Annotated in this window: 95 protein-coding genes and 2 tRNA genes (2 of these 97 running past the window's edge); 63 read left to right on the top strand and 34 right to left on the bottom strand. The window is 63.1% G+C overall.

Annotation, left to right across the window (positions count from 1 at the left end):
• The 5 genes from D2E23_RS05630 to D2E23_RS05610 form a co-directional block, all read right to left on the bottom strand.
• Nucleotides 1-1,574, bottom strand: partial view of a lytic transglycosylase domain-containing protein gene (locus D2E23_RS05630; RefSeq protein ID WP_241227225.1) — the 5' portion only. Its footprint begins 199 nt before the window's first position; only the first 1,574 of its 1,773 coding nucleotides appear in the window; its start codon is at nt 1,572-1,574; the stop codon falls past the left edge of the window.
• Nucleotides 1,571-3,880 (bottom strand): VirB4-like conjugal transfer ATPase, CD1110 family, encoded by a 2,310-nt coding sequence (locus D2E23_RS05625; protein ID WP_420897294.1) that lies wholly within the window; start codon nt 3,878-3,880, stop codon nt 1,571-1,573. The genes D2E23_RS05630 and D2E23_RS05625 overlap by 4 nt, the downstream gene beginning before the upstream one ends.
• Before the next feature lie 85 nt (nt 3,881-3,965).
• Nucleotides 3,966-4,313, bottom strand: coding sequence for a PrgI family protein (locus D2E23_RS05620; RefSeq protein WP_093960662.1), 348 nt, complete (start codon nt 4,311-4,313; stop codon nt 3,966-3,968).
• 12 nt (nt 4,314-4,325) lie between these two features.
• Nucleotides 4,326-5,171, bottom strand: coding sequence for a VirB6/TrbL-like conjugal transfer protein, CD1112 family (locus D2E23_RS05615; protein ID WP_093960661.1), 846 nt, complete (start codon nt 5,169-5,171; stop codon nt 4,326-4,328).
• A 13-nt stretch (nt 5,172-5,184) separates the two neighbouring features.
• Nucleotides 5,185-5,409, bottom strand: coding sequence for a hypothetical protein (locus tag D2E23_RS05610; protein WP_241227233.1), 225 nt, complete (start codon nt 5,407-5,409; stop codon nt 5,185-5,187).
• A gap of 305 nt (nt 5,410-5,714) precedes the next feature.
• Here D2E23_RS05610 and D2E23_RS05605 point away from each other — a divergent pair, with 305 nt between their 5' ends.
• The 4 genes from D2E23_RS05605 (at nt 5,715) to D2E23_RS05595 (ending at nt 7,730) form a co-directional block, all read left to right on the top strand.
• On the top strand, nt 5,715-6,728 hold the full coding sequence (locus D2E23_RS05605; RefSeq protein WP_126029986.1) for a hypothetical protein: 1,014 nt from the start codon (nt 5,715-5,717) through the stop codon (nt 6,726-6,728).
• Nucleotides 6,729-6,802: 74 nt separating this feature from the next.
• Nucleotides 6,803-7,081: a hypothetical protein gene (locus tag D2E23_RS05600; RefSeq protein ID WP_126029985.1), complete on the top strand. Its 279-nt coding sequence runs from the start codon at nt 6,803-6,805 to the stop codon at nt 7,079-7,081.
• A gap of 170 nt (nt 7,082-7,251) precedes the next feature.
• Nucleotides 7,252-7,401, top strand: a complete 150-nt coding sequence (locus D2E23_RS11590; protein WP_164520701.1) for a hypothetical protein — start codon at nt 7,252-7,254, stop codon at nt 7,399-7,401.
• An 86-nt stretch (nt 7,402-7,487) separates the two neighbouring features.
• Nucleotides 7,488-7,730, top strand: coding sequence for a hypothetical protein (locus D2E23_RS05595; RefSeq protein ID WP_126029984.1), 243 nt, complete (start codon nt 7,488-7,490; stop codon nt 7,728-7,730).
• Nucleotides 7,731-7,831: 101 nt separating this feature from the next.
• Here the strand turns inward: D2E23_RS05595 and D2E23_RS05590 are convergent, their stop codons facing one another.
• The 14 genes from D2E23_RS05590 to D2E23_RS05530 form a co-directional block, all read right to left on the bottom strand.
• Nucleotides 7,832-9,817 carry a hypothetical protein gene (locus tag D2E23_RS05590; protein WP_126029983.1) on the bottom strand — a complete coding sequence of 662 codons (1,986 nt, stop codon included), beginning with the start codon at nt 9,815-9,817 and terminating at the stop codon, nt 7,832-7,834.
• Nucleotides 9,814-10,791 carry a class C sortase gene (locus D2E23_RS05585; protein WP_126029982.1) on the bottom strand — a complete coding sequence of 326 codons (978 nt, stop codon included), beginning with the start codon at nt 10,789-10,791 and terminating at the stop codon, nt 9,814-9,816. The genes D2E23_RS05590 and D2E23_RS05585 overlap by 4 nt, the downstream gene beginning before the upstream one ends.
• A gap of 61 nt (nt 10,792-10,852) precedes the next feature.
• Nucleotides 10,853-12,382: a SpaA isopeptide-forming pilin-related protein gene (locus tag D2E23_RS05580; protein ID WP_164520700.1), complete on the bottom strand. Its 1,530-nt coding sequence runs from the start codon at nt 12,380-12,382 to the stop codon at nt 10,853-10,855.
• 293 nt (nt 12,383-12,675) lie between these two features.
• Nucleotides 12,676-14,463, bottom strand: coding sequence for an LPXTG cell wall anchor domain-containing protein (locus tag D2E23_RS05575; RefSeq protein ID WP_164520699.1), 1,788 nt, complete (start codon nt 14,461-14,463; stop codon nt 12,676-12,678).
• A 266-nt stretch (nt 14,464-14,729) separates the two neighbouring features.
• Nucleotides 14,730-15,167 (bottom strand): hypothetical protein, encoded by a 438-nt coding sequence (locus D2E23_RS05570; RefSeq protein WP_093960653.1) that lies wholly within the window; start codon nt 15,165-15,167, stop codon nt 14,730-14,732.
• Between the two features lie 76 nt (nt 15,168-15,243).
• Nucleotides 15,244-15,498 (bottom strand): hypothetical protein, encoded by a 255-nt coding sequence (locus tag D2E23_RS05565; protein WP_126029979.1) that lies wholly within the window; start codon nt 15,496-15,498, stop codon nt 15,244-15,246.
• Complete coding sequence (locus D2E23_RS11585) at nt 15,495-15,662, bottom strand: hypothetical protein (RefSeq protein ID WP_164520698.1); 168 nt, start codon at nt 15,660-15,662, stop codon at nt 15,495-15,497. Before D2E23_RS11585 ends, D2E23_RS05565 begins: the two co-directional genes overlap by 4 nt.
• On the bottom strand, nt 15,659-16,249 hold the full coding sequence (locus D2E23_RS05560; protein ID WP_126029978.1) for a ParA family protein: 591 nt from the start codon (nt 16,247-16,249) through the stop codon (nt 15,659-15,661). The genes D2E23_RS11585 and D2E23_RS05560 overlap by 4 nt, the downstream gene beginning before the upstream one ends.
• 94 nt (nt 16,250-16,343) lie before the next feature.
• Entirely contained in the window at nt 16,344-16,721 is a 378-nt protein-coding gene (locus tag D2E23_RS05555) for a hypothetical protein (protein WP_126029977.1), read from the bottom strand.
• A gap of 12 nt (nt 16,722-16,733) precedes the next feature.
• Nucleotides 16,734-17,132: a WhiB family transcriptional regulator gene (locus D2E23_RS05550; RefSeq protein WP_164520697.1), complete on the bottom strand. Its 399-nt coding sequence runs from the start codon at nt 17,130-17,132 to the stop codon at nt 16,734-16,736.
• Nucleotides 17,133-17,155: 23 nt separating this feature from the next.
• Nucleotides 17,156-18,394 (bottom strand): helix-turn-helix domain-containing protein, encoded by a 1,239-nt coding sequence (locus D2E23_RS05545; protein WP_126029975.1) that lies wholly within the window; start codon nt 18,392-18,394, stop codon nt 17,156-17,158.
• A gap of 1 nt (nt 18,395) precedes the next feature.
• Complete coding sequence (locus D2E23_RS05540) at nt 18,396-18,989, bottom strand: hypothetical protein (RefSeq protein ID WP_126029974.1); 594 nt, start codon at nt 18,987-18,989, stop codon at nt 18,396-18,398.
• Nucleotides 18,989-19,387 (bottom strand): hypothetical protein, encoded by a 399-nt coding sequence (locus D2E23_RS05535; RefSeq protein WP_164520696.1) that lies wholly within the window; start codon nt 19,385-19,387, stop codon nt 18,989-18,991. Before D2E23_RS05535 ends, D2E23_RS05540 begins: the two co-directional genes overlap by 1 nt.
• Before the next feature lie 135 nt (nt 19,388-19,522).
• Nucleotides 19,523-19,792: an XRE family transcriptional regulator gene (locus D2E23_RS05530; RefSeq protein WP_126029972.1), complete on the bottom strand. Its 270-nt coding sequence runs from the start codon at nt 19,790-19,792 to the stop codon at nt 19,523-19,525.
• 252 nt (nt 19,793-20,044) lie between these two features.
• On the opposite strand from D2E23_RS05530, the gene D2E23_RS05525 reads away from it, so the two are divergent.
• Entirely contained in the window at nt 20,045-20,458 is a 414-nt protein-coding gene (locus D2E23_RS05525) for a helix-turn-helix domain-containing protein (RefSeq protein ID WP_126030027.1), read from the top strand.
• On the opposite strand, the gene D2E23_RS05520 is transcribed toward D2E23_RS05525, so the two are convergent.
• Nucleotides 20,418-20,491 (bottom strand) — tRNA-Met (locus D2E23_RS05520). The genes D2E23_RS05525 and D2E23_RS05520 overlap by 41 nt on opposite strands.
• A gap of 361 nt (nt 20,492-20,852) precedes the next feature.
• Here D2E23_RS05520 and D2E23_RS05515 point away from each other — a divergent pair.
• From D2E23_RS05515 to nucS, 10 genes are all read left to right on the top strand, one after another.
• Nucleotides 20,853-21,887, top strand: coding sequence for a homoserine O-succinyltransferase (locus tag D2E23_RS05515; protein WP_126029971.1), 1,035 nt, complete (start codon nt 20,853-20,855; stop codon nt 21,885-21,887).
• A 759-nt stretch (nt 21,888-22,646) separates the two neighbouring features.
• A complete protein-coding gene (gene atpB, locus D2E23_RS05510) occupies nt 22,647-23,471 on the top strand; it encodes a F0F1 ATP synthase subunit A (RefSeq protein WP_164520695.1) in 825 nt (274 codons plus the stop codon).
• Between the two features lie 164 nt (nt 23,472-23,635).
• Complete coding sequence (atpE, locus tag D2E23_RS05505) at nt 23,636-23,869, top strand: ATP synthase F0 subunit C (protein WP_093960642.1); 234 nt, start codon at nt 23,636-23,638, stop codon at nt 23,867-23,869.
• A 59-nt stretch (nt 23,870-23,928) separates the two neighbouring features.
• Nucleotides 23,929-24,465, top strand: a complete 537-nt coding sequence (locus D2E23_RS05500) for a F0F1 ATP synthase subunit B (protein ID WP_198947558.1) — start codon at nt 23,929-23,931, stop codon at nt 24,463-24,465.
• Nucleotides 24,466-24,519: 54 nt separating this feature from the next.
• Complete coding sequence (locus D2E23_RS05495; RefSeq protein ID WP_093960640.1) at nt 24,520-25,338, top strand: F0F1 ATP synthase subunit delta; 819 nt, start codon at nt 24,520-24,522, stop codon at nt 25,336-25,338.
• Nucleotides 25,339-25,401: 63 nt separating this feature from the next.
• Nucleotides 25,402-27,045 (top strand): F0F1 ATP synthase subunit alpha, encoded by a 1,644-nt coding sequence (gene atpA, locus D2E23_RS05490; RefSeq protein ID WP_093960639.1) that lies wholly within the window; start codon nt 25,402-25,404, stop codon nt 27,043-27,045.
• Nucleotides 27,046-27,048: 3 nt separating this feature from the next.
• Nucleotides 27,049-27,960: a F0F1 ATP synthase subunit gamma gene (locus D2E23_RS05485; RefSeq protein ID WP_126029970.1), complete on the top strand. Its 912-nt coding sequence runs from the start codon at nt 27,049-27,051 to the stop codon at nt 27,958-27,960.
• A 7-nt stretch (nt 27,961-27,967) separates the two neighbouring features.
• Nucleotides 27,968-29,458, top strand: a complete 1,491-nt coding sequence (gene atpD / locus D2E23_RS05480; protein ID WP_093960637.1) for a F0F1 ATP synthase subunit beta — start codon at nt 27,968-27,970, stop codon at nt 29,456-29,458.
• Nucleotides 29,458-29,757, top strand: a complete 300-nt coding sequence (locus tag D2E23_RS05475) for a F0F1 ATP synthase subunit epsilon (protein WP_093960636.1) — start codon at nt 29,458-29,460, stop codon at nt 29,755-29,757. The genes atpD and D2E23_RS05475 overlap by 1 nt, the downstream gene beginning before the upstream one ends.
• A 186-nt stretch (nt 29,758-29,943) precedes the next feature.
• Nucleotides 29,944-30,711, top strand: coding sequence for an endonuclease NucS (gene nucS / locus D2E23_RS05470; protein ID WP_126030025.1), 768 nt, complete (start codon nt 29,944-29,946; stop codon nt 30,709-30,711).
• A gap of 242 nt (nt 30,712-30,953) precedes the next feature.
• Here the strand turns inward: nucS and D2E23_RS05465 are convergent, their stop codons facing one another.
• Nucleotides 30,954-31,976, bottom strand: a complete 1,023-nt coding sequence (locus D2E23_RS05465) for an FKBP-type peptidyl-prolyl cis-trans isomerase (protein WP_126029969.1) — start codon at nt 31,974-31,976, stop codon at nt 30,954-30,956.
• Nucleotides 31,977-32,040: 64 nt separating this feature from the next.
• Here D2E23_RS05465 and D2E23_RS05460 point away from each other — a divergent pair, with 64 nt between their 5' ends.
• The 3 genes from D2E23_RS05460 (at nt 32,041) to D2E23_RS05450 (ending at nt 35,788) form a co-directional block, all read left to right on the top strand.
• Nucleotides 32,041-33,732: a hypothetical protein gene (locus D2E23_RS05460; RefSeq protein WP_126029968.1), complete on the top strand. Its 1,692-nt coding sequence runs from the start codon at nt 32,041-32,043 to the stop codon at nt 33,730-33,732.
• Complete coding sequence (locus D2E23_RS05455; RefSeq protein WP_126029967.1) at nt 33,732-34,739, top strand: DUF8094 domain-containing protein; 1,008 nt, start codon at nt 33,732-33,734, stop codon at nt 34,737-34,739. Before D2E23_RS05460 ends, D2E23_RS05455 begins: the two co-directional genes overlap by 1 nt.
• 92 nt (nt 34,740-34,831) lie before the next feature.
• The gene (locus D2E23_RS05450) at nt 34,832-35,788 is read left to right on the top strand and encodes a tetratricopeptide repeat protein (protein ID WP_126029966.1); all 957 of its coding nucleotides are present in this window, start codon (nt 34,832-34,834) and stop codon (nt 35,786-35,788) included.
• A gap of 165 nt (nt 35,789-35,953) precedes the next feature.
• On the opposite strand, the gene D2E23_RS05445 is transcribed toward D2E23_RS05450, so the two are convergent.
• A complete protein-coding gene (locus D2E23_RS05445) occupies nt 35,954-36,571 on the bottom strand; it encodes a CYTH domain-containing protein (protein ID WP_126029965.1) in 618 nt (205 codons plus the stop codon).
• A 156-nt stretch (nt 36,572-36,727) separates the two neighbouring features.
• Here D2E23_RS05445 and D2E23_RS05440 point away from each other — a divergent pair, with 156 nt between their 5' ends.
• The 12 genes from D2E23_RS05440 (at nt 36,728) to D2E23_RS05385 (ending at nt 50,903) form a co-directional block, all read left to right on the top strand.
• The gene (locus tag D2E23_RS05440; RefSeq protein ID WP_240541629.1) at nt 36,728-38,278 is read left to right on the top strand and encodes an amino acid ABC transporter substrate-binding protein/permease; all 1,551 of its coding nucleotides are present in this window, start codon (nt 36,728-36,730) and stop codon (nt 38,276-38,278) included.
• Nucleotides 38,275-39,072 (top strand): amino acid ABC transporter ATP-binding protein, encoded by a 798-nt coding sequence (locus tag D2E23_RS05435; RefSeq protein WP_126029964.1) that lies wholly within the window; start codon nt 38,275-38,277, stop codon nt 39,070-39,072. The genes D2E23_RS05440 and D2E23_RS05435 overlap by 4 nt, the downstream gene beginning before the upstream one ends.
• A gap of 332 nt (nt 39,073-39,404) precedes the next feature.
• A tRNA-Arg gene (locus D2E23_RS05430) sits at nt 39,405-39,477 on the top strand.
• Between the two features lie 179 nt (nt 39,478-39,656).
• A complete protein-coding gene (locus tag D2E23_RS05425; RefSeq protein ID WP_093960629.1) occupies nt 39,657-40,058 on the top strand; it encodes a Rid family detoxifying hydrolase in 402 nt (133 codons plus the stop codon).
• Between the two features lie 107 nt (nt 40,059-40,165).
• On the top strand, nt 40,166-40,357 hold the full coding sequence (locus D2E23_RS05420; protein WP_126029963.1) for a hypothetical protein: 192 nt from the start codon (nt 40,166-40,168) through the stop codon (nt 40,355-40,357).
• A gap of 303 nt (nt 40,358-40,660) precedes the next feature.
• Nucleotides 40,661-42,013: an amino acid permease gene (locus D2E23_RS05415; RefSeq protein ID WP_126030023.1), complete on the top strand. Its 1,353-nt coding sequence runs from the start codon at nt 40,661-40,663 to the stop codon at nt 42,011-42,013.
• 464 nt (nt 42,014-42,477) lie between these two features.
• Nucleotides 42,478-44,256, top strand: coding sequence for an arginine--tRNA ligase (argS, locus tag D2E23_RS05410; protein ID WP_126029962.1), 1,779 nt, complete (start codon nt 42,478-42,480; stop codon nt 44,254-44,256).
• A gap of 202 nt (nt 44,257-44,458) precedes the next feature.
• The gene (locus D2E23_RS05405; protein WP_126029961.1) at nt 44,459-46,102 is read left to right on the top strand and encodes a diaminopimelate decarboxylase family protein; all 1,644 of its coding nucleotides are present in this window, start codon (nt 44,459-44,461) and stop codon (nt 46,100-46,102) included.
• Nucleotides 46,103-46,290: 188 nt separating this feature from the next.
• Nucleotides 46,291-47,613 carry a homoserine dehydrogenase gene (locus tag D2E23_RS05400; RefSeq protein ID WP_126029960.1) on the top strand — a complete coding sequence of 441 codons (1,323 nt, stop codon included), beginning with the start codon at nt 46,291-46,293 and terminating at the stop codon, nt 47,611-47,613.
• A 64-nt stretch (nt 47,614-47,677) separates the two neighbouring features.
• Nucleotides 47,678-48,724, top strand: coding sequence for a homoserine kinase (gene thrB, locus D2E23_RS05395; protein WP_126029959.1), 1,047 nt, complete (start codon nt 47,678-47,680; stop codon nt 48,722-48,724).
• Between the two features lie 148 nt (nt 48,725-48,872).
• Entirely contained in the window at nt 48,873-50,210 is a 1,338-nt protein-coding gene (locus D2E23_RS05390; RefSeq protein ID WP_126029958.1) for a Maf family protein, read from the top strand.
• Between the two features lie 36 nt (nt 50,211-50,246).
• Nucleotides 50,247-50,903, top strand: a complete 657-nt coding sequence (locus tag D2E23_RS05385) for an HAD family hydrolase (protein ID WP_164520694.1) — start codon at nt 50,247-50,249, stop codon at nt 50,901-50,903.
• 259 nt (nt 50,904-51,162) lie between these two features.
• On the opposite strand, the gene D2E23_RS05380 is transcribed toward D2E23_RS05385, so the two are convergent.
• Nucleotides 51,163-52,104 carry an AEC family transporter gene (locus tag D2E23_RS05380; protein WP_126029956.1) on the bottom strand — a complete coding sequence of 314 codons (942 nt, stop codon included), beginning with the start codon at nt 52,102-52,104 and terminating at the stop codon, nt 51,163-51,165.
• A gap of 537 nt (nt 52,105-52,641) precedes the next feature.
• Between D2E23_RS05380 and D2E23_RS05375 the strand changes: the two genes are divergently transcribed.
• The 10 genes from D2E23_RS05375 to D2E23_RS05325 all read left to right on the top strand — a co-directional run bounded on the left by D2E23_RS05375 (nt 52,642) and on the right by D2E23_RS05325 (nt 69,381).
• Entirely contained in the window at nt 52,642-52,884 is a 243-nt protein-coding gene (locus D2E23_RS05375) for a glutaredoxin family protein (protein ID WP_126029955.1), read from the top strand.
• Nucleotides 52,881-53,369 carry a class Ib ribonucleoside-diphosphate reductase assembly flavoprotein NrdI gene (gene nrdI / locus D2E23_RS05370; protein WP_126029954.1) on the top strand — a complete coding sequence of 163 codons (489 nt, stop codon included), beginning with the start codon at nt 52,881-52,883 and terminating at the stop codon, nt 53,367-53,369. Before D2E23_RS05375 ends, nrdI begins: the two co-directional genes overlap by 4 nt.
• A 44-nt stretch (nt 53,370-53,413) precedes the next feature.
• Nucleotides 53,414-55,573, top strand: a complete 2,160-nt coding sequence (gene nrdE, locus D2E23_RS05365) for a class 1b ribonucleoside-diphosphate reductase subunit alpha (protein WP_126029953.1) — start codon at nt 53,414-53,416, stop codon at nt 55,571-55,573.
• Between the two features lie 615 nt (nt 55,574-56,188).
• Nucleotides 56,189-57,181, top strand: a complete 993-nt coding sequence (gene nrdF, locus D2E23_RS05360; RefSeq protein ID WP_126029952.1) for a class 1b ribonucleoside-diphosphate reductase subunit beta — start codon at nt 56,189-56,191, stop codon at nt 57,179-57,181.
• A 291-nt stretch (nt 57,182-57,472) separates the two neighbouring features.
• Nucleotides 57,473-58,555, top strand: a complete 1,083-nt coding sequence (locus D2E23_RS05355; RefSeq protein ID WP_126029951.1) for a LacI family DNA-binding transcriptional regulator — start codon at nt 57,473-57,475, stop codon at nt 58,553-58,555.
• 719 nt (nt 58,556-59,274) lie between these two features.
• A complete protein-coding gene (locus D2E23_RS05350; protein WP_126029950.1) occupies nt 59,275-60,906 on the top strand; it encodes a xylulokinase in 1,632 nt (543 codons plus the stop codon).
• A 52-nt stretch (nt 60,907-60,958) separates the two neighbouring features.
• Nucleotides 60,959-61,651, top strand: a complete 693-nt coding sequence (locus tag D2E23_RS05345) for an L-ribulose-5-phosphate 4-epimerase (protein ID WP_126029949.1) — start codon at nt 60,959-60,961, stop codon at nt 61,649-61,651.
• Nucleotides 61,652-63,490: 1,839 nt separating this feature from the next.
• Complete coding sequence (locus D2E23_RS05335) at nt 63,491-64,864, top strand: sugar porter family MFS transporter (protein WP_126029948.1); 1,374 nt, start codon at nt 63,491-63,493, stop codon at nt 64,862-64,864.
• A 171-nt stretch (nt 64,865-65,035) separates the two neighbouring features.
• Complete coding sequence (gene araA / locus D2E23_RS05330; protein WP_126029947.1) at nt 65,036-66,553, top strand: L-arabinose isomerase; 1,518 nt, start codon at nt 65,036-65,038, stop codon at nt 66,551-66,553.
• Nucleotides 66,554-67,584: 1,031 nt separating this feature from the next.
• A complete protein-coding gene (locus D2E23_RS05325; RefSeq protein ID WP_126029946.1) occupies nt 67,585-69,381 on the top strand; it encodes a VWA domain-containing protein in 1,797 nt (598 codons plus the stop codon).
• 223 nt (nt 69,382-69,604) lie between these two features.
• Here D2E23_RS05325 and D2E23_RS05320 read toward each other — a convergent pair whose 3' ends face one another.
• Nucleotides 69,605-71,422, bottom strand: a complete 1,818-nt coding sequence (locus D2E23_RS05320; RefSeq protein WP_164520693.1) for an AMP-dependent synthetase/ligase — start codon at nt 71,420-71,422, stop codon at nt 69,605-69,607.
• A 90-nt stretch (nt 71,423-71,512) separates the two neighbouring features.
• Nucleotides 71,513-72,277, bottom strand: coding sequence for a gamma-glutamyl-gamma-aminobutyrate hydrolase family protein (locus D2E23_RS05315; protein ID WP_126029944.1), 765 nt, complete (start codon nt 72,275-72,277; stop codon nt 71,513-71,515).
• An 86-nt stretch (nt 72,278-72,363) separates the two neighbouring features.
• Here D2E23_RS05315 and D2E23_RS05310 point away from each other — a divergent pair, with 86 nt between their 5' ends.
• The 4 genes from D2E23_RS05310 to D2E23_RS05295 all read left to right on the top strand — a co-directional run bounded on the left by D2E23_RS05310 (nt 72,364) and on the right by D2E23_RS05295 (nt 77,384).
• On the top strand, nt 72,364-73,614 hold the full coding sequence (locus tag D2E23_RS05310) for a hypothetical protein (protein ID WP_126029943.1): 1,251 nt from the start codon (nt 72,364-72,366) through the stop codon (nt 73,612-73,614).
• 231 nt (nt 73,615-73,845) lie between these two features.
• Nucleotides 73,846-75,228, top strand: a complete 1,383-nt coding sequence (locus tag D2E23_RS05305) for an MFS transporter (protein ID WP_126029942.1) — start codon at nt 73,846-73,848, stop codon at nt 75,226-75,228.
• A gap of 48 nt (nt 75,229-75,276) precedes the next feature.
• Nucleotides 75,277-76,317: an NAD(P)-dependent alcohol dehydrogenase gene (locus D2E23_RS05300; RefSeq protein ID WP_126029941.1), complete on the top strand. Its 1,041-nt coding sequence runs from the start codon at nt 75,277-75,279 to the stop codon at nt 76,315-76,317.
• Nucleotides 76,318-76,475: 158 nt separating this feature from the next.
• Nucleotides 76,476-77,384: a helix-turn-helix domain-containing protein gene (locus D2E23_RS05295; RefSeq protein WP_126029940.1), complete on the top strand. Its 909-nt coding sequence runs from the start codon at nt 76,476-76,478 to the stop codon at nt 77,382-77,384.
• A gap of 158 nt (nt 77,385-77,542) precedes the next feature.
• On the opposite strand, the gene D2E23_RS05290 is transcribed toward D2E23_RS05295, so the two are convergent.
• The 3 genes from D2E23_RS05290 to D2E23_RS05280 form a co-directional block, all read right to left on the bottom strand.
• Nucleotides 77,543-77,947: a VOC family protein gene (locus D2E23_RS05290; protein WP_240541630.1), complete on the bottom strand. Its 405-nt coding sequence runs from the start codon at nt 77,945-77,947 to the stop codon at nt 77,543-77,545.
• Nucleotides 77,948-78,079: 132 nt separating this feature from the next.
• Nucleotides 78,080-79,480 carry an MFS transporter gene (locus tag D2E23_RS05285; protein ID WP_126029939.1) on the bottom strand — a complete coding sequence of 467 codons (1,401 nt, stop codon included), beginning with the start codon at nt 79,478-79,480 and terminating at the stop codon, nt 78,080-78,082.
• A 357-nt stretch (nt 79,481-79,837) separates the two neighbouring features.
• A complete protein-coding gene (locus D2E23_RS05280) occupies nt 79,838-80,842 on the bottom strand; it encodes a zinc-dependent alcohol dehydrogenase family protein (RefSeq protein ID WP_126029938.1) in 1,005 nt (334 codons plus the stop codon).
• A 740-nt stretch (nt 80,843-81,582) separates the two neighbouring features.
• On the opposite strand from D2E23_RS05280, the gene D2E23_RS05275 reads away from it, so the two are divergent.
• The 5 genes from D2E23_RS05275 to D2E23_RS05255 all read left to right on the top strand — a co-directional run bounded on the left by D2E23_RS05275 (nt 81,583) and on the right by D2E23_RS05255 (nt 89,989).
• A complete protein-coding gene (locus tag D2E23_RS05275; protein WP_126029937.1) occupies nt 81,583-85,332 on the top strand; it encodes a thiol reductant ABC exporter subunit CydD/CydC in 3,750 nt (1,249 codons plus the stop codon).
• A 78-nt stretch (nt 85,333-85,410) separates the two neighbouring features.
• A complete protein-coding gene (locus D2E23_RS05270) occupies nt 85,411-86,265 on the top strand; it encodes an aldo/keto reductase (RefSeq protein ID WP_126029936.1) in 855 nt (284 codons plus the stop codon).
• Between the two features lie 40 nt (nt 86,266-86,305).
• Nucleotides 86,306-87,040: an HNH endonuclease family protein gene (locus D2E23_RS05265; RefSeq protein ID WP_126029935.1), complete on the top strand. Its 735-nt coding sequence runs from the start codon at nt 86,306-86,308 to the stop codon at nt 87,038-87,040.
• Nucleotides 87,041-87,099: 59 nt separating this feature from the next.
• On the top strand, nt 87,100-88,500 hold the full coding sequence (locus tag D2E23_RS05260) for an Nramp family divalent metal transporter (protein WP_420897291.1): 1,401 nt from the start codon (nt 87,100-87,102) through the stop codon (nt 88,498-88,500).
• A gap of 181 nt (nt 88,501-88,681) precedes the next feature.
• Nucleotides 88,682-89,989 (top strand): sensor histidine kinase, encoded by a 1,308-nt coding sequence (locus tag D2E23_RS05255; RefSeq protein ID WP_126029934.1) that lies wholly within the window; start codon nt 88,682-88,684, stop codon nt 89,987-89,989.
• A gap of 6 nt (nt 89,990-89,995) precedes the next feature.
• Here the strand turns inward: D2E23_RS05255 and D2E23_RS05250 are convergent, their stop codons facing one another.
• Nucleotides 89,996-90,700 carry a response regulator transcription factor gene (locus D2E23_RS05250; RefSeq protein WP_126029933.1) on the bottom strand — a complete coding sequence of 235 codons (705 nt, stop codon included), beginning with the start codon at nt 90,698-90,700 and terminating at the stop codon, nt 89,996-89,998.
• Between the two features lie 371 nt (nt 90,701-91,071).
• Between D2E23_RS05250 and pstS the strand changes: the two genes are divergently transcribed.
• The 4 genes from pstS to pstB all read left to right on the top strand — a co-directional run bounded on the left by pstS (nt 91,072) and on the right by pstB (nt 95,078).
• Nucleotides 91,072-92,199: a phosphate ABC transporter substrate-binding protein PstS gene (pstS, locus tag D2E23_RS05245; protein WP_126029932.1), complete on the top strand. Its 1,128-nt coding sequence runs from the start codon at nt 91,072-91,074 to the stop codon at nt 92,197-92,199.
• A 117-nt stretch (nt 92,200-92,316) separates the two neighbouring features.
• A complete protein-coding gene (pstC, locus tag D2E23_RS05240; RefSeq protein WP_126029931.1) occupies nt 92,317-93,270 on the top strand; it encodes a phosphate ABC transporter permease subunit PstC in 954 nt (317 codons plus the stop codon).
• Nucleotides 93,270-94,262, top strand: coding sequence for a phosphate ABC transporter permease PstA (gene pstA, locus D2E23_RS05235; RefSeq protein WP_126029930.1), 993 nt, complete (start codon nt 93,270-93,272; stop codon nt 94,260-94,262). Before pstC ends, pstA begins: the two co-directional genes overlap by 1 nt.
• A 36-nt stretch (nt 94,263-94,298) precedes the next feature.
• A complete protein-coding gene (pstB, locus tag D2E23_RS05230; protein WP_126029929.1) occupies nt 94,299-95,078 on the top strand; it encodes a phosphate ABC transporter ATP-binding protein PstB in 780 nt (259 codons plus the stop codon).
• A 577-nt stretch (nt 95,079-95,655) separates the two neighbouring features.
• Here the strand turns inward: pstB and D2E23_RS05225 are convergent.
• On the bottom strand, nt 95,656-96,693 hold the full coding sequence (locus D2E23_RS05225) for an aggregation-promoting factor C-terminal-like domain-containing protein (protein WP_126029928.1): 1,038 nt from the start codon (nt 96,691-96,693) through the stop codon (nt 95,656-95,658).
• A 125-nt stretch (nt 96,694-96,818) separates the two neighbouring features.
• Nucleotides 96,819-97,169 carry a thioredoxin gene (gene trxA / locus D2E23_RS05220; protein ID WP_126029927.1) on the bottom strand — a complete coding sequence of 117 codons (351 nt, stop codon included), beginning with the start codon at nt 97,167-97,169 and terminating at the stop codon, nt 96,819-96,821.
• Between the two features lie 281 nt (nt 97,170-97,450).
• Here trxA and D2E23_RS05215 point away from each other — a divergent pair, with 281 nt between their 5' ends.
• The 7 genes from D2E23_RS05215 to D2E23_RS05185 all read left to right on the top strand — a co-directional run bounded on the left by D2E23_RS05215 (nt 97,451) and on the right by D2E23_RS05185 (nt 106,746).
• Nucleotides 97,451-98,074, top strand: coding sequence for an NUDIX hydrolase family protein (locus tag D2E23_RS05215; RefSeq protein WP_126029926.1), 624 nt, complete (start codon nt 97,451-97,453; stop codon nt 98,072-98,074).
• Between the two features lie 90 nt (nt 98,075-98,164).
• Complete coding sequence (locus D2E23_RS05210) at nt 98,165-99,034, top strand: alpha/beta fold hydrolase (RefSeq protein WP_241227223.1); 870 nt, start codon at nt 98,165-98,167, stop codon at nt 99,032-99,034.
• Between the two features lie 90 nt (nt 99,035-99,124).
• Complete coding sequence (gene nudC / locus D2E23_RS05205) at nt 99,125-100,195, top strand: NAD(+) diphosphatase (RefSeq protein ID WP_126029925.1); 1,071 nt, start codon at nt 99,125-99,127, stop codon at nt 100,193-100,195.
• Nucleotides 100,196-100,610: 415 nt separating this feature from the next.
• Nucleotides 100,611-102,392 (top strand): L,D-transpeptidase, encoded by a 1,782-nt coding sequence (locus tag D2E23_RS05200; protein WP_164520692.1) that lies wholly within the window; start codon nt 100,611-100,613, stop codon nt 102,390-102,392.
• A gap of 136 nt (nt 102,393-102,528) precedes the next feature.
• A complete protein-coding gene (gcvH, locus tag D2E23_RS05195) occupies nt 102,529-102,930 on the top strand; it encodes a glycine cleavage system protein GcvH (RefSeq protein ID WP_126030018.1) in 402 nt (133 codons plus the stop codon).
• The gene (locus tag D2E23_RS05190; protein ID WP_240541633.1) at nt 102,923-104,152 is read left to right on the top strand and encodes an App1 family protein; all 1,230 of its coding nucleotides are present in this window, start codon (nt 102,923-102,925) and stop codon (nt 104,150-104,152) included. The genes gcvH and D2E23_RS05190 overlap by 8 nt, the downstream gene beginning before the upstream one ends.
• 146 nt (nt 104,153-104,298) lie before the next feature.
• Nucleotides 104,299-106,746, top strand: a complete 2,448-nt coding sequence (locus D2E23_RS05185) for a S9 family peptidase (protein ID WP_126029922.1) — start codon at nt 104,299-104,301, stop codon at nt 106,744-106,746.
• A 293-nt stretch (nt 106,747-107,039) separates the two neighbouring features.
• Here the strand turns inward: D2E23_RS05185 and D2E23_RS05180 are convergent, their stop codons facing one another.
• The 3 genes from D2E23_RS05180 to D2E23_RS05170 form a co-directional block, all read right to left on the bottom strand.
• The gene (locus D2E23_RS05180) at nt 107,040-109,442 is read right to left on the bottom strand and encodes a hypothetical protein (protein ID WP_126029921.1); all 2,403 of its coding nucleotides are present in this window, start codon (nt 109,440-109,442) and stop codon (nt 107,040-107,042) included.
• 50 nt (nt 109,443-109,492) lie between these two features.
• Complete coding sequence (locus D2E23_RS05175; RefSeq protein ID WP_126029920.1) at nt 109,493-110,560, bottom strand: matrixin family metalloprotease; 1,068 nt, start codon at nt 110,558-110,560, stop codon at nt 109,493-109,495.
• 120 nt (nt 110,561-110,680) lie between these two features.
• Entirely contained in the window at nt 110,681-111,175 is a 495-nt protein-coding gene (locus D2E23_RS05170; RefSeq protein ID WP_206432001.1) for a hypothetical protein, read from the bottom strand.
• Between the two features lie 253 nt (nt 111,176-111,428).
• Here D2E23_RS05170 and D2E23_RS05165 point away from each other — a divergent pair, with 253 nt between their 5' ends.
• The 3 genes from D2E23_RS05165 to D2E23_RS05155 form a co-directional block, all read left to right on the top strand.
• Complete coding sequence (locus D2E23_RS05165) at nt 111,429-113,585, top strand: hypothetical protein (RefSeq protein WP_126029919.1); 2,157 nt, start codon at nt 111,429-111,431, stop codon at nt 113,583-113,585.
• 74 nt (nt 113,586-113,659) lie between these two features.
• On the top strand, nt 113,660-114,700 hold the full coding sequence (locus tag D2E23_RS05160) for a 3-isopropylmalate dehydrogenase (protein ID WP_093960711.1): 1,041 nt from the start codon (nt 113,660-113,662) through the stop codon (nt 114,698-114,700).
• A 236-nt stretch (nt 114,701-114,936) separates the two neighbouring features.
• A protein-coding gene (locus D2E23_RS05155; RefSeq protein ID WP_126029918.1) for a TM2 domain-containing protein crosses the window boundary here: on the top strand, nt 114,937-115,343 show its 5' portion. The gene runs 241 nt beyond the window's last position; the window shows 407 of its 648 coding nt (coding positions 1-407); the start codon lies at nt 114,937-114,939; its stop codon lies beyond the right edge, outside the window.

Here is a 115,343-nt window from a genome sequence, read left to right as displayed (position 1 = left end):
GGACGCGGCGCGCCGGACACCGAGTAGCCCAGGGCGAGACCCTTCTCGTTCCACTGGCCGCCGTTGCCCATGTACGGGTCGACAGGCTTGCCGATCTGCGCGCGACGCACCGACGCCCACCACGTGCACTGATACAGCTCGTACGTCGTGCTCGTCGCGGCGATGCCCATCGCCGTGAAGTCCACGTGATAGCCGTCCTGCTTCATGATCATCGGCGGGGAAAGCGTACCCGCCTGAGCGCCGTCGGACCCCTCGCCGGCCGCCTGATAGTAGGGGACACGGCCCACGATCTTCTGCACGTACCCCTGCGTCTCCTTGTACGGGGGAATGCCGTGATAGTTGGCCACCGCGCCCAGACCCGCGTTGTACGCGGCGAGCGTCAGCGACAATGCGTCCCCCGACACGCGTCCCGCCGACTGCAGCGCGGCCACGCCGTCCGCGAGCTGGCACATGTAGTTGCCCTGCGACCAGATCGCGTCATGCGGGTTCATGACATCGGCCTTGCCATCGCCGTCACCGTCCATGCCATGCGTCGCCCACGTCGAGGGAATGAACTGCGCGATGCCCTGCGCGCCCGCCGAACTGCCCGCGTTCGGATTCCAGTTGGACTCCGCCTCGATCTGCGCGGCGATCACGGCCGGCGTCACGGTCGCGCAGATCGAACCCGCACGCTTGACGTCCTCCACGTACTCGGCCGGCACGTTCTGCACGTCGCCGCCCGCGACGGCCGCGCTCTGGTCCTTCGACAGGGGCAGCCACGACAGGATCGCGACCAGCACAACAGCCACGGCCGTGACCGCGGCCACGACCAGGACCATCGGCGCCGAACCCGCCGACACCGCCGCGATGGCACGCGTGACCGCCACCCGGGCGGCGGACGCGGCCCTCGAAACGGCCGACGCGAACCCCCGGGCGCCGGACACCGTGGCCCGCGCGGCCTGGGCCGGCGCGTGACGGTGCTTGACCGCGAACGCCGTGCCCTTCACCGCGCCACGGCCGGCCGTCGTGACCGACCGGAACGCCAGGGTCTGCGCTGACGAGCCGATCCGCGACGTCACGTCCGTGTCCTCCGCGGTCAGCCGGGAACGCACGTCATGCACGCCGCCGCCGAACGCCCGGCCGATCCGATTGGACGCGCGCCCGGCCTTCTTCATCATCACGATCCGACGGCTGGCGGTCTCCTCGACCTTCTGCTCGACACCGATCCACGAACGGATCTTCGCGCCGGCGGCACGCTTGGCCTTGCGGCCCGCGGCACGGCCGACGGCCCCCACCGGCTTCGACGCGACCGACACCGACAGGCCCACCGAATCCACGCCCATGGACGACGCGGCGTCCGACCGGTCCGCGGACGCCGACCACGCGCGATGCACCGTCGCACCCACCGCGCGCGAGACCCGGCGCTTGCCCGGCTTGCGGTCCACCATCTGCCCATCGGGCACCACCTGACCGCCAGCCGCCGCAGCGGCGGCGGAAGCCCCGGCCGAGGCCGCGGGCGAGCCTGTCGCGCCGGCACCTCCGGAGGGACGGGCGCCGGCCGACGCCGGCGGAGCCGCGGTGCGCGCGCCGCTCACCTGGACTCCCTGTCGTCGAAGCTCGTCGTGTACAGGCCGTACAGCAGACTGTCGTCACGGATACGCCCGTCGAACGGCACATACGCGGGACCGATCTTCATCAGACCCTGACCCGGCATCACGTTCGTGAAATACGAGCGCTGCTCCTCCGAGAGCTTGAGCAGCGAGCACAGCTCGTCCGCGTCCGACGCGTTCTGCGTCAGCAGCATCAGGAAATCCGAGTTCGACAGCATCAGCCTCGCCCCGTCATCCATCAGCAGCTCCTCGATGTTCTGCGTGATGCCCGTCACGCCCAGACCATACTTGCGGGCGCGCTTGTAGATGTCCAGGAACTGGGCCGACGCGTACCCGTTAGAAAAGAATCGGTGGAACTCGTCCACATACAGCCACGTGCGCCGGCCCGCCGCACGGTTCTTCAGCACGCGATTCCATACCTGATCGATGATCACCATCATGCCGAACGTACGCAGCTCGCCCGTCAGCGCGCTCACGTCGAACACCGTCATGCGGTTGGTCATGTCCACGTTCGTCTGCCCCGAGAACCCCGAGAGCGAACCCGACGTGTACGCGTCCAGACTCACCGCCAGCAGATGGCCCGCATCCTCGCCCGTCGCCTCCAGGGCGTCGCGAAGATCCCCCAGCGTCGGCTGCAGCGGGGAGCCGGAATCACGCCAGCGCACGTACAGGCCCAGCGCCGACCGGTCCACCAAGCTCTTCTCCACGGCGGTCAGACCCGTGTTGCCGCCGACCAGCGAGCCGATCATCGACACCAGATTGTTCGTCTTCGTCTTCATCGGATCCACGTCGCCGGTCTCGTCCAGCACGATGTCCAACGGGTTGATGCACTGATGGCCGCCCGCGCTGATCTCCACGATCTGCCCGCCGAACGCCTCGCACAGGGCCAGATACTCACGCTCCGGGTCGATGATGATCACGTCGTCGTCGCGGTTGAGGAACATCGAGCCGATCTCCTGCTTGACGCTGAACGACTTGCCGCCGCCCGACGTGCCCAGGATGAACCCGTTCGAGTTCATGTGCGCGCGCCGGTCCGCCACGATCGGATTGCCCGTCTTCGTGTTCGTCCCGTAGAAGATGCCCGACGGCTCGTACACCTCCTGCGTGGTGAACGGGATCAGGATCGACGCCGAATTCGTCGTCAGCGTCCGCCGCATCGGCAGCGGATTGTTGCCCAACGGCAGCTCCGCGACCAGACCCTCGATCTGCATGAACGACAGCGACTCCGCCTTGCACGACTGCGCGTTGACGCGCGTGCGCACCTGGCTGACCGCATGCTCCAGCGCCTCCTCGCTGTCCGCGCTCACGCCGATCACGATCATCGCGTTCGTCAGACGCTGGTTCGTGCGCCGCAGCTCGTCACGCAGATCACCGATCTGCGTCTGCTGGTCGGCCAGATCATCCGGCAGATCATCCGGGTCCAGGCCCTGACGACGGTTCTGCCGGCGCGTCTCCATCACCTGCATCTTGATCTCCGCGCCCTTGCGACGCACCATCGTCAGCGAATCGCCGCGATCATACGGCGCCAGATGCACGCTCACGTTCACGCGCGCCCGCAACCCCGTCAGCTCGTTGATCAGCTGGTCCGACAGTTCCGGCGGCAGGCCCGAGATCCACAGCGTACGATGCCAGAACCCCGAATCCAGGGACTCCACGCGCAGCGTCGAAGCCCTCGACGCGTCGATCATCCACGGACACACCAGATCCTTGATGTCCGGCCGGCCCTGCAGATGACGGAACGTACGCTCGTTGAACGTGAAATCCTCACCCGGACGCAGGATCTCCGACATCAGCGCCAGACGCTGCTCACGGCTCAACCGGGTCGCCCGGCACCCGTCGATCGCGTTCAGCTGTGCGGCGACCGAATTGCACAGGCCGTTGAGCGTGGTCACCGCCGCGTCACGATCATGCTCCTCGATCGTCAACGTCAGGATCTTGACCGTCTCCGTGTTCCTCGACGCCGTCTCCAGCTTCGAGCCCACCAGATCGTTGTAGTCGCGACGCCACCGATCCAGCCCGTCGCCGCGATCCTCCATCCGCACATCCGACAGCACGTCATCGATGCCACGCGTCCTCGTATACAAGCCGATCTGGATGTCCTGACCGCCCTCGAACCCCGACAGCATCTTGGCCCAATGATCGATGATCTCCATCTGATGCCGCTCCGGCGCCAGCTGATAGTTGATGTCGGTGAACGCCATCGACGCGCTCCACCGGTCATCGCCCAGGAACGCGATCCCGTTGCGCAGCATCGAATCGAACCCGATCAGCGTCTTCACGCTCGCGGGCATCCTCCCGCTCGACCGCGCCCGCTCACGCGCCTTCCCGCGCGCGGCCGCGGCATTGCCCTTCCTCCCAAGAAACTCGAACACTCCACTACTCCTTCAACGACGGCCGGGCCGGCGTGACGAACCGGCGCGACGGGCCATCCAGCAAATACACGTTCCGATGCGCGTAATGCCTCCACAGGTAACGCGCGTACCGCTCGGGCATCAGACCACGGGGACGCCACCACCCCCACATCGCGATCGGAATGCCCGGCGGGAAGATCAGATACATACACAGATCCGACGGCAGGCCGGCCACGATCCACAACAGCAGATACGAGCCGCCGCACACCACCGCCAGAGCGCACGCCGCCAACAGCTGACGCCACGACAATCCCAGGAACACCTTCGACTCGATCGCGCTGATCTCCCTGTACACCGGCATCTGCAACGCCATAACAGACTCCTCTCACTCGCCGCCGAACAGCTTCTTGGCCACGCCGTTCGCGACCATCACGATGCCGATCAGCAACACCGACGCCAACAGCAGATTCCCGAAATTCGAGATGATCCACCCCGGCAGACTGTCGCCCTCCTTGAACCCGTCCATCGTCAGCACGTTCTTCACGAACACGCGATACACGATCACCGCGAGATACAGGGTCGCGCACTGGAACACCAGCACCGCGTACTGCTTGAAATAGCCGATGCCCCACGCCTTCGTCTCCTCATGCGCGCAGAACGCGACCGGCAGCGGATTGAACGCCGTCATCATGTACAACTGCACGAACCGCAGCAGTATCACGACCGTGAACACGATCGACGCGGCCTGCGACACCACGAACGGAATGATCAGCAGCACCATGCACGCCGCCTGACCGGCCCAACCCGCATCCTTGATCTGATCCGCCATCGCGTCGCCCAGTCCCATCGTGCTCGTCGCGCCCTCCGTGGGCGCCGCCGACGTGAACCCCGACATCATCGACGAGCCGATCTCGTCGACCGCCTTCAACAGCAGCTCGCTGTTCTGCGCCAGCGTGAACACGATCGCGATCCTCAGCATCGCCGCCGCGACCATCTTCATACCCAGCTCACGATCCGCGTCCACCTTCGTGGACACACGCGCCAGCTCCATCGAAAACACGATGGCGAGCACGATGCTCGCCATCGGCTTCACGGCGGTATCCGCCACGCGCAGGGACAGGTCATACAAGTCATGGTTGAAATCGGCCGGCGTCTGCAACAGCCGAGACACCATATCCTGCGACACACCATTGCCGATGGTGTTCAACAGGCCAATGAGCCAATCCTCCATGCGCGGCCGCCCGTCAGGCCAGGGCCCTGAACAGCTGCGCCGCGGCCAGGATCACGATGCCACCCACGGCCTGCCACAGGCCCGACTGCGTCTGCGGACCGTTCTGGTCCTTCAGGCCGGCCGCGAACGTGATCGCGCCCCACACCGTCCAAGCGCCGCCGCCAAGAGTCGCGGCCGTGACGAACAGATCCAACACATTCGACGTGAGCTGGTTGCCGTCCGCCGCGGCCAGCACCACCGGCGCATTCGCGGGAGCGGCCGCCTGCGGCAGCGCACCCGACAGCAGATCCGCCTCACTGGGACCAAAACCAAACATAAACCACTTCCTTTCACTTGGACTCGACGACCACACACGCGGCCGCCACCATCCATCCAACCCCGCAAACCCCCGACCGAGTTTGGAACACGAAACCCGACCACCACACCGCGATACCCCAATACCGCAACACCGAAAAAATCCGAACCCCGGCCGAACGAAACAGGCAAACCAACATACGATGGAACGGACACGACGACAAGGACACCGAAGGAAAGGAACACACCATGACAGCAAAGACGAAGAAGCCGCAGGAAAACCAATGGGAATGCCCGTACTGCCACAGCACGAACGAAACACGGTCACGGGAACACGCGATATCCGATGCCGTGCTCGACCTCTATCCGAACAGCCGCACGACCCTCGACTACACCCGGACCGACAAGCAGCCGAACACCATACTCACCTACTCGGGCGACCCGACCATCTCGATCGGAAGGGCATGCAACACCGCCAGCTCATACCTGGACGACTACATGAAGGACATGCTTGCCCGCCACATCGCCAACCCGCGGGCCAACATCCCGAACGGAACCAGACAATGCAAGGACCGCACCGCCGATACGACGACGATATGCCACGACTACGTCCTCCTGCAGAAGACGCTGACGAAATACGTCTGGAACGCACTGCACCTAATGAGCGAAGGACCGCAGACCCAACCGTTCCTCGACGACGAATTCCCCGAAACCGGCGACGGAACCATCAACCCCCGCCTCGACTGGATACGACATCCCGACATGGACCACCCGGACGAAAGGATCCTCATCCTCGCAGGACGCTACGCCACCCCCAGATTCCCCATGACACGCGACCGCGACATCGACATCCTCGCCTCGATCACCACGGCGTTCGGCGATGAGACGGACGGGCCGCTCGACATCCCTTGCCGTCACTCGGCGCAGTTCAAGTTCGGCGACCTCAGCCTCGTGATCCTGTTCATGCCCGACGGCACCGGCCTGCCTGACAAGACCAGGAACATGCTGAAGAACCAATACGGGCACACACTCGTGGAACCCGGCCAGCCGATCAGAACGAGAACCTGCTACCTGCCACCCACGCCCGATACATTCGGCGCCATCCCCCCCATCCGGAAGGGAAAACAGCTTTCCCAGCCGGCAAACGCCAAGCGGGCCACCATGCTGCTGAACGCGATGGGAGCGGACCTCACACGCACCACGCCCGACGCGACCGACAAGGCCATCAACGACCTCATCACCCGGGAGGCCGAACGAGAATGACAGGAGAAACAGGGGAGGACGGAGAAGACCGCGGCAGGGCCGGCCATATCTCCCTCCGCCCCGATCACGGAGACATGAACGACGGACGGCGACACCCCATCGTCCGGATCGGCGAACGATCGAGGAAACGCTGGAAGCCGTTCCTCGGCAGGCCGGACGCCGTCCAACGGATCATGGACCTAGAACTCGGCAAGAACACGGAGATCGACGATGACTTCCGTCACTTCCTCGAGGCTGAGATCCGATACGAGATCGGTCTCGGCGGCCGGGACGAGGCCGAAGCCGCCTACAACGCCTACTACGGAATAACACCCGAGGAATCCACGGAGACCATGGTCATCGGGGAGAGGTGACCTTTCCGGCCAGCGAGGGTCTTGAAGAGCGGCATGCCGCCGATTGACAGCCCATCAAGGCCACGCGCATCTTGTAAACAAAGGCGATTTGGGCGCATGCTCGGCCCGGCGTAACGTTCGCCATGCCGCCGGCCATACGGGGCCGACGGCATAGGAGAAAGGAGCCGCGCATGCGACCCGAGCACAATCGAAACCTGGCGCTCGTCACGCTCATCGCCGTCTGCGGCGTGCCGTTGGCGCAGCAGACCAGCGGATGGCAGGCCGTGATCATCCTCATGGCCATGACCGTCGCGGCATTCCAGAGCGACCGACACCACTGAAGGCCAGTCCGCCACGACCGGCGGCGAACCTGAACTGTGACGAAGATCACACCACATCGCATGTTCTAGGCGCATAGCCGACGAGCATGAACGATCTCATCAGCGCTGTGATCGGCGCGTTCCACACCATCCATATCACTGATATGTGCTGGAGTCTGCCGCTGTGGTCTCTGGGCATCCTGCTGCGTGCCGCCGGCCGTCACGGCCGTCACTCACGTCGACGCGGACGGCATACGCGCGCACGTCACAGCAGAGTATCGAGCCGGATCAGGCTCATCAACCGGATCGGCGAGATCCTGAAGGCGGTGGCGGAGTTCCTCGCCTCATAGGACCTCTAGACGGGACATGGACGCCGCCCGGACATGAAAAACGGGTTCATCCCCTCCCCGTAAAACCGGTGAGGGGATGAACCCGTCATGTGGTGCGTCGGCTACCGGACGCGGCGCATGCGGCGTGCGATCATGCCGCCGGCCGTGAGCAGTCCTGCCGTGAGCAGGACGCCCAGTCCCGTGGCCGCTCCGGTGGAGGGCAGGGTGCTGGTGCCGGTTCGTGCCCATTGGGCGGTCAGGGTGACGGTCTCGCCGTCATTGGCGGCGAGGTTGATGGCCTCCTGCGCGTCCTGATAGGTCTTGCCGTTCTGGTCCTTCCAGCCGGTGAACCGCCATCCGGAGCGTTTGAACCCGTTGGCGGTGAGCCTGGCGGACTGGTCGAACGTCATGGCCTGGTCGCCCATGCCGCCGGTCGCGTCATCCGCGCCCTTGTCGTAGCGGACGGTGTAGGTCCACGTGCGCCATTGGGCGGTCAGGGTGAGACCTCCCTTGGGGTAGTCGATCTTGTCGCCGGCCTTGTGTTCGCCGCCGTCCGGATCCTTCCACCCGGTGAACGTGTGGTGGTCCCACGTGTAGCCGGTCGCGTCGGGCAGGGTGGCCTGGTCGCCGACGTACCCGTCGAGGGGCGTGATGCTGCCTGTGACCTTGGGGTCACCGGGCTGGAAGGTGATGCGGCTGGACGCGGCCCGGTAATGCAGGACGACGGCCTGGTTGCGCGCGCCCATGGTGCCGGACGCGACCGTATTCGGATCCTGCGTGCTGCTGGACGTCGTGTCGCCGGTGACCTTCTCGAGCGTGTACCCCTCGGGGGCCTTCGGCGTGGCCAGCTTCCACTGGGTGCCGTAGACGACCTTGGTCGCGTCCAGATCCTTGCCGGCGGCGGTGAACCCGCTGGTCTGGTTCGTCAGTCCGGGCAGCGTGTTGCCGTTCTGATCGACCGCGGTCCACGACACCTGATGGGAGCTGTCCTTCTCGACCGCGTCGGAACCGATGGTCATCGCACCCTCCTGGCCGCTCGTGTAGCTGAAGGTCAGGCTCGTGGCGTCGAACAGGGCGGCGAACCGGTGGGACGCCTGACTGGACTCGGCCAGGGCCTGGTCGTTGGTGGTGTCCTTGTGGTCGTACAGGTCGTTGGGATTGTTCGGCCTCGGGAAGTTCGCGTCGTACGTGTAGGCGAACGTCTTGTCGCCGGCGATGCCGTTGCGGCCGAACCGGGTCAGATCGCCGGTCGACGTGCCGGTCGAGGGCAGGATCAGCTGGTCGAAGCCCTGCAGGGGCTCGATGCCCACGTGCAGGTAGGGGTCCCACTTCAGATTGTCGGGGTCGCCGCCCCACCAGAGGCCGTACCGGTCGCCGTCCAGATTCTCGAACGCCGTGTATCCGGACACCTGGATCGGCTGGCCGTTCTGGTCGAGGAAGTCGACCTGAAGGGTCAGACCGTTGCGCTTGCTCGCGTCGTACGCGGGCTGGGGGGAGTCCTTCGAATATCCCGTACCGCAGCCCGTGGGCTGTCCGTTCGCGCATTGCAGGAGCTTGATGCCGGCGTCGGCGGCGAACGTCAGACCCTTCTCATACACCGGGTTGTTGTCACCGCCCAGATGATACCAGCGGACGGAGCCGCCGTTCCATTCGGTGACGGTGAACCTCGCGCTCACGGTCTGGGGCAGGCCATTGCCGGCGATCCACGTGCCCAGATCGGGAACGGTGAACGAGGCGCCGATCTTGGTGGGGACCTGCTGTTCGATGGCGCCGTCGACCATGCCGCTGTTGCCGTGGGTCCAGTTGGCGTCGAACTTGACGGTGTCCATGCCGATGGACTGCGTGTCGAACTCGAAGTTGGTGTACTTGCCGTGGATCTGGCCGGCGATGGTCCCGCCCTGGGGGGCGACGGTGACGGGCAGGCTCGTATCGCACACGGGCAGCTTGACGTTGATGTCGGTATCGCTGCCGGCGGGACGGTCGTAGCCCGAACAGGAGGCGTCCGCCGCCTGAACGGCCGGAACCGCCATCAGGCCGGCCAACGGCATGGCGAGGCACGCGATGCCGGCCAAGGCCGCTGCAGGCCGTTTCCAAAACATTGTTCTCATGATGTGCTGCTTTCCTTTCTGGTGGAATGATGCTGCGGCGTCTCACGCCGGCTGGCACGGCGGGCCAGCGGCAGGCCGACGAGCAGGGGCAGTCCGACCCCGGCCGCGAGCAGCGGCCGCGCGTCGCCGGGCGCATCCGCCTCGGCCGGCACCTGGACGCCGATCCGGGCGCGTTCGCCGGTGACGAGGAGCCGTTGCGTGTTCACGCCGTACGGGGTGCACGTGACCAAGGTGACCAGATCCTTGCCCGGGACGATCTTCAGACTGTCGACCTGGTCCGGGTCGACGACCCGGATATCGGTCACCCGGTAGGCAAGCGTCGTGCCGAGCACGTGCAGGTAGAACGGGTCTCCCAACCGGATCTCGTCCAACCGGGTGAACAGCTCCGCGTTGGGCAGACCACGATGACCGGTCAGCGCCGCATGCGTGGACGTGCCTCCCACGGGCAGACTGGTGCCATGCAGATGACCGATCCCGGTCTCCAGCGCCTGCGCGCCGCTGCCATGACGAATGGTCAGGTCAACGCCGATCTTCGGGATGCTGATCGACCCCATGACCCCCCGACCGGTGTCGAGGGTCCGCTCGTAGTCGGGATCATCACTCCCGGTGAAATCCCCGGTGGCCTTGCCGCTGAACGGGTCCGCCGCCTCGCCGATGATCGGCTGGCCGGTCCGGGCGAGACGCCGGTTGTACGCGTCGGCGGCCGTAAGCATGCGGGTGCGACGCGCGGAGTCCATGGCGTCCATGGCGTCGGAGAGCCGTTGCGTCGTCTGGCTTTGGTCGGCAGCGAACCCCACGCTCTGCGCGGCCGGAATGCCGACGACAAGCGTGGCGGCGGCGAACAGAAGCGCGGTCGCGGCGGTGAGGATCCGGTCACGGACCCGCCGACGTCGCTCACGGCGTCGCTCGATGCGCGAGAGGGACGGATGGATGATCTCGTAGAAGTCGTCCATTCGTCCCTCCCGGTGGTCCATGCGTTGTCTTTCCCGTTCGTCATGTCCCTCTCGGGCCGTGTCGGGCGGGAGGGCGCGCATGTCAGGCGGCCGGCTGCTGCTTGCGCTTGAGGGCGTAGGTCGCGCCGCCCGCGAGGGCGAGGAGCGCGGCGGTGCCCGCGAGCACGTACACGCCAGCGGCGCCGGTCTGCGGCAGCTGGGTGATGCTGTTGAGGTTGTGGACCTCGACCTGGCCGCCGTCCTTGATGGTCACGTTCGGGGTCAGCCCGTTGTTCGCGCCGGTACCGGTGACGACGCCCGTGTGCGCCTTGTTGTCGATCTTGATGGTGAACTGGGCCGGGGTCTTCAGATAGCCGTCCGGCACGGTGGACTCGGTGACGGTGTAGGTGCCATCGCCCAGACCGGCGAAGCTGAGGAAGCCCTGGTCGTTGGTCTTGGCCTCCGCGCCGGCAGCGACGGCGGCCTGGTCGTCCTTCGCGTCGACCTTGGTCCACTTGCCCTGGGCGAACTTCATGTACTTGCCGTCCGAGGCCTTGATGGTGAAGCCGGCGTTCTTCAGCGCGACCGTGCCATCATTGTTGGTCTTGTGGATCTTGAAGTCGAAGTTGGCGAGGGTGACGGGACCCTCGGGCGTGGTGCCCGTGTGATCGGTGCCGTCGAGGTTGGCGTGCACGGTACCCGTGTTGGACGGATCCTCGCCGAGGACGACCGCGGTGTAGGTGATGGTCACCTGCTTGCCGTAGTTGGCGTCCGTCAGCAGGCCGGTCGCGTTGTACGTGAAGCCGGCGTTGGCGTCCTTCATGGTCAGGGTGCCCTGGGCGGGGGCGGCGGCCGCGCCGTCGCCGACCTTGACCTTGATGGAGTCCTGATTGACGGACAGGTTGGTGGCCACGTCCTCGTAGGACAGGCTCTTCGGGTTGGAGTTCTTGTCCGGGACCTTGAAGCTGACCGTGTAGCTCACGGTCGCGCCGATCGTGGAGTCGCCCGCACCGTCCTTGGAGACGGACAGGATGGTGGACTTGACCACGGCGACGCCGAGCGTCTGCGTGTCGAGGTCATGGCCGCCGATCTTGGTGCCGACGAGCAGGGGCAGACCGTCGGAATCGACGACGAGGTAGTAGCCCTCCTCGAGACCGCCGATGGTCAGGGTGGTCTTGTCCTTCGCATCCGCGGAGACGGCGATGCCGGACTGGACGGCCTGCGGCTTGTTCTTGACCGCGGCGAGGGCGGCGGCCGCGCTGCGGGCGGCCTGCGCGTTGCCGGCGGCGATGGTGCCGGCCTCGTCGTGACCGGTGGCCTGATCGGCCTTGATGCCGGCGGCCTTGAGCCAGTCGGTGGCGGCCTGATTGGCGTTGACGACGTCGGTGGAGTCGATCTTGCCGTCCGCGTCGTTGTTCCAGTTGCCGTAGTTCGTGTAGGAGCCGACGCGGTACACGTCGAACGTGTGGCCGACCAGATCGCCGGACGCCGCGCTCAGGGTGATGGTCGCGTTCGCGGCCGCGGCCTGACCGCCATCGGCAGCGTTGGCCGAGAGAACGCCGGTGCCGAGAGCGGCGGCGGCGACGAAGGCCGCGACGGTCGGGGCCACGATACGGCGAAGGTTGTTGCTCATGATGATTTCCTCTTTCCTCGGGAAGACCACACGGCCTGCCCGCTTGTCGTTGTTGCATATGCGTGGATGCCGCCCCATCGGGGACGGCGGGATGATGATCGGTGTGGATAGGCTCCTTTCCTGATCGTGTCGTGGTGGACGGGGAGGGCCGGCGTGCGTGTCACGCCGCCGCTGCCGGCCCGCCCCTGCGCCCGCGCCTGGTGGCACGGGAAGAATGAACGGCCGCCGGGAGGAAGAGATCCGACGGCCCGGGTGCCCCGGAATCGGGGAAGACGACTCCGGGGAGGCTTCGTCTACCGGTCCCCGTCATGCGACTCCGGTTCCCGGCCGTGACCGGGCGGGGATTCCAGCCGTTTGCCATGCCGGTACAGGAGGAACAGCACACCGCCGGCCGTGGCCATGGCCATCGCGGCGACCATGTTGACGATCGCCGCTCCGGTCGCCGCGAGCCTGGTCGTCCGCCCGCCGGCACGCATCCCGGACCAGTCATCGGACGCGGATGTCACCGTCGTGTCCAGACACAACGATCGACCGCCCGCCTCGACCCGACCGGCCATGTCCCCGTCGGACGGACACTCGGTCAACGGCCGGGACTCCACCGTCGTCCTGCCGGTATGACGCCCCTGGGTGAACCCCTGCAGCCGGCCCGTCACGTCCACGCTCTGACCCGGAGCCAGCAGCAGCGAATCCCAGCCGGACGGGTGCTCAAACCCCGTGACCGCGCCATCGCCGACGACCGCCCGATCCGAGAAATGCAGGTCCGAGGCGCGGAACCACGCATCCGAACTCGTGTTCGTGACCGTGAACACGATCCGCTCCCCATCCCTTACGCCCGTCAGCGCATCCGTCGAGGAATCCCGGTCCCCGGCCTCGCGACCGCTGCGCGCGTCCCACGACTCCACACGAAGCGTGGGCGTCGCGGCGGGAGTGCGTGTCCACGCCGACGCGCTGCGCGTCGACCGTCCGTTGAGCGTCGCGGTGAACCGCCAGTCCACCCGGTCGGAGACCGCGATCCGCGTGGCCTGCGCGTAGGCGCGCCAAGCGGCCTCCCGACCCGGATTCGCATTCACGAGCCGCCGGTACAGGTCCGTGGCCTCCACTCGCGTCGTCCCGGACCCCGGATCCACACTCGCGGTGAACAGGTCGCCGCCGAAGCGTGACGAGTCCATGCCGTCGCCACCGATCCGGGATCCCTTGGCCGCCAGCAGGGAACCATCCATGCCATACAGGTCACGGGCCGCATACACCGCCCACCGGCCGGTCAGCCGGTCCACGCCCGGATCCACGTTCGAGTCCACGCGCCACGACGAGACGGACGTCGCACGATCCGCGGACAGCACGCCCGAATCCATCCGATACAGGAACGACGAATCCCTCCACACCGACATGCCGTCCACGGAATCCCCGCCGACCGTCATGACCGCGTCACGATCCGGCTCCACACGCGCCAACGGATTCGACACGGCGTTCCCGTCGCCACGATCCGCGTCCACGATCCGGGTCACCGACGCTCGAGCCGTGGAACCATTCCCCACGCCCGTCACCCGCCACGGCACACGAACCCGATACGAGCCTCCGGCCAGCGACCGGTCCACGCCAGGATCACGCGACGGATCATGCGAGGAGCCATCCAACGCCGCATACGCGGCCAGATCCGACGGCTGCGCGCCGGCCGGCACCACGGTCCCGTCTTCCATCGTCGTGTCCACCAGCCGGGCGAACACGTACACGCGACCATCCGACACCTGCACGTTGAAACCATCGGTCACATCCCGTCCCGAACCATCCGACACCCTCACCGTCGAGGCATCCACGACCAGATGCCGCGCATCGAACGCGAGCACCACGCCCGCACGCCACGTCGGAGACATACCCGACAGATCCAGCAGCGCCTCGTACTCGCCGACATCCCCCACCAGCAGACCACGACCATCGATCCCCTCCGACGAACCATCGGACGTGCGCACCGACAGCCACTGACCTGCCGTCGAACCCTCCGCGGCCCCGGCCCCCACCGGAGCCAGCAGCGCCGCCAACGCGACACCGGCGGCACACGCCCTCACGCCGCAACGAAGATCCATGAGCTTCCCTCTCATCCAAAATCCATACGCCCCCGCCCTCCACCGGAGGCGGGCCGGTCTGACCGGTCCGCCTCGACATCGGAACAGGAAAGAAGCGGACCCCCGAAGGGGCCATGCACCATGGAACCGCGAAAACCACGGGAAGAGTTTGGAACGAAAAAGAAAACCCAGCCTGAAAAACCGGCCTACCGCAATACCGCCATACCCCCGGAACGATACGAAAAAGGGCCATGCGAACCCGCACGGCCCCCACCGGGAAGAACCCGCTAACCGATATCCGTGGAATCGGACAGGCCCGCCTCCACCGCCGCCAATCTGGCCTCCAGCGCAGTGACACGACGCGCCAGCGTCCGAACCGTCGCACGACCCTCCACGCCCTTGACTCGAGGCCGGGACGGCGTCCAGACCACAGCCTCGGCCGGCACCGGAGGCGCGGGTGGAACGTCCTCATCGGGCAAATCACGCCAGCGCGCGATGCACCGTTCGATGCGCTTGTAGCCGATCAAAGCGGAATCCAGCCCCGCCTCACGGAAGATCCTGGCCGGAGAATCCCCGGCCCGATACCGTCTTGCCACCATACGACGGAACCCCTCCTCATACGTGATCCGCAACCGGCCCCCGGTCACGCTCACACGCTTCACCGCGGGCAACGACTGCAGATACGACAGATCCGACATCGACAGCTCCCTAACTCCACTACTCATAACGAACTCCCTCCAAAACAGGACTACAACAACCAACAAGAACCCGGTCGGCGTATGCGACACCGGCCGCCACGGGTCACGGCCTGGAGGCCAGATACTCCTCCAACGCCAGATCAACGACCTCCTGCATGCTCATGTCATGCTCCAACGCCCACAGCTTCACCCGCCGGCGCGTCGACCTGCGCATCGCCACGCTCGTCTTCGTCCACCCGTCATCCGACGCGGCGGACACAGCGGAACGGGCCGGAACGGCATCGGCGGCGAACACGCCATCCAACGGCGCCGAGGACACGGCACGCGGCCTCGATGGGCGGAACGCGAGATCCTTCATGCGATCACCCACCCCTCCAACAGCACGAACGACGAGACCAGCAGCACGAGCGTCACACGTCCCGGGACCGACACATCCGAACACATCGCGCACAGCAGACCAGCCGACGCCACGGCCAGCAGGACAACGAACACCAGAACGACAAGCGCCAGCAGACGGATCATCGCAGCACCTCCAGCAGCTCGTCGAGCACCTGCCCGTACTCCCACAGCTTGCCCGGGCGCAGCCCCATGCACCGTTTGAGATCCTGCCGCTTGCGCACCACCGCGTCGAACCGTGGCGTGGAAGCGTCCCCGAGCGCGGACAGCGTCCTCGCATACGCCGTCGTGCCCGGCTCCACACGCACCAGCAGCAGCGCCGCCGGCCGATGACGCGGCACCGCCTCGAGCGTCGCCCACGCCTGCTGCAGATCCAACGGACTGTCCGACGAGGGCACCACCACGAAATCCGCCACCCCGATGGCCGTCTCCAGCAGACGACCCTGCGGCGGCGCGTCCACCACCACGAACGAATCCGATCCCACGCGGCCAAGCCGGCCCAGCGTGCTCAGATTCGCCGGAGACACATCGAAGCCCAACGGCTCGCCCGCATCCTCGGCGAGATCCCGCCACAGACTCGCCGACGACTGCGGGTCCGCGTCCAGCACCACCGGCACCGAACCCTCGAACCGGCGCGCGTACGCCGCGGCCAGAAACATCGCGCTGGTGGTCTTCGCCACCCCGCCCTTCGCGTTAGCGATAGTCACGATCATGATCAAACTCCTTGAAAAACCTGAAAAATCCAAAAACCAAATACCGATGACGGCACGTACCGGAGGAATCCGATACCGCCACACCGCCATACCGTCACGTCGACGCCAGCCGGCGTAGAAACGAGTCCAACGCCCAGCACGCGTCGGCCGCACGGCCCGAACGCACCCGCAGGCCCCGCATGCTCACCGGACGCAGCGAGAAGCCGACCTCCATCAGCATCAGCCCCGACGACGAGGACGCGCAGTCCAGCACCAGCGACCACGGGCCCGGGGATACGGGACGAGCCCCGTCCGCCAGCCCGTACCGGCCCTCCAACGCGCGCACGGCGGCCGACGCGACCGGAGCGGACTCGCGAGCCAGCAGGGACCAGCCGCCGGCCGGAGGCTCGACCCCGCCACGGGACGACACCCGGGCCAACGGCACCGGACCATCGACGCGCAGATCACCGTCGAACACCTGAAGAAACAACACGACGAGCCTCCCCTAGAACAGACGGCCCTGCGCGAGAGCCGCGCTGGAGGAACGCTTGCGATCCCGCCAGTAGGCGCGGGTGCACGACCGCGCCCGCTCCACCGCCCGGGGATGCTCACGAAGCCAGGCCAGCACCGTGGACGGGGACACCGACGCCAGACCCCACAGGGTCACGCCCAGATCCGCGGCGATCTCGTGGCTCAGCACGCACCGCTCCTGATAGGTCAGACCACCGGCCAGCACGTTGTCCCTCGTGCGACGGGCCAGCGCCTCGCTCAGGCACAGATCCCGCACCGGACACGAATCGCACAGCCTCCTGGCCACACGCCGCGCCCGCCGATCGACACGACCGGAATCCGGGACAGCGAACATCTGATCCGCCAACGCCTGGCTGCGTGCCGCGACCCGCACGCACGACGCCTGCTCCATGCCGGTCATGAGACGGCCCCCCGGTACATCGGATTGCCCGCGAACGACGGACGGAACGCGCCGGGGGCGGCCGGGCGGCTCCGGGCGGCCTCCCGGTCACGACGCTCGGCGTCCAGACGAGCCTGATACGCGAGGCCCGCGTCCAGCGCCGCGCGCAGCGCCTCGGCCTCGTCTACGCCCTCGCGCAGCAGCCGGCGCAGCTCGCGGCGGGCCATGAACCCGTCGTTGCCGTCCTCGACGCCCAGACCGTCCAGCAGCCTGCGGCAGCGATGCTCGAGATCGTCCGGGACCCCGTATGTGCCGGCGGACGTGGCGGAACGGGCGTCGAGCGTCATCGCGTCACGGATCTCATCGAACAGGCGGGCCAGCTGACGAGGGGACGACACCCGACGGGCCAGCCGAGCATCGGAGAACGCGTGATCGCACACCCGCCTCGCCTCGGCCACCGCATCGGAGGCCCCGGAGGTCGCCAGACGGTCCAGCAGCGAGGCGATCGCACGACGGTCACGATCCGAGACCGCGCGACGGGACAGACCCAGCTCGGCACGCCTTGAGGAGAACCAGTCCAGGAACGAACCCACCGGGTCCCCGCCAACGGCGGCCACGCCATCGACGGAACCCTCATCGTCCGGGTCGCCCCCGGAGGGGGAGATGTCCCCATGGGGGACAGAGGGGGAAATGTATTTATATGTATTTCTATGTATATTGGGTGACATTTTGTCACGTTTTGATGACAAAATGTCACGTTTTTTGGACAAAATGTCACCCCGTTCAGTCTCCACGCACGGGGTGTCATTTTGTCCGGAACCGGTTTCAGGCGCCTCCATCACACCGTCGCCCACGGCATCGGCGACGGCCATGCCATCATCCTCGGCATCGACCTCGGCGGGGGAGGACTCGGACGGGTCGGACTCCTCGACCGTCTCGGCCGGGATGTCACGGCACACCACGTTCCACACGGTCGTGCGACGATCCTGACGCACCGGCTCGCCCGTCTTCGGATTGAAGCCAGCGAAATCCTGCTGACCGAACTCGATCAGGCCGATCTCCAGCAGACGATCCATCGCCCGCTGCACCGTGCGCCTGCCGATGCCCAGATCATGCGAGATCGTGTCCACCGCGGGCCACGACGCCGTCCCGTCATCGAAATGCGCTCGGAACGCCAGATACGCCAGCACCGACTTCGTGGCATTGCCCACGCAGGTCACGTTCTTCTGGACCCACACCATCGTCACCACGGTCACGTCACTCACCTCCGATCAGACGGTCGCCCGCCTCCGCGCCCAGACGCATGCCCAGCACGAACGCCGGGGACACGTCCACGGCCAGACCCGACGGGTCCATCAGATGATGGGCCACGCCGGCATAGAAATCATCACGGTTCGCCACGGTCAACGGCAGACCCGCGTTCAGACAGGTCAGACCCCACATCGCGGCCCGATACGCCTCGACGCCCATCCACGCGATGAACAGACGATCCGTCGCCGTCCGGGAACCCGCGTCCAAGAGCACCGACTCCGCGCCGAACTCCACACGACGCAACGGCAGACCGCCCCGCATCGCCAGAAACAACAGCAGCGTGGTCTTCGCGGCATCCAGGCGAGCGGGATCACAACCCCGCACCACCGGAGCATTCAGCCACGAGCAATGCCGGCCTCCCAACGGGACGCCCGCATCCACCAGCGCGCGGAGCGACGAGACCCGGCCATGCAGACGCTCATACGCCAGCACCCGCTCGTCAAACCCCAGACAACGATCCTCAAGAAACGAGGAATCATCCGACGGCGTCTCCAACAGGGACAGATCCCTGGCCGCCGCCAACAGACACGACCCGGTCATCACGCGACCCCCGAACCGGCCGGATGCTCCAGCATCGCCAGACGCTGCTCCAGCACGCGACGCACCGCCGTGCCACACTCCGACGCACCCAGGGCGCGCTGCTCCGCACGATCCCAATCCGCCGCCGCGAGCGGTCCCGTCGCTCCGGACTCGTTCAACCTGCGCATCGTCGCGATATGACCGTCCGTCACGTCACCGGAAGCGCGATTGCAATCCCGCAACGCATCCAACAGGGCAAGCCCGTACGCCGCGTGCACGAGACCCGCGATATCATCCTCGACCGCCAGTCCCATGACACGGGACAACAGATCTTCCTTTTCCAAACTCGGCGCCCCGGAACCACCCTTACCCTTGGATGTGTTCAGGGAACCGCAAGCTGCGTTTGTAAAATCACACATGTGCGATAACTCCTTGATCAGCCCGAGCGGAAAACGTTTGGCGACATTTTGAACGCCCGGGAAACGGTTATTTGCACGGCCGGCCCTCCGTCACTTCCAGGTCCTGGAGAGCCGGCCACCTCATTCATTGGCTTCTCAACGGGCGGCGCGCCCGCATAACGATGACAATGAGGCATCACCTCCTCTCGGTTTCCCGGACGGGAACTCCATTTCGTAGGGGATGAGATCCTGAATGAAATCCGAAGACAGGCCATACAGCTCGCGGATGCGCAGGCAGTCGCGTCGTTGCCACTCGGTCTTGCGATTCAACTTCTGGGTGATGCTGGATCGGGACTGGTTTGTCTGAACGGCCAATTGAGAGCTGGGAATACCCATCTCGCGCAGCCACCGCTTCATGTTTGACATGACCTCTCCGTTCCATCGAAGTTAGATTTCCTAACCTCAGAATACAGGGAAGAAATCATGTCCTCAAGTTAGTAATTCTAACTTTCGGAAATATACTGTTACCGTTGGGCTTCGCGGCGTGTCGTTTTCGTTGGAATTTATGGCCTGAGATGCGTTTTTATTTAGATTTCCAACGGCTGGACGAGTTTAGGTTTTCTAACTTTCGTTTGATATGATGACCTATGTTAGTCAAAAGATCGAAGGGATACGCGCATGAGTGTGACGGAAGCCGTAAATTTTGTGGCTGCCGATAGGGAAGAGGCTGCCGCTCGTTTTGCCGAAGTGGTGCGATACAACATTCGCCGGTATATGAGGTTGACGGGGAAGCTGCAGAAGGATCTTGCGAAGGCGATGGGGGTGACCCGGCCCGCCGTTACGCAGATGCTCAATGGGACCACGAAGATAAAGCTGGAACAGTTGTATCTTGCGGCAAGAGAATTGGGAGTTACTGTCAATGATTTGATTGACGATACCTATTACCGACAGGACGAAGATTTTGTGGCGCGAATGCAGGAAAACGAAAAAACCGTGGCTGGAAACTCCAAACCACGGTTTTTCGTAAGCCTCCTTTCGGAGACCGAATTCGTAGCGGGGCATGGATTTGAACCATGGACCTCTGGGTTATGAGCCCAGCGAGCTACCGAGCTGCTCCACCCCGCGTCGGCCTTAACAGGCAACGTCTATATAGTCTATGGATTTGCGGGGGAATGTCAAATAAGGGCGTGGCAGTGGGGGATTGTGATGTGGTGAATCGTTGGGGTTATTGGGGTTTGTCGGCGTGTCGTTTTTGTGGCGGTGGCCCTCCCTCAGTCACGCTTTGCGTGACAGCTCCCTCCCGAGGAGGGAGCACATCCGGTAGCGGTCGTCACTGCTTTGTCGAACGGGTGGCTTCCTTTCAAGAAGGGTGTGCTGGAATGGGGCGTGTGGAGACGGTGTCCGGGTTCTCTCCCTGAGCGTGATGAAATGTTGGGTACAGCGAATGGTTTGTGGGGAGTTACATGGCGCTGCCATAATTGGGGCTATGCCTATCAAGATTCCCGAGGGTCTGCCGGCCCGTGCCATACTTGACTCAGAGCGCATCTTCGCGTTGGAGAAAGCCGACGCCGAACAGCAGCGCGTGCGTCCGCTGCGTCTGGTGATCCTCAATCTGATGCCCAAGAAGATCGAGACGGAGACGCAGCTGCTTCGTCTGATCTCCAAGTCCCCGCTGCAGGTGGATGTGGACTTCATGAAGACGTCCACGCACGAGGCCACGCACGTGAGCCGTGATCATCTGCTCAAGTTCTATGAGAACCTCGACGCGTTCGAGGACAACTATTATGACGGTCTGGTCGTCACCGGCGCGCCCGTGGAGCACATGCCGTTCGAGGACGTGGACTACTGGGATGAGTTCCGTCGCATCCTCGACTGGGCGGGCACGCACGTGTTCTCCACCATGTATCTGTGCTGGGGTGCGATGGGCGCACTCTACCACCGCTACGGCGTGCGCAAGCATGTGCTCGATCAGAAGATCTTCGGCGTGTTCCCGCAGCGTCTGCAGGACGAGTACTGCTTCATCACCAACGGATTCGATGAGATCGCATTGCAGCCGCACTCGCGTCTGGCCGACGTGGACATGCGTGACATCCGCGCCAACGAGGACCTGCAGGTGCTGACCTGGGGAGAGGAGAGCGGTCCGGGTCTGGTGGCCACGCGCGACTTCTCCGAAGTGTTCGCGCTCGGTCATTGGGAGTACGGCAAGTGGACGTTGGCCGAGGAGTACGAGCGCGACATGTCGCGCGGACTGACGAACGTGCCGTTCCCCGTCAACTATTTCCCGCATGACGATCCGAGTCAGGAGCCGCTGTTCGCCTGGCGTGCGCACGCGAACCTGCTGTGGCGCAACTGGCTGAACTGGGTGTATCAGACCACGCCGTACGATCTGCGCGAGGTGCCGCAGCTGCGGGCCGAGAAGCGGCTGGGGACCGATCGGAGGTATCGTCGTTCGCCGGCCGGTCCGCGCGGGGATGACTTCCATACGTTTGACGGCTGCGGGTATGGCGTGATCGAGCGGTAGGGGAGTGAGGGATTCGCTTTTCTGGGGTGGATCCCTCCCTCAGTCACGCGTTCGCGTGACAGCTCCCTCCCTGGGAGGGAGCACGAAAAAAGACGGGTGGGGCTGGATGAAACCCTGGTTGCGGTGGGTTCTTTCCTTGGTGGCGCTGAGCCTTCCCTCAGTCACGCGTTCGCGTGACAGCTCCCTCCCTGGGAGGGAGCACGAAGGGAAAGATGGGGTTGGCGGATTTCTCCCTTGGGGCGGTGGGTTCTTCCTTTGGTGGGGTGGATCCCTCCCTCAGTCACGCTTTGCGTGACAGCTCCCTCCCTGGGAGGGAGCACGTGGGGTTTGCTGCCTTGTGTAATGCTGTGTGTCCACATAGTGAGATTTGTGGGTGATGTCGTTGGGGCGCGTGTTGCGTGCGGTCGATCGCTGGAATTTCAACGAAAGCGTGCGACGATGGGCGACGTCTGATGTGTCTGATTTTCGGAACGGTTATTTAGACATGTGTTGATTTGATGTTGTTTTGCGGGCCTTCACAATGTGAGCCCTAACATACGGACGTCTTCCGAGGGCATCGCGAACCCCCTCATCGAAAAGCGTGGAAATTTGAACGATGTCGCTGTTTCGTTTCTTGGAAAATCCTGTATCCTAGAGGGGTTAAAGGAAGACTGCCAACCTGTACGTAGGTGTACAGTCGGCTAATTAACGTCTGTGACACATATTGCGCCGAAGAAGCGTTATATTGGTTCAGGTTCAACAAAGAGGAGGCATGCAACAATGGCAGGTGTTGCTGAATTGATGGGGGCAGCGGGCATGACTCTCGCCGCGGGCGGCGAGCTCGAAATCCCTCAGATCGACGAGTTCCTTCCACCGGAGATCCTGTTCGCGGGCACGCCGTTCGCGATGAATCGCATCATTCTCATCCGCGTGGTCATGACCGTCATCATGCTGCTGATCCTCGGTATCAGCGCCAGTCGTGCGAAGCTGATCCCCGGCCGTTGGCAGGGATTCGTGGAGTGGGGCATCGAATACGTTCGCGACAAGATCGTCTATGAGGTTATGGGCGAGCTTCGCGGCAAGCGTTACGTGCCGATGATCTGCACGATCTTCTTCACGATCTTCTTCTTCAATCTGTGCGGCATCATCCCCGGCATGAACGTCGCGGCCACGGCCACGATCATGATGCCGTTGATCTTCGCGGCATGGACGTTCGTGCAGTACTGGATCGCCGCGTGCCGTGAGCAGGGCCTGATCAGCTACCTCAAGCAGGAGTGCACCCCTCCCGGCGTGCCGTTCCCGGTGCTGATCCTGCTGGTGCCGATGCAGCTCATCGATATCCTGATCATCCGTCCGGCATCGCTGACCCTGCGACTTCTGGCCAACATGATCGCCGGCCACCTGATCGTGGCGCTGTGCTTCTCCGCCACGCAGTTCTTCCTGATCGTCACCGAGAACAAGATGATGATGGCGGCCGGTGTGGTCACCTTCGTCGGCGGTTTCGTGATGACCCTGTTCGAGGCGTTCGTCGCCTACCTGCAGGCGTTCATCTTCGCCACGCTCTCCACGGTGTACATCAACATGAGCTACCCGGAGGAAGACTGATCCGAAGGGACGCCGGCTTCCCGTTCCCCGTCCACAAGGCGGTGGCGGAAACGGCCGACAACACTTGATATCTCGTATATCGCAATAACTCAAGATCGTATAACTGAACAGCATCCGCAGTTTTTGTTTCGTGGGCTCACGGAACTGAAAGAAAGGAAACAACAATGGATCTCATCACTCTGGCTCAGGTGACCGGTAATCTGAGCGCCATCGGTTACGGCCTCGCCGCCATTGGCCCCGGCATCGGCGTCGGCATCGTGTTCGGCAAGGCCATCGAGGCCACCGCTCGCCAGCCCGAACTGGGCGGCCGCATCCAGACCCTGATGTGGATCGGCTTCGGTCTGATCGAGTTCCTTGCCCTCCTCGGCTTCATCTCCGGCTTCATCTTCACCGCCTGATCCGCACTCGAAGATAACGAGATATTCATTATCAACACGAGTGAAAGGAGGCGAACATGGTGACAATGGCCGAAGGCGGAATCGATCTGTTCCTGCCGAAGTCCTATGACATTTTCTGGTCGGCTGTCATCCTGATCGTCGTCGCAATCTTCTTCTACAAGTTCTTCCTGCCGAAGTTCCAGTCGATCTTCGACGAGAGGACCGCAAAGATCGAAGGCGGCATGGCCAAGGCCGAGAAGGCCCAGGCCGAGGCCGACGCGGCGAAGAAGAAGTATGAGGACCAGCTGAACAACGCCCGCATCGACGCAGCGAAGATCCGCGACGACGCCCGCAGCGAAGCCACGCACATCATCGCCGACGCCCGTACCAAGGCCGAGGCCGATGCCGCGCAGATCACCGCGACCGCGCAGAAGTCTCTGGAATCCCAGCAGCAGCAGGCTCTCGTGAGCCTGAAGGGCGAGGTCGGCGCACTGGCCACCGCGCTTGCCGGCAAGATTCTGGGCAACAAGCTGTCCGACGCCGACGTGCAGTCCACGATGATCGATTCCATGCTCGACGAGCTCGATAAGCAGGGTGCCGGAAAGGCCGCCAAGTAATGGCGACCGCACCGGTGCATCACGTGAACACAGAAGGCAGGAGGTGAAAATCCGATGTACGGAGAAACTTCATCCAGTTCGGTGAAGGCCGTGCTCAAGACCTATGGTCCCAAGCTGGACAAGGCCGGAGCGGCTGCGAAGACGGTTGGCGATGAGCTGTTCGACTTCGCCGCCATCCTCGACGCCAATCGCCAGCTCGAGCGCTCGCTCACCGATCCTTCGCGTTCCGCGGACGACAAGACCAAGCTCGTGCGTGCCATCCTCGCCGGCAAGGTGAGGCCGCTCACGCTCGAGATCGTTGAGTCGCTCGTGGCCAGCAACTGGAGCCGTCCGGCCGACATCGCGGATGCGACCGAGGACGTGGCCGTGGAGGCCCTGCTGTGCGAGGCCGACTCGCGCGGCAAGTGCTCCGCCGTTTCGATCCAGCTGTCCCAGCTGTCGAGCGCACTGCTCAACCTGCCGGTCGTCCGTCAGCGACTGTCCGACTCGCACGCCGAGCCGGAGACCCGAGTCAAGTTCCTGAACACCCTGCTCAAGGGTCAGGCGCTCGATCCGGTCACGGTCGATCTGGCGGAACACGCCACCAGGGACCTGCGCAACCGCCGATACCTGTCGACGATCAACTGGCTGATCGACGTCGCGGCCGAACACCGCGATCGTTACATGGTCACGGTCACGAGCGCCGTCCCGCTGAAGGACGAGCAGTTCCAGAAGATCAAGGCCGTGTACTCGAAGAAGGTCGGTCGTCAGGTCTTCGTCAACAGCGTGGTCGATCCCAAGGTGCTCGGAGGCATGCGCATCCAGATGGGCTCGGAGGTCACCGACAACACTGTGGCGGCACAGCTGCAGAACCTCAAGCGCGCCGTGGCCTAGTCCCGGCACGCCGTACGAACGAATTAGACGTTCTTGAACAGAAACAAACAAAAGGAGTGATCAATGGCAGAATTGACCATCGATCCCGCGGCGATACGCCAGGCGCTCGACGACTTCGTCGAGTCCTACAAGCCGTCCGACACTCCGACCCAGGAAGTCGGAACCGTCAAGACGGCCGGCGACGGCATCGCGCACGTGGAGGGTCTCCCCGGCTGCATGGCCAACGAGCTGCTGACCTTTGAGGACGGCACGCTTGGTCTGGCATTCAACCTGGACGCCCGAGAAATCGGTGTGGTCGTCCTCGGTGACTTCGCAGGCATCGAAGAGGGTCAGGAAGTGCGCCGCACCGGCGACGTGCTTTCCGTGCCGGTCGGCGACGGCTACCTTGGCCGTACCGTCGACCCGCTGGGCAAGCCGATCGACGGCCTTGGCGAGATCAAGGCCGAGGGTCGTCGAATCCTCGAGGCGCAGGCCCCCGACGTGATGCATCGTCACCCCGTCGACGAGCCGTTGTCGACCGGCCTCAAGGCCATCGACGCCATGACCCCGATCGGTCGTGGCCAGCGTCAGCTCATCATCGGCGACCGTCAGACCGGTAAGACCGCCATCGCGATCGATACCATCATTAACCAGAAGGCCAACTGGGAATCCGGAGACCCGAAGAAGCAGGTCCGCTGCATCTACGTGGCCATCGGTCAGAAGGGCTCTACCATCGCCTCCGTGCGTCAGGCCCTCGAAGAGGCCGGCGCCATGGAGTACACGACGATCGTGGCCTCCCCGGCATCCGATTCCGCTGGCTTCAAGTACATCGCCCCGTACACCGGCTCGGCCATCGGCCAGCACTGGATGTACCACGGCAAGCACGTGCTCATCGTCTTCGACGATCTGTCGAAGCAGGCCGAGGCTTATCGTTCGATCTCGCTGCTGCTTCGTCGCCCGCCGGGGCGTGAGGCGTACCCGGGCGACGTCTTCTACCTGCATTCGCGTCTGCTCGAACGCTGCGCGAAGGTGTCCGACGATCTGGGCGGCGGTTCCATGACCGGCCTGCCGATCATCGAGACAAAGGCGAACGACGTCTCCGCGTACATTCCGACCAACGTCATCTCCATCACGGACGGCCAGATCTTCCTGCAGTCCGACCTGTTCAACGCCAACCAGCGTCCGGCAGTGGACGTCGGTATCTCCGTGTCCCGAGTCGGTGGCGCGGCGCAGACCAAGGCGCTGAAGAAGGTCTCCGGTACGCTGAAGATCTCGCTGGCGCAGTACCGTTCGCTGGAATCCTTCGCCATGTTCGCGTCCGATCTGGATGCGGCGTCCAAGGCCCAGCTGAACCGCGGTGCGCACCTGACCGAGCTGCTGAAGCAGCCGCAGTACTCCCCGTACTCGATGGAGCAGGAAGTCGTGTCCGTGTGGGCCGGCACGCATGGCAAGCTCGACGACCTCGATCTGGTCGACGTGCTGCCGTTCGAGCACGGTCTGCTGGACTACGTTGACCACAACACCGACATCCTGAAGACCATCCGCGATACCGAGGACTTCACGGCCGACACTGAGAAGGCCCTGGAGAAGGCCGTTGACGACTTCCGCAACACCTTCGTCCAGCACGACGGCACTCCGCTGGTGGCCGAGAAGCCCGTCGAGAAGACCGACACCCCTGTTGAGCAGGAGAAGCTGGTCGCGCCGAAGGCCTCGACCAAGGAGGAGTAGTCCATGGCATCGCAACTCGCATATAAGGCGCGAATCGCCTCCACGTCGTCGTTGGAGAAGATCTTCAACGCGCAGGAGATGATCGCAAGCTCTCGCATCGCCAAGGCCCGCAACGTGGCCCTGGCCGCGAAGCCTTACTCCGATGCGATTTTCGATGCAGTCCAGGCTCTGGCCCAGCACACCCATATCTCGCATCCGATCGTGAGGAAGGACGAGGACAACCCGCGTGTGGCCGTCCTCGCCCTCACGGCGGATCGAGGTATGGCCGGTGCATACACCTCTTCGATCATTCGTGAGACGGAGAGCCTGCTGGCCAAGCTTGACGACAAGGGCAAGAAGCCCGAGCTTTATGTCTACGGCCGTCGCGGCGTCACGTACTACAAGTACCGTGGCCGCGACGTGCGGGGTACCTGGGAAGGCAATTCCGACGCTCCCGGCGTCGAAGTCGCCGAGGAAATCTCCAAGGCCCTGCTCGACGCCTACATGAAGCCGGCCGACGAAGGCGGCGTGAGCGAGCTGTACGTCGTGTTCACCGAGTTCGTGAACATGGTGGTGCAGAAGGTGCGCATCCTCAGGATGCTGCCCGTGGAGATCGTGAGCGTCGAAAGCGAACAGGCCGAGGCATCCGGTGTGCCCGAGGCCCAGCCGCTCTACACTTTCGAGCCCAGTCGTGACGAGGTCCTCGATCGCGTCCTTCCGAAGTACGTGCAGTCGCGTATCCACGAGTGCCTGCTCACCAGCGCGGCCTCGGAGACGGCAAGCAGGCAGAACGCCATGCACACCGCCACCGACAACGCCCGCAATCTGATCGACGAACTGACCCGTAAGCTCAACGCCACGCGTCAGGCAGCGATCACGCAGGAGCTTACAGAAATCATCGGCTCCGCTGATGCATTGAATAACGAGAAAGAATAGGAACGCCATGGCAGAAAGTAATGTAGCTGCGGCAACGGCAGCCGAGGTGGACGCCTCGGCAGCCTCGCAGGGCCGCATTGTTCGTGTCCAAGGCTCGGTTATCGATATTGAGTTCCCGGTGGGTCACCTGCCCGATATCTATAACGCCTTGACTGTGGAGATCGCCGCGGTGGGTTCCACCGAAGGCGAGACCAGCCACACGATCATGCTCGAGGTCGAACAGCACCTCGGTGACTCCACCGTGCGCGCCGTCGCCCTGAAGCCTACGGACGGTCTGGTCCGCGGCGCCAGCGTGACCGACACGGGCGGCCCGATCGAGGTTCCGGTCGGCGATGTGACCAAGGGACACGTGTTCGACGTCTCCGGCCGCATCCTCAACCAGAAGCCCGACGAGAAGATCGTCGTCAAGGAGCGTTGGGGCATCCACCGCAACCCGCCGGCATTCGATCAGCTGGAGTCCAAGACCCAGATGTTCGAGACGGGCATCAAGGTCATCGACCTTCTGACCCCGTACGTGCAGGGCGGCAAGATCGGTCTGTTCGGCGGCGCAGGCGTCGGCAAGACCGTGCTGATCCAGGAGATGATCCAGCGAGTCGCGCAGAACCACGGTGGTGTGTCCGTGTTCGCCGGCGTCGGTGAGCGTACCCGTGAGGGTAACGATCTGATCGGTGAAATGGACGAGGCCGGCGTGCTCGAGAAGACCGCTCTGGTCTTCGGCCAGATGGATGAGCCGCCGGGAACGCGTCTGCGCGTGCCGCTGACCGCTCTGACGATGGCAGAGTACTTCCGCGACGTGCAGAACCAGGACGTGCTGCTCTTCATCGACAACATCTTCCGCTTCACCCAGGCGGGTTCCGAGGTGTCCACGCTGCTCGGCCGTATGCCGTCCGCAGTGGGTTACCAGCCGAACCTGGCGGATGAGATGGGCTCGCTGCAGGAGCGAATCACGTCGACCCGTGGTCACTCCATCACCTCGCTGCAGGCCATCTACGTGCCGGCCGATGATTACACCGACCCGGCACCTGCCACGACCTTCGCCCACCTCGACGCGACCACCGAGCTTTCCCGTGAGATCGCCTCGAAGGGTATCTACCCGGCCGTGGATCCGCTGGCCTCCACCTCGCGAATCCTCGATCCGCGCTACGTGGGTCAGGACCACTACGAGACCGCCAACCGCGTCAAGGCGATTCTGCAGCGTAACAAGGAGCTGCAGGACATCATCGCCCTGATCGGTATCGACGAGCTCGGCGAAGAGGACAAGACCACCGTCAACCGTGCCCGTAAGATCGAGCAGTTCCTCGGTCAGAACTTCTACGTGGCCGAGAAGTTCACCGGTCGTCCCGGCTCCTACGTGTCGAAGGACGAAACCGTCGAGGCGTTCAAGCGCATCTGCGACGGCGTGTACGACGACGTTCCGGAGCAGGCGTTCTCCGGCATCGGCGGCATCGATGACCTCGAGGAGAAGTGGCACAACATGCAGAAGGAGTTCGCGGCCTGATGGCAGCGACCGACAAGCCCACCATCCAGGTGAACATCGTGGCCGCCGACCGCCCTGTGTGGTCGGGGACCGCGGTGCAGATCAGCATTCCGGCTTCCGAGGGTTCCATGGGTATCCTCGCCGACCACGAGCCGGTCATGACCGCCACCAAGGACGGGCTGATCAAGGTCATCCAGCCGAACGGCGAAACACTCGGCTTCGAGGTGACCGACGGCTTCATCTCCTTCGACTCCAACAAGCTCACCGTGGCCGTGGAGACCTGCAAGGACGGCGTTGATCTCAACGCCTCCGCCGAGTGAGGCACATCCTCGTTCGGGGTTTCCGCCGCGTCACGTGGGTGACTTGGTGACCGCACATGAAAGGGTGCGCAGCTGATTCGTTCGGCTGCGCACCCTTTTCGCGTCTTTGGGGAGAACATCGTGAGCGGGAACGGCAATGGGCCGAAGAACGCCGCGACGGTCATGGGGTTCGTTATCCTGTGCTGTATGCGTATTATCGTCGCCGACTGTTCGGCCGAATATTCCGGCCGCCTCAATGCCTCGCTTCCGCAAGCCAAACGCGTGATCCTGATCAAGGCCGACTCCAGCTGCCTGATCTTTTCCGAACTTGGATCGTACAAGCCGCTCAACTGGATGTCCGCACCGTGCAAGATCAAGGAGACCGATCTGACCGACGGCGACGTGTCCGCTGACATTGGCGCGCCTGCCGACGGCGACGTGCCCGATGCGTCGGGCGTCGATGACGACGATCTGATCGCGCCCACGCCGATCCGTCAGCTGCGCGTGACGGCGGACAAATCGTCCGACGTGCTGATCGTGAAGCTGTACCACGTGTATTCGGATCAGGACTTCGACCTGGGCGAGGATCCGGGACTCGTCAAGGACGGTGTGGAGGATCATCTGCAGCGGTATCTGGCCGAGCAGATCGAACGCATCGGCGAGGGCGCCAAACTGATTCGTCGTGAATACCCGACCGCCATCGGCCCGGTGGACATCATGGCCGTGGACGCTGAAGGCATGCATGTGGCCATCGAGATCAAGCGTCACGGCGGCATCGACGGCGTGGAACAGCTGACGCGCTACTGCAAGCTGCTGAATCGTGATCCGCTGCTGGCTCCGGTCCGCGGCATCTTCGCCGCACAGACCATCACCCCGCAGGCGCAGGTGCTGGCCAAGGACCGTGGATTCGAGTGTCTGATTCTGGATTACGACGAGATGAAGAGCACCGAATCGGATGAGCTGAGGTTGTTCTGAAGTTCTAAGAAGTTCTAATTGGTGTGATGCGATGGCATTGGGATGGGACCCCTCCCTCTGTCACTGCGTTTGCAGTGACATCTCCCTCCCTCGGAGGGAGAACGCCATCGCGCCAGTGGGGTGGAAATGGTGGAATTGGGTGGCTGACGCGTGCGTCGTCAAGGCGCGGAAGACGAAGGCGTACAACGGTACGTCGAGCCTTTCGTAACGCCGACGACGCTCCGTCAGCCGCCCAATTCGTTTTAGTAGGCGTCGAGGATGTCTACCACGAACACCAGCGTCGAGTTGGCGGGGATGCCGTTCTGCTCGGTGGATCCGTAGGCGAGGTCGGCGGGGATGATGAGCAGCACCTGGGAGCCGACGGTCTGACCGGCGAGACCCTGCTTCCAACCCTTGATGACCTGATCGAGCGAGAAGTCGCTGGCGGCGCCGCGATCCCAGGAGGAGTCGAACTGCTTGCCGTTGCTGGCGAGCCAGCCGGTGTAGTTGGCGCTGACGGTGTCGGTGTCCTTGACTTCCTTGCCGGAGCCCTTGATGAGGGTCTGGACCACAAGCTGGTCGCCGGGCTGGTAGTTGTTCATGTCGATGGACGGCTTGCCGTCCTTGTCGAGCGTGACCTTCGGCAGGTCGGCGGGGATGTCCTTGACCTTCTCACCGGTGGCGCGGGTGAGCGCCTTGGACTTGGACACCACGGTGAGCACGATGAGGTACTTGGTGGCGGTGGCCGTGGTGATGCCGTCGGAGCTGGAGGATGCGCTGGCCGAGGCGGAGGAACTGTCGTCGAAACCGAACGCGATGGTGGTGTTGACCTTCCTGCCCTTGAACAGGTCGTAGTACTCCTGGTTGATCGAATTGGTGTTCATCACCATGGAGCATTCAGGGCTGTTCGTGGTCCAGGTGTTCGCGTTCTCCAGCTGCTTGCCGGTTTCGGCGTCGTAGGCGACCTGCTGCACGCACAGACGATCGCCGTCCTCGATCTTGTCACCATTGCCCTTCTGCAGGATCTGGTAGCTGTAGTTCTTGACGTTGAGCGGAGTCTTGAAGGAGATCTTCGGCTCCTTGCCGAGCTCGCCCTCGGCGGAGATGCCGGTCATGGCGGTCAGTTTGACCGACGAGGATGAGGACGATGAGGAGCTGCTCGACTTGTCGGAGGAGTCGGAGTTGCTGGAACCGCAGGCGGCGAGGGAGACGCCCAACGCGACGGTGCAGACCAGGGCGATCGCGCGGCGTGCGCGCTGACGGATAATGGAATTGAAATCACGCATAATCCCCTACTCTAACGGCATTTCCTGACCGTAATAAGTGGTGGCTTGTAGAATGGCAATCAATATGAGTGATACGAACCTGCAGAATCAGGATGACGAATCGTCCAAGGACGTGAAGGGGCCGGCCGAGAAGACGACCGGAGGTCTGGCTGTACCCGAACGTTTCGAGGAACCGTCGATTCCTGAATTGGACCTGTTCAAATTCATGCCGCATCGCGACCAGTCCGATGCGGTCCCCGCCGATACGCAGACCGATACGCAGACGGACGACGGTCATGCGGACGAGGCGCATATGACCGAGGAGACGTCTGCCGTCGACGATGTCGATGATGACACCGATCCCAACGGCTCCGCCGCAGTGAAGGACGATGTGGCCGCCGCCGATGCGGAAACGGAGACGACGGTGATCGCCGGCCCACTCGCTGACGCCTCGTCGAATGCCACTGCCGACGCCGATCCGACGGCCGTTACGGACTCCGGGAATGCCGGGGATGCAACGGCCGATGACACGTCCGACGTCCCGGCCGATGTCCCGGTGGAATCGGAAACCGATGATGCCGCCGTCGCCGATACGGACGACTCCGAAAACGAGGGCGTGGACCCGGACGAGGCCGCCAAGCGCAAGCATCGTCGTCATGTGAGGATCATGCGTGGCGTGGTCACCCCGCTGCTCGGTCTGCTCGCCGTGGCCGCCTTCGTGTTCGGCGGACTCAACGCGACCATCTGGAAGCCGAATCCGCACGTGTCCGTATCAACCGGAACGCTGTCGACGAACTATCTGGTCACCGATCCGGGCGTGCTCGCCCTGGCCGACAACACCGTGGACATCAGCGCCACAGCAGCGTCCGGCGATCAGGTGTGCATCGCCGTCACCTCCGCGCGCGACGCCACCGGCTGGCTGTCCGGGCAGAAATACACGCGCGTGAACGGACTGGATACGTGGCAGAAGTTCACCACGCAGACCTCGTCCACCAAGGATTCCGGCGACACCGGATCCGTCGCGTTCGCCGACTCCGACATGTGGGAGAAGGTCACCTGCGCCAACGACAAGGCGACCCTGCGATGGAAGGGCGACGGCGGCGATCGCGTGATCCTCGTCAGCGCCCAGGGCGCGGATCAGAACGCCAAGACCAAGCTCGACTTCACCATGAGCTGGACGCGCGCCACCGTGCCGAACTTCGCCATGCCGTTCTTCTTCGTGGGCGGTCTGCTCGTCGTGATGGCGATCCTCGCCGCCACGCTGTTCTCGCTCGAAGGCCACCGTCGCCGCAAGAAGAAGACGTTGGAGAACGCGCACGTGACCGCGCTCACCGAAGAGGAGAAGCTCGACCAGGACGGCAAGCCGCACTGGATGCACGCCGGAGCGAAACCGCCGTCGCCGGAACGCAATCGTCGCGAATCCCGCCGCCGTCACCATTCGCACCGCAGGGCGGCCGTGGAGGAGGAACTGCGGGAGGAGGCCGAATCCGAAGGCCCCGAAGTGCTCGACGTGACGTCGGTCAATCTGCTGCAGCAGAGCACGCCCGCGGTGAGCACCGACGAACTGCAGGAATACTTCGCGCGACTCGCAGCGGAAAATGCGGCGAACGCCGAGAACGCCGCGTCGGCATCCGCCGAATCCACTCCGGACGATGCGACGGCCGTGCAGACCGACTCCGCGAATGCCGCTTCGGACACCGATCCCGCGGACGGCGATACCGTGAATGGCGATACCGCCACGACCGAAGACAATACCGACAAGAAGGAGGCCGAGTGATGAGAAAACCCACGATCGTCCGCATCGCCGCGGCCGCACTTACCGTGGCGATGCTGCCCGCGCTCGCCGCATGCAACGAAACCGTACCCAAGGTGACGGCCACCACGTCGTCATCCACCACATCGCCGGTGATGACCGAGGCACAGGAAAAGAAGATCCGCAGCAAGATCCTCGACGTGCTCAAGCAGGCCGACGACTCCAAGGACGCGAACGCGCTCGCCGAACGTGTGGAGGGACCCGAACTCGACGTGCGATCCAGCCAGCTGACCATCGCACAGGCCACTGGCAATCTGGACCCGCACGCCACCATCCCCGACAAGATCAGCCAGACCGTGATCCCCACGGACTCCAGCTGGCCGAGGTCGATCTTCACGATCACCACCACCACCGACGACCAGCAGTCGCAGCGACTGCTCGTCCTCAATCAGGACAGTGCGCGCAGCAACTACAAGCTGTGGGGCCTGGTCCGACTGTTCCAGGGCGCCCAGCTGCCCGCCTTCGAGATCCCCAAGCTCGGATCCAAGATGGGCGACGCCGACGATTCCGGACTGGTGAGCACGCCCGCCGACGCGGTGGCGCACTACGCCGACGTGTTGCAGAACGGCAGCGGCAGCCAGTATGCGGGTGATTTCAACGACGACCAGCTGCGCAGCGATCTGGCCACGCTGACCGCGACCGTGCAGAAGGGCATCGAGGCGAATGCCGGCACCCAGACGCAGACGTTCGCCGTGCAGCCCGACCAGATCAAGGTGATGCGCGCGGCCGGCGGCGGCGATCTTGTGGTGGCGCAGATCAACTCCGAATGGACGCGAACCGCTGGCGAGGGACGCGAGTCGCTGCCCGCCTCCGATGCGGAGAAGGCGCTGTTCGGCGGCGGCACCGCCACCAGCAGCATGAAAGTGACCTACGTGAACGTGGTGGCCCTGTTCGTGCCCAAGTCCGACTCAGGCGAGAAGATCCAGGCCGTGGGCGCCGAACGCCAGCCCGTGAAGGTGGAAGCACAGTAGCGCACTGGACTCGCATTAGACTACGGGTAGATGCTCGTGCCGGACAGGCGGGGGCGAAAGCGGTAACAGGGAATAGTTAACAAGGAGCAGTGATGGCGGATAAGAAGCCGTTCAATCCGGGAATGTCGTTGGCAGGGGCCGTGGATCTTGAGGCCCTCAAGCACAAGGTGGACGCCGAGGCCGGGCAGGCCGGGGGAGCGCCCGCGGCCGGTGGCTATGTGATCGATACCGACGAAAGCACCTTCCAGGCCATGGTGCAGACGTCGGCCACGTTCCCGATCCTCCTGCTGCTGTGGGTGACCGATGACGATCGTTGCTTCGGCATCGCCCGTAAGCTCGGCGAGGCCGTGAACAAGCTCGAAGGCAAGATCCAGCTCTCCCGTATCGACATTGCCAAGAGCCCGACCATCGCGCAGGCGCTGCAGGCCCAGGGTGCCCCGGCGCTGTATGGTCTGATCGGCGGTCGCCCGATGCCGATCCTGCAGGGCGTGCCCTCCGACGCCGAGCTCGACCAGATCGTGGAACAGCTCATTCCGCAGCTCATCCAGATGGCCCAGCAGGCCGGCGTGACCGGCACCGCACCGTACCAGGAAGGTGCCGCCGGCGAGGGCGCCCCAGCCGCTCCGGCGGCCGAAGCCATCCCCGAATCACACGCCAAGGCGCATCAGCTGGCACAGGAGGGCGATTACGCCGGTGCCGCTGCCGAATACGCCAAACTCATGGAAGCCGATCCGCATGATGTGCGCGCGGCCCGCGAGCACGCCAAGGCCCTGCTGCTCGCCCGTTCCGGCTCTGCCGACGTGCGCGTGGTGCGCGCTGCCGCGGCCGAGGCTCCGGACGACGTGGATGCGCAGCTGGCCGTGGCTGATATCGACATGATCGGCGGCCAGATTCAGGATGCGTTCGACCGTCTGCTCGACTTCCTCGCCGGTCACAAGGCCGACGTGGAGCCGGTGCGCAAGCGTCTGCTCGAGTACTTCTCCATCCCCGACGCGAAGGATCCGCGCGTGGCCCGCGCCCGCAGGCGCCTCGCCACGCTGATGTACTGAGGTATCCTTTCGTTCTCCCTCCGAGGGAGGGAGATATCATGACGAATGTCATGACAGAGGGAGGGATCGCGGGCTATCTGGTGCGCAATCCCTCCCTCAGTCACACCGTTCGGTGTGACAGCTCCCTCCCTCGGAGGGAGCACAAATCACATATAGAAGAACGGGCTACTCGTAGCGGTTCTGGCCAAAGAGCTGGGAGTATTGGGCTCCGTCGCGATCCAGCCCGGCGAGGAAATCATCCCGCCAGGTGATGAACGGTCGTGACGCGAGCCCATCGTTGTAGAAACGGTGATCGTCGGTCACTTCGGTCGTGCAGAAACTGGGAATCAGCAGATTCGTCACCGGACTCGAGCGCTCCACCTTCGCTACGATCAGACCGGCATTGTTTGCGCCGAACACGTCGATGTTCCATCCGTCCTCACCGATCCACACACTGTACCGGTTCTTGATGATCGGCGTACCGCCACGCAGTATCATCTCCGCGGCGATATCGGCGTCCACCGTCCGTTCCGCCTCGTATCGCGTGCCGCTCACCGGAGAGCCCAACACGGTGATATACGCCTCACGGAACGCCTCGCGGTACTGCATCAGCGTGGTCAGACCGTCCGTCTGCGACCCCATCGGCACACGTACGCCACGCGCCTGTACGCGCAGACGCAGCGCAAAGCCATCCTGATGCAGGAAATAACTCTGCACCATCAGCAGCGGCGCATCGCCGTCATCGCACTCGGCCGGAAACTCACGGCAGTAGAAACGACGTTCATATTCGAATTCATCCACCATGGCACCATCGTAACGAAAATCAACAGTCAGGAAAAGCCGTAGGCGCAACCGCTGCCGCAACGACAACATCTGTCTTAACTGGCGGAATACCGACGGTAACAGGATGGAAACCGCCCATTGTGTACACTATTGGCGTTTTGTAAAGGAGCTCAATCTATGCATATTGAGAAGAAGATCGGCGCCGTCGTGATGCGGCGCGCTTCGCAGTGGCGAATGATGGTCGGCATGATGCTGGCCCTGCTGCTGTGCGTGGCCGGCCTTGGCTCCCTCGGAGTTTCCACGGCGAACGCCGCCGAAGGTACGGCTACCACCACCGAGAACGTGGAGGCGGTCAAGGGCAAGACCTTCAAGGTCGCCACCGACACCACGTTCGCCCCGTTTGAATTCCGCGATTCCAGCGGACAGATGGTCGGCATCGACATGGACATGCTGAAGGCCATCGCCAAGGACCAGGGCTTTACCGTGGAAATCCAGTCGCTCGGATTCAACGCCGCCCTGCAGGCGCTGTCGTCCGGCCAGGCCGACGGCGTGATCGCCGGCATGTCGATCACCGACGAGCGCAAGGCCGTCTATGATTTCTCCGACCCGTACTTCCAGTCCGGCGTGCAGATGGCCATCGCCAAGAACAACGACGAGATCAAGGGGTACGAGGATCTCAAGGGCAAGACCGTCGTGGCCAAGACGGGTGCCGAAGGTGAGACGTTCGCGAAGGCAAACGCGAAGAAGTACGGCTACACCGTCAAGTCCGTGGATCAGTCGGCCACCATGTACGAAATGGTCAAGTCCGGCAACGCGGACGCCGTGGTCGACGATTACCCGGTGCTCGCCTACGGCATCGCGCAGGGCAACGGACTGAAGACCGTCACCCCCAAGGTTCCCGGCGCCTCCTACGGCTTCGCCGTGAACAAGGGACAGAACGACGACCTGCTCGCCGCGTTCAACACGGGCCTCGCCCACCTGAAGGAATCCGGCGAATACGACAAGATCCTCGCCAAGTACCTCGGCGAGGACGGCACCTCCAGCGCGTCGGCCACCAAATCGGCAAGCACCAAGAAGAGCTTCATCGATCTGGCCGCGGACTCGTTCCCCGCACTGATGACCGGTCTGAAGAACACGCTGCTCATCACCGCGATCTCCTTCGTGATCGCGCTCGTGCTGGGCATCGTGCTCGGCCTGATGCGCGTTTCGCCCAACCCGGTGCTGTCGTGGATCGCCCGCGTGTACGTGGCCGTCTTCCGCGGCACGCCTATTCTGGTGTGGGCGTTCTTCTTCTACTTCGGCATTCCGCAGCTCATCGGCCACAGCATCAACATCTGGGTGGCCGGCGCGCTCACGCTGTCGCTGAACTCCGGCGCGTACCTGGTGGAGATCGTGCGCGGCGCCATCGAATCCGTGAACAAGGGCCAGATGGAGGGCGCCCGTTCGCTCGGCCTCAACTATGGCCAGGCCATGCGCAAGGTGATCCTGCCGCAGGCCGTGAAGATCGGCACCCCCGCCATCATCAACCAGCTGGTCATCATGCTCAAGGACTCCTCGCTGCTGCTGGCCATCGGCTTCGGCGAACTGCTCTACCAGGCCCAGCAGATCTACGCGGCCAACTTCCGCGTCACCGAGACGCTGCTCATGGTCGGCGTGATCTACTTCGTGGCCATCACGCTGCTCACCTGGCTCGCCAATATCGTTGATCGGAGGATGAACAAGCGATGAGTGAAACAACCAACGCGACGAATGCGCAGAACGGTGCCGTGAAGAACGGTGCCGCGCAGAAGTCCGACGTCGTCATCGACGTGAAGAACCTGCGCAAGAGCTTTGGCGGCAACGAGGTGCTCAAGGGCATCAACTGCCAGGTGCACGCGGGTGAGGTCATCTCGATCATCGGCCCGTCCGGCGCCGGCAAATCCACGTTCCTGCGCTGCCTCAACGGTCTCGACACCCCGTCGTCCGGCTCGATCGTGGTGCTCGGCGACGACATCGCCGACCCGAAGACCAACATCGACAAGACGCGCGAGCACATCGGCATGGTGTTCCAGCACTTCAACCTGTTCCCCAACATGACCGTGGCGGAGAACATCACGCTGGCGCCCACGCTGATCAAGAAGGTGCCCGCCGACAAGGCGCGCGCCCGCGCCCTCGAGCTGCTGCGCATGGTGGGACTCGAGGAGAAGGCCGACGCCAATCCCGAATCGCTGTCCGGCGGTCAGAAGCAGCGTGTGGCCATCGCCCGTTCGCTCGCCATGGACCCGCAGATCATGCTGTTCGACGAGGCCACGTCCGCGCTCGACCCGGAGATGGTGGGCGACGTGCTGCAGGTGATCCGCGATCTGGCCGACAAGGGCATGACCATGCTGCTCGTGACGCACGAGATGGCGTTCGCCCGCGAGGTCTCCACGCGCGTGATCTTCACCGACGCCGGCGTGATCGAGGAGGAGGGCACCCCGGAGCAGGTCTTCGGCAATCCGCAGAGCCCGCGACTGCGCTCGTTCCTGTCCAAGGTGCTGTAATCGGGGAGGGGACCCTCCCTCTGTCACTGCTGCGCAGTGACATCTCCCTCCCGGGGAGGGAGAACACGGGGGTTTGAGCTTGGCTCCCCTCAGTCGGCTACGCCGACAGCTCCCCTCGGAGAGGGGAGCCGGGTTTTGGGAGTTTGGGCTTGGCTCCCCTCCGTGGGAGGGGAGCTGGCTGCCGGAGGCAGACTGAGGGGAGGGGCGGCCCCGGAACCTCCGGGTTTGGGTTTGGGGAATTTCCCTTGCCTGTCTTCCCTTCCCAAAGTCCACCTCGCGTGTAAACTAATCACCAGTGCCTGCGGACGGCGGCAATGCCGGCGTGGGAATTCGGGTTCGTAGCTCAGTGGATAGAGCGTCTGTCTCCGGAACAGAAGGTCGTGGGTTCGATCCCCATCGAGCCCACGAACAAGGTCCGTCTCCTCGTGCGAGGGGCGGGCTTTTTGCGTATATGCGGCGTATGTGGCCGTATATCGGGCGATGTCACGGACCGGAGCGTGCCGGGCGCTACGATGGTCGGCAAGTCGCGGTGGTAGATGGGACGCCGGCGCGATATCTATCGTCAATGGTCCAAGGAGGACATCATGGTGGACAAGCTTGAAGAGGTCGCAACCGCATACGCCCCGGCCGCGCTCGGCGCCTACAGCCAGGCGGTGAAGGCGAACGGATTCGTGTTCGTCTCCGGCCAGCTCGGCATCGACCCTCACACCGGCGAGCTGGCGGGCCCCTCCGCCGGTGAGCAGACCGCACAAGCGCTGAAGAATATCAAGCACATCCTCGACGCGGCCGGCAGCGGCATCGAGAACATCGTGCGCGCCACCATCTACATGAAGAACGTCGACGACTTCAAGGAGATCGACGGCGAATACGCCAAGGTGTTCATCGGCTCCGTCAAGCCCGCCCGCGTGGCGTTCGGCGGCAACAACATCCCCAAGGGCGCGCTCGTGGAGATCGACGCCATCGCCGTGCTCAACGACGCCGAGTAAATCGGGGACTTCACCACTGTTCAACGATTCGTTCGCCCCGGGGCGGCCGGTATGACGGCTTCGTCTGCCACGCCGGCCATCCGGGGCGAACGGTCTACAATACGACCATGTTCCTTGTACTGATTGGTGCGCTGGCATGCATCGCGGCGGCAGTGCTGACGTTGGGATTGCGGCTGATGCACACGAAGACGAAGATCCCCGTGTATCCGCTCGGACTCGCGCTCGCCGTGGTGGGCGGCGTGGCCACGGTCGCGTTCGTGTCGATCTTTCTGGTGTACGGCATCTCCGCGCTGGTGTGATTGCGATTCGTGTCGGCGCGCGGACGACCGCGCCGCGTCCGCATTCCCCGCTTCTCCTTCCTGAGCCCTCACATTCCGGATCCACGCACTTAGTGTGATCACACTAACGATTGAAGGCCTGATGCCGATGCGGCACGGGCACTTTGGTTGGGCGGATTACCGTTTTTGGATGGGTTGCGGTAGTCTTCTGGGGTGACGAAAGAAGAGCAGCGCACCACCACGCCGGCCGTGGAATCAAAAACGGCGGCGACGGCCCCCTCAACGGCGGAGCGGGAGCCCGAAGCCACCGGCCTCGAACGCAAGATGGAATCCCGCCACCTGACCATGATCTCGCTCGGTGGCGTGATCGGCACCGGACTGTTCCTGAGCTCCGGATACACGATCCATCAGGCCGGCCCGCTCGGCGCGATCATCGCCTACGGCATCGGATCGCTCCTCGTCTACTTCGTGATGCTGTGCCTCGGCGAGCTGTCCGTGGCCATGCCATACGCCGGCAGCTTCCACCTGTACGCCAACCGATTCATCGGCCCCGGCACCGCGTTCACCATCGCCATCCTCTACTGGCTCAACTGGGCCGTGGCGCTCGCGTCCGAATTCACGGCGGCCGGTCTGCTCATGCAGCGCTGGTTCCCCGGCAGTCCCACATGGATGTGGAGCGCCATCTTCATCGCCGTGGTGTTCGCGCTGAACATCCTGTCCGTGCGGCTGTACGGCGAATCCGAGTTCTGGTTCGCGTCGATCAAGGTGTTCGCCATCGTCGCATTCATCATCATCGGTCTGCTTGCCATCTTCGGCGCGATCCCGATCTCCGGCTACGACTCCGCGCCGCTGTTCGGCAACTTCGTCGCCGATGGCTGGTTCCCCAACGGCATCGCGCCGATCTTCTCCACACTGCTGACCGTGGTGTTCGCGTTCTCCGGCACCGAGGTAGTGGGCGTGGCGGCCGGCGAGACGCGCGATCCCGGCGCGGCGATCCCCAAGGCCGTGCACACCACCGTGCTGCGTCTGGCCATCTTCTTCATCGGCTCGATCGCCGTGATGGCCGCGCTGATCCCGTGGCACAAGTCCGGCGTGGACACCAGCCCGTTCGTACTGGTGTTCCAGTCGATCGGCATGCCGTTCGCCGGTGACGTGATGAACTTCGTGGTGCTCACCGCCGTGCTGTCCGCGGCCAACTCCGGCCTGTACGTGTGCTCGCGCATGGTGTGGTCGCTGGCCAAGGAGCGCATGATCCCGGTCGGCCTCGCCAAGACCAACTTCCGTGGCGTGCCCGTGTTCGCCGTCATGTTCAGCATGGCCGGCAGCCTACTTGCGCTGCTGTCGTCCGTGGTGGCGGCCAGCACCGTGTATCTGGCGCTCGTGGCGGTCTCCGGACTGGCGACTATCGTGGTGTGGGCGTCGGTGGCCGTATGCCAGATCCGATTCCGCAGGCAGTGGACTGCCGAGGGGCACAGCGTGGACGAACTCGGATACCGCGCACCCGGATACCCCTTCGTGCCATGGGCGGCGATCGTGATGTGCGTGCTCGCGCTGGTGCTCGTGGTGCTCGACGATTCGCAGCGCTCCACGCTCTACTACATGATCCCGTTCGTCGGCCTATGCTATGCGTTCTACTATGCCCGCGAGGCGTGGCGGAGAAAGCACGGTGACAAGTAGCCTGCTGGTGGGGGCCGGTGGCGACTTGTGTCTCGGACGGCGTTCGCTCAGTGATGGATCGGGCAATCTGCAAGTTCTGAAGTGATTTTCGGGCATTGCAGACACCAAACTCCAAGTTCTGAAGTCTTCATTCGGCATATTCGCGGTATGGCCGTTGGAATTGCAACGGCTCTACCCCGAGATGGCGGCGTAGATACTTCAGAACTTGGAGATTGGTGTCTGCAGGACTTCGGAATCACTTCAGAACTTGGAGATTGCCACTTTCCGATCGTCATTTCTTGTCCAGGCCGTGAAGAAGCGGGTGAGACGAGGGACGGGCCTGCGAAGGTGAGGATGTTTTCCTGGTCTTGCGGCAAACCGGTCGAGCACCTCATCAGTCAGCCGTCGGCTGACAGCTTCCCCTCGAGGGGAAGCGGAGGCATCGGAGGAGCCGGAAGGTCAGCGCCCTCGGTAGACTTTGAAGAATGAGTCCTGAAGCGCTTAGTGAACTGATTTCCGCAATTGCACACGACCTCGCCGCAGCCGGAACCGCCGGCGAGCTGACCGACGAACTGATTCCCCCGATCGAAAAGATCACCGTCATGCGCCCGAAGGATCGCGCGCACGGCGACTGGGCCAGCAACATCGCCATGCAGCTGGCCAAGAAGGCCGGCATGAAGCCGCGCGATCTGGCCGAACTGTTCGTCCCCGAACTCGAGAAGAACACGGGCATCAAGTCCGTTGAAATCGCCGGCCCCGGCTTTATCAACATCACCCTCGACTCCGCGTCCGCCGCAGGCGTGGTCGACACCGTGCTCGCACAGGGCGCCGACTTCGGCCGTAACGAGCACCTGGCCGGCAAGACCCTCAACCTCGAGTTCGTCTCCGCCAACCCCACCGGCCCGATTCACATCGGCGGCACCCGCTGGGCCGCCGTCGGCGACTCCATGGCCCGCGTGCTCGAGGCCAACGGCGCCAAGGTGGTGCGCGAATACTACTTCAACGACCATGGCGAGCAGATCAACCGCTTCGCCCGCTCCCTCGTGGCCGCCGCCCACGGCGAGGAGACCCCGGCCGACGGCTACAAGGGCGCCTACATCGACGAGATCGCCCAGCGCGTGATCGACGAGGCCAAGGCCGACGGCGTGGACGTGCTCACCCTGCCGCGCGTGACCGCCGAGGACGGCGCCGAGGGCGACTCCGTGCAGCGCGAGGAGTTCCGCAAGCGCGCCGTGCCGATGATGTTCGACGAGATCAAGGACTCCATGAAGGAGTTCCGCGTGAACTTCGACGTGTGGTTCCACGAGAACAGCCTGTACATCGACGGCGAGGTGGAGAAGGCCATCGCCGAGCTGCGCGAGCGCGGCGACATCTACGAGAAGGACGGTGCCACCTGGTTCGCGTCCACCAAGCACGGCGACGACAAGGACCGCGTGATCATCAAGTCCGACGGCAATGCCGCATACTTCGCCGCCGACATCGCCTACTACCGCAACAAGCGTCACCGCATCCTCAACCCGGCCGACGTGGCCATCTACATGCTCGGCGCCGACCATCACGGCTACATCGGCCGCATGATGGCCATGTGCGCCGCGTTCGGCGACGAGCCGGGCGTGAACATGCAGATCCTCATCGGCCAGCTGGTCAACGTGATGAAGGACGGCAAGCCCGTGCGCATGTCCAAGCGCGCCGGCAACGTCGTGACGCTCGACGACCTCGTGGAGGCCGTGGGCGTGGACGCCGCCCGCTACTCGCTGGCCCGCACCGACTACAACCAGAGCGTGGACATCGACCTCGATCTGCTCGCCAGCCACACCAACGAGAACCCGGTGTACTACGTGCAGTACGCGCACGCCCGCAGCTGCAACGTGGACCGCAACGCGGCCGCCGCCGGCGTGACCGTGGACGGCGCCGATCTGGCCCTGCTCGACACCGAGGCCGACGGCGACCTGATCGCCGCGCTCGCCCAGTACCCGAGCATGGTCGCCACCGCCGGCGACGGTCGTGCGCCGCACCGCGTGGCCCACTACCTCGAGGATCTGGCCGGCCGCTACCACAAGTGGTATGCCGCCGAGCGCGTGGCCCCGATGGCCCTGACCGATGCCGAGCAGCGTCTGCCCGAGGCCGAGCGCGCCGCCCTCGAGATCGCCAAGAACCCGGAGCCGGCCCGTGCCGCCGCACGACTGCGCCTCAACGACGCCGCCCGTCAGGTCATCGCCAACGGCCTCGACCTCCTCGGCGTCACCGCTCCGGATCATATGTGATTCCTAGCAGACATCGCTCAATCTGAGGCGAATGCCCAATTCCTCTGGCTCCCCTCGCTGAGGGGAGCCAAAGTATATACGCTCCATTTGGTTTTCCCAGGCGATCATGGACGATGGCCGTACGACCTTCCGGACTTCTGGCAGAATGTGAACGGTATTGTGCATTGGCATGTGCATTCATGCGTTTACGAATGGAGCGACGATGAGCGAGAAGACCGCGGAACAGGAATACGAACTCGGCAAGGGCATCACGCCGATCTGGCCGACGGCCACCACGATCAACGATGACGGGGCCATCGAATTCCATGGCCGCACCGCCGAATCCCTGCTCGACGAATTCGGCTCGCCGCTCTACCTCATCGACACCGACGAGGTCGCAGCCCGCGCCCGCTACTTCGTGCGCGCCGCCGCCGACGCGTTCAACAACTCCACCACGCACGTGAGCTTCGCCGGCAAGGCGTTCCTCTCCAAGCGCGTGGTCCGCGAGGTGATCGACGCCGGCATGCTCGTCGACACCTGCACCATGGGCGAGATGCGCATCGCGCTCGCCGCCGGAGCCCCCGGCCGTCGCCTCGTGCTGCACGGTAACAACAAGTCCGACGCCGAGATCGAACTGGCCGTGGAGAACGGCTTCGCCAAGATCGTCATCGACTCGGCCGACGAACCCGCCCGCATCGCCGAGATCGCCCACCGCCTCGGCAAGCGCGCCAAGGTGATGCTGCGCGTCACGTCCGGCATCCACGCCGGCGGTCACGAATACATCTCCACCGCGCACGAGGACCAGAAGTTCGGCGTGCCGCTGCTGCCCGCCGGCGCGGACACGTCGTCGCTCGGCGTGCTCGACGATCTGGGCGACGTCACCCCGGCCGCCACGAACGCGCGCCTGTCCAACGCTGCGAACGGCGATGCTGCCGAAAACGCTGCCGATAACACCGCCGCCGGAAAGCCGGAACGCGAACTGCGCTACGACGTCAAATACCCGTACGATCTGAGCCACGAGGAGGTCTCCGACGCCGACAAGGCACTCGCCGCCGCCATGACCACCGTGGCCGACGGCCCCGCGCTCGCCGTGCTCAAGGACATCCTCGCGCACTCCGAGGATTTGGAGCTCGTGGGCATCCATTCGCACATCGGCTCCAACATCCACGACGCCGATGCGTTCATCCAGGCCGCCAAGCGCATGATGCTGCTGCGTAAGACCTTCTACGCCACCGACGCGTACACGCTGCCCGAGGTCGATCTCGGCGGCGGCTACTCCGTGGCCTACACCGACGGCGAGGATTCCATGGACGTGCGTGTGGAGCTCAAGCGCCTCGCCGACGCCGTCGTCGCCGTCAACCGCGCGCTCGGCATGCCCGCCCCGTCGATCAGCTTCGAACCCGGTCGCTGGATCGTGGCGCCGGCCGGCGTGACCCTGTACCGCGTGGGTACCGTGAAGCCCGTGAAGCTCGCGGATGCCAAGGATTCCGCCGGCAATCCGATTCACGAGCGCGTGTACGTGTCCGTGGACGGCGGCATGAGCGACAACATCCGTCCGGCGCTGTACGGCGCCGACTACACGGCCCGTCTGGCCAACCGCAAGGGTTCCGCCGAAACTATGCTCGCGCGCGTGGTGGGCATGCACTGCGAGTCCGGCGACATCGTGGTGCACGAGGTGAGGCTTCCCGCCGACACGCATCGCGGCGATATCCTCGCCGTGCCGGTGACCGGCGCGTACGGCCGTACGATGGCCAGCAACTACAACCAGGCGCTCATCCCCGCCGTGGTGGGCGTGGGCGAATCCGGCGCGAGCGTGATGATCCGCCGCCAGACCGTTGACGACCTGCTGGAGCTCGATCAGGACTGACCGTCTCCGAGCCGATCCGGCGGACTGACCGGACCGACCGTAACGGCCACGTCGTGCCGCCTCCCTCCGATGAGTCTGACGAGGGAGGCGGCTTGGTAATACGGCCTGTCGCTTTGCACCTTTAGGATTATGTAGGTTGTATCTGTTGCAAGCGGCGGTCAACGCCCGTGTTGGGAAGGACAATACCAATGGCACATACTGCAGAGAACACTGCAAACCCGATTCGCGTGGCGCTGCTGGGCGCCGGCACGGTCGGCTCGGCCACCGCCCGTCTGATCGTTGAACAGAACGAGGAGCTTGCCCAGCGCATCGGCCGTCCGCTTGAGCTTGTGGGCGTGGCCTGCCTCGATCCGGACGAGGTGAACGTGCCGTGGATCGACAAGTCCCTGCTCACCACCGACACCGCCGATCTGTGCACCAAGGCCGACATCGTCATCGAACTCATCGGCGGCACGACCGCCGCCCGCACCTTCGTGATGAAGGCCATCGAATCCGGCGCCTCCGTGGTCACCGCCAACAAGGCGCTCATCGCCAAGTACGGTCCGGAGATCTACGCCGCGGCCGAGGCCAAGGGCGTGGACTTCTACTTCGAGGCCGCCGTGGCCGGTGCCATCCCGATCGTCCGCCCGCTGCGCGAATCCATGGTGGGCGACAAGATCACCAGCATCATGGGCATCGTCAACGGCACCACCAACTACATTCTTGACGAGATGACCACCAAGGGTCTCGACTTCGACGTGGCGCTCAAGGATGCGCAGGCCAAGGGCTATGCCGAGGCCGATCCGACCGGCGACATCGAGGGTGAGGACGCCGCCAACAAGGCCGCCATCATGGCCTCCCTCGCCTTCCACACCGACGTGCGCATCGACGACGTGAACGTGGAGGGCATCACCAAGATCACCGCCGACGACATCGCCGCGGCCACCGCCGAGAACAAGGTCATCAAGCTGCTCGCCGTGTGCGAGAACACCGAGGCCGGCATCTCCGCCCGCGTGTACCCGGCGCTGATCCCGAACGAGCATCCGCTGGCCAGCGTGCGTGGCAGCTTCAACGCCGTGTTCGTCAAGGCCGAGGCCGCCGACGATCTCATGTTCTACGGTCGTGGCGCCGGCGGCGACCCCACCGCCTCCGCCGTGGTGGGCGACGTGGTCACCGAGGCCCGTCACATCACCCACGGCTGCACCGGTCCGGTCATCCCCATGTACGCCGACCTGCCTAAGGCTCCGCTCAACGCCTCCCGTTCCGCGTTCGCCGTGCGCTTCGTGATCCACGACAAGCCGGGCACGCTGGCCGCCATCGCCGAGGAGTTCGCCAAGCGCGGCCTGTCGATCAACGGCGTGAACCAGGATCTCAAGCCCACCCTGCACGAGCCGGGATACAGCGGCGAGCTGCAGCAGCTGCGTCTGGTCACCCACCTGTGCGACGAGGTGACGCTGCGCGAGGCCGTGGACGCCGTGACCGAGCTCGACTTCGTCTCCGGTGAGGCCACCATCCTTCGCGTGATGGACTGAGCGATCGTCTCCGCGGTATAGCAATCGCGTTATAGCAAGATCAACAAGGTCTGTAAGGAGCATTATGAAGTTCGCCGCCGATGCCGTGCGCGTAACGGTCCCCGCCACCAGTGCCAATCTGGGCCCCGGTTTCGATGCCGTGGGTCTGGCGTTGGACGTGCGTGACGAGCTGACGTTCACGCTGTCGCCGTCGCTGGAATCGTCGATCGAGATCCATGGCGAGGGGGAGAACACGCTGCCGCGTGACGAGTCGCATCTGGTGATGCGCACGTTCCGCCGTACGCTCGACGAGCTCGGCCTGCCGCAGGCCGGCGTGAAACTCGTGGCGAACAACCGCATCCCGCAGGAGCGTGGCATGGGCTCGTCCGCCGAGGCGATCGTGGCGGGCGTGTCCGCGGCCGTGGCGTTCGCCGGCTACGGCGACGAGGAGCGCGACTTCATCTTCGACCTGGCCGCGCACATCGAGGGCCATCCCGACAACGTGGCGCCCGCCGTGTACGGCGGTATGACCGTGTCGTGGGACTTCGAGCCCAAGACCGAGGTGCCGCTGGTGGACGCGCCGAACGCCAAGCCGTCGAACGTGGTGCCCGTCGAGGCCGACCGTGCGATCTTCCCCGACGCCGCCGAACCGTTCAAGGGCGGCTACCACACCGTGAACTATCCGGTGGGGGAGAGCATCAACGCCTGGGTGTTCGTGCCGGACTTCAAGCTCTCCACCGAGGAGGCCCGCAAGGCCCTGCCGTATGAGGTGCCGCGTGCCGACGCCCTGTTCAACGTGTCTCGCGTGGCCCTGCTGCCCGCGGCCCTGAGCGGCGCCTCCGGCCGCGACACGAACTCGCTGCTGTTCAGCGCCACCGGCGACACGCTCCACCAGCACTACCGCAGCGCGCTCATGCCCGGCTCGTGGGAACTCATGACCTTCCTGCGCGCGCACGGCTATGCGTCCACGATCTCCGGCGCCGGCCCCTGCGTGCTCGTATTGCACGAGGGCGACGCCACCGAGGCGATCACCGAGCTGATCCACGACCAGTTCCTGGCAAGCGGTCGTTGGCGCATGCTGCATCCGGCGATCGACCGCAAGGGCGTGCAGTTCGGTCCTGTGGAGTTGTGAGCCGAAGCGTGACGATAGGTGCGGTCGTACGTGCTGTATGCACGGTACGTGCCGCACGTATGCGGTTCGTGTTCCGTGATCTTGTTTATGAGCCCTTGATCGGCAATCCGATCGGGGCTCCCCGTATCTTCTGGAAAGTTGGTGTCTGTTGTCGATTCCGGTGATTCTCGCGTCCCAATCCAAGGCGCGACGAGACGTGTTGTTCCACGCGGGTATTCGCCCGACGATTCGCGTATCCCATGTGGACGAGGCCGCGGTGATCGTGAATACGGCCGCGCAGCAGGGCATCGACCCGGACTCCATGACCACGGAGGAGCGCGTGCCGCTGCTGGCGCGTGCCAAGGCCGCGGCCGTGTACCGCGACTACATCGCCATCTCCGCCGCCGCGGTGGCCGCCGTGGGCGAGGAGCACGTCTCTCGTCCGCTGACCGACGGGTTCGGCAGCATCGCGTCCGTCACGCCGATCCACGACGCGATCGACGCCGAGGAGGGCATGGCCAATCGTGCCGTGGGTCCGCTGATCATCGGCTGCGACTCCATGTTCGAACTCGACGGCGTGCCGTACGGCAAGCCGCACACCGTGGCGCATGCGCGCGAACGACTGGCGCTCATGCGCGGCCGCACCGGCACGCTGTGGACCGGCCACTGCGTGATCGACGCGGCCACCGGCTCCATGATCAGCCGGGCCAGCCACGCCGAGGTCACGTTCGCCAACTACTCCGACGAGGACATCGAACGCTACATCGCCACCGGCGAACCCCTTGAGGTGGCCGGCTCGTTCACGCTCGACGGCTTCGGCGGTGCGTTCATCGACGGCATCCAGGGCGATCCGAGCGGCATCATCGGCCTGAGCCTGCCGCTCACCCGTCAGCTGGTCGAGGAGCTGGGCATCAGCTGGACCGACCTGTGGAACCTGAACCGCGACGAGCAGCAGGGCACCGGCTACGGCAGCGGCAAAGCCGTGGACCCCAAGGCGCCGCGCGACAACGTGAACCAGCCCGGCGACGGGTTCATCGACTGCGTGTGCGGTCGCAAGCACTGGGGATTGAACGGCGCGTCCGGCGTGCTGCTGTGCCGTCGCGACCCGGAGACCGGCGAGATCACCGACGTGCTCATGCAGCACCGCGCGCTGTGGAGCGCCGAAGGCGGCACGTGGGGCATTCCCGGCGGCGCCACGGCGGACGGCGAAAGCCCGCTCGAAGGCGCGCTGCGCGAAAGCTTCGAGGAGGCGAACATCCATCCCGAGGACATCGCCGTGGTCGGCTCCTATGTGGAGGACCATGGCCCGTGGGGCTACACCACCGTGTTCGCGTTCGAAAAGCCCGGGCATACGGTGGAGCCGCGTGCGAACGACGACGAGAGCCTGGAGATCGCATGGGTGCCGTTCGAGAAGGTGGGCTCGCTCAAGCTGCTCACCGCCATGCAGAACGACTGGCCGCGCTTCGAGGAGCGTCTCAAGCGCATCGCCGCCGAATACGAACGGTAGGCCATGGTCACCATGATGCCTGTGATAACGAGGCCGTTGCCCAAGGCGGTGCTGTGGGACCTGGACGGTACGCTGGTGGATTCCGACCCGTTGTGGACGGCGGCCGAGAGGGAATGCGTGATCGCGCATGGCGGCACATGGACCGATTCCGTGGCCGATCCGCTGGCCGGCGCTGCGCTGACCACCTGCGCGCGGGTGTTGCGCGAGGCCGGCGTGCTATTGCCGGACGAGGCGATTATCCACGAACTTGTCAACAGCGTTGTGCGCAAGTATGGGGATAGTGTGCCGTGGGTGCCGGGAGCCGTGGAACTGCTGACCGCGTTGCGCGACGCCGGCGTGCCGTCGGTGCTGGTCACCGGGTCGCCGCACGCGCTGGCCGATCGTGTGATCGAGGCGGCTCCGGCGGGTGCGTTCGTGGGCTGCGTGACCGGAGACGACGACGTGCGTGACAAGCCCGATCCGGAACCGTACGAACGCGGGGCATCGCTGGCCGGCGTGAAACCGGGGGAGTGCCTGGCGTTCGAGGATTCGCCGACCGGCCTCGCCGCGGCTGTTGCCGCGGGAACGCAGGCGGTGACGGTGAAGGCGCATGCGCGCACCGTCGTGCCGGATGCCGACGATCATCTCACCATCGGCGCGCTCGCCGACGTACAGGTGCATGCGGATCGGCTGGAGCTGTCCACGGGCGAGTGATGCGGGGTGAATGGGGCCGATCCCTCCTGCGTACGTCATGTCCCCACTGACTGGCGCGGGCATGGACCGAGCCGATCCCTCCCTCAGTCGGCTACGCCGACAGCTCCCTCCCTTGGAGGGAGCACGAGCTTTTCCCCATGTTCTCCCTCCTTGGGAGGGAGATGTCACGGCATAAGCCGTGACAGAGGGAGGGCTGAAGCCCGAGACGCTCCGGTAACAGAGGAATGAACATCAAAATGCCCTCTGCGCACCATCCCGCTTAGCTGAGGATCGCCGCGATGATGGCGATGAAGATCGGGCTGGTCATCGTGGACAGCAGAATGCCGTCGCGCGCGAACGTAAGACCCACGTTGTACCGGGCCGCATAGTTGTACACGTTCTGGCCGGTCGGCAGCGCGGCGAGCACCACGCACGCATACAGCGTGGCCCCGCGGAATCCCATCACGAAGTAGGCGAGCAGGAACGCGATGATCGGCATCACAATGTTCTTCAGAATCGCCACGGTGAAGATCGCCGGACGGTCGCCCTTCTGCTGCAGCGGCTTGGTGCCGTGCAGGGACATGCCAAACGCCATCAGGATCATCGGCACCGCGGAATCGCCGATCATATCGATCGGATCGAACAGATAGTTCGGCAGGAACCAGCCGGTCTTCGCATGCACGGCCGACAGCACGATGCCCAGCAGCGATCCGATCAGCAGCGGCTGGTGCAGCGGCTGCTTCGCGATCTCCTTGACCGACACCTTGCCCTTGGTCGTCACGTCGAGCACCGTCAGACCGACCGGCGTGAACACGGCCTGCTGCATCACCAGAATCGGCGCCACCAGCGCCGGATTGCCAAGAATGTACGTGGCGATCGGCAGACCGATGTTGTTCGAATTCAGATACAGCGAATTCAGTGCGCCGATCGTCGCGTCGGCCGCCTTGAGATGGAAGAACAGCCGGTTGAGCACGACGAAGACCACGCCCACGATGGCCGCCGAGAAGAACGCGACGATGATCGACGAATGAAAGATCTCGAAAATCGGTTCCTTCGACAGGATCGCGAACATCAGACACGGGCTGGACACGAAGAAGCTGAACCGATTCAGCACCATCTGCGCCTGTGGTCCGCCGATGCGCATACGTGCGGCCACATACCCCACGCCGATCACGATGCCGATGACGCAGAAACCCTCCATGGCACTCAACAAGCCAGGCATGTCGCTCCCCTCGATTGGTAACCCGTCAATACTGCCACAGTTCCCGTACTAGATGCCGTATGTTTCGGAGTATGAGCGAGACGATGGGGCATGGATCGGTCTGAGGACGGCTGTGTCCGGTGCTTGCCGGAGCGAGTCACCTCATCCGTCGGCTGCGCCGACACCTTCCCCTCAAGGGGAAGGCGGCATATCGTCTTATGAAGCTATTAGGGAAAACCTGCCTTCCCCTCGAGGGGAAGGTGGCAGCCGAAGGCTGACGGATGAGGTGCATCGCAGAAAAGTCCCCGACCCACGCACTGTTTTCTTCCGAGTGTGAGCTATGCCTCGTTGTGGGATGTGTCACGATTTCTTTGTCGGTGAACGCCGTCGGAACGGTTCGACGGTCCGTGCCGCCTAGTGCCGTCGCGATTTATAGGATCTATATCTAGTGGCGACACGCTGATTTGGTGACTAGATGTAGTGGTTTACGTGGTCTGATGGTGATGTAGTCTTGGGGAACGCAACAACGAAACGCAGGCCAGAACGACGGAGGATCCCATGCCCATCACGGTATTCACCAAACCGCATTGCCCACAGTGCGACGCCACCAAGCGCCAGTTCGACAAGCTCGGCCTGCCGTACGAAACCGTGGACCTGAGCAAGAACCCATCCACACTCGAGCAGCTGCACGAGGCCGGCTTCCGTCAGGCGCCCGTCGTGATCACCCCCGTCGACTCGTGGAGCGGATACCGGCCGGACCTGATCCGCGCCTACGCCAAGCAGACGGCGGTCCACGCATGAGCGTCGCGGCCGATGCCGCTGACATCGCCGGCGCAGCCGAACCTACCGACACGCCGGACCCCAACGGAGCGGTCGTCTACTTCTCATCCGCATCCGGCAATACGCAACGATTCGTGGAAAACTGCCGACTCGACGACATCGGCATCAACACCTACCGCATCCCATTGCGCGCCAACGAGCCCGCGCTCGCCGTACGCGAACCATACGTACTGATCGTGCCCACCTACGGCGGGGGAGACGTGCGCAAAGCCGTGCCGATCCAAGTCAAACGATTCCTCAACGATCCCGACAACCGCAGCTGGATCCGCGGCGTCATCGCCTCCGGCAACACCAACTTCGGCGAAGCGTACGCTGCCGCCGGACGCATCGTATCCGCCAAATGCCAGGTGCCACTGCTGTTCACCTTCGAACTCATGGGCACGTCCGAAGACGTAGACAAGACCCGCAGCGGACTCGCCCGATTCTTCGCCGGCATCAACCCGTAAACCCCGCGATCACAAGACCGCAACCGCAACAAGGACCGCAAACCATGACCACCTACGATCCCTCAGCCGACTACCATGCGCTCAACGCGCAGCTCAACCTCTACGACGCCGACGGCCGCATCCAGTTCAGCAAAGACAAGGAAGCCGAACGCGCATACGTGACCACGGAGATCGAACCGCACACACGCCGCTTCACCTCCACGCGCGAGCGCCTCGAATACCTCATCACCAACGACTACTACGACGCCGACGTGTTCGACCGCTACACGCCCGAATTCCTCGACGCGTTCTACGATCGCGCGGCCGCCGCCGGATACGAGTTCGAAACGTTCCTCGGCGCGTTCAAGTTCTTCCGCTCCTACGCCCTGAAATCGTTCGACGGCAAGGAATACCTCGAAGACTTCCCACAGCGTTGCGCCGCCGTGGCATTGAGCCTCGCCGCCGGCGACGAGAACGTGGCGACCTCATACCTCGACGACATGCTCTCCGGACGCTTCCAACCGGCCACGCCCACATTCCTCAACCTCGGCAAGGCGCAGCGCGGCGAACCCGTCAGCTGCTTCCTCGTACGCATCGAAGACAACATGGAATCGATCTCCCGCGGCATCAACGCCGCCCTGCAGCTCAGCAAGCGCGGCGGCGGCGTAGCCCTGCTGCTCAGCAACCTGCGCGAACTCGGCGCACCGATCAAACACATCGAAAACCAGTCCAGCGGCGTCGTGCCCGTCATGAAGCTCCTCGAAGACAGCTTCTCCTACGCCAACCAGCTCGGCGCCAGGCAAGGCGCAGGCGCGGTATACCTGAGCGCCCACCACCCCGACATCCTGCGCTTCCTCGACACCAAGCGCGAAAACGCCGACGAAAAGATCCGCATCAAATCCCTCGCCCTGGGCGTCGTCGTGCCAGACATCACGTTCGAACTCGCCAAGCGCAAGGAAAAAATGGCGCTGTTCAGCCCCTACGACGTAGAACGCGTCACCGGCAAGCCGTTCGCCGACGTGCCGATCAGCGAAAACTACGACAGGCTCGTGGCCGACGACCGCATTCGCAAGACCTACATCGACACCAGAAAGTTCTTCACCACCCTCGCCGAACTCCAATTCGAATCCGGCTACCCGTACATCGTGTTCGAAGACACCGTCAATCGCGCCAACCCGATCGACGGTCGCGTCACCATGTCGAACCTGTGCTCCGAAATCCTGCAGGTACAGGAGCCGAGCACCTACAACGACGACCTCAGCTACGCCCACGTCGGCCGCGACATCTCCTGCAACCTTGGCTCGCTCAACATCGCCAAAGCCATGGATGGCGGCCTCGTCTCCACCGTGGAAACCGCCGTGCGCGCCCTCACCGCCGTCGCCGAACACACCAGCATCGACTCCGTCCCCTCCATCCGCCGCGCCAACGAAGAAGGCCACGCCATCGGCCTCGGCCAAATGAACCTCCACGGCTTCCTCGCCCGCGAAGGCATCACATACGGCAGCGACGAAGCCCTCGACTTCACCGACGTCTACTTCATGACCGTCGCCTACCACGCCTACCGAGCCTCCCACGCGCTCGCCGTGGAACGCGGCCGCGCATTCGTCGGATTCGAACGATCCGCCTACGCCAAGCCGGCAGGCCAGGGCAACTACTTCGACAAGTACACCGGACAAGGCGAATACGCCGACGGACACTACGTCCCCGGGCCGAAGACCGACCGCGTGCGCGCGCTATTCGACCACTACAACATTGCCGTACCGACCGCCAGCGACTGGGCCGCACTACGCGACGCCATCCTCGCCGACGGCATCTACAACCAAAACCTCCAAGCCGTCCCACCCACCGGATCCATCTCCTACATCAACCACAGCACCTCATCCATCCACCCCATCGTCTCCCCAATCGAAATCCGCAAAGAAGGCAAACTCGGCCGCGTCTACTCCCCCGCGCCATACATGACCAACGACAACCTGCCGTTGTTCCGCGACGCCTACGACACCGGCTGGAAGGCCATCATCGACACCTACGCCGCCGCCACCCCCCACGTGGATCAAGGCCTTTCCCTCACCCTCTTCTTCCCCGACACCGCCACCACCCGCGACGTCAACAAGGCCCAGATCTACGCCTGGCGCAAAGGCATCAAGACGCTCTACTACATCCGCATACGGCAGAGGGCGCTTTCCGGCACCGAAGTCTCCGGTTGCGTCTCCTGCACCCTCTGACGGCGCGTCGTCGGCGTTGCTCCAGACTCGACGTACCTTCGTACGCCTTCGTCTGGTGCGCCTTGACGCCGCGCGCGTCAGAGGGTGCAGGATGGTCTCAGGTTCAGAATCCTGGGAGTTGAGGTCCTTCGGTCCGGATAGCCGGGGCTCCTTCGGTCGGGGAGTTGGGGGCGTCGAGCTTGGGAGCTGGAGGCTGGATTTGGGGTCCTTCGGTCCGGGAGTCACGGGAGCTTGGGGTCCTTCGGTCCGGGAGTCACGGGAGCTTGGGATCCTTCGGTTTGGGGGTTGCGGGAGCTTGAGGTCCTTCGGCCGGGAGTTGGGAGCTGGGCTTGAGGGCCTTCGGCCGGGGGGATGGGGGAGTGGGGCTTGGGATTTCGGGAGAAAGTCGGAATCCGGAGTGCTCCCTCCTTGGGAGGGAGCTGGCGCGCGGCAGCGCGACTGAGGGAGGGATCCGCTCGCACTCGTCGAAGTCACGCCTTGTTCGTTGTCCAATCAGTCACACATCACACAAAGGAGTTCACATGTCACCCATGATCTACCGGGCGATCCTGCGCATCACTGCGCCCGAGGAATTCGCCGACCGTACCGTTTCCACAGACACCAAGGAGGACTGACATGGCGCCGATCTCCGTGCCACGCAAACCGCTCAAACTCATCGACCGTGTCAGCGCGATCAACTGGAACCGACTCGAAGACGACAAAGACCTCGAGGTATGGGACCGACTCACCGGCAACTTCTGGCTGCCCGAAAAAGTCCCTGTCTCCAACGACATCCCCAGCTGGCAGTCCATGAGCGACGAGGAACACACGCTCACCATGCGCGTATTCACCGGCCTGACGCTGCTCGACACCATCCAAGGCACCGTGGGCGCCGTCTCCCTCATCCCCGACGCGCTCACCCCGCACGAGGAAGCCGTGTACACCAACATCGCGTTCATGGAATCCGTACACGCCAAGTCCTACTCCAGCATCTTCTCCACACTCTGCTCGAGCGAACAGATCGACGCCGCGTTCGCATGGAGCGAGAACAACGAGTACCTGCAAAAGAAAGCGCAGATCGTGCTCGACTACTACGAAGGCGACAGCCCCCTCAAGCGCAAGGTGGCCTCCACCCTGCTCGAATCATTCCTCTTCTACTCCGGCTTCTACCTGCCGATGTACTTCTCCAGTCACGCCAAACTCACCAACACCGCCGACGTGATCCGCCTCATCATCCGCGACGAAGCCGTGCACGGCTACTACATCGGCTACAAATACCAGCGCGGACTCGAACGCGTGAGTGAAGCCAAACGCGAGGAACTGCGCGAATACACGTACGAACTGCTCAACGAGCTGTACGACAACGAAGTGGGCTACACCGAATCCCTGTACGCCGGCGTCGGACTCGTCGACGACGTGGAAAAATTCCTGCGCTACAACGGCAACAAGGCACTCATGAACCTCGGCTATCCGGCGCTGTTCCCCGCCGAGGCGTGCGACGTGAACCCGGCGATCATCGCATCGCTCTCGCCCAACGCCGACGAAAACCACGACTTCTTCTCCGGCTCCGGCTCGTCATACGTGATGGGCAAGGCCGAGGACACCGACGACGAGGACTGGGACTTCTGAGCGAGGTTTTCTCAGACACAGCCTCCGAATGAGGCCACGGGCATTGGCCGCGCGCCGCGGGAAACACCACCACGCGGCGCGCGGGGGCATAGGGTGCATAAGAGGCGGCATGGCGGGCCGATAACACGGAACGGGCAGACGTCAGGTACTATGTTGAAAAGGCTGTGAACGCTCACTGTTCACGTGTATTCGCATGGTGTCCCATATAGACCGACCATTCTGGGTGCTTCGTGCTTGTGCGCCGAAGCAGCCATTGACTGTTTGCTGTCGTGATAGTGAGGTGTTGTAAGCATGGCAGGAAAGCGCGTTTCCATCTTTGAGGTCGCCAAGGCGGCCGGAGTGTCCCATCAGACGGTGTCCCGTGTGATCAATCATTCCCCGAACGTGTCTCCCGCCACCCGAGCCAAGGTCCAGGCGGCCATCGATCGTATGGGGTACCGGCCGTCCAGCGCCGCACGAGCGCTCGCCACGCAGCGTACCAAGACCATCGCGCTGATCGCCGGCGGCGTCAGCTACTTCGGACCGCTCGCCACCATCTCCTCCATCGAAGGCATGGCCCGCAAGCACGACCTGTACGTGTCCATCTCCATCCTCAACGACCACGAGTACACGCAGGAGGCCTTCGAACAGGTGGCCAACGCGTGCCTCGAACAGGGCGTGGAAGCGTTCGTGTTCGTGGCCCCCACCGAGCCCATGGTGCAGGCCGCACTCGGCGCCCGCATCAAGGTGCCGCGCGTGCTGCTCACCTCGTCGCACGGCGGAACTGACATCGAATCCGTGATCGCCAAGGACCCCAACATCGCATGCCTCGGCATCGACCAGTGGGGTGCCATGCGCACCATCGCCAAGCACCTGGCCTCCCTCGGGCATACCGGCGCGCTGTACCTCGCCGGCCCGGGAGACTGGCGAGATGCCGCAACCCGACGCGCCGCATGGGAGCATGAATCCGCGGCCGCCGGCATCAAATCCGACGTGATCGAAGTGGGCAGCTGGTCCGGCGAGGACGCCTACCAGCGCATGGGCGCATACCTCGACGCGCTCGCCGATCCCAAGGCCGACATGCCCACCGCCATCGTGGCCGCCAACGACATGCAGGCGCTCGGTGTGCGCCGCGCGCTCTACGACCGTGGCTTCTACGTGCCGCGCGACGTGAGCCTGGTGGGCTTCGACGACATGCCCGGCGTGGACAACGCCATCCCTCCGCTGACCACCATCTCCCCGGACTTCTCGAACCTGGGCGTGGCCGCCATGAGCACCGTGTTCTCGCTGATGGGTGGTGGTGATCCCGTGGAGCTGCCGCTGCGCCATGGCGTCGGTGTGATCGGGGCGCCGCTGGTGGTGCGTGAATCCACCGCGGCTCCCGCAGCTCGCTGAGCGAATTCCTCGTAGCTCATACGGTTCCGGAACATACGGATTGTACGGAACATACGGATTGTAGGATTCCGGGGTGCAATGGTGGCCGGTGCGCGCAATGCGTGCCGGCCTTTGTCGTCATTGCCGCACGTCGCCGTCATGCGTGTTCGGGGCTCCTTGTCAGCGGTCTTGGGGCCTGGTGTGTTGGAGCCCGGTGTGTTCCGGTGGGAATTTCCGGGACTTTCGAGGGTGAATGTTCGTTTTCCGGGATGGAAGTGGGGGAGTCTTCTCGGGTGGCGTCGCACAACTCGAAGATACCGAAAAGCGAGCGGCCATTTTTCAACGTTCTGATTTCGGTATCTTCGATTTGTGAACCGCTTGGCATCGAGACCAGGGCGTCGATGCGACATCTTCTCCCAAAAGCGCTCGGAAACCGGACGTGAACCGCACATTGGGCGCTGAACCGCGGCGTGGGCTCCTCGCTAGGGTCCTCGTCGGGGCTTTGCGACGCCCCTGCGGAACACGGGAAAAAATCTCCTAAATTTCCTCTCGCTCAGCTTGCGTGGCGGGTAGGCGTCGCGCTACACTGAAACCAGTTATGTGAGCGTTCACATGCAGAGGGCCACATACCCAGGGCCACGGACCCGTTCGGACCCTGCGCAGCTTTACGGCGCAACGACGGCGTTGGTAACCATCGACGGCGTGAACCGTCACCAAGATCGACCATAAGGAGTACACGAATGAGCGATGTATCCGAGACCGACATCTCCACGATCGTAGAAAAGATTCGGGCCGGCAAGACCTCGCTGGGCATCGAGTTCGGTTCCACCCGCATCAAGGCGGTGCTGATCGACGACAACTACAAGACCATTGCCTCCGGCGACTACCAGTGGGCCAGCCACCTCGAGGACGGCCTGTGGAGCTACTCCCAGGAGGAGATCTGGAAGGGCCTGCAGAGCGCGTATGGCGCCATGGCATGGGATGTGAACCAGGCCTACGGCGTGAAGCTCACTCGCATCGGTCACATCGGCTTCTCCGCCATGATGCACGGCTACCTCGCCTTCGACAAGAATGGCGAGTTGCTCGTGCCGTTCCGCACCTGGCAGAACACCAACACCCACGAGGCTCACCTCAAGCTCTCCGATCTGTTCCAGTACAACATCCCGGAGCGCTGGAGCATCGCTCACCTGTACCAGGCCGTGCTCAACAAGGAAGAGCACGTAGGCAAGGTCGCCTACTTCACCACCCTCGCCGGCTACGTGCACTGGAAGCTCACCGGCAAGAAGGTCATCGGCGTGGGCGATGCGTCCGGCATGTTCCCCATCGATCCGAAGACCCACACCTGGGAGAAGGACCTGCTCGCCAAGTTCTCCGCCCTGCCTGAGGTCGCCGCTCAGCCCTGGAAGATCGAGGACCTGCTGCCCGAACCGCTCGTCGCCGGTACCCCGGCCGGTGAGCTGACCCCCGAAGGCGCCAAGCTGCTCGACCCGTCCGGCGATCTGCAGCCGGGCATCGTGCTCGCCCCGCCGGAAGGCGACGCCGGCACCGGCATGGTCGCCACCAACTCCGTGCGCGTGCGCACCGGTAACGTCTCCGCCGGTACCTCCATCTTCGCCATGGTCGTGCTCGAGAAGAAGCTCGCCCGCCTGCACCCCGAAGTCGACCTCGTCACCACCCCGGCCGGCGACCTTGCTGGCATGAGCCACGCCAACAACTTCACCTCCGACCTCAACGCCTGGGTTGGCCTGTTCGGCGAGTTCGCCAAGGCCATCGACCAGCCCGTCAACACCGGCGCCCTCTACGGCACCCTGTTCCGTCTGGCCATCAGCGACCAGGCCGACTCCAACGCCGGCGGTCTGCTCAACTACCCGTTCCGCTCCGGCGAGTTCCTGGCCGGCCTCGAAGAGGGCCGTCCGCTGTTCGCCCGCAGCCCCGAGGCCCACATGAACCTCGCCAACTTCATGCGCGCCCAGCTGTTCAGCGCCTTCAGCCCCGTCAAGATCGGCATGGACGTCATGACCAAGGATGAGGAAGTCAAGATCGACTCCCTCGTGGGCCACGGCGGTATCTTCACCACCCCGAAGGTGGCCCAGAAGATCCTCGCCGCCGCGTTCAACACCCCGATCAAGGTCATGTCCACCGCCGCCGAAGGTGGCGCCTGGGGTATGGCCGTGCTCGCCGACTACCTGTGGCACACTCCGTGGCCGCTGGCCGACTACCTTGACCAGCGCGTCTTCAAGGACGCCCAGTCCACCACCGAGACCCCGGATCCGAAGGATGTGGAAGGCTTCGAGAACTTCTTCGCCCGCTTCCAGGCCGGTCTCGCCATCGAGAAGAGCGCCGTGCGCAACATCGATCTCGAAAGCAAGTAATAGCAAGCAAAAGCAACTGATTTTTTGAAATTAATCGAAAGGAATGTGAGAGATGGCTACTTTGGCTGATTACGGTCCCGAGGTTCGTGCCGAGGTCAAGCAGGTGCGTGAGGTGGTGTCCAACCTGCACCAGCAGCTGATCAAGTGGAACCTGGTCGTGTGGACGGCCGGCAACGTGTCGCAGCGTCTGCACACCGCCGATCTGTTCGTGATCAAGCCGTCGGGCGTGCGCTACGAGAACCTGACCCCGAACTCGATGGTCGTGGTGGATCTGGACGGCAACGTGGTCGACGGCACTGAGGCTCCCAGCTCGGATACTGCCTCCCACGCGTACATCTACCGCAATATGCCGGACGTGTACGGCGTGGTGCACACGCACTCCACGTACGCGACCGCGTGGGCTGCCACGGGCCAGAACATCCCGTGCGGCCTGACGATGATGGGCGACGAGTTCGGCGGCCCGGTGCCGGTGGGCCCGTTCCGTCTGATCGGCTCCGAGGCCATCGGCAAGGGCGTCGTCGAGACGCTGAAGAAGTACCCGAAGTCCCCGGCCGTGCTGATGCAGAACCATGGTCCGTTCACGATCGGCAAGGACGCTGAGGGCGCGGTCAAGGCCGCGGCCATGACCGAGGAGGTGGCACACACCATGTGGGCCGCCAAGCAGCTCGGCGAGATCATCGAGATCGACCAGGCCGACATCGACAAGCTCAACGACCGCTACCAGAACGTCTACGGCCAGCACTGATGTGATGGAGCGTCGTCGGCGTTGCTCCTCGGTCGGCGTGCCTTCGTACGCCTTCCCTCGGTGCGCCTTGACGACGCACGCATCGCACCGGCGTCAGGTCGGCGAATCAATGCCGCACATGGTATCCGGGTGCGACGGGCCCCGGTGATCGGGGTTCCGCGTGACTGAATGAATGGGGTGTGGATCCTCCCTTGGGAGGGTTCGCACCCCATTCGCGTATTACCGCCGGTTCCGGCGTAGCCGGGCTTCCCCTCGAGGGGAAGCTGACGGCCGAAGGCCGACTGATGAGGTGATACCACCTTCCATCGCGACCACCGGCGGACTCCCCGTGTTGCGGATGCCGTCGGACCGCCGCGATCTCTCGTATCCCGAGCCGAGAGGGTCGTGGCCGCCCTCCCTCTGTCACGGCGATGCCGTGACATCCCCCTCCCCGGGAGGGGGAACCAAGGGGTCTATCCACGAGTTGTGCATCCTTCGACGGCCCATGTACGCCGCTATCACCCGATATGGAGGTCCTCGCCGGGATGCGCGATCCTTTCCAGCGCTCCTATTCCAAGAGTTTTTCCCGGAAAACTATCCCGATATCGAGCATATTCCACCGGTCTGCTGCGCGGCTACCGAGCAAAGGACCTCCGAATCGATGGATGGCATTCCGCAAAGAGTCATAAAGACCTCCAAAACGGAGATAGCCTCATCCAGATGACGATATCGCCGAGGATATCGTCTGGTCCGGCGACGCGTGTGCCCCTCCGAGATGAATGATGGGCCACGAGAATCCGTAGCCTCGCATGATTTGCCGCCGGCAACGCATCGATGTCCACTGCCGTAATCCGAGAGAAGGAGATCCGGCTATGGGTGTCCCGTTCCGTCATCGCCCTAGGTTCCGTCAGCATTGCACGGAGCGATCCAGCCGAACTTTTGGGGAATTCAGGGAATTTGAGGTACGAGCTCGAGAGGAATGAGGAATATATAGAGGAATAGACGCCCATGATCTGAAGCCATCGCGCCAGGGGACAGGTCGCAGACGATCCAGTCGGCGCGGCGGAGGCTGGATGTAGTCCACTGCGCCGGGGGAGGAGCAGGTCGGCGGCATCTTCGTTCGCCACGACGCTCAGCAGCATAAGCCACCGCGCTGTGGGACAGGTCCCTCGATCCAGCAGCAGCAATGCAGCAGTGCAGTAATGTGGCAATGCTGCGATGCAGTAATGCAGCGATGCGGCAATGCGGCGATGCAGTAGTGCAGTAGTGCAGTAGTGCAGTAGTGCGGCAATGCAGCGATGTGGCGATGTGGCAGTGCAGTAGTGCAGTAATGCGGCAATGTGGCAATGCAGCGGTGCAGCAATACAGAGAGCCGGCTCTTCTCACACGTCCATTCTCCCTATATTCACGCCATGCAATGCGTTCGCGATATTCGCTCGTGTCCTCCGCGCACTCGCAATGTGCGACACGCCCGAAGTTATGGCCCGCTATCGATCTTTCTTATTTGTAATTAGTTTCATCGCTTACTCACTAATGAGCATAAAAACACAAGATGTTACATTTATGTGAGATTGAAACCGCTATTTCGATAAAAAATGTTCGTTTGAGGTTGATTTATGTGAGCGCTCTCAGGTTTTTGGAAAATTGTGGAAAACGCATGGTAAACCACGGATGTGAACGATGCGCATTTCGCTTGACATGTTTTTTTGTGAGCGGTAACATTTCAATCAGCTACCGAGACAGAACGAACTTGGGCGAACATGTTCGTTCCTGATCGATTGGCCGACGGAGTCCTCTGGTTCGTTGGTGTCCCGTGCAGGACGTCCGTCACAAGGGTGAAACAAAAATCAAGGAAGAACAATGTCTCAGACTTCTCAGAGCGCTGTTAAGCAGGGCTCGATGAAATATGTGGTCATTCTGGCGGTCAGCGCCGGTCTGGCTGGTCTGCTTTACGGCTACGATACCGTGAGCATCTCGGGTGCCATTGTGTACCTGTCCGCGCTGTGGAAGCTTCCCGCAGCTTTGGAAGGCCTCATCATTTCCTCCATCATGATCGGTGGCGTGATCGGTGTGGGCGTCTCCGGCTTCATCTCCGATCGCATCGGTCGTCGTCCGGTGCTGATGATCGGTGCCGCGGCCTTCTTCGTGGCTGCTCTGTGGTCCGCCATGGTGAACGATCCGACCTCCATGATCATCGCTCGTATCCTCGGTGGTCTGGGTATCGGCCTTGCCTCCTCGCTGTCCATCACGTACATCACCGAGTGCGCTCCGGCCAAGTACCGTGGCACCCTGTCCTCGATGTACCAGCTGCTCACCATTCTTGGTATCTTCCTGACCAACCTCATCAACTTCTGGATCGCCGGCATGGGCGGCATCCACTCCGACTTCGCCGATCACGCCTGGCGTTGGATGCTGGGCATCGGTGCCCTCCCGGCCCTGATCCTCTTCATCGCTCTGGCCGTGTCTCCTGAGTCCCCGCGCTTCCTGCTGCAGTCCGGCAACCAGGAGAAGGGCTTCGCCGTGCTCGAGCGCATCGGTGGTACCGTGAACGCTCAGCAGGAAGTCAAGGAGATCAACGCCTCCATCGCCGAGAACGCCAAGGGCAAGCTGTCCGATCTGTTCCACGCCCCGCTGGCTCACGCCATGGTCATCGGCATCTTCCTGGCCATCTTCAACCAGGCCGTTGGTCAGAACGCCATCTCCTACTACGCTCCGACCATCTTCAAGCCGATCTTCAAGGGCGATACCGCTTCCTTCCTGTGCTCCACGTTGATCGGTCTGGTCGAGTTGATCTTCACCTTCGTTGGCATGTACCTCATCGACAAGCTCGGTCGTAAGCCGCTGATGCTCGCCGGTTCTCTCGGCATGTGCGTCTTCTACTTCCTCATGGGTCTGTCCATGCTGCTCAACTGGTCCGGTGTCCTCACGCTGATCTTCGCCTGCCTGGTCATCGCGTCCTTCGCCTTCTCGATGGGCCCGGTCACCTGGGTTATGATTTCCGAGCTCTTCCCGACCTACCTGCGTGGCCGCGCTTCCGGTCTGTGCACCGTGTTCCTGTGGGGCGCCAACTTCCTGGTCGCCCAGTTCACCCCGGTCATGTTCAGCGCCTGGGGCGGCGGCACCTTCATCTTCTGGGCTGCCATGGATCTCATTGCCTTCCTCGGCGTGAAGTTCCTGGTGCCTGAGACCAAGGGCAAGACCCTTGAGGAGATCCAGTCCTTCTGGACCAAGTGATCTCTTCGAGATAGTCGAGATAACTCAATATGATCGCGGATTCGGACGGGCGACACGATTGCCCGTCCGGCCCGCAACTGCTACACTGATCAGTAGCGATATGTGAGCGTTCACATACCCCTTCAAAAACGTAACTCCAACCAAAAAGCACACAGCACAAAGGAGTCAATTATGGTTATGGAGAACCCCTTCGAGGGCAAGGAAATCTGGTTCGGCGTCGGTTCGCAGGACCTCTACGGTGAGGAAGCCCTTCGTCAGGTGGCCATCCACTCCGGCGAAATGGTCGACTACCTGAACAAGACCGGCAAGATCCCGGCCAAGATCGTCCTCAAGCCCACCCTGAAGTCCTCCGACGGCGTGAAGGAATTCATGGTCGAGGCCTCCGCCAACCCGAACGTCATCGGTGTGATCACCTGGTGCCACACCTTCTCCCCGGCCAAGATGTGGATCCGTGGCCTCGAAGTGCTGACCAAGCCGCTGCTGCAGCTGGCCACCCAGCACCACAAGGAGATCCCGTGGGAGACCATCGACATGGACTTCATGAACCTGAACCAGGCCGCCCACGGCGACCGTGAGTTCGGTTACATCGTCTCCCGCCTCGGCATTCCGCGCAAGATCGTCGTCGGCCACTACACCGACCCCGAGGTCGCCGAGAAGGTCGGCACCTGGGCTCGCGCCTGCGCCGGCTGGGACGCCTCCAACAACATGAAGGTCATGCGCTGGGGCGACAACATGCGTAACGTCGCCGTCACCGAAGGCGACAAGACCGAAGCCGAGCGCGTGTTCGGCGCTTCCATCAACACCTGGGCCGTCAACGAGCTCGTCGCCGCCTACGACGCCGTCAAGGACGATCAGGTCAAGGAGATCATCGAAGACTACAAGGCCAAGTACGACGTGGATCCGGCCCTGCTGGACGCCAAGTACGACTCCCTGTTCATCGCGGCCAAGGAAGAGGCCGCCATGGTCAACATGATGCGCGAGAACGGCTGCACCGCCGGTGTCGACAACTTCGAGGACCTCGGCGCTCTCCCGCAGCTGCCCGGCGTTGGCCCGCAGCGCTTCCCGTCCGAGTACGGCTGGGGCTTCTCCGCCGAAGGCGATTGGAAGACCTCCGTCCTCGTCCGCATCGGTGCCGTCATGGGCTACGGCCTTGAGGGTGGCGCCTCCCTGATGGAGGACTACTCCTACAACTTCACCGAGGGCAACGAGCTCGACATGGGCTCCCACATGCTCGAGGTCTCCCCGGCCATCGGCACCATCGCCAAGCCGAAGCTCGAGATCCACCCGCTCGGTATCGGCGGCAAGGCCGACCCGGTCCGCCTGGTCTTCTCCGGCGCCCCCAAGAAGGATGCCGTCGTCGTCTCCATGGCCGACGAGCGCGAACGCTTCCGCCTGCTCATGGACGTCGTCGACGTCGTCGAGCCGCAGGGCTCCCTCAAGGCCCTGCCTTGCGCCCGCGCCGTCTGGAAGCCGCAGCCGTCCCTGAAGACCGCCGTCCAGTGCTGGATCACCGCCGGCGGCTCCCACCACACCTGCATGACCACCTCCGTCGGTCGTGAGGCTTGGGAGGACTTCGCCCGCATCGCCGGCGTCGAACTCGCCGTCATCGACGACAAGACCACCACGCGCCAGTTCGAGAAGGAGCTGGAGCTGTCCGAGATGTACCACCGTCTCAACAACCGCCACTGATAAAAATTCAATAACGGAGCGTTATCGTCGCATCGGCGAGTTCGACGTACTGTTGTACGCCTTCGCTCTCCGTTGCGGCGATACCGCACTCGTTATTGAATTTTTATCGGCTGTGATGTGTAATCGGCGTCTTTCATCGCACCGATGCCACACGCATCACCGCAATATTGTGAAAATTCAATAACGGAGCGTTATCGTCGCATCGGCGAGTTCGACGTACTGTTGTACGCCTTCGCTCTCCGTTGCGGCGATACCGCACTCGTTATTGAATTTTTATCGGCTGTGATGTGTAATCGGCGTCTTTCGTGCAGATTACGCATCATTCCGATCGCCGTCGGACGATTACGTTCGGTGGATACAACTTAATATCGATGGCAGTGGTCGGGCGGGACTCCTTTGTCGTCCAGCTGATGCCATCAAGAACTCGACGATCATGTGCGATCGGTATCTCCGTCAGGAGGCATGATCCGTCCGAAGTTCCTGCGCAAGCAGTAGTCTATTCTCTTTCTTTTCTTCTCTCCTTCCTTCCCGAGAGGGCCGCTTCCAACACGGAAACGGCCCTCTTTTTCATTTCTTCCCTACATCTTCGTCCGCGTCGCTCCATATAGGCCTTAGTGTGAGTTCACACTAAGACTCGCTCCCTCAAAAACGTTGAAATTCCAACACCCATACTTTTTAGTGTGATCACACTAAGGGGAGTGGGGGATTGCTATATGGGCAGATTTCGTATTGTGGGATGCGTGGCGGGCTGATCCGCCAGTCGACGATGATCCGGTAATCGATCACTAGGCAAACAATTCGTGATAGTTCGGTGAAACAGGGTGCAGTACGGGGATAGTAGAATCCTTGTATTTGCAATGTTTTTGATGAAATTTAGTGGGTATTCCGTTACGGTTCGGGGTGTGTTGCGGGGGCTTCAGACATAACGGACGTTTGGTTAGCGTGACCTCTTGAACTATCCCTGTGAATCCGTCGGAATATCCGATAACGAATTCCGGGGACTCAATCGGAGAATCTAGGGAGCATACATCATGACAGTCCTGAACAGGACCGGGTTGCGTGCAGCCGCCAAGGCGGCAATCGCCGCCGTCGTTTCGGTCGCTACGTTCGGCACACTTGCCGTGGCCGGTGCCGGAACCGCCGTGGCCGACGACAATCTCAGTCTGCCGCAGCCGGAAAGCTCGAAGAACGTCACCCGCAACGATGACGGCACCTACACGATGACGTTCGGCGTCACCGGCAAGACCGCGCAGAGCAGCATCACCAAGACCGCGCCGACCGACATCGTGCTCGTCGTCGACAAGTCCAACAGTATGAAGGGCGATCGTTTCACCACCGCCAAGAACGCCGCCACCGGTCTGGCAAAGAAGCTGCTCACCGCCGACAACGCCAAGTCCGGCGTGGTGCGCATGTCCGTCGTGACGTTCGACACCTACGCCCAGGCCGCATCGGATTGGACCACCAGCGCCAGCGCGGTGAGCGGTGCAATCGGCAGCCAGCCGGGTTACTGGGACAACACTCGCGGTGGCACCAACTGGGATGACGCCATCGAAAAGGCCAACGCCAAGCCCACCGGTCGAGATTCCACCAAGTACATCGTGTTCCTGTCCGATGGTCTGCCCACCTACCGCAACGGCGGTCGGAACGGCATCTCCGGCAACGGTCAGGACGACCGCAACGGCCAGAACTATGCCGCCGCCCTCGCCGAAGCCAACAAGCGCGGCAATGCCGTGCTGTACTCCGTGAGCGCCGCCGGCGAGGCCAACGCGAACATGAAGAAGCTCGCCGAGGAAACCACGCCGCAGGGCACCTACTTCGACGGCAGCAACACCGCCAAGCTCAACGCCGCCTTCGACAGCATCTACGACAAGATCACCTCCACCGCCGCCTACAGCAATGTCGTGGTCAGCGACAAACTGTCCGACTACGTGACCTTCGCCGAGACCAATGCGGATGGTACGCCTGTCTTCACCGCCACCAAGGGCGGCAAGGCATGGGCGGACGCTCCCCAGCCCAAGGTCGCGGCCGACGGCAAGACCATCACCTGGAACCTCGGTTCTGCCGAGCTTGACACCGTGGAATACCAGCTGTCCGTAAAGCTCAAGCCCACGCAGGGCGCCTACGATCAGGCCGCGAAGAACGGCAAGGAATCCACCTTGCCATCCAATGATGCCGCCACCGTGAACTACGACGTCGTCACCAAGGTCAACGGTCAGGCAGGCAAGCCCCAGCACGGCACTCCGGTCACGCTGAAGCCCGGCACCATCACCGTGCCCGTGTCCCAGGTGACCATCACCAAGGTCTGGGTCGGCAAGGACCCGTCCTCCGACAGCATCACCGTGAAGCTGCTCAAGGACGGCAAGGACTATCAGGACGTCGAACTCACCAAGGCCGACAACTGGACCAAGACCGTGATCGTGCCCGCCGGCACCGACTCCTACACGTGGAGCGTGGCCGAACCCACCGTGGATGCCGGCTACACCGCCGCCATCGCCGGCGACAACAACAAGAAGTTCGCCGCCGGGACCGCCGACAACGCCAAGATCACCGTCACCAACACCTACAAAGCCAAGCCGGTGAAGCCCGATGACGGCAACAAGTCAGAGACCAAGCCTTCCGAACCCGCCAAGCCTTCCGCTCCGTCCACTACGGAGCAGAAGACTCAGAAGACCCAGACCCCGGCCAAGCAGCAGGCCAAGAAGACCCAGTCCGAGCAGCTGAGCCGCACCGGCGCCGCGATCACCGGCGTGGCGATCGCAGGACTGGTCGTCCTCGCAGCCGGTGGTGCGCTGCTCGTCGCACGTCGCCGTGAGATCAACTCCATCTGATCGTTGATCGCCGGTCTCCGACGTCAGTGATGCCGGAAAACACTTGGCAATCAGTGACGTCGCAACGAACACAAGTAGGCCCTCCCGCACTGGTTATGTGGGAGGGCCTACTTGTGTTCTGCGGGTTCTGTGGCCGTTTCTATTGCCGTGATATCCGCGACCGTCCAAGAAAACCAATCACACCGCCTGATACAGACGATCGACGTGCTACCGCCAACACGCCTTACCGCTTGCCGGCGTAGACCTCGTTATCGATCACGTCGGCGAACACGGTATTCACCTTCGGACGCACCACCTTGAGCGACGGCGTCAGGCAGCCATTGTCCTGCGTGAAACGGTCCGGCAGCACCACGAACTTGCGCACCGACTCGGCACGCGACACCTGCGAGTTCGCCTTGTCCACGAACACCTGGATCTCGTCGCGCACCGTCTGATTCTCGGCGGCGTCGTCCAACGACATGTCGGCGGACAGGCCATGCGCGGGCAGCCACACGGCCAAGCCCTCCGGGTCGAGGGTGATCAGCGCGGCGATGAACGGGCGTCCGTCGCCGATCACCACGGCATGTTCGACGATCGGGCATTCGTTGATCGTCGCCTCCATGGGAATGGGGGAGACGTTCTTGCCGCCGGCCGTGATGATGATGTCCTTCGCACGTCCGGTGATCGTCAGCGTGCCGTCGTCGTCAAGCGAACCGAGGTCACCGGTACGCAGCCAACCGTCGTCGGTGAACGTCTCGGCCGTCTTTTCGGGAAGATTATGATAGCCACGGAACACGTTCGCGCCCTTGACCTGCACCTCACCGTCGTCGGAAATACGCACCGACGCGCCAGGCGCGCAACGACCGACCGTGCCGATGCGATTGTCATCCACGCGGGTGACGGTGAACGGCGCCGCGGTCTCGGTCATACCGTAGCCCTGGATCATCGGCAGACCGATGCCGGCGAAGAAGTGCGCCAGATCGGGGTTCAGCGGCGCGCCGCCGCATGCCACGTACTTGATGTTCGGTCCGAGAGCGCCACGAACCGTACGGTACACCGCCGACTCATACATCGCATGTTCGGAGATCTGACGCAGCGTGTGACGACGACCCTCCTGCTGCGTGCGCGACCAGTCGCGTGCGGCTTCTGCGGCCTTCATGAACAGCCGACCCTTCATGCCCATGCCGGCCTTGCGGGATGCCGCGTTGTACACCTTCTCGAACACGCGCGGCACGCCCAGCAGATACGTGGGTTTGAAGCTACGCAGATCGGGCAGCAGCGAGCGCGTGTCCGGCAGGTAGCCGACCACGCCGTCGTCGGATCCGATAGAACAGTACTGGATGTAGCGGGCGAAGCAGTGGGCGAGCGGCAGGAACAGCAGCAGTCGCGGATGCCCGTCGCAGATCATTTCCTTCATGCACACGAATCCGGCGCGCACGATGCTCAGGAAGTTTCGGTGCGTGAGTTCGGCGCCCTTCGGAGCGCCCGTGGAACCGGACGTGTACACGATCGTGGCGAGATCGTCGGCCCCCACCGAGTCGATGCGGTCGTCGAGTTCGTCGTCGCTGACGGTGACGCCCAGACCTTCGAGCGCGCCCAGCGCGTTCGCATCGAGCATGAGGATATGGTCCAGCTTCGGGCATTCATCCACCACCGACTGCAGGCGGTCGAATCGTTCCTGATCGTCGGCGATGGCGATCCGCACATCGGAGTCGTTGAGAATGCGCTTGGCCTGGGCTGCGGAATCGGTGTCGTAGATCGGCACATTCACCGCGCCGATGGCGGCCAGTGCGAAGTCGAGCACGCCCCACTCGTAGCGGGTGGAGGAGAACAGGGTCACCGCGTCGCCCTTGCGGATGCCGAACGCCATGAATCCCTTGGCGCAGGCGCGCACCAGACGGTGGAATTCGCCGGCGGTGATGTCCTGCCATGCGCCCGGACCGGTCTTGCGGCTGGCGATCACCGTGTCCTCGCCCGTACGTTCGATGCGTTCGGTGAGCAGCGAGTAGAGGGTTTCGTCGTCCCTGACCTCGATCGTTCCCGGTTCCGTGTATTCCTTCATCGATCCTCGATCCGTTCCGTAACAGTCAAATTCAGTCAAATCCTCTTCCATGCTACGTTCCGGACATGGTTTTGGCATTGTCCTATGGCATCAACTTCCACGCACAACCTTGTGCAAGGCTACAAAGCCCGTCCGGTAGTCAAGACATGCGGCCGCGAACGCACCGGCCAGACGTCTGCTCGGTTCGGCGTTCGGCGTCTGCTCGGGATGCCACTGCACAGCCATGAAGAAATCGCGGTCGGGACGATACGCGGACTCGATCACGCCGTCCGGCGCGCTTGCCTGCACTTCCACGCCGTCGCCGAGACGATGCACCGCCTGATGATGCACACTGTTGACCGGCATCGCGTCGCAGTCGATCGTGTCACAGTCGAGAATCCGACGCAGGGGAGTGCCCGGCAGGATCCGCACGTCGTGTGACGGCTCGCTGAACGGATTCCTCTGCCAATGGTCCAGCGCGTTCGGCAGGTCATCCGCGATCTGCTGGTACAGATTACCGCCGGCCAGCACGCACATCATCTGCAATCCGCGGCACACACCCAGATACGGCATATGCCGGTCGTAGGCGGAACGCAGCAGAAACGCCTCAGCATGGTCGCGCAACGGCACCGGCTCATCCATGCCGGGCAGTGTCCTGCCACCGTAGAGCACCGGATCGATGTCGTTGCCGCCGGGAATCAGCAGACCGTCCGCACGGTCGAGCATGTCCATCAGATAGTCGTCGTCCTCGGACGGATCCACGGTCAGCACGTTCGCTCCCGCGAATTCCAGCAGCCGCAGATACCCGGGGTCGATGTCGAACGCTCCCGGCACGGTCTCCGAATACTGCATCATCAACGCCACCACGGGCTTCATCGATGCCGCCTTTCCTGTCTCCCGACGCCGCGCTCGCGGCGATACACTGAATGCTAATTGCGATTATATGAGCGGAGGTTCCGACGATGACCGATTCCTTTTCCGGTGCCGACATGCTGTTGAAGGAACTTGCCGGCTCCGAATTTCCAGTATCCGACGATATCATCGAACGACTGCGCGGCATCTACGATCATCTTGTCGGCATTTCGCCGGACGATCCCGATTTTGAACGATATCTGCGGGAGGACGTGATTGAGCATGAGATGTTCGACCGCGCCGACGCCATCGATATCAGCGATTCCGTACTCGACGTCAGCGCCCGCCACAAGAACGATCCGGCGTTGCTGCCGGCGTTCTTCATCGCCTTCGAATGGTTCCACCGCTGCGAATTCGACGCCGAACGACGGCAACGATACTGGGAACGGTTCGTTCCGCTGCTGAATGTCTGCCTCGGCGGATTCTCCCTGTACCAGTACGCGCTGTCCATGTTCTACCTGTACGGCGGCGACGAACGGCGTGCGGAAGCGGCCGCGCGCAAGGCGTTGGACATCGCTCCCGACCATATCGGATTCCTGAACACCTACACCGAACAGATCCTCGACCGTGTGGAACGCGAACTCATCTCCACGGGACGACAGATGCCGGAGGACAACGACGAAGAGTCCCTCAACGAATTGCTGACGATGTTCGACAAGCGTCCGCGTGAAGGGTGGCATCCGATCTTCCACGTGAGCTACGGGCGTATCCTTGCCTGTCTCGGCCGGTATTCCGAGGCGCAGAGCGAATATTCCCGTGCGGTCGATCTGGAGAATTCCCGATACAACACGTGGATCGAATCCGGTGGCAACACCATCAAGGCCAGCACGTACGTGACCGAGATGAACGAGATCTTCGACGCGCGCAACACGTGCAACATGCTGTCGAACATGCGCTCGCTGTCGTCGGTCATCGACGACGCCCAGTCCGCGCAGAGGGACCGTGCCCGTGAACTCGATGACAAGATGGACGAACTCGGTCGGCGGTTCGACAACGAGCGCATCGACATGCTCGAATTCATCGGCTTCTTCGCCGGCATCATCTCGTTCGTCATCGCGTCGATCCAGTTGGGCGACGGGCTTGAGTTCCCCACTCGTGCCCTCATGGTGCTACTGCTCATGGGATCGTTGCTGGTGGCGTTCGGCTCCTTCTCCGCACTGCTGGAAAGCGGGCGGGCCGTCGATCCGCGCGAACCGAAACGCGGACACCTGTTCGGCATTCGCGCCGGCCTGGTGACGGTGATCGCCCTCGGACTGGTCGTTATCGTCGTGGCGTTGCTCCTGTATCTGGTCATACGGTAGGGTTTGCGATTCACTCTTTTTGGGATGGGCGAAAAGAGTGAACGGGGGAAAGGGGAGGTGGCGTTATCTGAGGCGATGATCGCCCTGACGTAACGTCGTCGATTACGCTGCAAAAAAGTATCAATTCTTTACCGTATTCAGCCATAAAACCGGGGTTTTTCGGAACGAAACTTGTATTAACGCTTCAAAGACGGGCGGATGACAACGAAGTTCCACGGTAAGGAGACGAGCATGGCGCAGGGGCTGATGCGAAGGCTGTTGCCAGGATTCCTGGCGATCGGCGTATTCATGACGGGTGATGGATTCGAACTGACGTTCCTTTCGAAATATGTGGTCGATCAGGGATTCAGCCCAGCCCAGGCATCGATGCTGTTCACCATGTACGGACTGGTGGCGGCGTTAGCCGGATGGGCGTCGGGCGTGCTGGCCGAACTGTTCGGCGCCAAGCGCATCATGCTCATCGGTGCCGTTTCGTGGATCGGACTGCATCTGGTGTTCATCGGCGTGGCACTGCCCAGCCACATGTATCCGCTGATGCTGCTGGTGTATGCGCTGCGAGGCATGGGCTATCCGCTGTTCATCTACTCGTTCGTGGTGCTGCTGGCGCAGACCGTGGATCCCGGCAAGCTTGCTTCGGCGATGGGCTGGTTCTGGACGGCGTACTCGTTCGGCATCGGCGTATTCGGCGCCTACTTGCCGGCGTTCATTACCCCGGTGATCGGCGAATACTATTCGCTGTGGGTTTCGCTGCCGTTCTCGCTCGCCGGTATGCTCATCTGCCTGTTCTTCGTGCCGAAGACCTCCAATGCGAACCTCGACGCCATGAGCACGTCCGACAAGCTGCGCGAGCTCTCCCACGGCGTGACCATCCTCGGACAGAACCGTCAGATTGCGCTCGCCGCGGTGCTGCGCGTGATTTGCAACCTCACGCTGTACGGATTCCCCGTCATCATGCCGCTGTACCTCGCCACGCACAACAACGGCGGCGGTGCATGGTTCAGGGTCACCGAATGGTCCACTATCTGGGGACTACTGTTCGTCGTCACCGTGTTCGGCAACGTGTTCTGGGGACTCATGGGCGACCGCTTCGGATGGATGCGACAGATGCGCTGGTGGGGCTGCTGGCTTTCCGCAGCCGGCACGCTCGCCATGTACTACGCCCCGCAGTTCTTCGGCCACAACCTGCCGGTCATGTACGCGTGCGCCGTGGTGCTCGGCCTGGGCATCTCCGCATTCGTGCCGATGGGCGCCGTGTTCCCCGCCCTGGAACCCGAGCACAAGGGCGCGGCGGTTTCGGCCCACAACCTCGCCTCCGGACTGACCACGTTCTGCGGACCGTTCATCGCCACGATCCTGCTGGAAACCGTCGGATTCGCCGGCGTGTGCTGGGCGTACGCAATCTGCTACCTCGGCGGTTCGCTCATCTCCGTGTGGATTCGGCCGAAGCAGCCCGGATTCGACGAGAAGGGACATCGCATCCCCGGAGCCAAGACCCTGGGCGACGCACTCGTCGAAGAGCAAGAGCGGTCCGAACAAGGCCAGACGACGCATCGAGACGCCGTCTCCGCGGCCAATCCCTCCACAGTATCCTTGGTCGTCCCCACGGCGGCCTGATCACCAACAAACCAACAAACCAACAAACCACAACAAAGGAGTATCACCATGAAGGCAGTAGTTCTCGAGAAGCAGGGCGTCATCAACGTGCGCGAGGTGCCGGACGTCCAGGCCCCCGGCCCCGGCGAGCTGCGCATCGCACCCCACACCGTAGGCGTCTGCGGCTCCGACCTGCACTACTACACTCACGGACGCGTCGGCAAGTACGTGGTCGAACAGCCGATGATCCTTGGCCACGAAGCAGCCGGCACCGTGCTCGAGGTCGGCCCCGGCGTCACCGACTTCAAGCCCGGCGACCGCGTGGCCCTCGAACCCGGCATCCCCGACATGTCCTCCCGCGCCAGCCGCCTCGGCATGTACAACGTCGACCCCGCCGTCCGCTTCTTCGCCACCCCGCCGATCGACGGCTGCCTGTGCGAAGAGGTCATCCACCCGGCCGCCTTCACCTACCACCTGCCCGACAACATGAGCTTCGGCGAAGGCGCCCTGCTCGAACCCACCGCCGTGGGCATGTGGGCCGCCACCAAGGCCCGCATCAAGCCCGGCGACGTGTGCGTCGTCACCGGCTCCGGCACCGTGGGAATGCTCACCGCCTCCGCAGCGCTCGCTGGCGGCGCATCCAAGGTGATCATTTCCGACGTTTCCGCCGTCAAGCTCGGCATCATCGGCCAGATTCCCGGCATCATCCCCGTCGACCTCACCAAGGAGGACCTCGTCGAGCGAGTCCGCGAGGAAACCGCCGGCTGGGGCGCCGACGTGGCGTTCGAATGCTCCGGCGCACCGAAGGCGTTCGAGACCTTCTGGAAGCTCATCGCCCCCGGCGGCTGCGCGGTACTCGTCGGCATCCCCGTCAACCCGGTGTCCATCGACATCACCGAACTGCAGGCCACCGAAGTGCGCATCGAAAACGTCTTCCGCTACGCCAACGTGTATCAGAAGGCCATCGACTTGGTCGCCAGCGGCAAGCTCAACCTCAAGCCGTTCATCACCGACACGTTCGCAATGAAGGACGCCAAGGCCGCCTTCGACCGCATGGACGAGGGCCGCCCCGGCGACATCAAGCTGCAGATCACCGTCGACCGCGACTGACGGCATCTCGCGACGCCATTCCGCTCCCGCTTCGGCACTATGCCGGGCGGGAGCTCGTCTATTATGGCGCATATACGACGATTTCCGTTCGGCACCATGACCACCCGGCACCATGACCATCCATCCGTCGTGCCGGCTTCGGACCAAAGGAGGTCTGGATGAGCGCACGTCCGGCAGACAGCCCCCGCAACGCCCATCATCCCGGCTCGGGCTCCCTCGAAGTCATTGTGCCCGAAGACGATGCCGCAATTCGCTGGTCCTGCCACGGATACCCGAATTCACTCGCCAAATGGCATTACCATCCGCAAATCGAAATCCATCTCATACGCGAAGGCAGCGGCCAGTTCATGGCCGGTGACGGACTCACGCCGTTCGAGCCCGGTCATGTGGCGATGGTCGGACCGAACCTGCCCCACAACTGGCTGTCCGACACCATCCCCGGCGAACGACTGCCGAATCGCGACGTGCTATGCCACGTACGGCCGCAGACCATACGCCGGCTGTTCTCCATCTTTCCCGAAACTGCGGGACTGGAACGGGTATTGCGGCGCTCGCAGCAGGCCATCGTGCTTTCCGGCGAGGCGGCGGCCGCTGCCGGTGAACTGCTTGTCTCCATGGGAGAGCATATTCCGGCGAGAAGGGTCGCCGACCTGATCTCCCTGCTGTCGATATTCGATCAGGCGTCGGCCGAGGAATCCCGTACCGTGGTCACGCCGGACTATAATCCCGACACCGCCGTTGGTGCGGAGACTGCCATCAATTCGGCGATCGCCTACATTTCGTCGAATCTTGACGACGCCAGTCTGGAACAGGCGGCCCGTGCCGCATCGATGAGTACGTCGACGTTCTCCCGGTTCTTCAAAACCGTGGCCGGCATCGGATTTTCCGATTTCGTCTGCCGTCTGCGGATCGGACGTGCCTGCCGTCTCCTGACCACCACGACCATGCCCATCGCCCGGATTCAACGGCTGAGCGGATACGCCAATGCCTCCAACTTCAACCGTCGCTTTCTCGCCGAAACCGGCATGACGCCCTCCCGCTACCGCAAGACGCACTCAGGGCGGTAGCCGGTCGTATAAAGAGATATGTGATTCACTCTTTCGAGGGTGCCGAAAAAGAGTGAATCGGAACCCAAAAATGGCACGGAGCATGATCGATGACGATTCATACTCCGTGCCATTATTCTTGGCCATTATTCAGCACGGCAACATGCCGGCTGCCGATTTCACACGATCTGGCAGAATTCGATGGTTTCGTTGTTCGGTCCGTAGACGTTGAAGAAGCGGATGCCGTTATCCCAGAACGAGGGGATGGACTGAATTTCCGTGTCCTTGAACCGTAGACCGAGCTTCTTGGCGTTGGCGAACGCGGCCTCGATGTCCGGGGTATCGAACGCCCAGTGGTTGATGGCGCCGGTTTCCATCGGGGCCGGGTCGCCTTCCCAGGTTTCGATGGTCAGGTGGCCGTAGCGCAGGAACGCGCAGCGGTTCTCGCCGTTGTGGAACAGACCGGCCAACTCGAAGCCGAGCTTTTCGGTGTAGAACTTGATGGTCTCATCCAGATCCTTGGCGGGCATGCCGGAGTGCTGGAAGTCGGTGGTGAATGCGGTCATTGGCTTGGAATCGGTCATGACGATGCTCCTTCGCATTGGATTGATATTGGTTGATATCAGCGTATTGGTCCGCGGCCGGCGATGTGTCGTCGCAAAGCCGCGGAGATTATCGAATAGTGGTACTTTTTTGCGCTTTGTCCCGGGATGAGATCAGGCCTGAGCGGCGGCGGTCATGGGCTTGACGGCGGGGGAGTTGGCCACGAGGGCGATGTCCTGCTTCGCCTCGGCCTCCTGTTCCTCCTGCTCCTGTTCCTCCATGAGCGCGTCGCCCAGAGTCTTGGCGCCGGGGATGCGATGGCCCTTGTCGTCGAAGCCGGGCTGCTTCGGATGCAGGGTGAGGGTGAGCAGGAACGCCACCACGTACAGTGCGGCGTACGTCCAGCAGATGCCTTCGATGCCGATGGTCGGCAGCAGCAGCGTGGCGATGCCGGGGCCGACGAACGTGGTGAGGCCGGCGGCCAGATTGTAGGCGGAGAGCGCTGCGCCCTGCTTGTCGGGAGCCTCAAGCGTCATGATGGTCGGCAGGCAGGAGAACGCGCAGGTGCCGATGCCCACCACGATCGAGGCGATGATCATCATCAGCGTGTTCGGTCCGAACCAGCGCGGCATGTAGTAGAAGAGCACGGAGCCCACGGCGAGCACGCCGCAGCCGAACCAGCGCATCGGCCAGACCCAGCCGAAGCGGTCCATGAACCAGCCCCAGAAGGTGTTGAAGATCAGCGTGACGACGAACACGAAGCCCCAGATGCGCATCCATTCCTCGGTCTTGAAGATGTTGATGCCGCCGTACTTCGTGGTGCACAGATACAGCGGCATGATGACCGGGAATCCGTACAGAAGCAGGTTGTTGATGATGCGGATGATGGCGCAGATGGCGATCTTGCGGTTGGTGAACAGGATGGTGGCGCCGTCGGTGAGCTCCTTGAGCTGCTCCTTGCGGCTCAGACCCTCGCCCTTGGTCACCTTGTTCTTCGGTACGCAGAAGAAGCACATGATCGTGCCGACGATCGAGAACGGCAAGGCGAACCAGAAGGTCTTGTACTCGCCGAAGTGCGGCATGATGAAGCTCGGCAGATAGGCGCCGAATACGCCGATGCCCAGCGAGAAGCAGGTCCAGAAGAAGCCGGTGGCGCTTGCCAGGCGGGCGGGGGTGATGTACTGGGCCATGAGCACCACGAAGCTGTAGATGAACAGCGGGTAGCCGATGCCTCGCACCGCGTACACGGCGAGGATGAATGGATAGATGCCGCTGGGCAAGGCGATGCCCAGGAAGACCAGATGCACGCCGATCCACCAGCAGGCGCCGAACATCATGACGCGACGGGCGCCGAACATCTCGGCGAGCACACCGGCGGTCCAGCCGCCGAGTGCTGCGAACAGACCGTAGACGGTGACCAGACCGGACGCCTGCGAGGCGGTGAAGCCCTGATCGACCATGTACTTCGACAGGAAGGTGAGTTCAAAGCCGTCGCCGGTCATGAAGATGGCCACGGCAAGGAATCCCAGCAGCAGTGTGCGCGGGATGCCGAATTTCTCAATCATCTTAAGCATGATGTCTCTCTTACGTGTTCCGCCTCGTTGCGGGATGGTGCTTACAAATCGTTTCGATGATAGTGCAGTATGGGAGGGTTGACCCCCTCAGTCAGCCATTCGGCTGACAGCTCCCCCTAAAAGGGGGAGCCAGAATAAGCTTCAAAGACCTTCTAGGTGAAACCCGAAAGGCGCTGGCGAAGCCAGCCGCCGTTGCCCTTGAGGCCAAGTATTCGCTCAACCTGAGCGGAGGGGAAGGGCATGCATTTCGCGAGCGTAAGCTAACGGCTGGCTTGTCCAGCCGCGGGGCCGAACGGCCTTGAGTGTCTCGCGAAACGCATGCCCTTCCCCTCCGCGACCAAGGGACGAGCCCGAACCTTACTTGCCGACCTTCACTACGGCCTTGGACACGCCCTTGATCTTGCCGTCGAGGAAGTCCTGCACCTCTTCAAGCTCGAGCTCGTGGCTGATCAGTCCGCCGATGTTCATCTTGCCGGTGGAGACGAGGGCGATGGCGTCCTTGAAGGTGAGCGGGTTGATGAAGGAGCCCTGGATGGTCAGCTGCTTCTTGTAGATGTCGTACGTGTTCATCTCGAAGTGAGCCTCCTGCGGGCCTACGCCGAACATGAGCACCTGAGCGCCCTTCTTGGTGGCGGCCACGGCCTGGGCCTGAGTGGTGGGCAGGCCCACGGCCTCGATCACCACGTCGTAGGCGTCGGCCGGGATCTGCTCGCGGGTGGTGTTGAACGTCTCGGTGACGCCGAACTTCTCCTTGTTGCGCTGCAGCTTGTCGTCGAAGATGCCGGCGAGGTCAACCTGGTGCACGCCGTAGGCCTGGAGCAGCTGGGCGAAGATCTGGCCCATGAAGCCGTCGCCGATCACGAGGGCCTTCTGGTAGGGGTGAAGATCGAGCAGGTCGAGTCCGTGCACGCCGCAGGAGACGGGCTCGATGGCGGCGGCGTCGCGCAGGCTGACGTTGTCGGGCAGCTTGTAGACCACGGAGGCCGGGGCGGTGAACTGCTCGGCCAGACCTCCGTCACGGGTCACGCCGACGGCGCTGAGGTGATCGCACAGCTCGGGACGCTGGGTGAGGCAGAACTCGCACTGGCCGCAGTAGATGTTCGGGTCCACGGCCACGCGGTCGCCGGGCTTGACGTTGGTGACTTCGGCGCCGATGGCCTCGACGATGCCGGAGTTCTCATGGCCGAGAACGATCGGCGGAACGGCGGCGGCGGAACCGGGGCGGCCCGCGTACAGATCGTGGTCGGTGCCGCACACGCCGGCGTATGCGGTGTTGATGAGCACTTCGTTCGGTGCGATTTCGGGGGTGGGGAGGTCCTGGATTTCGAACTGCTTGACACCGGTGAGAACGAGAGCCTTCATGATAATGCCTTTCCGTATGTTTCCTCGCGTTTGCGCCCGCGGGATGGCGTCGGCTTCTATGCCGTGATCGGGTGAATGGGTGACCGTGGGGTCGGAGTCCAATCCGCAGGTTTGCTTGTGATCGGGTGCGGATCGAGACTGTTTGTTTCACGTGAAACGACGTGAATGCGTTGGCGATCGTCGTCGATGGCGATCGTCGGCCGGGAAAGTGCATCACATATGGGTCTGACGGCGGACGAGGCGCTCGTGGCGATGGCGGAACTGCACCGCCATCAGAGCTGCATCGTCAAAGAACTTCATCATGGCGGAATCACCTCCTGTCGCGTCGTTGCTGATGGTCTATGTGTCGATCATTACGCGACGATTCAAAGACCGTGTTGCGCTGATCGTGGGGTGTAGGTTGAACATCGCGTCCAGCTGCAATGCCTTCAATGTGATGTTCTTGCTGCGTTGTTGGTGCTTACTTTAGCTTATGGAAAAAACTTTTGCAAATCATATTGGTAGAACTTGCGACACGCCTCAAATTTCAACGGTTTAAAGATGTCTTAAATATGGTTTTCAGAGCTACCTGACTTGCTTGCGGCCATGATGCGCACCGGACGACACCTGCGCAGAGCTGAATTCGGACTCTTCCCTAATCGACCGAATCACGCTACCGTGGTAAGGCTGCGAGAACACATGCTGAATATGCTGATACGCATCACATATCCATATGCAAAAGGGGAGGCAAAGGGGAAGGTATGTTCGACAAACGACTGTTTTCCGTGGTCCCGGGCGTCGGCAGACTCGTCGCCGGCAAGGCGGCGCTGCTCTGGGTCACATTGCTGGCGAATATCGCGTTCGCCATCACGCTGGTGATGTTCCTGTTCGATCTGCTCAACGCCGCGGATCCGCACCGTCCGGTGACGGCGAACTGTCAGATCACCCCGAACGGCGGTTGCGCGCCGGCACCCGGCCTCGCCGATATCCACATCGCCATGACCCCGAATCAGGCCGTCCCCTACATCGTCGCGTTCATCGTCATCGCCGCCATCCGATACGCGGCCACGCGCGGCGCCACGCATCTGGGATTCCTCGCCGCGGAAAAGGTCAAACTCGCCCTGCGACAGAACATGATCCGCAAGATGCACGCCCTCGGCCCGTCCTACTCCAACACCGTGCGCACCTCCAGCGTGGTGCAGCTCGCCGGCGAGGGCGTGGAACAGGTGCAGTCCTTCTTCGATCTGTTCCTGCCCCAGCTGTTCTACAGCGTGCTCGCGCCCATCACCCTGTTCGTCGTGCTGCTGCCGGTGAACCTGCCGGCGGCCGTCACGCTGCTCGTCTGCGCGCCGCTCATCGTGCTCATCGTCGGACTCGTCGCCATGAGCGCCGCCCGGGTCTTCAAGAAATACTGGGGCAAATACACCGATCTCGGCGCCACGTTCCTCGACGACCTCCAGGGACTCGAGACCCTGAAGAACTTCGACGCCGACAAGGCCGCCCACGCCACCATGAACAGACGCGCCGAGGAATTCCGCGTCATGACCATGAAGGTGCTGCAGATCCAGCTGCGCTCGCTGTCGGTCATGGACCTGGTCGCCTACGGCGGTGCGGCGGCCGGCATCGGCGTGGCGCTCTGGCAGTACGTCTCGTACGGCGTGAACCTGCCCGGCGTGCTGCTCATCGTGCTGCTGTCCGCCGACTTCTTCATTCCGCTGCGACAGCTCGGTTCCTACTTCCACGTGGCGATGAACGGCATGACGTCCAGCCGCAAGATCCTCGATCTGCTTGATACTCCAGAGCCCGACCATGGCAGTGCGGCCATGCCCGACGCCGACGTGACCGTGCGTTTCGACGGCGTCGGATTCCGTTACGCCGATACGGCCGCCGAGAGCAATACGACCGATACGTACGCCCTGCGCGACGCGTCGTTCATCGCACGCCCCGGCGAACTCACCGCTATCGTCGGCATCAGCGGCTCCGGAAAATCCACTGCGGCGGGACTACTCGCCGGACGACTGACGGGGTATACGGGATCCATCACGTTTACGGGGGACGACCCCTCCGGCAGCGAGACCGTGGAACTGCGCGACGCCTCATTGGACTCGCTGCTCGCCGGCGTGACCATCGTCTCCGCCACCAGCCATCTGTTCCATGACACCCTGCGTGCCAATCTGCTCATGGCCGATCCTGACGCCACTGACGACGACCTGTGGCACGCCCTCGAACTGGCACGCATCGCCGACTTCGTACACGCGCAGCCGAACGGCCTCGACATGCCCATCGACGAAGGCGCATCCAACCTCTCCGGCGGGCAGAAGCAGCGCATCGCACTGGCACGCGGCCTGCTGCACGACTCCGCCATCACCGTATTCGACGAGGCCACCAGCAACGTGGACGCCGACAGCGAGCGTCTGATCCTCGATGCGATCCACGATCTCGCATCCGCCGGCAAGACCGTCATCATGATCACCCATCGCATGGCCAACGCCGTGGATACCGATCGGGTGGCCGTGTTCGACCACGGTACGGTGGTCGAGACCGGTACGCATGACGAGCTCATGGCCGAGGGCGGCGAGTACGCGCGACTGTTCCGTGTGCAGAGTGCGGTGGAGGAGTTCGGGGAGTGCGGGGGCGGTTCCTCGTCTTGTGTGGATGATCGGGGTGTTCGTGACACTGTGTTGTGTGGTGCTGGGCTGGGCTCCCCTCAGTCGGCTGGCGCCGACAGCTCCCCTCAGAGAGGGGAGCCAGAACATGCAAACACATCGGAGGCGCGGCGTCCTGGGGGCTCCCCTCAGTCGGCTGGCGCCGACAGCTCCCCTCAGAGAGGGGAGCCAGAGCCGGGGATGGCTACGGTGGCGTTGATTCGGCGGTTGCTGGGGGAGGCGAGTCCGCTCGCCGGATTCATGGCCGCGGCCGTCGTCTGTGGTGTGATCGGTCATCTGTCCGCCACACTACTGCCCACGTTCGGCGTGATCGGCCTGTTCGCGCTCGCCGGACACCCCGTATGGGGCATCGGCGTCGTGCCGGCCGTGATCGGACTGGCGGTCTGCGCCGTACTGCGTGGCGCGATGCGCTATGTGGAACAGTTCATGAACCACAATGTGGCGTTCCGTCTGCTTGCCCTGTTCCGCGACAAGGCGTTCGGCGCGCTGCGTCGTCTCGCGCCGGCCAAGCTCGCCGGCCGTGGCAAGGGCGATCTGGTGGCGCTTATCACCACCGATGTGGAGCTGCTTGAGATCTTCTTCGCGCACACCATCTCCCCGGTGGTCATCGCCGTCGTCACGTCGATCGCGTTCGCCGCACTGCTCGCTGGATTGAACCCGTGGTTCGCGCTGCTGCTCGTCATCGCCCATCTGACGGTCGGCGTGGCGCTGCCGCGACTGTTCGCCGCACGCGTGACCCCGTTGGGTGCGCAGATCCGCAAGACGTCGGCCGAACTCGACGACTACGTGCTCGACGGTATGCGCGGCATGGATGAGACCATCCGTTTCAATCAGGGAGAGCGCCGCGTGGCATCGATCACCGAACGCACCATGGCGTTGTGGAATCGTCGTGGTCGGCTCAGTCGTGCCAATGGCGTGTTCGCCGGACTTGGCGGTGTGCTGGTCGAACTGTTCACCGTGATCGCGGCCGCCATCGCCCTGACTTTGGCGTTCGCCGACTCGCTCAGCGTGCCGAATTCGATCGTCGCGGTCACGCTGATCTCCAGTTCGTTCGGTCCGACGCTCGCGTTGAGTGCACTGCCGGCCAATCTGACGCAGACGTTCGCGTCGGCCCGTCGACTGTTCGCGCTCATGGACGAGACCCCGGCCGTGGAGGAACACGGCACCGCAGTGCCGGACTACACCGGCATGACGCTCGATCACGTCACCTTCGCCTATCCCGGCAACGAATCCGCCGTCATGCCGACGATTCTGAACGACGTCTCGCTGAGCGTGCCGCGGTCCGGCGTACTCGGCGTACAGGGCCGTTCCGGCGCCGGCAAGTCCACCATGCTCAAACTGCTCATGCGCTACTGGGATCCGGATTCCGGAGTGGTTCGTATGTCCGGCGTCGATCTGCGTGCCGTGGATGCGCAGCATCGTCGTCTGTTACAAGCCATGCTGGCGCAGGAAACTTATCTGTTCGATGGCACGATCCGCGAAAACCTGCTGCTTGCCGATCCGCACGCCAACGACGAGGATCTGGCCGACGCGTGCCGCAGCGCCAGCGTGACCGACCTGATCGATTCGCTGCCGAACGGACTCGACACAGCCGTGGGCGAGCTGGGTGACCGACTGTCGGAAGGCGAGCGCCAGCGCATCGGTCTGGCTCGCGTGTTCCTTCGCCGTGCAGATCTGGTGCTGTTCGACGAGCCGACGAGCCGTCTTGACGCGCTCAACGAGGCCGTGATCCTGCGTTCCATCGATGATCTCGCTCATGGAACAACGGACGGCCCCGCGGTCATGCTCGTCTCCCACCGCGAATCTGCCATGCGCATCGCCGACCGCATCATCCACGTCGACTAGGTCTTTTCCGGCTTCCATCATGTGGCGCCTATCATGGCAGAAGACAATACCGTGCAATCGCAGAACCAAGGAGATCTCATGGCTTTCGGACCAATCCCCAATATTGAACTGTCCAACGGCGCGTCCATTCCGCAGATCGGCCTGGGCGTGCTGCGCATCGACGACGACGCCACCGCGCCGGTGGTCGAATCCGCGCTCGAAGTGGGCTACCGTCACATCGACACCGCCGCCGGCTACGGCAACGAGGGCGGCGTGGGACAGGCGTTGGAGGCCAGCGGCTACGCGCACGGTACCAAGCGCGAACAGGTGTGGGTCACCACCAAGCTGCGCGACTCCGAACAGGGATACGATTCCGCGCTCAAGGCGTTCGACCGTCAGCTCGGACTGCTGCGCACCGACTACGTGGACATGTATATGATCCACTGGCCCACGCCGTTCGACTGGCGTAGCAATGACGTGTGGCGCGCGTTCACGCGTCTGCGCGACGAAGGCCGTGTGCGCACGCTCGGCGTGTGCAACTTCCTCCCCGAGCATCTGGAACGTCTGCACGACGAGACGGGGGAGTGGCCCGCCGTCGATCAGATCGAACTGCACCCCACCTGGCAGCAGCGTGAGGTGACCGCGTTCTGCAAGGCGCACGGCATTGCCGTGGAAGCTTACTCGCCGATCGCCCGCGGCGCCGATCTCAACGCCGGCGACGGCGTGATCGCCCGCATCGCCGAGGCACATGGTGTCAGCCACGCCCAGGTGATCCTGCGTTGGCACATCGAGAACGGCACGATCATCATCCCCAAGTCCGTGCACAGGGAACGTCAGATCGAGAACGGCACGCTGTTCGACTTCGCGCTCACCCCCGAGGAACACGCGGCCATCGACGCACTCGACGGCCCGACCCGTGCCGGCCACGATCCGCGCACCTTCTCCTACAGCTGATCGCAGAACCAGCCGAACCAGCGAAGCGATCGAAACCATCATGGCCAAACGTCGCAAACGCGCATTCCGAGGATCGTCGCCGCTCGAACGGCTGGAGATCCTCGTCGTGCTGGCCATCGTGGCCGGAGTCAGCGCCGGACTGCTGCTGCCGCAGGTAAGCGTGACCATCGGCAAGGCCACCGGCGAATACACGGCGACCGGCAGTGCGGCCGACACTCTGGCCACGCTCGCCGTGGTCGACGATCGCAAGCCGTCGAGCACCTATCAGCGTGACGCGTTCGGCTTCCGCGAATACGATCCCGACGGCAACGGCTGCGATTCGCGCAACGACACGCTCGCCCGCGACCTCAAGAACGTCACCTACGCGAACGCCGAACGATGCAAGGTCGAATCGGGTACGCTCGACGACCCGTACACCGGCAGGACGATCGAATTCAAACGCGGACAGACCACCAGCGCCGCCGTGCAGATCGACCACGTCGTGGCGCTCAACAACGCATGGAAATCCGGCGCGGACACGTGGGACACGAAAAAACGTTACGAATTCAGCAACGACCCGTACAATCTGCTGGCCGTGGACGGGCCGGCAAACGTGGAGAAGGGCGACGCCGACGCCTCCGTATGGCTGCCGCCGAACACGAGCTACGACTGCGCGTACGTGGCAAGACAGATCGGAGTAAAGGCCAAATACGGACTGAGCGTCACCTCCGCGGAAAAAGAGGCCATGCTCAAAACCCTCGCCGACTGTCCCGGCCAGTCCGTGCCGTCGGACTGAGCGGCCAGACCGCATCGTGTCCCGCCGATACGCAATGGTGCTATAACGGCGGTGTGACTATGAATGGGGAACAATCAACACTGAATAATCATGACGGTCACGACGGTGACGGCCGGAGCGGGATCGGGGAATCCCCTGTCGAGGATTACGGTCATCTGGACCCGCATGAGGCTGCCGCGCTCGCGGCCAGCGGCAAACCGCATCGCCAGCACATGCGTAGCGTGCCGAAACTGGCGGTCCCTCACACCGGCGCCAAAACCAAGCTGTCCGCCATCATCGGACCGGCGTTCGTGGCGGCCGTGGCCTACGTGGATCCGGGTAACGTAGCGGCCAACATCACGTCGGGCGCACGCTACGGATTCCTGCTGGTCTGGGTTCTGGTGCTCGCCAACGCCATGAGCGTGCTCATCCAATACCAGTCCGCCAAACTGGGCATCGTCACTGGGCAGTCGCTGCCGGCACTGCTCGGCAATCGCATGAACCCGGGCGGACGACTGCTGTTCTTCGCCCAGGCCGAGGTGATCGCCATCGCCACCGATCTGGCCGAGGTGATCGGCGGCGCCATCGCGCTCAACCTGCTGTTCGGCCTGCCCATGTTCATCGGCGGATGCGTGATCGGCGCGATCTCAACCGTGCTGCTGCTCTTCCAAGGCAAGCGGCAGAGCCTGTTCGAAAAGCTCATCGTCGTGCTGCTGCTCGTCATCACGTTCGGGTTCATCGCCGGACTGTTCATCGCGCCACCGAATCCCGGTAGCGTGCTTGGCGGTCTCGTACCTCGCTTCGAGGGCGCCGATTCGGTGCTCATGGCCAGTTCGATCCTGGGCGCCACGGTGATGCCCCACGCCATCTACCTGCATTCCACGCTGGTCAACGACCATTACGAAGGGCGGGACGAGCGCCCCGACATCAAACGAGAGCTGTTCGGCACCAAGATCGACGTGGTGTGGGCGCTGCTGCTGGCCGGTACGGTGAATCTGGCGCTGCTGCTGCTGGCGGCGAACAGCCTGCACGGCATGTCCGGCACCGATACGATCGAAGGCGCCCAACATGCGGTGGTGCAGGTGCTCGGTCCGGGAATCGGCGTGATCTTCTCGATCGGACTGCTCGCATCCAGCCTGTCGAGCACGTCGGTGGGCACGTATGCGGGTCAGGAGATCATGCATGGACTGCTGCACGTCGAGGCGCCGATGTGGGCCTGCCGCGTGATCACGCTGGTTCCCGCACTGGTGGTGCTCTGGTTCGGCACGAACCCCACGTTTGCGCTGGTGGTCGGTCAGGTGGTCCTGTCGATCGGCATTCCTTTCGCCATCATCCCGCTTATGCGGTACACGCACGATAGGCAGCTGATGGGCGAGTGGGTTGACGGTCCGGTCAAGCATGTGATCTTCCTGCTCGTCGTCGTGCTGATCATCGTGCTCAACGTGGCACTGGTGGCGCTCACCCTCGCCGGACAGAACTGACGGCTGATTCGCCGACGGTTCGACACGCCGATATCGTGCGTGAATTCATCGGACGGTCATATTCCGTACACTGGCTGGCCGTTTATCGGATTGTGTCGTCCGTGGCCCGTCCATAATGTGGATAACGGAAAATCGATTGACGACAGGCGGGAGAACGCCTGCACGAGTGGACGGGGCAGATATGTCGGATTTCGTGACCGCGATAGTGACCACGGTGGTGGTCATGGCCGTAATCGCGATCGTGCTCATCAGTCTGGCATGGCGATACGGCGTGATGGCCGGCGAGGAACACGCCAAGACACGACATGCCGATGAACAGGACGCGATCCCGCAGTCGATCTACGGCAGGGGAGTATCCGCCGACGAGGCGTCGCGCAACCTGCTGCAGACACTGCGTAGCGGCACCATCATCGTCGACGGGCTCGGCGACGTACGATACGCCAGTCCGAAACTGGACAATCTCAACGTGGTGCGCGACGGTCATCTGGTGTCCGATGAGATCCGGGACATTCTCGCCCAAGTCGCATCCGACGGCGAAATCCGTGACCGTGAGGTCGAAATGACCATGCACTCGCCGTCCGGCCGTATCACCGAACAATCCGACATGTATCTGCAGGTGCGCATCGGCCGCATCGCCACCATCGACCCGCTGCCGGTCACGTTCGGCACCGAGATCGCCAACGCCGGCGGCGCCAACGAGCTGTATGTGATCTTCCTTGAGGACATCAGCGAGAAACACCACTTCGAACAGATGCGTCGCGATTTCGTGACCAACGTGTCGCATGAACTCAAGACGCCGGCCGGTGCGATCTCACTGCTCGCCGAGACCGTGTCCAGCGCGGCCGACGACCCGGACGCCGTACGCTACTTCTCCGGCAGGATCTCCAAGGAGTCTGACCGCCTGACCGAACTCGTGCAGAAGCTCATCGCCCTGCAGAAGGTGCAGGACGAGGACGGTCTCGCCGCCACCGACAGCGAGCCGGTGTCCATACCGAAGATCGTGCGCGAGGCCGTGGCCGAGAACGAGGTGCAGGCCGCCGCCAAGCATATCGAGATCCGCATGTACTTCGGTGACGACACTGAAGGCGTGACCGCGGAGACCTCGAACGACGGCCAGCCCGACACATCGCTCGACGACGAGATCATCGTCAAGGGCGATGCCGATTCGCTCAAGACGGCGGTGAAGAATCTGGTGGAGAACGCCATCCACTATTCGCCGGAGAACACGCATGTGGGCGTGAGCGTCCGCAAGAACGGGCGGGTGCAGATTCGCGTGGTCGATCAGGGCATCGGTATTCCCGCCGACGCGCAGAAGCGCATCTTCGAGCGCTTCTACCGCGTGGATCCGGCGCGCTCGCGCGCCACCGGAGGCACCGGTCTGGGACTGGCGATCACCAAGCACATCGTGCAGGATGCGGGCGGCACGATCTCCGTATGGTCCAGGCCGGGGGAGGGCTCCACCTTCACCATCGACCTGCCCAACGCATGACTTCGCCTACTCTGCCGGTTCGTCGATCTTGTAGCCGAGGCCGCGCACGGTGGTGATGTAGTGCGGGTGGGCCGGATCCTCCTCGATCTTGGAACGCACACGCTTGATATGCACGTCCAGCGTCTTAGTGTCACCAACGTAGTCCGAACCCCACACGCGATCGATCAGCTGATGACGGGTCAGCACACGACCCTTGTTCTGCATCAGATACTCAAGCAGTTCGAACTCCTTGAGCGGGAAGAACACGCTTTCGCCGTGCACCGTCACCGCATGCTGTCCAACCTGCATACGGATCGGCCCGCACACCAGAGGAATATCGTCGTCGTTGCCGTCGGCGCCATCCGTGCTACCCGGGCCGCGACGCAGCACCGCGCGCACGCGGGCCAACAGCTCGCGGAACGAATACGGCTTGGTCACATAGTCGTCAGCGCCGATCTCCAACCCCACAACCTTGTCGATCTCGGAGCTCTTCGCCGTAAGCATGATGATCGGTACGCGGCTCTGCTCGCGGATCCTACGACACAGTGACGTGCCGTCAAGACCCGGAAGCATCAGATCGAGCAGCACCAGATCAACGCCACCCTTGGTGAACAGTTCGAGACCCTCCTCGCCGGTGGCGGCGGCCACCACGTCATAGCCCTCGTGAGTGAACTGGTAGACCAGAGGCTCCCTGTATGATTTCTCATCTTCAACGATCAATATACGGGTCATGCGATTGACTCCCCCCTGTCGACTTACTCGTGACTGCGCAGGCACGATGACTTACTCAGGCACAGACAGCATACATCGCCATGCCGATACCTAGGATTCACCATACAAACCTTCAGACTTCACCCACCGTACGCCATCGGAAGTTACACAATCTACATCCGAACGACGTAGAAAACAGATATCAGCACAAGTTCACTTTCCGTTCACCCACAATGGTCACGCTCACTTCCAAGCTCCCATAATCTTGAATTGTCATAAAAAAGCGTGCTCGGCCAATGACAGCAACCTGAAGGCGGCACGCGGTCACGAACATTGGAATTTCAGTGATTTCTAACAGTTCGTGGCGGAAAAGGATATAAGAGGGAATAGTTATGCGAAAGAACATTCTTATGCGCTCCGTGGCCGTTGTGTCCGGTCTGGCCATGCTGGCCTCACTGGCGGCCTGCGGTGACAACACCTCCAGCTCCAGCAACGGCTCCAGCTCCAGCGCTTCCACCGAGAAGATCTCCGGCGACTTCCAGGGCGCGGGCGCATCCTCCCAGCAGAGCGCCGTCGAAGCCTGGATCGCCTCCTACCAGTCCACCAACCCGGACGCCAAGATCGCCTACAACCCCACCGGTTCCGGCGCCGGCGTCACCACCTTCCTCACCGGCGCCACCGCATGGGCCGGCTCCGATGCCGCCCTGACCAACGATCAGGTCAGCCAATCCAAGGACGTGTGCGCCGACGGCACCACCGCCTTCGACATCCCGGCCTACGTTTCCCCGATCGCCGTGGTCTTCAACCTCAACGGCATCTCCGGTCAGGGCAAGCACCTGAACATGGACGCCGACACCATCGCCAAGATCTTCGACGGCAAGATCACCAAGTGGAACGACGACGCCATCGCCAAGCAGAACCCGAAGGTCACCCTGCCCGACACCGCCATCACCGTGGTGCACCGTTCCGATAAGTCCGGCACCACCCAGAACTTCGTCAGTTACCTCAAGGACGCCGCTCCGAGCTCCTGGACCTACGACCTGAGCGAGAACTGGCCGAACGAGGTCGGCCAGGGCGGCAAGGGCACCTCCGGCGTGATCAGCACCGTCAAGCAGGCCGACGGCACCATCGGTTACGCCGACGCCTCCCAGGCCGGCGATCTCGGCACCGTCGCCCTGAAGGTCGGCGAGAAGTACGTGCCGTACTCGGCCGAAGCCGCCTCCAAGGTCGTTGACGCCTCCCCGCTCGACGACTCCGCCCAGGGCGACAACCGCGTGGTCGTCAAGCTCGACCACAACACCACCGCCGACGGCGCCTACCCGCTGGTCCTCGTCTCCTACGACATCGCCTGCCCGGCCTACAAGGACGCCAACACCGCCAAGTTCGTGAAGTCCTGGCTGACCTACGTGGTGAGCAAGGATGGTCAGGACGTGGCCGCCAAGAACGCCGGCTCCGCCCCGCTGTCCGACACGATGCGCGCCAAGATCACCAAGTCCATCGACGCCATCAAGACCGAGTGATTCGGTACGCTGAATCCTAAGGATCGAAGATCAGGCCGCAGTGTTTCCGCCTGAAGCGAGAGACACTGCGGCCTCATCCGGTTTTCGATCCGACCATTATTCGTGTAAGGAGAACCTGTGAGTTCGCAAGACAACGCTGCGGTTCAGGAGAACACGGGCAAGACCGGAGACAAGGTCTTCAAGTTCTTCGCCTACGCCGCCGGCATTCTGATTCTCGTCGCGCTCGCCGCAGTGGCACTGTTCCTGCTGTTCCGTGCGTGGCCCCTCATCGGCGGCGATCAGTCCGCCAACGCCGCCACCGTGGAGTCCTTCACCGGTGGCAAGGCGCACAGCTTCTGGCAGTACGTCGGCCCGCTCGTGTTCGGTACCGTGCTCGTCGCAGCACTGGCACTGATCATCGCCTTCTTCATCGCCGTGGGCATCGCACTGTTCATCTCACACTACGCGCCCAAGAAGCTGGCCGTGGTGCTGAGCTCCGTGGTCGATCTGCTGGCCGCCATCCCCTCCGTTATCTACGGTCTGTGGGGTGGTCTGATTCTGGTGCCGGCCATCGGTCCGTTCTGGAACTGGGTCGCCACCTATCTGGGCTGGATTCCGATCTTCAAGGGCCCGGCCGCAAGCCCTGCCCGTACGGTCGCCACGGTCTCCGTGGTGCTCGCCGTCATGATCCTGCCGATTATCACCTCCGTGTCGCGAGACATCTTCCAGCAGGCCCCGCGTCTGCAGCAGGAGGCCGCCCTCGCTCTGGGCGCCACCAAGTGGGAGATGATCAAGCTGGCCGTGATCCCGTTCGGCAAGTCCGGTATCGTGTCCGCCTCCATGCTCGGCCTCGGTCGTGCACTCGGTGAGACCATGGCAGTCCTCATGATTCTGTCTCCCGGTCTTACGTACTCGGTCAGGCTTCTGCAGGCGTCGCAGAGCCAGACGATCGCCGCGAACATCGCCGCGCAGTATCCTGAAGCCAACGATTTGGGCGTCTCCACGCTGATCGGAACCGGTCTGGTGCTGTTCATCATCACCTTCCTGGTCAACTTCATCGCCCGCAAGATCACTGAGAAAGCGAGCGTGTGATGACTTCCGCAAACGCCTCCGAATTCAGCAAGGTGCCCCAGCCCGACTTCGACAAGCTGGCCCCCACCCGTTCCTTCATCCAGGCGCGCAAGCGCAAGGACGCCATCATGCGAGGCCTCATCTACGTGGCCTTCCTGATCGCCCTGATCCCGCTGATCTCCGTGCTGTGGACCACCATCGTCAACGGCTTCAAGCGCCTGAACCTGAACTTCCTCTCCTACAACATGACCGGCGTGATCGGCGGTAACCCGACCCCGTCCGGCGGCTACGGCGGTGTGCTCCACGCCATCATCGGCACGTTGGAGATCACGCTCGGCGCCATGGTCATCTCCATCCCGATCGGTCTGATGTGCGCCGTGTATCTAGTCGAATACGCACAGCGTGGCGGCAAGCTCGCCCAGTCGATCTCGCTGCTCGTCGACGTCATGAGCGGTATCCCGTCCATCGTCGCCGGTCTGTTCGCCTACTCGATGTTCACGATCTTCTTCGGACCGGGTACGATCAACGGCTTCGAAGGCTCCGTCGCACTGTCGCTGCTGATGATTCCTACCGTCGTCAAGACCAGCGAGGAAATGCTCAAGATCGTGCCCCACGATCTGCGCGAAGCCTCCTACGCGCTTGGCGTGACCAAGCAGCGTACGATCACCAAGATCGTGCTGCGCACCGCACTGCCGGGCATCGTCTCCGGTGTGATCCTGGCAATCGCCCGAGTCATCGGTGAGACCGCTCCTCTGCTCATGACCGCCGGCTTCATCTCCAGCACCAACGTCAATCTGTTCAGCGGACAGATGACCACCCTGCCGGTGTACGTCTATCAGGAGTACAGCAAGCTCTCCGTGACCTGCCCGGTCAACGCCGACGCCAGCTGCGTGCCCACCATCCCGATGGAACGCGCCTGGGCCGCAGCCCTCGTGCTGATCATCATCGTGCTGCTGCTGAACCTGCTCGGCCGCTGGGTCGCCAAGGTGTTCGCCGTGAAGACGGAACAGTAAGTCGCCGCATAGAACGAATCAAGTTAAGGAAAACACATGGGACAGCGAATTGATGTCAACCATCTGAACGTCTACTACGGCAACTTCCTGGCCGTTGAGGACGTCAACATGAAGATCGAGCCGAACAAGGTCACCGCATTCATCGGACCGTCCGGCTGTGGCAAGTCCACCGTGCTGCGCACCCTCGACCGCATGCACGAGATCATCCCCGGCGCCCACTGCAAGGGCGAGGTCCTGCTCGAAGGCAAGAACCTCTACGCTCCGGACGTCGACCCCGTGGCCGTGCGCCGCGACGTCGGCATGGTGTTCCAGCGCCCGAACCCGTTCCCCACGATGTCCATTCGTGAGAACGTGCTCTCCGGCGTGACGCTGAACAACCGCAAGATCAGCAAGTCCGACGCCGACGACCTCGTCGAATGGGCTCTGCGCGGCGCCAACCTGTGGGAGGAAGTCAAGGATCGTCTTGACAACCCCGGCATCGGCCTGTCCGGTGGTCAGCAGCAGCGTCTGTGCATCGCCCGCGCCGTGGCCGTGCACCCGCAGGTGCTGCTCATGGACGAGCCCTGCTCCGCTCTGGACCCGATCTCGACCTTGGCCGTCGAGGATCTGATCAACGAGCTCAAGGGCGACTACACGATCGTGATCGTGACCCACAACATGCAGCAGGCAGCCCGTATCGCCGACTACACCGGCTTCTTCAACCTGAAGGCCGTTGGCCAGCCTGGCCACCTCGAGTACTTCGCCGATACGAGCACCATGTTCAACAATCCTCAGAACGAAGAGGCCGAGCGTTACATCTCCGGTCGCTTCGGCTGATCCACTCCGTCGGGAGAACTTTCGCATAGTCGCGCTCGCACGGGTCGTGTGCGGTCGGTGTGCGTGGAGGCCGTATGGTTGCACGCGGCTTCCATACCGCCGTCGGCGGCGCGTGGCCTGATGCGTTCGCGGCATTCCCTCCTCCCGGCGGTTTCATTCTTCCCCTGTGTTTTTCTTCTCTCCACTGGGGATGCCAAGGGCTCCTGCGCTGCCTCCGGGCAGCCAGGGGCCTTTTGTATTTCCTTTGTGCCCTATGTCTTGCGTCCTGCTCCCTGTGTCTTGCGTCTTACGCAGCCGAAGTAGATCCAAACCAAGCCGCAATTCACCAACTGAGACCCTGCCCAAATACCGACCCACCCCCTTCCTTAGTGTGATCACACTAAGAAATGTGGGTGTTGGAATTTCAACGTTTTTGAGGGGTGTGACGTTAGTGTGAGCTCACACTAAGAGAATGCAATGGCCTGGGAGGGGGGCGAATGCTCCGTATATGAAAAAGGATCCCCGCACCCGGATGAGTTCCGGGTGCGGGGATCCTTTTTCGTGGGTCGATCTTGGATTAGCGATCAGTAAGTGCGGATCAGTAGCTGTGATGGGACAGCCAGTACGTGTAGGCCTGCTGGATTCCGCCGTAACGGTCGTTGCAGTAGCCGATGAACCACTTGAGCTGCGTTTGGTAGTTGGTCTTCCAGTCGGAGCCAGCGGACGCCATCTTGCTGCCGGGCAGAGCCTGCGGCAGGCCGTATGCGCCGGAGGATGCGTTGGTCGCCGACACGTTCCAGCCGGACTCGTGATTGATGATATACACCATGCCGGTGAAGTCGGCCTCGGAGTAGCCGTTGGAGAGCAGATAGTCGTGAGCCCACTGCTGCATGTCGCTGGCCGGGATGGTGGTGCCGATATCGGAGGACGACGAGTCGGACGAATTCGAATTCGAGGAAGAGGACGAGGACGAGGACGTGCTGCCGGTGCCGATGAGCACCACCTTGTTCACAGGCGCCTTCTTCACATAGGAGCTGATCGTGTTGCTGGAGACGACGTTGCCGCCGGACTTGGTGACCAGATTCGTGGCCTCCATGACGCCGGTCTCGCCTTCGGTCTTCACCTTGGTGGTGCCCGCCGGCAGGGAGTCGGTCTTCTCCTCAACCGTGTTGAACGGGATCTCGGTATCGGTGGTCTCGATGGTGCTGCCGGCGCGTTCGATGGTGATAGTCGTGGACTCGGTCACCTTGGTGTCAAGACTGGGGGAGACGGAATCCTCCGGCTCCAGCGTGATGCTGCCCTGATCGAGCACGGACTTGACGTCGGTGAAGTCGGTGCCCAGCACGAGTCGGGATTCGCCGTTGATGATGACCTTCACATAGGAGGTGTCGGCGTCGGATCCACGGGCGTCGCCACGGGATGCCGCCTTGAATGCGTTGACCTCGTCGCTCTTGGTCGCGGAATACGAGGAGATGCTGTGCTGCGGATGGGTGGCGTTCGTCTGATAGAAGTCACGAGAGACGACGCCTCCGCCGATCAGCAACGCCGCGGCGGCGCTTCCTGCCGCGATGCGCATCCACTGGCGTTTGGTAAGACGTTTGAGGATGAATTCCTTCGGTTTGCGATGGCTCGCCATGAATCTCCTTAGATCGACCGATTAGGCTCACACTGCTTCGGTATTCTACCGATCGGTTATGACGAGAAAAAAATTCCGGCGTGCCGTATACCGTGTCGGCGCGCCGGACGTGATATATAGACGAATCACTCGGCCTTGGTGGTCTCCGGCTCGTCTTCGATCTCCTTGACCTTGCCGATCAGCGTCTCAAGATCGGAGGGGCGCAGCGCACCGGCCTGCTTGAACACCACTTCGCCGTTGCGGATGGCGATCAGCGTCGGCACCGCGGAGATGCCGGCGGCCTGAGCCAGACCCTGCTGCTGGTCGATGTCCACCTTGGCGAAGTACACGTCGTCGTGCGTCTCCGACGCCTTTTCGAAGGTCGGGCCGAATGCGCGGCACGGTCCACACCACGTGGCCCAGAAATCGATGAACACCAGCGGGTTCTGGGTGATAGTCTCCTCAAAGTTTTCGGTGGTCAGCTCGTGGGTAGCCATAATCGCTCTCCTATGCGTCTTGTATTACGTCTTGTTGTACGTCTCGTTCCGCGTTGCCGTATGCGTTCGCACACGCCGTGTCGCACTCCTATATATAGGAATGATCTGCACAAGGGGTCGAGTCGCTACCAGCATCTCACAGCCCGGCGCGACACGACAGTGCGTAAGCTCTTGGCGCAGTGCCGTGTCGCATCGGCGCGCTGGCGGCTTCCGTAATGTATTTCGCAAACGTACAGATCGGCGTTATGAAAAGGTCATGTGGCGGGCCGATAATGGGGATCATGCCGGTTCTTAATGACGAAGTGCCCGACGAGGGCGATTACGACGCCTCGCGTCGTCGCGGTGAGTTCGACAACATCACGCCCGACGATTTCATTCGCGGATCCGATGGCGGCAATCCTCCGGGATGGCTGGATTCCTCGGAGATCGACGATCTGCGCCGCAAGATGCCGATCGTCTACGTGGAGGTGGTGCCGGTGCGCGCCGACGACTTCGGTCGCATCTCCAAAGTGGGCACGCTGTTGCATGTGGGTCCCGACGGCATGATCGAACGCACGCTGATCTGTGGTCGTGTGCTGTTCCACGAATCGTTGCGTGAGGCCGTGGCCCGCAATATTTCCAAGGATCTGGGCGATATCGCGCTGCCGTTGCTTCCGGTGAGCCTGCAGCCGTTCACCGTGGCTGAATTCTTCCCCACCCCGGGCGTTTCCGAGTTCTACGATCCTCGTCAACATGCGGTGACGTTGTGCTACGTGGTGCCGATCGCGGGCGACTGCAAACCGCAGGACGAGACGCTCGACGTGGAGTGGGTGGACCCCGTCGAAGTGCGTCGTCCCGACTTCATGGCACAGATGGCCGGCGGTCATGGCGAGATCCTGCGTCGCGCCATCGGATGGGCCGGCTGACCGCAGTCCCGACGATACGCTGAATCATATTCGTGCCGGACGGGCCGAGATGACTCGACCATTCCCGGCAAAGGAAGGAACCGAACGATCATGACCATGACGATTCTGCGCACCACATATCGCGAACCCGATCACACCGCGGAGCAAGGCGTCCCGGTGGTGCTGGTGCACGCATTCCCGATCGATCATCGCGTGTGGGACGAATGCGCGTCCGTATTGTGCGAGATCAGCGAGGGGGAACAGGACCGCCCGTTCGCCGTATACGGTCTGGAGATGCCCGGCGCCGGCGAATGCCCGGTGCCCACCGCCGAGCAGACCGGACCGGTGGCCGACGACGGTGCCTATCCGGAGGCCATGGACCGCATGGCGGAATCCTTCGTCGCTGAATTCCTGTCCACGGGCCACACCAAGGCCGTATGGGTGGGCATCTCCATGGGCGGCTATCTCACGCTTGCCGTGCACCGTCTGCATCCCGAAGTGGTGGCCGGCGTGGTGCTGTGCGATACCAAGTCCGAGGGAGATGGCCCCGACGCGCGCGCCAACCGTCTGCGCATCGCGAACGCGTGCGAAACCGAACACACCGTGGAACCGGTCATGCATTTCGCCCAGCCGCAGCCGAACGACTCCGACTTCAAAAAATCCCCCGCGTTCATTGATCTGTTCACGCGTTGGATCAACGAACAGCATCCCGAAGGCGTGGCATGGCGTCAGCGTATGGCGGCCGGCCGTCCCGACGAAACGCCGCAGCTCGCCAAGATCACCGTGCCTGCGGGACTGGTCTCCGGCACGCTCGACCCGTCAAGCGATCCCGATCGTATGCGTCCGATGCTGGAACGCATGACCGGTACCGAATGCGCGTTCACCGTGGTGCACGATGCCGGCCATTTCACCTGCGTGGAAAAGCCCGACGTGGTGGCCCGCGCCATTCTTGACGTGCAGCACCGCGCAACCGCCCTCTGATAAAAGGGCCGACCAAGACAGGTCGGAAGAATACGAGCGCAACGATTCCGTCCACTATACGGACGCTCAGGAAAGGAATATACGACAATCATGGCTGATTTTTCGGCGTTCTCGCCGCTGGCGCTCACGCAGACGTTGCCATTCCTGCCGCTGGCGCAGGGCACCATCGACTATGAGGTGGACCGTCGCGGCGAGGAAGGGCTGATCGATACGCTGCTCGCCGACCCGGCCACGCGCGTGATGCTCGTCAACCATGGACTGATCGCCGTGCCGAAGGGGCAGGGCGCCAAGGTGGACTTCGATTCGGCGAAGATCCGTCCGGCGATCGTCCCCGGAACCTACGTGCGTGACGACGTGCGCGGCGGCACCGGCATCGTCGCGATTTTCCTTGGCACCGATCGCACCGAATCGGCCGCCGGCACGCATTACGTGGCGTTGGACATCACTCGGGCCACACAGTCCGTACCCGACGACGCGCACATCGGCGCCGACCACGCCTTCGACGGCACGAATGGTTCCCCCGTCGCTCGTGCCGCGGAAATCTTCGACTGGGTGGATCTGCGCGGCTTCGCGCCCCACGCCAGCGCTCGTGACGCCGGACTGGCCACCAGCGCCATCACCGTGGGCATCTGGCACGACCGTCAGCGGTTCTGCCCGTGCTGCGGTTCTCCCGTACGTCCGGCACTCGGTGGCTGGGCACAGCGATGCACCGGCCCATCCGACGGCAACCGCATCCTGTTCCCGCGCATCGAGCCCGCCGTGATCACGCTGATCGTCGACGGCAACAACCGCGTGCTGTTGCAGCACAACACCGCGTGGCGCAACAACCTGTACTCGGCGTCGGCCGGATTCGTGGAGGCCGGCGAGAACCTGGAACACGCCGCCCGCCGCGAAGCCAAGGAGGAGACCGGCATCACGCTCGGCGAGGTGAAGTACCTCGGATCGCAGCCGTGGCCGTTCCCGTCATCGCTCATGATGGCGTTCAAGGCGCGTGCACTGAGCACCGAAATCAGCGTGGACCATCAGGAGACCGGAGACGCCCGCTGGTTCACCCACGACGAGTTCACCAACGCCATGATCACCGGCAAGATCGAAGTGCCCGGCAAGGCCACCATCGCACGCTACATGATCGAAGAATGGTACGGCCAGCCGCTGAGCTGAGTGCGGGGGAGGGGCGATGGGCTGGTGAATCCGGTCTCGGCCGTCGGTAGTGGATCCCTCCCTCAGTCCGCCTTCGGCGGCCAGCTCCTTCCCCAGGAGGGAGCACGCAGCTTCGGCCCCAGCGTTCTCCCTCCAAGGGAGGGAGATGTCATGGCCCCGCCATGACAGAGGGAGGGCTTCGGCGCCGCAAGCGAACTGGGAGACTCCAACCCCCAGCGCTCCTCCAGCCTCCGCCCACCCCGCATCCACGCAACACCCACACCCCCCTTCACTCGACATTCCGCAAGCGTTTGCTCAGGCCATACAGTGCTGTTCACTGCAGGGTGACTGTGGGATTGTTCATAACAACGTTGTCACTTCCACGGGTATAGTGGACAACGTTGCAAGACGCGAAAATCGCGAGAAATGGAAGATTATGACTGACGACAAGGACTTCGGATACACAGGGTCCGCCGGGGACTCGGCCTTCGATTTCCCCACCGCCGCGGCCCCGTCGCCCGACGAGGCGCAGACCGTCACCATGATGCCGATCGGCAACCCCGGCGCATCCACGGCGTCTGGTGAATCCACCGTGGCCTTCACGCCCCTGAACTTCGGCGCAGCCGCTCCGGCCGCCGCCTCCGCCGGCACGGCCGCCGCAACCGTCGCCGCGCCCTTCGCGCCCACGACCGCAAACGGCGGCGTGGTGCCCCCGACGTTCGGCAATGGCTCCACGGCCTTCGCGGCCGCCGACGATCCCGACGACGCCGTCATCGCCGTGAAGAAAAAGAAGCCGGTCGCACTCATCGTCGTACTGTCGATCCTCGCCGCACTCGTCGTGCTCTTCGCCGGCTACGTGTTCGGCGGCCAGCACTACTTCAGCGACAAGGCGGCCCCCGGTGTTAGCATCGGCGGCGTATCCGTCATGGGACAGAACGCCAGCGAACTGAAGACCACGGTGAACAACGCCGTGAAGAACTCCTCCGTGAAGGTGACCACCGCAAGCGGCGCCACCACCACCGCATCGCTGTCCGATCTGGGCGTGACCGTCGACGTGGACAAGACCGTCGACAATCTGCTCGCCGCCACCAAGAGCAACGCGCTCTCCACCGTGAACCCGTTCTCCAAGAGCAGCGTGGGCCTCGTCACCACCACCGACAAGCTCGCCATGAGCACCTATCTGTCCGACAAGCTCATCGGCGACGACTCCCGCGTGGTCAACGCCAACGTGGAATACAACGCCGACGCCAACAAGTTCGTCGCCACCCAGTCGCGCGACGGCGAATCGCCGACCATCGACGGCGTGGTCAAGGCCGTGAACGCGCTCGCCAGCGAGCCGGGCACCACCAAGGCCGTGACCATCAGCACCGAGACCGTGGCCGCCCCGATCAGCGACGAGACCGCCGCCACCGCCGCGGCCGATGCGAACAAGCGCATCGACTCCGACATCGTCATCACCAACGGCGGATCCAAGAGCTTCACCATCCCGTCCAGCGAGATTGCCAAGTGGATCAAGACCACCGGCGACCCGACCAAGGGCACCATCGAGCTCACCTACGATGAGAACGCCATCAAGTCGTACTTGGCCAGCACCCTGCCCGACAAGCTCAAGCAGGACGCCGTGACCGAGGAGAACGTCGTCAACTCCAAGGGCACGGTGATCACCACCAGCGTCAAGGGCGTGGACGGCATCGAGGTGACCGGCACCGACGGTACCGCCGCCCAGGTGCTCACCGCTCTGCAGAACGGCACCGGCAGCGACATCAAGGCCGAGGTCAAGACCACCCAGCACGAGACCAAGTCCCGTCAGGTGAACTACGACGTGGAGAACGGCGACCCGCACATGGTGATCAACCTGAGCGAGCAGAAGGCGTACGCCTACAACGGCACCACGCTCGTCAAAACGTTCAACGTGTCGACCGGCAAGACCAGCACGCCCACCGACACGGGCACGTTCTTCGCCACGCTCAAGTACCAGACCCAGACCATGGTCGGCGAGGACTACGTCACGCCGAACGTGCAGTGGGTCACCTACTACAACGGCGGTGAGGGCTTCCACGCCGCACCGTGGAACGTCGCCGGCATCGCCAGTGGTACGCCCAAGTCGCACGGCTGCACCAACATGAACCCCGACGACGCCAAGTGGGTGTATGATTTCCTGCCGATCGGCGGCATGGTCGAGGTCGTGGGCAGCACCCCCTCCTCCGCCGTTCGCTAAACCGTCGGCAACCGTCGCTTCAAGGACCCTCCCCTTCTGGGAGGGTCCTTTTTCGTTTTCCGTTTCGCTCGAGATTCTCCATCGGTAACCGCCTGACGGTAGGCTTGGGGGTATGACAGACGAACAGAATACTGAAATGACCGCAAGCGACATCGCCGCGGACATCGCCGTTCCGGAACATCTGCTCTACTCCGACGACCATGTGTGGGTCGACGACTCCGTCGATCCGGCCGTGCTCGGCATCACCGAGTTCGCCGCTGGCCAGCTCGGCGATCTCGTGTTCGTGGACCTGCCCGAGGTCGGCACCCGTGTGGAGGCCGGCGACGAGATCGTGCAGCTCGAATCCTCCAAGGCCGTCTCTCCGATGATCAGCCCGGTGGCCGGCGAGGTGAAGTACGTCAACCGCGAGGCGTACGACGACCCGAGCGTGGTCGACACCGATCCGTATGGCGAGGGCTGGCTCGTCAAGATCGAACTCGACGACGACGAACCCGATCTGCTCAGCGCGGACGAATACGCCAAGGTGGCTCATGACTGACGTCACCGACGACGAGGTCAGGGAGTCTGGTTCCGTCGGGCTCCCCGACACCGACGAACCGATCATCGCACAGCCGGCCAGCTCGAACTTCGATGCGGCCGGCCGCTATGAGCGTATCGACATCAAGCCGTTCGCCGTGCGCGTCACCCGTCGTGCCATCACGCACACGTTCGGTCTGTGGAGTCGCATCTCCACGGCGATCGTCAAGCGCATGGGATGGTTCCCGCGCGTGGAACCCTACGTGGGCTATGGCACCGGCGCCTACTCGCGTCTGATCTGCCGTACCGTGTACGCGCCGCTCAATCGCGTGTCCGGACTGGTGCAACGCGGCATCCGCAACGCATTCATGGTGCCGGCGGCCGGCATCCGCGTGCGCATCAGCATCGACGATACCGAGTTGCGCACCGTGCAGGTGGGCGCCTCCGAATCATACGACGCCGTGGACAGCACACGTGCCAAAAGCAGCGAATACGCCATCTCCGATGTGCAGGGCTACCTCGATCTGGTCACCGAACGCGAACTGACGCCCGGCGTACACGACGTCTCGTACGTGGTGGACGGTCGTCACGCCTGCCACGCACCGCTGTACACGTTCCCCGCCGACGCCGAAGTGGGCATCATCTCCGACGTGGACGATACGGTGCTGGTCACGCAGGTTCCCAAACTGTGGCGCGCCGTCTACAACATGCTGTTCCTGAGCCCGAGCAAGCGCATGTCCGTGCCGTCGATGTCGGTCTTCTACTCCAAGCTGAGCGAACAGTTCCCGGACGCGCCGTTCTTCTACCTGTCGACGTCGCCGTGGAACGTGGAGAGCTCGATCAGGCATTTCATCGACGAGCATGGCTTCCCCGAAGGCCCGCTGCTGCTGCGCGATCTGGATCCGCGCCCCAAGACGTTCATCCCCTCCGGCGTGCAGCACAAGCTCGAGTTCGTGGAGCAGCTGATGGCCGACTTCCCGCGCATGCGGTTCATTCTGATCGGCGACGACGGACAGAAGGATCCGACCACGTACGCGACGATCGCCCGACGCTATCCGGGCCGCGTGATCGCGATCGGCATCCGGCAGCTGTCGCCCGGAGAATCGGGCCGTCCGTTGCAGCGCATGACCGGCGTGACGGCGACGCAGCCCGCCCCGGTGACCGACGTGCCGGTGTTCTACGGCGTCAACGGCGTGAATCTGATGAACACGATGATGCCGTACCTGCGCAACCTGTTCAAATAGGACCGATTGCAAACGGCCGTGATTGCGTCGGAACATACCGGAATACGCCGGGATACGCCGAAATGATCGATCACGATGATCGATCGTGGCCGCAATCTTGGGCACCCAAGTTATCAATCCCTAAGATAAGTGAGATACTGAACTCTATGACTGTTGACAATGTATGGTCGGACATCGCCGGACTGATGCCTCCCAAGGCCGAGAGGGAACCGAAACGACGCAGCGCGCAGGGGGACACGTTCCTCGATCCGTACGAGTGGATGCGCGACAAGGAATCCGATCGCGTGCAGAAGTTCGTCGCCGATGAGAACGAGTACTGCGAGCGCCGCATGGCCGGTCTGAAGACGCTGCGCGGCACGCTGTTCGAGGAGATCAAGGCTCGCGTGCAGCAGACGGACATGTCGGTGCCCACGCGCATGAACGATTACTGGTATTTCACGCGTACCGAGGAGGGTAAGCAGTACGGCATCCAGTGCAGGGTGCCGATTCGCGGCGAGAACGATTGGGATCCGCCGTCGATCAGTGCGGCCGCCGCGCAGGGTGATGCGTTGGGCGGCGAGGAGGTCGTGTTCGACTGCAACAAGGAGGCCGAGGGCCATGACTTCTTCAGCGTTGGCGGTCTTGATCTGAGCCATGACGGCCGGTATGTCGCGTACAGCGTGGATACGGCCGGCAACGAGCGCTACGATCTGCGCATCCGTGATCTGAAGACGGGGGAGGACTTCCCTGAGGTGATCAGGGAGGTGTCGGGCGGCGGCTGCATTACGCCGGACGGCAAGTGGGTGTTCTATACGCGCGTGGACGATGCGTGGCGCCCGTACTGTGTGTGGCGTCATCGTGTGGGCACGCCCGCCGATCAGGACGTGCAGGTGTATAACGAGCCGGATGAGCGTTTCTGGGTTGGTGTGGGCACGTCGTTCGATGAGGAGCAGATCATCATCGAGTCGAGTTCCAAGACCACGTCCGAGGTGCTGATGCTGCCGGTGAGTGATCCGGAGGGCACGTTCCGTCCGTTCATCGCGCGTATGCCCGGCGTGGAATACGATGTGAGCTTCGCCCGGTTCGAGGATGAGAACGGTGACATTCCGGTGGCGCTGGTGATCCACAACGTGAAGAACCCGAACTTCGAGATCGACGTGATCGACATGCGCTCGCACAAGCCGCCGTATACGCTCGGCGAGGGCGTGTGTGTGGCGCAGGGTTCGCCGTCGGGCTGCGAGCCGCCGCAGGGGCGCAAGTTCACGCCGGCCACGCGCGCGATCCGTTATGAGTCGGTCAATTCGCTCAGCGAGATCTCGAATAATCCGGAGATCCTGCAGGGCGTGCAGGGGCTGCGCATCGAGGGCATTGCGATGTACCGCAACTTCGTGGCGCTGTCGTACCGTGCGAACAGTCTGCCGCAGCTGGCGGTGATGCCCAAGTATGCGGCCAAGGAGGATTTCCTCGCCGGACGCCCGTGGGGATTCGGCGGCATCGTTCCGCGTGTGGACGGCAAGCTGTATTCGATCGGCATGAGCAGCAACCCGTCGTATGATGCGCCGCGTATCCGCTACACGACGGTGAGCTATACGCAGCCGGGCGAGCTGCACGAGTATGATCCCGAGACCGACACCGATGTGCTGCTCAAGCGCGCGAACGTGCTGGGTGACTTCGATCCGGCGGATTATGCGGAGAAGCGCATGTGGGTGCGTGTGCGCGACGGCGAGCATGTGCCGGTGTCGCTGGTGTGGCGTCGTGGTCTGGTTCCGGCGCTGGAGGGCGCCAAGGAGGGACTGACCGACGAGCTGATCGAGGCTCCGCGTGAACTGACGTTGTCGCTTGAGGACATGTCGGCGCGCTACGACCGTCGTGAGGCCCCCATGTTCATCACCGGCTACGGTGCGTACGAGATCAGCTCCGACCCCGGCTTCTCGGTGCCGAGGCTGAGCCTGCTCGACCGTGGCGTGCTCTACGCGGTACCGCATGTGCGCGGCGGCGGTGAGATGGGCCGCGCCTGGTACGAGCAGGGCCGCAAGCTCAACAAGATGAACACGTTCATCGACTTCGTGGATGTGACGGCCGCGCTGCAGCGCAATGGCATCGCCGATCCGAAGCGTACGGTGGCGAACGGTGGTTCGGCCGGTGGCCTGCTCATGGGCGCGGTGGCGAACATGGCCCCGCAACTGTATGCGGGCATCGAGGCGGATGTGCCGTTTGTGGACGCGCTTACGTCGATCCTCGACACGTCGCTGCCGCTGACGGTGACCGAGTGGGACGAGTGGGGCGATCCTTTGCACAACGCCGAGGTCTACCGCTACATGAAGCAGTATTCTCCGTATGAGAACGTGAAGGATGCGGATGAGCGCGAACAGGAGTTCGGCACCCGTCATTTCCCGGCCATGTTCATCACTACGTCGATGAACGACACGCGCGTGCTGTATGTGGAGCCGCTCAAGTGGCTGGCCCGTCTGCAGGAGCCCGAGGTGGAGGTCGACGCGGTGGCGAAGATCGAGGTGGAGGCCGGCCACGGCGGCGTCACCGGACGCTACAAGCGCTGGCAGGAGATCGCCTACGAGAACGCCTGGTGCCTCGCCGCCATGGGCATCGAGGAGTAGTCCTCCCCGGCTTCCCCTTGAGGGGAAGCCGTCGGCGCAGCCGACTGATGAGGTGACCCGGCCTAGGCGGAATGGCGCAAGCCGTCCATAACGGCTGACAGTGTGAATGCGGCCGGGTTGGTGTGGAATCCCTCCCTCAGACCGGCTGCGCCGGCCAGCTCCCTCCCCTGGAGGGAACACGGAAAAATCCAACGTGTTCCCTCCAGGGGAGGGAGCTGCCGAACGCAGTGAGGCTGAGGGAGGGAACCCATCGCACGGCGAATCCAAACCACTCCGCCGGAAGCGGAACGCCCCTACCTCAGATCGTCGTCGTGCACGCCTACGGACGCGAAGGTGTACTGTCCCTTCGCGTCCTCGTAGTAGTGCAGGCGTCGGGCGGAATGCCCCTGATCCAGGTAGATGCGCCACACCTTCTCGCCGTGCGGCCCCACGCGGAATGCCTCTTCGGCGCCCGAACCGGTGCGCAGACGATGGCATCGTCGTGACTTCGACTGCTGCGCGATGCCGGTAAGCACTTCCAACGCGGCATCGACCACGCGCTGACGGTTGATCTGCGTCTTCTCCAACGAGTCGAAGAACTCCGACGTGTAGTCCCAATGCTCCGGCAGCTGCCGATGCTTCTTGTCGGCGGCGGGGAAGCGCAGCGCCCACGCCTCACGAATCCACATGTCGAACCGGTCGCGTTCGAACAGCAGCCGTTCCTTGTCGTTGCGGAACAGACCGCGTAACGTCCGGTACTGCTGCCCCTGATAGATGCGGGCGCGGCGCTGGCTCATCGCATCCTCGCGCAGCGAACCGTTCTGCCGCTGCAGGGTGTCGAGCTCGGCACGCATCTTCTCATTGGCGCGCTGCTCCTCGCCGATCTGCGCGGCCAGGGTCATGATCATTTCGGCCGCATCCTCGCCGGCATCCTCGGGAATCAGCTCACGCACGTCGGTGTCCGCGTCGATCACGATGGCACGCTGACGATCGTCGGCGTTGGGCTTCAGCACGCCCTGATCGGCCGGTTGCAGCCATGCCGGACCGCCGTCGATCATCGCCGGCGCGGACTTGATATGCTCCTTGTCCGCCTCCACGAACGAGACAAGCCAGTCGTTCTGTTCGGTGCCGCGCGCCACGATCAGCATGGGCAGCACGGTGCCCGGGTCGAGCAGCAGACGCAGATCCTCGTGCTCGCCGAACGCGTCACCCAACGCGTCGGCGGCCTCCACCATGATCTTCACACCCGGATAGAGCGTCACCATGCAGTAGTCCATGCGCACGGTGTCGATGCGGCCAAGCACGGTGTCGCCCTCCGCATAGTCGGCGATCGCGTCCTTGCCGACGCGCACCGCAAGCCCGGTGATCATGCGATCGCGCGAACTGAACTCGCCATGAATCACCTGACCGCGGGCCAGCATACGATCGGCGGGAACGGGAATGCCATCCGTCTCGGCCGGCAGAATCACCGACGCCATCGCGCCGGACACCAGGCGGGCTATGCCGCGCTGCGGATACACGCCGATCACCGTGGCCGTGACCGGTACCGTCTGCTCGGGAACGGTGGGCGCGATCGTCGAATAGGCGCGTGCCACCATGCCCTCGGCGTCGTCGATGAGCTGTCGGCGCTGAATCTTGCGCTGCTCCTCGGTGAATCCGCCGTACGGACCTCCCAGTCGACTCGGATCGTCCACCCATTCGAGATCCGGCGGATAGGCGCGCAGCATACCGCCGTACACTTGCGCGTCGGTGGGCAGTGCGGCCGTGAGATTCCACGCGGTCTTGGCGCTATCCAATTCGAACACGATCGCCGTGGATTCGAGCTCCCTGGCCAACGATTCGGTGTCGAACACGGGCCGGTGCGTGCTTGACGTGCGCGTGGCCACCACCACGGGGATGCGCCGCTCGGGATCGGTGAGGTACTCGGCCAGCTCCTCGGCCTGATCCTCGCGCACCAGATGCACGGTGCCGTCGGCTTTGTCACGGATGGCGGCGGTGACGAGCGTGCCCTCCGGTTCGGTCGACGCTGCCGGAGCGGAGAGCGGAACGCGGTTGTCGTCGGCATCATTGCCGGGAGCGGTCGTGCCTGTGGACGACGTGGAAACGTTGGGGGATACGGCGTCTGCGGTGGAGAACGATGCGCCGCCGACGTTGATGGCACTATCCTCGGCAGAGGTGCCGGAGACATCGGCAGCGTCTACGTGGCCGGTTGCGTTGGACGCGTTCGTCGTGATGGTCGGGGCGACGTTCGTCACCAGTCGGCTCTGCTGGACCTTATGCGCTTGCCGTTCGAGTGCGATCTGCCGGCTGATCGCGTCACGCACGTCGTATTCGAACGCCTTGGCGCTGACACGTATGTTGAGTATCAGTTTCGATGCGCGAAAATTATCGTCCTTCCACCATTGCGCGGTACTGGGATAGACGCGTACCGCCCCGCCGAACACCGATCGCTCCTTGCCGATGCGGGAGGTGAGCTGACGGCAGACGTCCACGGTGTCGAGGATCGCGACGTCGATGTCGAAATCGTCGAGCAGGGACCGAGGATCGATGGCGAGATCGTCGCCGTCCTTCCTATGGGTCATGACCACCAGTGGTCGTTCCCGTCGTGATCGACGGCGCAGATACCGTTCCAATGCGATCACGTCGTCCACCGAACGGATATGGACGGGACAGTCCGCCGGGAATCGTGAACTATACGGGTCTCGTGTTGTACTCATAGCGCCATCCTTTACGTAGTTCGATTGTACGTGGCGGCGTGCTGCCGGCGTTATCGAACCGCGCAGTCGCGTACCAGCGCCTTCAGGGCCTGCCGGTCCGTGTCCGTCAGCTGCGGCGTGGAGTCGGCCACCGGGTTCATGAACGAGCCGGGGGAGTCGGAGTGATCCAGGCCCAGCGCGTGCGCCACCTCATGCTCGATCACCTCGACCGCCACCGGCTGCCCGCCCTGTGCACTGTCGCCGCCGGTCCGGAAGTAGTCCTCGTTCAGTCGAATGTCGGCATAGTAGATCAGCGGAGCCTCATTGTTGCGCGAGACGGCGCGCGGCTGCGCCTTGCCGAGCGTGCGCTGCGTACGGTTCATATCAAAGTCCGGGTATTGCGCGGCCGTGAGAAATTCGAATTTGAACTCGGTATGAGTGGGAAGCGTTCCGGTTGATTGATACGAACCGTCACCCACCTGCGACACCTCTTGGAATTGCAGGTCGTTCACGGACGTGATCGTGTCCAACGCCTGCTTCACCATCGCGCGTTCATTCTCGCTCACCGAACCGCTGAACGCGTACCGGATGGGTTCGCAGGAGATCGTCAGCGCGGGCTGATCGCTGCCTTCCGAGAACAGCATGTACGAGTATCCGCTCGGCATGGGCGTCTGAATGCCGCCGAATTGCTGGGACTGCTGGGATTGCCCGCTGTTCGGGGATGCGGACTGGCCGTTGATGCTGCCGCCGGCGTCGGATGAGCCGCTGTCACCGTTGCCGCTCTGGCCGTTGGCGTCGGTGGTGCCGGCATCGGGGTCGCCGCCCAGAAGCCCGTTGAGCCAGTCCGTGAATCCGCTGTCGTTTGACGAACCATCATGCTGTCCTCCGAACAGCCCCTGCACCTGGTTGTCCCACCATTGGATGACGGAATCCTTGGCTTCATTGGCCTTATCGCCCAGCCCGGATGTCAGCCCGGAACCCCACTCCTTGGCTGACTGCGGCAGATCGCGCACTGATTGCGGCATTTCGACGCCGCATCCGGTCGTCCCCAGCAGCAACGCCAGCACCGTCGCCGAAGTACACACGATCCGGCCGAGGGCTCTGCCGATTCGCCTCCGCCCATTGCCATTACCGACCATCCCGCTTCCTTTCCTGTGTGTGCCATCCAGGAACCCGCGTGCTCCCTCCTAGGGAGGGAGCTGTCCGGCAAAGCCGGACTGAGGGAGGGCTCCCACTCGCCCCTCAGCCCCAAGTCGCCCTCAGTGACGCACCCCCTCCGGCCAGATCACGGTGATCGGCCTGCCGATCTCGCGCGCGTAGGCCACGGCATCGGCAGTACCGCCCTTGCCATCCGCTGGCTGCCCGTCCCAGAACGCCACCAGCAGATCGCAGTCGTCCACCACGCGCTTGCCCGCCAGCAGATACGCGTCCTCACACGGTTCCGCATAGCCAAGCGTCACCACCTGCCGCGCCTTACCAACCAGCGCCTCGAACGACTTGAGCCCGTCCTTGTCAAACGTACGCTCATAACGTCGCGACGGCAGAATCGCCTTCAGCGTATGGCCGGTACGCAGAATCTCGGCGGCAAACAGCTGATCTGCGCCCACTGCGAGCGAACTCAATCCCACTACGGGCCGGCCGTCGTACTGTGCCAGAAACTCGCGTAGTCCACGTTCCACGAACACGCGCGCCGCCTCGGGAATATGCTGATGCCCTGTCACGCCAATGTGAATGATCTGCTCACCATCTGCCATGTTCGTCTCGCTCATCGTCGCAACTCCGCTTCCGATAGATCCCGCACAATCCGTTCCCGAGTCTACTCGGTCGGCAGTGACGTCGGAATCAGGAACCCGATGCCGGAACGACGATCATATTTGACACCATGTCATAAATGATTCGTGAGTCGTCATTTTCGCACGATGTCGATGGGCGGTTGCGATCGCCTGTGAACCTATGCTCGAAGTAGGGTCATGACGGCCATTGTTTCTGCCATCGAAGGGGATGCCCATGCAGCAGTACGATCTTGAAACCGCGTTTCGCAACAACGAACATCATGTGCTGAACGACTACCTGCATCAGGCCTCGGCCAATCCGCTGCAGGCGGCGGCTGATTTCCACGAACTGCTGAAATTGCCGGGTACCTACGACTGGCTGGGTAAGGAGTTTGAAGACCTTGACGATGATGCGTATCGTGTCTTCGTCATGAATCTGTATCCGGTGTTTAGAGGAAAGGCCTGGATCGATGACATGATGATCATTTGGACTCTGTCGTTGCATTCAGGCCTGGCCGATCCCGGGGTTCGGCGATTTCTCCGTGCTGACGAATCCGATGCCATGCCTGCAGGAGATATCGATAACGATACTGAAGAAGCTCGCGAACGGCGTCATCTATGGTTTCTGTTGTTCTTCCAATACGCCGAGATCGGGGTGCTTTCCCATTCCGATGATGCCGAAACGTATCTCAAGCGTGCCCGAAAGATCGCCAGAATCGATTTTCTGAGGCACCCGAACCGTCTGGCGCAGAGCGAGGAAGGTGCACAGTTGGCTTATGGCACCGAAGCGCAGGATATGATTCTCCAAACGTCATGGTCATCGATTGTTCGTATCATCAATGTCTATCTGAGGGGCATTGCCCATGATGCGGGAGACGAAGAAGAAGCGCAGCGCTGCGCGGCGTTCATCGACAAGGCCGACCGTCTGTTCGATCCCGACGGGACGGAAGGTCAGATTCCGGGAATGCCGGGCGTTCGCATCATCCACGTGCCGCTGGATGATCAGTCGTCGTCGGTGAGGCGTCCATACAAGCCTGATTTCCGCAGGAACACCGCGATTCGATTCGCCAGACAGGCCTGCGAACTGCACGATGCGCAGCGGGACGAGGAGGCATGGGACACGTTCGAGAAAAGCAATGCGATACTCAGGCAGATCTATGAGGACGGCGAGACTGGTGAACTCTACGACATGAACGGCGTGAGCGAGAACCATGCCGCTGCCGCCGAGAAGATCCGCACCGAATGTCTGCGCGATCTTGGTTTGAACTTCAAGACCATGGCGGCCTGCGCCGATCATGCAAAGACCCCCGACGACGTCAGAGCATGCGTGACGAATATGGTGCGTTACGGCGAAATGTTCGACAAGGCCCGCAATTCCGCGGAAAGCAAGTCCGATCTGGAAGGCCACTACGCGATCGCGCTCACCTACCTCATGCAATATGACCGGCCTGAGGATCGCGACACGTGTCTGGGCTACTGCGAGGGCTTCTACCGCACCCGCGAGGAGTCCTATGCCAAGGGGACCAAGATGGACAGGTTCCTGCAGTCATGCTGGGGGAACGTGAACGGGTTCATCCAGCAGGGGCTGGCCAAGGGCACGATCCCGCCGGAACGCGTGATCGACATGCTGCATGAATCCGTCATGGCCGCTGCCACGCTTGACGATTTCGTCGGATACCGCAGTCACGTCTATTTCATGGATTCCCTCATGGACCGTATGCATGAGCGCAATGAATTCTGGGCGAACGGTCAGACTTCACTGGAATCCATGTATGTAGGTCATATGGGCAATGTCTGCGGACTGCTGTTCAGACTACGGGAATGGGAACAGCTGAAGAACGACGCGAATAGGCTGCTCAAGCGGCTGCCGATGATGCGCGAATCGCAATCGGCGGGCACGGCGGCCACGGCGGTCGCCTCCTATGGCATCTATTTGTATGAGTCGGAGCATTACGAGGAGGCCGCGAAGTGGTTCGGCGACATTCTCGATCCCATTCGTTCGATGGATGATTTTCCTCGGCTGACCATGCTGATCATCCTCCGCCGGTATATGTCATCGCTGCTGAGGGCGGACCGTATACGGCAGGCTGACCAGGTGGCCCAGGTGGCCGAAGTGCTTACCGGTCTGATCGAGCTCAAGGGATACGAGGAAGCGCGCAGGCAGAATCCGACTATCGCTTCCGAGGGCGAATTCCTGAGTTCGGTATTCGAGGAACGCTGCACCATCTATTTGGAGCATGCGATGGCGTTGGGATGCATGGGCGACAAACAGAAGATGCGTGAATACCTCTTCAAGCTGGAAAGCGGACTGGATGATTGGCAAGACAGGCTTCCCGCCGATTTCGTGGACCACATGAGGAAGCAGGCGCAGCGTCTGCGCAGCGTCGCGTGATCGAGCGCACCGCGCCTGTCCACCAGACGGACTCCGGGCATTGGTTTCGGACGGGCGCACCTACCCTGTTGGGTATGGCAAATGACATCAAGACACTGAACATCGCCGTCATCCCCGGCGATGGCATCGGCAAGGAAGTCACCCCCGTCGCCCAGCAGGTGCTGGAAAAGGCCTCCGAAGGCGTCGTGAACTTCAACTACACCAACTTCGAACTCGGTGCCGAGCGTTACCTGCGCGACGGTGCGATCCTGCCCGACGATGAGCTGGAGGAGATCAAGAAGCAGGACGCCATCCTGCTGGGCGCCGTTGGCGACCCGCGCATCAAGGCTGGCATCCTGGAGCGCGGCCTGCTGCTCAAGCTGCGTTTCGCGCTCGACCAGTACGTGAACCTGCGTCCGACCAAGCTGTACAAGGGCGTCACCTCGCCGCTCGCCAACCCCGGCGACATCGACTTCGTGGTCGTGCGTGAGGGTACCGAGGGTCTGTACTGCGGCGCCGGCGGCGCGGTGCGCGTCGGCACGCCGAACGAGGTGGCCACCGAGGTGTCCATCAACACGGCGTACGGCGTGGAGCGCGTTGTGCGCTACGCGTTCGAGCTGGCCATGAAGCGCAAGAAGCACGTCACGCTTGTGCACAAGAAGAATGTGCTCGTCAACGCCGGCGACATGTGGCAGCGCATCGTCGACAAGGTCGGCGAGGAATACCCCGAGGTCACGCACGACTACCTGCACATCGACGCCACCACGATCTTCCTCGTCTCCAACCCGAGCCGCTTCGACGTGATCCTCACCGACAACCTGTTCGGCGACATCATCACCGACGAGGCCGGTGCCGTGGTCGGCGGCGTGGGCTACTCCGCCTCCGGCTGCATCAACGCCACCAACGAATACCCGTCGATGTTCGAGCCGATCCACGGTTCCGCTCCGGACATCGCCGGCAAGGGCATCGCCAACCCGACGGCCGCCGTGCTGTCCACCGCCATGCTGCTGCGTCACTTCGGTTATGACGAGGCCGCCGCGCGCATCGATGCTGCCGTCGAGGCCGACATCGAGGAGCTCGGCTCCACCAAGCGCAGCACCGAGCAGGTCGGCAAGGACATCCTCGCCCGCCTGTAAATGGTCTGATCGGCCCGGTCGGGTTTGGCCCGGCCGGATCGGTCTGATCGCATGATTTGGTAGTCCAAACGAATTTGGTAGTCCAAGACGGACAGTGTGAGCACTCACAACAGTGCTTGGATGTCCGTTTCGGACTACCAAATCCTGCTTGGACTACCAATTTTCGTTTTCGCCCTCGTTGTACGCCTGCCGCACGTCTGCCACACAATGTTGTGTTGGTCGGGTAGCGTGGAAGCATGACTTCGTATAACGGGAATCCCAATCCTTACTCCAGCGGCTCCGGTAACGGCAACGCCAATGGTTCGTCCAACGCCAATGGTTCCGGCAGCGCCAACGGCACCGGCAATTCGTACGGTTCGTCCAACCCCTACAGCAGTTCGTATGGGCAGGGCGGCCAGCAGAATCCCTACGGTCAGACCGGTGCGAACCCGTACGGTCAGAATCCCTATGCCCAGCCGCAGCAGTCCGCGGGCGCTCCCGGCGGCGCGAACCCGTACACCGGCAATCCGTACGGTCAGAACCCGTACCAGCAGAGCCCCTATCAGTCGGCGCCCAACGGATATCAGCAGAATCCGTACCAGCAGGCACCGTACGCGCAGAACCCGTATCAGCAGCCGTATCAGGCCTATCCGATGAGCGACAA

The organism is Bifidobacterium callimiconis (assembly GCF_003952005.1).
Taxonomy (GTDB): domain Bacteria; phylum Actinomycetota; class Actinomycetes; order Actinomycetales; family Bifidobacteriaceae; genus Galliscardovia; species Galliscardovia callimiconis.
This window is presented reverse-complemented; position numbering and strand designations above follow the sequence as displayed.

Coding starts and splice junctions, on each gene's coding strand:
- D2E23_RS05345 (WP_126029949.1), top strand. CDS start 60,959: ATGGCTACTTTGGCTGATTACGGTCCCGAGGTTCGTGCCGAGGTCAAG.
- D2E23_RS05210 (WP_241227223.1), top strand. CDS start 98,165: ATGACCATGACGATTCTGCGCACCACATATCGCGAACCCGATCACACC.
- D2E23_RS05250 (WP_126029933.1), bottom strand. CDS start 90,700: ATGACCCGTATATTGATCGTTGAAGATGAGAAATCATACAGGGAGCCT.
- D2E23_RS05335 (WP_126029948.1), top strand. CDS start 63,491: ATGTCTCAGACTTCTCAGAGCGCTGTTAAGCAGGGCTCGATGAAATAT.
- D2E23_RS05260 (WP_420897291.1), top strand. CDS start 87,100: ATGAATGGGGAACAATCAACACTGAATAATCATGACGGTCACGACGGT.
- atpB (WP_164520695.1), top strand. CDS start 22,647: ATGGCAGGTGTTGCTGAATTGATGGGGGCAGCGGGCATGACTCTCGCC.
- D2E23_RS05575 (WP_164520699.1), bottom strand. CDS start 14,463: ATGGATCTTCGTTGCGGCGTGAGGGCGTGTGCCGCCGGTGTCGCGTTG.
- D2E23_RS05615 (WP_093960661.1), bottom strand. CDS start 5,171: ATGGAGGATTGGCTCATTGGCCTGTTGAACACCATCGGCAATGGTGTG.
- D2E23_RS05280 (WP_126029938.1), bottom strand. CDS start 80,842: ATGAAGGCTCTCGTTCTCACCGGTGTCAAGCAGTTCGAAATCCAGGAC.
- D2E23_RS05585 (WP_126029982.1), bottom strand. CDS start 10,791: ATGGACCACCGGGAGGGACGAATGGACGACTTCTACGAGATCATCCAT.
- D2E23_RS05435 (WP_126029964.1), top strand. CDS start 38,275: ATGAGTGAAACAACCAACGCGACGAATGCGCAGAACGGTGCCGTGAAG.
- D2E23_RS05475 (WP_093960636.1), top strand. CDS start 29,458: ATGGCAGCGACCGACAAGCCCACCATCCAGGTGAACATCGTGGCCGCC.
- atpE (WP_093960642.1), top strand. CDS start 23,636: ATGGATCTCATCACTCTGGCTCAGGTGACCGGTAATCTGAGCGCCATC.
- D2E23_RS05185 (WP_126029922.1), top strand. CDS start 104,299: ATGACTGTTGACAATGTATGGTCGGACATCGCCGGACTGATGCCTCCC.
- D2E23_RS05530 (WP_126029972.1), bottom strand. CDS start 19,792: ATGTCAAACATGAAGCGGTGGCTGCGCGAGATGGGTATTCCCAGCTCT.
- D2E23_RS05415 (WP_126030023.1), top strand. CDS start 40,661: ATGGAATCCCGCCACCTGACCATGATCTCGCTCGGTGGCGTGATCGGC.
- D2E23_RS05580 (WP_164520700.1), bottom strand. CDS start 12,382: ATGAGCAACAACCTTCGCCGTATCGTGGCCCCGACCGTCGCGGCCTTC.
- D2E23_RS05620 (WP_093960662.1), bottom strand. CDS start 4,313: ATGGCGTTGCAGATGCCGGTGTACAGGGAGATCAGCGCGATCGAGTCG.
- pstA (WP_126029930.1), top strand. CDS start 93,270: ATGACTTCCGCAAACGCCTCCGAATTCAGCAAGGTGCCCCAGCCCGAC.
- D2E23_RS05425 (WP_093960629.1), top strand. CDS start 39,657: ATGGTGGACAAGCTTGAAGAGGTCGCAACCGCATACGCCCCGGCCGCG.
- nucS (WP_126030025.1), top strand. CDS start 29,944: ATGCGTATTATCGTCGCCGACTGTTCGGCCGAATATTCCGGCCGCCTC.
- D2E23_RS05320 (WP_164520693.1), bottom strand. CDS start 71,422: ATGAAGGAATACACGGAACCGGGAACGATCGAGGTCAGGGACGACGAA.
- D2E23_RS05165 (WP_126029919.1), top strand. CDS start 111,429: ATGCAGCAGTACGATCTTGAAACCGCGTTTCGCAACAACGAACATCAT.
- D2E23_RS11585 (WP_164520698.1), bottom strand. CDS start 15,662: ATGATCCGTCTGCTGGCGCTTGTCGTTCTGGTGTTCGTTGTCCTGCTG.
- D2E23_RS05565 (WP_126029979.1), bottom strand. CDS start 15,498: ATGAAGGATCTCGCGTTCCGCCCATCGAGGCCGCGTGCCGTGTCCTCG.
- D2E23_RS05175 (WP_126029920.1), bottom strand. CDS start 110,560: ATGGTCGGTAATGGCAATGGGCGGAGGCGAATCGGCAGAGCCCTCGGC.
- D2E23_RS05275 (WP_126029937.1), top strand. CDS start 81,583: ATGTTCGACAAACGACTGTTTTCCGTGGTCCCGGGCGTCGGCAGACTC.
- D2E23_RS05625 (WP_420897294.1), bottom strand. CDS start 3,880: ATGCCCGCGAGCGTGAAGACGCTGATCGGGTTCGATTCGATGCTGCGC.
- D2E23_RS05380 (WP_126029956.1), bottom strand. CDS start 52,104: ATGCCTGGCTTGTTGAGTGCCATGGAGGGTTTCTGCGTCATCGGCATC.
- D2E23_RS05440 (WP_240541629.1), top strand. CDS start 36,728: ATGCATATTGAGAAGAAGATCGGCGCCGTCGTGATGCGGCGCGCTTCG.
- D2E23_RS05525 (WP_126030027.1), top strand. CDS start 20,045: ATGAGTGTGACGGAAGCCGTAAATTTTGTGGCTGCCGATAGGGAAGAG.
- D2E23_RS05305 (WP_126029942.1), top strand. CDS start 73,846: ATGGCGCAGGGGCTGATGCGAAGGCTGTTGCCAGGATTCCTGGCGATC.
- D2E23_RS05600 (WP_126029985.1), top strand. CDS start 6,803: ATGAACGACGGACGGCGACACCCCATCGTCCGGATCGGCGAACGATCG.
- D2E23_RS05375 (WP_126029955.1), top strand. CDS start 52,642: ATGCCCATCACGGTATTCACCAAACCGCATTGCCCACAGTGCGACGCC.
- argS (WP_126029962.1), top strand. CDS start 42,478: ATGAGTCCTGAAGCGCTTAGTGAACTGATTTCCGCAATTGCACACGAC.
- D2E23_RS05605 (WP_126029986.1), top strand. CDS start 5,715: ATGACAGCAAAGACGAAGAAGCCGCAGGAAAACCAATGGGAATGCCCG.
- D2E23_RS05400 (WP_126029960.1), top strand. CDS start 46,291: ATGGCACATACTGCAGAGAACACTGCAAACCCGATTCGCGTGGCGCTG.
- D2E23_RS05160 (WP_093960711.1), top strand. CDS start 113,660: ATGGCAAATGACATCAAGACACTGAACATCGCCGTCATCCCCGGCGAT.
- D2E23_RS05450 (WP_126029966.1), top strand. CDS start 34,832: ATGGCGGATAAGAAGCCGTTCAATCCGGGAATGTCGTTGGCAGGGGCC.
- D2E23_RS05270 (WP_126029936.1), top strand. CDS start 85,411: ATGGCTTTCGGACCAATCCCCAATATTGAACTGTCCAACGGCGCGTCC.
- D2E23_RS05515 (WP_126029971.1), top strand. CDS start 20,853: ATGCCTATCAAGATTCCCGAGGGTCTGCCGGCCCGTGCCATACTTGAC.
- D2E23_RS05350 (WP_126029950.1), top strand. CDS start 59,275: ATGAGCGATGTATCCGAGACCGACATCTCCACGATCGTAGAAAAGATT.
- nrdI (WP_126029954.1), top strand. CDS start 52,881: ATGAGCGTCGCGGCCGATGCCGCTGACATCGCCGGCGCAGCCGAACCT.
- D2E23_RS05225 (WP_126029928.1), bottom strand. CDS start 96,693: ATGGCGAGCCATCGCAAACCGAAGGAATTCATCCTCAAACGTCTTACC.
- D2E23_RS05445 (WP_126029965.1), bottom strand. CDS start 36,571: ATGGTGGATGAATTCGAATATGAACGTCGTTTCTACTGCCGTGAGTTT.
- D2E23_RS05405 (WP_126029961.1), top strand. CDS start 44,459: ATGAGCGAGAAGACCGCGGAACAGGAATACGAACTCGGCAAGGGCATC.
- D2E23_RS05180 (WP_126029921.1), bottom strand. CDS start 109,442: ATGAGTACAACACGAGACCCGTATAGTTCACGATTCCCGGCGGACTGT.
- D2E23_RS05590 (WP_126029983.1), bottom strand. CDS start 9,817: ATGAGAACAATGTTTTGGAAACGGCCTGCAGCGGCCTTGGCCGGCATC.
- nudC (WP_126029925.1), top strand. CDS start 99,125: ATGGCTGATTTTTCGGCGTTCTCGCCGCTGGCGCTCACGCAGACGTTG.
- D2E23_RS05420 (WP_126029963.1), top strand. CDS start 40,166: ATGTTCCTTGTACTGATTGGTGCGCTGGCATGCATCGCGGCGGCAGTG.
- gcvH (WP_126030018.1), top strand. CDS start 102,529: ATGACCGCAAGCGACATCGCCGCGGACATCGCCGTTCCGGAACATCTG.
- D2E23_RS05255 (WP_126029934.1), top strand. CDS start 88,682: ATGTCGGATTTCGTGACCGCGATAGTGACCACGGTGGTGGTCATGGCC.
- D2E23_RS05495 (WP_093960640.1), top strand. CDS start 24,520: ATGTACGGAGAAACTTCATCCAGTTCGGTGAAGGCCGTGCTCAAGACC.
- D2E23_RS05200 (WP_164520692.1), top strand. CDS start 100,611: ATGACTGACGACAAGGACTTCGGATACACAGGGTCCGCCGGGGACTCG.
- D2E23_RS05540 (WP_126029974.1), bottom strand. CDS start 18,989: ATGACCGGGTCGTGTCTGTTGGCGGCGGCCAGGGATCTGTCCCTGTTG.
- D2E23_RS05485 (WP_126029970.1), top strand. CDS start 27,049: ATGGCATCGCAACTCGCATATAAGGCGCGAATCGCCTCCACGTCGTCG.
- D2E23_RS05455 (WP_126029967.1), top strand. CDS start 33,732: ATGAGAAAACCCACGATCGTCCGCATCGCCGCGGCCGCACTTACCGTG.
- D2E23_RS05460 (WP_126029968.1), top strand. CDS start 32,041: ATGAGTGATACGAACCTGCAGAATCAGGATGACGAATCGTCCAAGGAC.
- atpA (WP_093960639.1), top strand. CDS start 25,402: ATGGCAGAATTGACCATCGATCCCGCGGCGATACGCCAGGCGCTCGAC.
- D2E23_RS05465 (WP_126029969.1), bottom strand. CDS start 31,976: ATGCGTGATTTCAATTCCATTATCCGTCAGCGCGCACGCCGCGCGATC.
- D2E23_RS05265 (WP_126029935.1), top strand. CDS start 86,306: ATGGCCAAACGTCGCAAACGCGCATTCCGAGGATCGTCGCCGCTCGAA.
- D2E23_RS05295 (WP_126029940.1), top strand. CDS start 76,476: ATGAGCGCACGTCCGGCAGACAGCCCCCGCAACGCCCATCATCCCGGC.
- D2E23_RS05325 (WP_126029946.1), top strand. CDS start 67,585: ATGACAGTCCTGAACAGGACCGGGTTGCGTGCAGCCGCCAAGGCGGCA.
- pstS (WP_126029932.1), top strand. CDS start 91,072: ATGCGAAAGAACATTCTTATGCGCTCCGTGGCCGTTGTGTCCGGTCTG.
- D2E23_RS05290 (WP_240541630.1), bottom strand. CDS start 77,947: ATGACCGATTCCAAGCCAATGACCGCATTCACCACCGACTTCCAGCAC.
- D2E23_RS05535 (WP_164520696.1), bottom strand. CDS start 19,387: ATGTGTGATTTTACAAACGCAGCTTGCGGTTCCCTGAACACATCCAAG.
- D2E23_RS05315 (WP_126029944.1), bottom strand. CDS start 72,277: ATGAAGCCCGTGGTGGCGTTGATGATGCAGTATTCGGAGACCGTGCCG.
- nrdE (WP_126029953.1), top strand. CDS start 53,414: ATGACCACCTACGATCCCTCAGCCGACTACCATGCGCTCAACGCGCAG.
- D2E23_RS05310 (WP_126029943.1), top strand. CDS start 72,364: ATGACCGATTCCTTTTCCGGTGCCGACATGCTGTTGAAGGAACTTGCC.
- D2E23_RS11590 (WP_164520701.1), top strand. CDS start 7,252: ATGCGACCCGAGCACAATCGAAACCTGGCGCTCGTCACGCTCATCGCC.
- D2E23_RS05595 (WP_126029984.1), top strand. CDS start 7,488: ATGAACGATCTCATCAGCGCTGTGATCGGCGCGTTCCACACCATCCAT.
- pstB (WP_126029929.1), top strand. CDS start 94,299: ATGGGACAGCGAATTGATGTCAACCATCTGAACGTCTACTACGGCAAC.
- D2E23_RS05355 (WP_126029951.1), top strand. CDS start 57,473: ATGGCAGGAAAGCGCGTTTCCATCTTTGAGGTCGCCAAGGCGGCCGGA.
- trxA (WP_126029927.1), bottom strand. CDS start 97,169: ATGGCTACCCACGAGCTGACCACCGAAAACTTTGAGGAGACTATCACC.
- D2E23_RS05560 (WP_126029978.1), bottom strand. CDS start 16,249: ATGATCGTGACTATCGCTAACGCGAAGGGCGGGGTGGCGAAGACCACC.
- D2E23_RS05570 (WP_093960653.1), bottom strand. CDS start 15,167: ATGAGTAGTGGAGTTAGGGAGCTGTCGATGTCGGATCTGTCGTATCTG.
- D2E23_RS05285 (WP_126029939.1), bottom strand. CDS start 79,480: ATGCTTAAGATGATTGAGAAATTCGGCATCCCGCGCACACTGCTGCTG.
- nrdF (WP_126029952.1), top strand. CDS start 56,189: ATGGCGCCGATCTCCGTGCCACGCAAACCGCTCAAACTCATCGACCGT.
- thrB (WP_126029959.1), top strand. CDS start 47,678: ATGAAGTTCGCCGCCGATGCCGTGCGCGTAACGGTCCCCGCCACCAGT.
- D2E23_RS05170 (WP_206432001.1), bottom strand. CDS start 111,175: ATGGCAGATGGTGAGCAGATCATTCACATTGGCGTGACAGGGCATCAG.
- D2E23_RS05215 (WP_126029926.1), top strand. CDS start 97,451: ATGCCGGTTCTTAATGACGAAGTGCCCGACGAGGGCGATTACGACGCC.
- araA (WP_126029947.1), top strand. CDS start 65,036: ATGGTTATGGAGAACCCCTTCGAGGGCAAGGAAATCTGGTTCGGCGTC.
- D2E23_RS05300 (WP_126029941.1), top strand. CDS start 75,277: ATGAAGGCAGTAGTTCTCGAGAAGCAGGGCGTCATCAACGTGCGCGAG.
- D2E23_RS05190 (WP_240541633.1), top strand. CDS start 102,923: ATGACTGACGTCACCGACGACGAGGTCAGGGAGTCTGGTTCCGTCGGG.
- atpD (WP_093960637.1), top strand. CDS start 27,968: ATGGCAGAAAGTAATGTAGCTGCGGCAACGGCAGCCGAGGTGGACGCC.